The organism is Mesonia mobilis DSM 19841, assembly GCF_000423405.1.
In the GTDB taxonomy this organism is placed as follows: domain Bacteria; phylum Bacteroidota; class Bacteroidia; order Flavobacteriales; family Flavobacteriaceae; genus Mesonia; species Mesonia mobilis.
Window position 1 is genome coordinate 179,376 of the sequence record NZ_KE384013.1, and the last position, 115,343, is coordinate 294,718.

Genomic DNA, 115,343 nt, shown 5'->3' on the forward strand with positions numbered 1-115,343 from the left:
GCAGAAATTTCTTCTGGAGTTGGTGGTCGTTGGTTTGCTTGCTCTAAAGTTGCAAAAGCTTTATTGATCTTGCTAATGCTTCCAATTTTATTAAGCGGTAAACGTACAATTCTAGATTGTTCTGCTAATGCTTGTAAGATCGATTGTCTAATCCACCAAACGGCGTAAGAGATAAATTTAAATCCGCGGGTTTCGTCAAAACGTTTGGCAGCTTTTACCAAACCTACGTTACCTTCATTAATTAAATCGGGTAATTTTAAGCCTTGGTTTTGATATTGTTTCGCTACAGAAACGACAAAACGTAAATTGGCTTTGGTTAATTTTTCTAGCGCTAACTGATCTCCTTGTCTAATGCGCTGTGCTAATTCTACTTCTTCTTCTGCAGTAATTAACTCCTCCTTACTAATATCTTGTAAATACTTGTCTAAGGAGACAGATTCACGGTTGGTAACCTGTTTAGTTATTTTTAACTGTCTCATTCACTAAAAATTAAATTATTTTTTATCGTCTTTTTTCTTCCCAAATAACCCGTTTAATACTTTACCGGCGGCTTCTTTTACTTTGTCTTCATCACTTTTCTCTTCAGTACTGGTAGAGTCTTGAGTGGTTTGGGTATTTTCTTTATTACCTTCTAAAAGGTCTTTTAGTTTATTGCCAACTTCTTCTTTGGCTTTATCTTTTAATTCGTCTTTTTGCTTCGCTACAATTTGTTGCGTCAAATCGGTCACTGCTTGCTTCATATTTAATTGAATTTGCGGACTGTTAAAACTGCCCGATAACCCAATTGGTAATTGCACTTTCGTATTTTCTAGATCGGTTTTGGTTAAACTCGCTAAACCATTACCTATTTCGCTACCTAAATATTTTGCAGGAATATCTAATTTTAAATTATAATTCATTTGGTTGTCGAAACTGTGAGAACCTCCTGCGGTAATATTTATGTCTTTAATATTGAAGTTAAACGGGTCTACTTCAATTTGACCATTGTTAAACTTTAAATTTGTAGCTAAATCTTTCAGCGCTAAATTATCTAAATTTATAAAATTTAACTGGCCGTCTAATTTAGACAATAATGGGGTTTTTTCGGTATCAACTTGTGCATTTATTATTTGGGCGAAAGCTGTACCTCCTAAACTGGTTAAAATCGGCGTTAATTCGTTGGTTAAATTTCCGCTTAAATTAATGTTTGTATTTAACGAGCCTTGTAGCGCTTTCGCAAGCGGAGCAAGGTTTTGAATCAATTCTAAATTCTGAAAAGACTCTACAATATCAATCCTGTTTAAATTGAGTTGCATGTCGAATACAGGAGTCGCATTTTTTGTAGAAACATTACCATTAATACCAATATTACCTCCAAAAATATCGGCAGATACATTTTCTAACGAAGTAGTTTCGTCGACAATCACTACTGCACCTTTCGTATTTTTTAAAGTTAAATTATCGTAGATCACGTTTTTTGCGTTAAAATCTAAACGAGCATCTAAGAACGATGGTATTTTAATCGCTTCTTCGCCGGTTGGAGTAGGAGGAGTATTTTCTTTTTCTTCGGAAGTGTTTTCTATTTCTTCCGTTTGAGCAACCATAAAATCATTAACAGAAAATGTGTTTGACTGCAAATTAAAACGCCCTTTTAACTGCTGGTCAGAAAATAAATAGCCCATTAAATTATCGAGCGTTCCGGTAATTTTAGCATCGGTTTGCCCAGATTTAATGTCCATTTCTTCTAGCGTAACTTTTTGCGTGTTGAAGTTTAAACTCGCTTTCGCAATATTTACATCATTCGGAATTTCAGGAGAAGTATATTTAAAGTTACTAATGCTGGCGCGACCACTACTTTTTACATTTTGATATTGTTCTTTTTCAATAGAATTCATATCAAAATTAGTGGTAAGGTTGGCATTTAAAATTCCGTTGAGATCCATATCTAAATCTAACGGATAAGCTTTTTCTAAATTCGCTAAATTTAAAGTACCGTTGGCTGTTAAGTCGATTAACGGATTATCCATTAAATTTTTAAAATTTCCTTTTGCTGAAAAACGATCTTGATCGATTCTAAAATCTAACTGATCTAAATTTACATACGTATCGGCTAAGAGTCCGGTTTCATTTTTCAACACCGCATCAATACTAATATCTTCAACTTTCTTCGGAAGGTCTGGGTATTTAAAAGAAGCATTATCACTTTTTATAGCAATATCCATCATTGGGATATGTTCTTCATCGACAATTCCTTTAATCATTCCGTTTACGGTAAAATCTCCTGTGGTTTCAACACCGTCTAGATTTTTAGCATACGTTTCCGGGATTACGGCTAAAAAGTTTTTAAAGTCAGATGAAGGAGTTTTGAAGGTTAAATCGAGTTCTTGATTTTCTTCGTTAATCTTTATAAAACCATCAAAAGTTAACGGAAGTTGATTAATTAAAGCCTCATTTTCTAAGAAGGTATATTTTTGGTTAGCCAAATCCATTTCAAAATCGGCATCGAGTTTTAAACTGTTTTTGTTTAAATAATTAATGCTGTCAAATTCAAAAGAAACAATAGCTTCTGTATTGGTTTCAAGATTGGTTTTATCTGCCGTGAAATCACCATTTCCATAATGATTAAAATCGGTAATTCTTAAAAAAGTCTTCGTGCTTTCATCTAAATAATTAATGCGAGAATTATTGATCTCGTAATGTTGAATATCTAACGAAAGTGCGCTACCGCCATTTGAAGATTGCGCCGTGGTATCTGCAGTCGTTTCTTTGGCAATATCGTAATTTGCGTTGCCTAAAGAATCTACTTTTATGTTTACGTATGCGCGGTTTAGAGCCAATTCGTTAATGCTGTACGGTCCGCCTTTAAATAATTGCGGAATTCCTAAACTTAAAGCTAGCTCTTCACTCGTTGCCAGCGTGTCACCTTCAAAAGGAGCTTTGTTAATTACGCTAAGATTTTTCAACTTTAATTCGGCATCAGGAAAACTGCTGAATAAACTTAAATCTAGATCTTCCCATTCTACCGTCGCATTTACGCTATTGTTAATCGAATTTTTAACGGCTTTTTCAATCTGACCTTTAAATAAAATCGGCGTAAGGATCACCAAAAGAATAAGTACTAAAAGTACGATCCCTACAATTTTTAATATCTTTTTCATTGCTCTTCTAAAATTAATTCTTCGTTAGGTTGGAGTTTAAACCACTTCCTCATTATAAAAACTCCTAAATATAATAAAGGCGTATCGCAGGCAGCTACTAGAACTTTAAACAAAAAACCGCCTAAAAGTAAACCCCCAAAAAGCTCCCATTTTATCTGCCCAAAACTGCAAAGCAAAAAGAGAACGCTAAAGGTGTCTACAAATTGAGATAAAAATGTAGAAAAATTATTACGTAACCATAGGTGTTTACCTTTTGTTAACTTTTTCCAGAAATGATAAATCTGAATATCAATATACTGCGCCAATAAATAAGCCATCATCGAGGCAAAAACAGCAATGGCCGTGTTGCCAAAAACTTTTGAAAATAAACTGTCACCAATCGGCGACCACTCGGTAGCCGGTACTGCGGCAGAAGTATAAACAATTAATAATGAAAAAACCGAAGCAAAAATACCGGTTGTTACGATTTGATTAGCTTTTTTCTTCCCATAAATTTCACTCACCAGATCGGTAATTAAAAATGTTACCGGATAAGGCAAAATACCTACAGAGATTTCAAAACGATATAATCCGAAAAAATCCCAATAGAAAAACTTCTGAAAAATTAAGTTAGAAACCACTAACGAAGTAATAAATAAAGCAGCTAAAATTAAATAAACGCGGTAAGCGGTAATTTTCCTCTCTAAATTCAAACGGATAGATTTGTTAATACTCTTTTCGTCAAAAATAAGTTTATATACTTTTCTTTTAGTTAATTTGCCGTGAAATTCTAATTTTTATTTTCTTTTTTTTGAAAAACCCTACCACCGCATACCTGGCTTTAGGAAGTAATCAAGGCGATAAATTACAGTTTCTGCAAAAAGCAGTTCACGCTATTTTTAAGCGAATAGGTGAGGTGAGCGCTGTTTCTGCGATTTACGAAACTCCTGCTTTTGGTTTTGAGGGTAACGATTTTCATAATGCCTGCATCCAAATTAAAACACGATTTTCTGCGGAAGAAACCTTAGATAAACTCCTGCAAATTGAAGATCTTTTAGGGCGGCAACGAACAAAAAGTGGCGTTTATGAAAATCGGGTGATCGATCTAGATCTCATTTTCTTCGGAAATGAAATTTTTTCTTCTGAAAAATTATCGATTCCGCATCCGAGATTACAAGATCGAAAGTTTGTCTTATTTCCTTTAAAAGATGTTGCGGAAGATTATTTGCATCCGGTGTTGAAGAAAACCGTAAAACAATTAACAGAAGAAACCAAAGACACTTCTGTAATTAAAAAAACTTCTAAAAAATTAGAAAAGCCGAAATTTAAACTACATCCGTTTAATTACCTGGCGATCGAAGGGAATATTGGTGCCGGTAAAACCAGTTTAGCTACGATGATCTCGCAAGATTTTAAAGCAAAGATCATTACCGAACGTTTTAAAGACAATCCTTTTTTACCAAAATTCTATAAAGATCAAGCGCGTTATGCGTTTCCTTTAGAAATGTCTTTTCTAGCCGATCGTTACCAGCAATTACTCGACGATATTTCGCAATACGATCTGTTTAGTGATTTTATGGTGGCCGATTACGATGTGTATAAATCGCTTATTTTTGCGAAAGTAACTTTGCAGGAAGAAGAATATTCGTTGTATAAAAAGTTATTCAACATTATGTATAAAGACTTGGCTAAGCCAGATTTATACGTTTATCTCTACCAAAACACCGATCGTTTGTTGCAGAATATTAAAAAACGTGGCAGAAATTACGAGCAAGATATTCCGGCAGATTATTTAGAGAACATCAATAAAGGTTATCTTGATTTTATTAAAAATCAGCATCATTTAAACGTGAAAATCATCGATATCTCTGAACTCGATTTTGTGAATTTCAGAGAAGATTACCTAAAAGTTCTAGAAGAAATTAATCGTTGATTTGCTTGAAATTGAAGTTGAAACTGAAACTGAATTCTCTTTCATTAAATCAATTTGTCATCTTGAACGGAGTCGAAAGGTTTTAATGAAAGTCAAGATGCTAGAACCTAGATTATAGACATTATTTACAATTAAAATTCCTTTCCTTAAGGGAAGGTGGCTTCTGTAGCCTTAGCGAAAGAAGTCGGAAGGGTGTTTTCTTGAAATTGAATTTGTAATCGAATCTCCTATTCCCTTAAACCCAAAACCTAACACCTACAACCTCACTTACTGTTGTTTTATTTTAGCAAACAAATCCCAAACCACAACGCCGGTACTTACCGAAATATTTAAAGAATGCTTACTTCCAAATTGCGGAATTTCAATAACTCGATCGCTTTTAGAGACCACTTCTTGTTGCACACCTTTAACTTCGTTGCCAAAAACTACAGCATACGTTTTTCCTGTTTCCGGAGAAAAATCATCAAGCATCGTGGCATTTTCAGCTTGTTCAATCGCGAGAATTTCAACGTTTTCTTGCTGAAGTTTTTTCATTACATCCAAGGTGTTTTCAGCATATTCCCAAGTCACGGTTTCGGTGGCGCCCAAAGCGGTTTTATGAATATCTTTATGTGGCGGAGTTGCGGTAATTCCGCAGAGGTAAATTTTTTCAATTAAAAAAGCATCGGCCGTTCTAAATACCGAACCAATATTATTTAAACTTCTAATGTTGTCTAAAATAATAATGAGCGGAGTTTTAGCTGAATTTTTAAATTCTTCAACACTCTTACGCTCGAGTTCGCTGTTTTTTAATTTTCGATGTTCCATAGCTGCAAAAATATAAAAAAGAAAATGCAGCCCAACGAAAGCTGCATTTTTAGATTTTTGATCAGTAAGAAATTAGATTTTAGAATCTAGACTTTAGACCTCTTTTTTTCAATAAACCGTTCCTTCCCTTAAGAGGGAAGGTGACTTTTGAAGCGATAGCGAAAAAAGTTGGAAGGGTGTTTTCTTGAAATTGAAATTGAAGTTGAAACTGAAATTGAAGTTGAAACTGAAACTGAAATCAAAAAGTCTTGAGTCTTGTTTCAAAAAAAACTACAATTCCCGATCAACTTTAGTCACATCAAGCATCCAACCCGGGTATTCGCGTTCGAGCTTGCTTACTTTTTCTAATTTTTCAAAATCGTCTTTAGAGAATTCAATTTTTGAAGCGTTTAGGTTCTCTTCGAGTTGTTCTGTTTTTTTAGCTCCGACAATCACGGTAGAAACGGCTTTTTGTTTTAAAAGCCAGGCAATAGAAAGTTGCGCCATCGAAACCCCGTTTTCTTTTGCCATTGGGCGTAACACGTCGATAATATTAAAAGCGCGTTCTTCATTTACCGGCGGAAAATCGAAATTATCTCGTCGGCCTCCCGATTTTTTCTTGCTGTTTCGATCGTATTTTCCGCTTAATAAACCTCCGGCTAACGGACTCCAAACCATTAAACCTACTTGTTGGTCTTCTAATAAAGGTATAATTTCTCGCTCTAAATCTCTGCCGGCAAGCGTGTAGTAAGCTTGTAGAGAATTAAAACGTTCTAAATTATTGTAGTAACTGTAATCTAAAGCTTTCATTAATTGCCAAGCGGCAACATTACTTGCGCCAATATATCTTACTTTACCGCTTCTTACTAAATCGTCTAACGCACGTAGGGTTTCATCGATCGGAGTGATCGGGTCGTTAGAATGTATTTGGTATAGATCGATATAATCGGTGTCTAAGCGTTTTAAGCTTGCTTCAACCTGATCGATAATATGCTTGCGGCTTAAGCCTTTTTGGTTAGGTTTTTCGCCCATCGTCCCGCGAACTTTAGTCGCTAAAATTAACTCGTCACGAGAAATTCCTAAGTGTTTAATGGCTTTACCGGTCATTTCTTCAGAAATCCCTTCAGAATAAACATTAGCAGTATCGATAAAGTTAACTCCTGCATCGATGGCTTGGGTTACTAAAGCATCGGCACCTTTTTGGTCAACGCCGCCAACGGCTGCAAATTTTCCTTTGGCACCAAAAGTCATCGTTCCTAAGCAAATTTCAGAAACCCAAAGTCCGGTTTTTCCTAGTAAATTATATTTCATATTAGATCGTTTTTACAAAAATACTGAATTCTGAAATTTTAAGATCGGAGTGTTTAAAAGTTTGCATAAGTATTTCCTGCGGAAGTTTACAAAAAATAGTAGAATTATTATTTTTAACCAGTCTTAAAAACTTACCGATTTGTCTGCAAAAAAAGCCGCAAAAGTTACTCCGTTAATGAAACAGTACAACGCTATTAAAGCGAAGTACCCCGATGCGATGTTATTGTTTCGGGTGGGAGATTTTTACGAAACCTTTGGTGAAGATGCTGTAAAGGCAGCCAAGATCTTAAATATCGTACTCACCAATCGTAATAATGGCGGTGAGCGGTCTGAGCTGGCAGGTTTTCCGCATCACTCCTTAAATACATATTTACCAAAATTGGTAAAAGCCGGGCAACGTGTGGCGATTTGCGATCAGTTAGAAGATCCTAAACAAACCAAAACCATCGTAAAACGTGGCGTGACAGAATTGGTAACTCCCGGTGTTGCGCTAAACGATGAAGTTTTACAAAGCAAGACCAATAACTTTTTATGTGCTATTCACGTAGGTAAAAAAAATTACGGAGTCGGGTTTTTAGATGTATCGACCGGAGAGTTTTTAACCGCTCAGGGCAATGCAGAATATGTCGATAAGTTGTTGCAAAATTTTAGTCCGAGTGAAGTTTTAATTCCGAAGAAATTTAAAAAACAGTTTACCGAGCAATTTGGTTCAGATTTTCATACGTATTACTTAGAAGATTGGATTTTTCAGCCCGATTATGCGCACGAAACTTTAAATACGCATTTTCAGACCAACTCTTTAAAAGGTTTTGGGATCGAGCAATTAGAAGAAGGCATTATTGCTTCGGGGGCGATCTTATATTATTTAAGTGAAACACAACATCACAAATTGCAACACATTACTTCTATTGCCAGAATTGCGGAAGAAGAATATGTGTGGATGGATCGTTTTACCATTCGAAATTTAGAATTGTATCACGCCAAAGACCAGCACGCGGTTACGCTTTTAAATGTTATCGATAAAACCATTTCGCCAATGGGCGGAAGAATGTTGAAACGTTGGTTGGCGCTTCCGCTTAAAAATACTGAAAAGATTGCGCAGCGTCATCAAGTCGTTAATTATTTTATGAAGCATCTTACGCTTCAGCAAAACATTCAGCAACACATCAAGCAAATTGGTGATCTGGAGCGCTTGATCTCTAAAGTAGCGACGCAAAAAATTAATCCGCGAGAAGTTGTTCAGCTTAAAAATTCGCTGAATGCGATCGTGCCTATCAAGCAAATTATTTCAGAAACCGATAGCGAAGCCTTAAAAGTTTTAGGTGAAAATTTACACGCTTGCGATTTACTTCGAAATAAAATTGAAGAATGTCTGCACGACGAAGCTCCGGTAAATATTGTGAAAGGAAATGCGGTAGCACCCGGTTTTTCTGAAGAATTAGACGAGCTGCGACAAATTGCTTTTTCGGGTAAAGATTACCTCGATAAAATGGTCGAGCGAGAAGTAGAAGCAACAGGGATTACCAGTTTGAAAATAGCCAGCAATAATGTGTTTGGCTACTATATAGAAGTTAGAAATACGCATAAAGATAAAGTTCCTGAAACTTGGGTAAGAAAGCAAACGCTCGTAAGTTCTGAGCGTTACATTACTGAAGAATTAAAAGAATACGAAGCCAAAATTCTAGGAGCCGAAGAGAAAATTCATGTATTAGAGCAAGAAATTTTTCAGAAGTTAATTAGTTGGATCAACGATTATATTAAATCGGTGCAGCAAAATGCGATCCTTGTTGGGCGTATCGATTGTTTATGTTCGTTTGCGCAATTGGCCTTAGAAGAAAACTATTGCATGCCGCAAATTACCGATGGTTATGAGCTGAACATTCACGAAGGTCGCCATCCTGTGATCGAAAAGCAATTGCCGGTAGGAGAAGCGTATATTACAAACGATATTCAGTTAGATCGAGAAGAACAGCAGATCGTGATGATCACCGGACCCAATATGAGTGGTAAATCGGCTATTTTGCGTCAAACTGCGTTGATCGTTCTCCTAGCTCAGATGGGAAGTTTTGTGCCCGCTAAAACTGCAGAAATTGGTTTGGTCGATAAAATATTTACCAGAGTAGGAGCGAGCGATAACATTAGTATGGGTGAATCGACGTTTATGGTCGAGATGAATGAGACTGCCAACATCTTAAATAACATTTCTAATCGTAGTTTGGTGTTGTTAGATGAAATTGGTCGCGGTACGAGTACTTACGACGGGATTTCGATCGCGTGGGCAATTAGCGAGTATCTGCATGAGCATCCGGCAAAACCGAAAACACTTTTTGCAACGCATTACCACGAGTTAAATGAAATGACGCAAACCTTTACGCGCATTAAAAATTATAATGTTTCGGTAAAAGAATTAAAAGATAACGTATTATTTCTGCGGAAGCTCATCCCGGGCGGTAGCGAACATAGTTTTGGGATTCACGTAGCGAAAATGGCAGGAATGCCACAGCAAGTTTTGCATCGCGCCAATAAGATCTTAAAAAAGCTGGAAAAGTCTCACGGAAGTGAAGAATTGAGCGGAAAATTAAAAGAAGCGGCAGAACAAGAACCACAGCTAAGTTTTTTTCAGTTAGACGATCCTTTGCTGCAAGAAATTAAAGAAGAAATTTTACATACTGATATTGATACACTTACGCCGGTGGAAGCCTTGATGAAGTTGAATGAAATTAAGCGAATGTTACAGCCGGCGAAACCTGAAGCAAAAAAAGTTTGATTTTTTTTGCAAAAAAGTTTGGGTGTATGAAGAAAAGGATTAAATTTGCATCCGCATTTGAGCAACAACGTTCTTAAACATAGCTTAACGCGAAAATAGCTCAGTTGGTAGAGCGCCACCTTGCCAAGGTGGAGGTCGCGGGTTCGAATCCCGTTTTTCGCTCTGAGTAGACAAGTCTAAATATTATTTAAAAATATATAGGCTCGGGTGGTGGAATTGGTAGACACGTTGGACTTAAAATCCAATGAACATTAGTTCGTACGGGTTCAAGTCCCGTCCCGAGTACTTTAACCCTCTTTAATCTTACGATTTTAGAGGGTTTTTTGTTTTTAGTTATCAAGTATGTACGCTAATCTGTACGCAACATTAAAATTAAGAGCAATTTTAAATGATTCTACTTAAAATTTTTATTTCAAAAGTGAAGTTTTACTAAGTTTAGATTCTCAATCTTAGAATTAATTTTATAAGTTAAACTTGCAGTTATTTAGGTGCTTAAATTTATTCCGTTTCCTAAATTAATTATATTGATAGGTTTTTCTAATTTCTGTAAAGTTTCAATATTCGGTATTGGTGCTGAAACTTCGTTATCTTCACTAAAATCTATAAAATTAACGTGTATTAAATTGGGTAATAAATTTTCTAAGTCTTCAGTTTTATAAAATCGTTTTCCTTTAACTGTATCATAATCAATTTTTCCCTTTACAACCTCATCGCCAATACCACGATAAAAATAACCCTTTGCGCTTTCATTATGAGTAAAAAAAATATAGGCTTTACTAATGTCTTCAATTTCTTGTAACAATTTTAATTCTTGCTTAATTTCCATTTTCTTGTATTTTTTTACTTAGTTCTTTAATACGCTCATGGCGTTCTTGTGGTGTCATATTTAAAATATCTTCCAGTTTGTTCGTTGCCTTTAATTCCGTTCGGTTTAATTTAGGTAGTGAGTATTCCAATAACTTAGTAAACGTGTCTATACGTTCCTTTGGTGTTAGTTCCCGTAAGTCTTGTAATATTTGCTCCCATTGCTCACTAAGTAGGTTTTCTATCTTTTCCCTTAGTTGCTTAGTGTCTTTGTTTGGTGTTCCTTTTTTTCGTCCCCCGTATTTTTTGCCTGTTGTATTTGCCATAACTATTATTAACTATTTTAGTTTAAACCATTTTTAAAATAAAGTAGGTTGTTTAAGATTATGTTTTTCAATGTTATTAAAATACCTATTCCGTACTTGTTTAGATAATTTAGAATAAATACTTTTTTCATATCTGTTTGCTTTCCCTGTAAGTAAGGTTTCAATTAGAAAATTATAATAGGTTGGATTTTCTTTTTCTAATACTTTAAACCCTGTATTTGAAAGTAAAAAACTATCTTCTTTTTGTACTGAAATATCTACTCCAGTAATTGGGCAAATTCGATCTTTTTTTTGACTGCTTTTTTTTGAGGTGTTAGGCGTAATGTTTAACCCTATACTTGAAGTGTTAATTGTTACGCCATTGGGTTTTTTGAAAAGTCGGTTAATAGTTACGCCTTTTAGGTTAATTTCTCGCCTAATTTTTTGGTGTAAATTCTTAGAATAATTCATTATAAAACCTTTCAATTTCTTTTTATGCTTATCTCTATTTTTCGGCTTCAAATTATAAAGCCAGTATCTAGGATTAGAATAGTTGTTTAAGGTTTCTTTTTGGCGTTTTGTGAAGTTCTTTTTGTTAATTGTATAATCGTAGTAAACCACCTCATCAAAACGTTTTAAAAGTGATTTTAACGCATTTTCTAAGGTTCTTTGGTTAATGTCTTCAAAGGTTTTAATATTTAAATTTTTAAGGTACTCGGCTTTAGTTACTTTTAGTTCAACTCTTACGGTATGTTTACTAATTCCGAATTGTCCAGACTTATTATAAATTTTAATGAAGTATTGTTGGTGTTCAACTTGTGCGAAATTATTTTCAAAACGATATTCAAAGTTTTTACCATTATGGTATAATAACCCTTTTAGAAATAGTTTAGGTTCAAAATTTGGCTGTGTATTTACGCCAAACTCTATGTTTTGAAATTGCATTTGTTGAGGTTCGCAATCAAATAATACTTCTAAATGCGTTCTTACTTCTAAGATTTGACTAATTGTAAACTGGTTGCCGTTAAACCCTTTGTAAGTTTCCTTTTGCTTCTCGTTATAATTAGGGGCTTTTTGGTTTTTTATTGAATTGTAAAGTTTATGTATGCTGCCCGAAAATAAAATTAAACCACTATCATAAATTACGATCTTACAAAAGTGATAGTATGCTGTGTGCTTAGTAGATAAAACGCCTGTTTTTTCTGAAACTTCAGTTTTAAATTCCAGTTGTGGCAAATTATACAACCGTTTAAGGTCGATACCTAGTAATAATATTTTAGTGAAATCAATCAAAAGAAAATCTTATATTTGTGAATAGGTAATGCGTTGCCAGTATTGCCAACATTTGAACAAAATAAAAGAGGGGTTGAACGCCCTCTTTTTTTGTTTATAAACCTTTTTTAATAAGTTGTTGTAGTTCTTCTTTGTTCTGTGTGTAAAAGTCGTTGTAAACGTCTATGATTAACTTTTTAGCATTTTCATAGAAATAGAATAGAAGTAGATTAGTAGGCTTTATTTTTCCCTTTTGTTTTACAGGTATATCGCCATAATAAACCATTGGCGTTGAGGTTGGTTTAAGTCCTGTAATTGCTTTACTCCATTTCTTTTGGTTGGTATCTTTTCCTTTTAGCCAGTAGTCAACATCTTTGGCTTTAGAAAATTTACGGTCTTTAGAAATGTTAATCATCTCATTTAATTGGCGGTTGCCGTTTGCAACCTCAACAATTAAATAATGTTTTACTTCTTTGTAACGTTCGGGGTTTTGCACCTCGTAAACGTGGCGTATTGGTGTGTGCGTTGCCATTGGTTTTAGTTTTGAAGTTCTACAAATGCGCTTTCTACTTCTTTACGTTTATAGTAAACACGTGCGCCAATACCAATGGGTTTTAAGATACCCTTTTTGCTCCAGTTGTGAACGGTGCTAATATCTACACTAAGCATTTTTGCGACCTCGTTACGGGTTAAATACTTAGTAGGTTCTTTGGGTTTAAACTCCTTTTTGAGTTCTTGAAGTTGTTGTTTGATGCTTGCAAGGTCTTGCAATACATTTTCGGGTAAGGTAATTTGTAAAGTTTGCATAACGATTTGTTTTAATGTTATGCAACAAATATCTATTTGGTTCTTTCTGTTTAACGGTAAGTTACGTTTACCTAACGTCTATTTTTTTCTTTCTCTAATGAAATGAAATTGTATAAAGATGTTTTTAGGTCATTTAGAAAAAGTGTTTCACTACCAACATTTCTATTTTTAATATCCTGTATTGTTTTGTCAGGGTTTTTAATTTTGATGTTTAAAAATTGAGAAAGTGAGGCGATAACATCTTTTTGAAGTCCTTTGATACTTCCGTTCTCTATTAGTGCTTTTGTTAGTTCTATGAATTGGGTTTGTGTGCCTTGCCATTTCAATTTACTTACAGGTATTTGACTGGTATTATTATCACTTGAAATTCTAGATTTCTTAATTTTAAGTTGGTCTAAAATATTTTCAAAAGTTATTTCTAAATTTTTGCGTTTAAGTTCATTTGTACCATCTTCATTTTTGTACAAATCTTGTATTTCGGGTATTATATAAACCCCGTAATGATTTGCTTCATTGTCAACCTCATATAAACCAAGTTCAGGTATATTTATTATTCTGACATTTTTTAAGCAATGTTTGTAATGATTTTCTAATTCATTTATAAATTGCTTTTTACTGCAATCGATATATTTTTTTTTGTAATTGATAAAATCATTTTCAAAATGATTATTAAAATCTTTTAAAGTAGTACGGGTTTTAATTAAACTCATTTGAACAATTTTTTTTTGCGTTGCCTTTTTTTAAGTATTATTAGTTTGTATGTGTTAGGTTTTTGAAGTCGAAAATTTTACATTCATATTCCGTTAAAATTTCTTGTGCAATTTCTTTAGAGGTTTTACGCTGTCTTGCAGGTTTAGAATAATCGGTTTTAAGGTGTTTCTCGTATATGTTGTGTATTTCGTCTTTTAAAAAATCGTTGTCTTCATTTATCATTAATTTGCTAAGTATTCCGTAACCATTGTAATTAGTTATCGGTGCGTTTCCTGAATAAGTATTCTGCGGATCTGCTGAACCTTGCATAAATTCAAATCCTTTACTCATACGGTCAAATATGATGCTGTCATTTAAAATCATTAATGCAATTGCATGGGTTGTTTTGAAGTGTTCTTTAATTTGTTTTTGATATGTCATAATAATTAAATGTTAGGATTGTTTTTTTCTTTTCTCATTTACGTTTTTCATTGCTATTAGTAGTAATCTTTCACTTCTAGTTAATGGTCTTTTTAATATTCTTCTTTTCTTTTTAAAAGGTCTTTTTTTTTCTTCTTCACTAAGTTTTTTCATATTAATGGCTTGATACGTTTTTGATAACGTTTAATTGAGGTTCTTTGTCTTTTTTAATTTTTTGTAATTCGTAGAAATCGGCTATTTGTTGCGCATAGTCTAAAGAGTTTTTACCAATGTATTTTAAAAACATTTTTTCGGTACTGTGGGCGGTTATTTGCATAATAAGGGCGGTTGGTAATGTACCGTAAAGATTAGTTGCAAAAGAACGTCTGCAAACGTGTGTACTAATTAATTCGTGTTTAGGGTAAATTCCTGTGATGGTTCTTTTAACTCCTTTTTCAATATAGTTGCCTTTCTCGTCTTTAGGTATTTCTTTTCCGTTCTTGTCAACCATTAATATTTTACTTCCTTTGGTGGGGTGGTCTATTCCTGCAACTTTGCAAACTTCTTTAAAATAGTTGTTAAGGTTTTGAATAGATATTTTTCTAGGTAAACCATTACTAAGAATTTCTTTTGTTTTATCCAGTATAGGAATAGTTATATTCTTGCCTGTTTTCTTTTGTTTTAGTTCTATGACTTCTAAACCTTGACGTATAACAAAATTGCTTTCTGTTATCTTTAATAAGTCGCTGCCCCTTTGCCCTATGTGGCAACCAAATAAAAGCCATTTACGGGCGTTTTGTAATGTGGGGTTTATAATATGTGTTTTTTCTATTTTTTCTAATTCCTGCGGACTTAAGTATATGATATGTTCTTTTTGAGGTTTTCCGCCTTTCACTTTATTTAATTGTGTGCTTGTTTCTATTCCGTCAATTTCAGCATCTCGACAAACTGTTTTTAAGTCATCTACTTTTTTACGTGCGTAACTTTCTGAATAGTATTGTTTATTAATTAGCCAGTTTAAAAAGTTTTTGCCAAAACGTATATCTACATCTTTAACCTTGAAAGGGTTTTTTCCTTTTTGGTATTTCTCAATAATTTTTAAAAGATTTTTGTAGGAATTAATACGGCTTGTAGATAAGCCCAAGCCTTTTTTGTTATTTTCTCTAACATTAGCGGTATCAATAACATAAGTAATGCAGTCGGCTATTAAATCACTTCTTTTTTCTTCTTTTACAGGATTGAAATAATCGTGAACGGTGTTTTTCAGCCAGTCTTTATTTTCGGGGTTTGGCTTTTCTTTTTTGTAAACTTTCAAAATACTGTCTTCTAATTCTGAAAGTTCATTGTTTACATCTGAAATAGTTTTTTTATCGGATGCGGTTACGTTCCTTTTTTTGTGTCTTGTCTTTTCCTAAAATTCCTTAGTTACTTCCAATTCTGTTTTTGCTTGAAATTGGAATTTTTCCCCTGTGGTGTTTTTATCCTGTAAGCGGATAGTTAAGGGTGCTTTTTTTCGTGTAGATCGGTATAAAAAATATACGGTTGCCATAAGTTGAACATTTGAACACTCAAATATAATTATTTTGGCGTACGATTTTTAATTTTTGTACGCAATCTGTACGCAAAAGTTCAATTTAATGCAATTTTATTCAATTTGCTTCAATAAGATTAATTTTTAAAATAGTTTGTAATGTGTTGATTATGTTGATGTTTTAGTTTGTTTTGTAGGGGTTTTGAAAATTTGATGAATTGTAATATTCAAGTCCCGTCCCGAGTACTTTAACCCTCTTTAATCTTACGATTTTAGAGGGTTTTTTGTTTTTAGGAGGTTTTTAAAATGAATTTCTTTTCTTCGTCATGCTGTGCTTGACACAGCATCTCATCTTGCTTTTTATAATTTAGATGATCCGCTAAATCGACACTTCGACTCCGCTCAGTGTGACAACAGGTGACTTTTAAGCGTTTTCTACAATGGCGATTTATCTCGCGTCATTCTATTTTTTTAAGAGCTCGTGAATCGCCATAAGTTAATTTGAATTATTTACGAATTTTCTACAATAGCGATTTCTTCCTCGGTTAGGCCGTAAAGCTCGTACACCATTTGGTCGATTTGGTGGTCCAGCTGGTTGATTTGTGTTTGTAGTTCTACGGCTTTTTTCTTGTTGTCTTCAAAAAGCTCCATCCACTCAAACTCATCTTTTTTGGTGAGTTTTGGGATTTCTGGTTGCTCTTTTTTACGACGCTCACGGTTTGCTGCATTAATAGCTTTATTAAGTTCTTTGATAAACTCACCAAAATCTAACTCGTGCCAGTTTTGGAGTTTTTTAGAGAGTTTTTCTACCGGAAATTGTGATAATAGATAGTTTTGGAATTTTTCTGTTTTTTCTGAAAACTGTTTGTTCAAGTTAATTAACTGATCTACTTTGTCTGAAAATTCATACTGTATTCTTGGGTTAACAAACTTAATAGGTATTGTTTTAAGTTGATATGCATAAATATCTTTATTAAGAAAAAACTTTAAGAAGATATAATTTATAGTTGAAGAGTTCAAAACTGCTAAAATGAATTTCAGATTAAAGTTTTCATTTTTTTGAATCCCAATTCTAAGTGTATTTGTACATAACATAGATTTGTCATCATACGCAGCAATAATTCTTCTTCTTAAAGAGAGATTTCTTATTCTCTGTATTAAAATTTTTGGCTGAATATATATTTCTTTATTCTTGAAGGTAGAGATGTTATTTTCAAATTTGATAAAACGATTGGAAAAAGTGTAGCTATATCTTGATAAATCTCTTCCAACAAGAAGCTTTTCATGATCTGTTTTTAAAACTTCTGAAATTTTATCAGAATTCCCACCGATTTCAATACCTCTTGGGAGATCTAGTATGGAATCAAGAATTTCAGCATTTTTAAATAGTTTTTCTAATAATAGGAAATCTCTCTCTTTACAATTAATTTTAAACTCATAATTATTCAATTCATTCCAAAAAAACTTTTGACCAATAAAAGTTATATTGTTTTCATCGAAATCTTTCCTGTTTTTAATAATTAAGATACTTCCTTTGTTGTCGATGACTTTCCTAAACCCTATTATTGCCACATCTAAATTTGCATCTTCAAAAACCGTTTCTCCTAGGTTTACTAGTGTATTTATTTTAGTTTTTGATAATAGCATTTTTCTTAATACAATAAAATCTTTGTTACTTAAAAAAGTATTCGATGTAATAAAAGAGAATACACCTTTATCTCTCAATATTTTGTATGACTTTTCAATAAAAAGACCATATAAATCAAACTGACCAATTGCTGTTTGGAATTCAGCTTTAAAAAAAGTTTTGCTTTTATTATCAATTTCTTTTGTACTCAAATACGGCGGATTCCCAATCACCACATCAAAACCACCTTTATCAAAAACTGCCGGGAATTCTTCTTCCCATTTAAAGGCTTTATCGCCGGCAACGCTTTTAGCGTCGATCAAAGAATTACCACATTTAATATTGCTGCTTAGATCGTTTAATTTTCTACGCGGTTGCGCGGTACGTAACCAAAGCGAAAGTTTGGCAATTTCTACACTTTCTTCGTTAATATCTACACCGTAAATATTGTTTTCTAAAATGGTATTTTCGATATCGCTAAACACGATCGCGCCACCCAAAACTTTGGCTTTAAGCTCGTCGATATAGGCGTGTTCTGCAATAAGAAATTCCAACGCCTGGTTTAAAAATGCACCCGAGCCACAGGCAGGATCGCAAATAGTAAGCTGCAATAACCAATCTCGATAAGTGTCGAGCGTGGCAAGCAACTTCTTTTTGGTTGCGGTGTGTGTGCCTTTTTTTACTTCAAAATATTCTTCTTCCCGAAACTCGAGTTCGGTTTTCTTTTCTTCACAAAGCTTACCTACGGTATTTTCAACAATATATTTGGTAATATATTTAGGGGTGTAGAAAACACCGTCTTTTTTACGTTTACTCTTCTGCTTATCAAAATTATCACCTTCAATTTCAGCATTTACACTTTCAATTTCATTTAGCGAATTTTCAAAAATATGTCCCAGAATATTTACATCAACCTGACTTTCAAAATCGTAAGCCGAAAGTTTTGCCGTGTGTTTATAAAGCAATTCATCATTGATCTCTAAAAGATCTAAAATCGCATCGGGTTTAAAAAGTCCGCCATTATAAGCAAAGATCTCTGCTTTTTTATCGGTGCCTTTTCGGCCGGTGTCCAGATAACTAAAATAAAGTTTAAAGCGCTCGTAAAGCGGTTGGTTTACATCCAGGTCTTTAAGCTTGTTCCAATCTTCGATGATCTGTAAAATGGCGTTGGGCGGTAACAGTCCGCGATCTTCAGCAAAAAAGATAAACAGAAAACGATCGATTAATTTCTGTGACTTTTTAAATAAAGTGAGCTTTACGTTTTTTTCGAGGCGCTGTTGTTCCTGTAATTCCTCAGGAGATCTCTCGAATTCGCTCGAGATGACATTCGATGCGCCAGCTTTTAATTTTTTAGCATTATTTCTCACTAAATCGCGATACAATTCACGCTTAAAAACCGAGTAATCTTTATAAAAACCTTTGGTAATCTGGCTTTCTTCTACCAACGAAGCTTCTTTAATTTCTAAAGGTAAACCGCTTAAAAAATTATCCTGCTGCAAGCATAAATATAAGAGGGCAAAGCGATCTTCGGTTAAACTAAACAGATCGAATTCTAAGAACTCGGTCGCATCGTTAATATAAAATCGAAGTTTTTCGAAATTGGAAGTAATTACATATACACAACCTTTTTGGTTGGCTTTATAATCGAACGCCTGCTGGCGAATCCCTTCTAAATGTTTGGTGTTGGTACCTTTAAGTTCGATAACGCCTAAGGCTATATTTTCTTTTAAAATGGCACCATCGGCTTTGCGCGAGTTGGTTTGATTTTTATACTCGGCTACCAGATTATAGTTTGCGTTAGGCTTCATTGTGTAGTCTAAAACCTTTACAAACAACTCGGTAAGAAAAATACCCTGATATTCTTCTTCTTTCGAGCTTTTTATATTTTCCTGAATTTTAGGATCTAAAAAGTACTTGCTAAACTTTCTATACGCCTTAGAAATCTGGTTTTGGTCTTGGGCTTTAAGGTATTTTTTTAAAACCGAAGTTTGAAATAATGCCATTGAATCGGGTTGGAAATGTTCTTGGCTATAAATTTAAAAATTTAATGTTAAAACGATAATCTTATTAAAAACTTTATCGCGTTATTTTATTTTGAAAAATGTCAACTAAAAAAAGACTTCTCGATACATTTTATTCTTCCGCTGCGCTTCAAAATAAAACACTCGAAGTGACAAGGTTGGAGTCTGAATTATTAGAAATAAATAATTGTATTGATATTTAGAACCTCTCTTAAAGTTTATGATAACTATTTACTGAAACTGTCAACTGAGAACTGTTTACTGACACTGTAAACTGTCAACTGAAAACTGCATACTGTTAACTAAAAAAACTTCTGGATATGGTCGTTGGATCTATTGTTGTAGAAGAATAAAGCTTATGAAGTATAAAAATTTGCGCACAAAAATATAAGCCCGATTATTGAGCTTATATTTCTATGAGCAAATTTTCATTAATAATTGTAAGAGGTAAGTAAGGAGTTGATTTAAGAATCAACAGTCTTGCATTCTAGTGCTTTCATTAATAAAGTTTCAACCATATTGTTAAACGTTCTATTCTCTTCGATAGCAAGTTGTTCAATATTTTCACAAATTTCAGTTTTTAGTCTAATTGATCTCTGACGAGATTTCATCTCTTTCTTCATTGATTTGTTTTAGTGGGGTTATTAATAAGGATAATATAGTAGTTAATATTTGTTACTTAAACGATTTTTTAGATAATTATTAACATTAAGTGTTTATATGCTAAGTAGTTGTGATTTTAATTGAAGTGTAAGTATTTTAGATAAATTGCAATATTAAAGTATAGTTATTCATAAATGTAGTTAATATTGATAAATTTTAGTTATTATTTATTTTAAATCATAAAAATAATCGATCGCTGTTGATAACTAATGTTTGTTAATTTCAAAGATAATATGTTTAAAATCAATTTACAAAGGTCTAAGTATTACCTAAGATCGATTAATAGTTCTGATCTATCGATGATATTTAAAGGCTTGTCTCATCCCGATGTTATTAAACATTATGGGGTTAGTTTTGCATCGTTAGAAGAAACCAAAGCCCAATTGCAATGGTATAAAAATTTAGAACTGTCGGGTAGTGGTAAATGGTTTGCGATCTGCGAACTAAATACAGACCAATTTTTAGGAGCTGTTGGGTTAAACGATCTGATCGAATTACACCAAAAAGCAGAAATAGGTATTTGGCTTTTACCTGAACATTGGGGTAAAGGTATTTTGCAGGAAGTAATGCCGAAAATTGTCGCGTATGGTTTTAACGAACTTCAGCTTCATCGTATCGAAGGTTTTGTAGAAAGCGAAAATACCAAATGCCGGCGAGCGATAGCAAAAACAGGTTTTACTTACGAAGGAACGATGAAAGATTGTGAACAAAAAGACGGTAAGTGGATCAGCCTTAGTGTTTACGCCATTTTAAACCCGTAACTATTTTAATTTATAGGCTTGGCGAGCAATTAGCTTCCAGCGATTATTTTGCCATTGCCAAACCAAAAGATTACCAATTTTCACATTGCCGGGCTTACCGGAGTCATTGGTTTTAGCTTCTAGAATATGATGAACAATGGCTGTTTGATCGTGAAGTTTTATTTTTTGATCGCTAAAACTTAACGTTACAAAATCAGATTTTCCTGAAAGTAAGGTAGCGATAAACGTTTCTTGATCTTCATAATTGCCAGAAGAATGCCAGTAATCTAAGTCTTTAGCGGTAAGTTCTAGCAATTCCTCTTCAGTAGGTTCAATTAACACCTTTCTAAATTCTTCTACGGTCTGTTCTAACTGCTGTTGGGTTTGTGCTTGCGTAAGCGTAAAAGCTGCAATGAAGAAGCATCCTAAAAGTGAAATAATCGTTCTCATAAGTTAATTGTTTAGTTAAAGATAGTGATCTCGAATGTTGATCGCAAGTTCAGGATAATCACTAATAATTCCGTCAACACCAAACTCCATCATTTGCTGAAGATCTTTTGTGGTATTTACCGTCCACGGAATTACTTTTATCTTTTGCTGCTGTAATTTTTTTACTTTTTGTGAAGAAACTAAAGTGAAATGCGGACTATAAATGGAAGGTGTAAAACTCAGCTTTTTCAGGTTAGCTGTTGCTTCGCCATCTTCTACTAAATAAGCAAGCGTGAAAGAAGGATGTTGTTGATGAATTTCTTCTAAAATTTGAATGTCGAACGATTGTAAGATCACTCGATTTTCAATTTGATGATCTTTTAAAACCTGAGCCACTAAATGAACAAATTCTTCAGGTTCAGGCTGAAAAATACCATAATCTTCTACTTCAGATTTTAGTTCGATATTGTATTTTACCGAAGAGAGTTGGTGCTTTTCGATGAAATTTTCAACTGCGCTAATCACTTCTGAAAGCAAAGGTTTGTAGGTTTTTATTTTTTGTTGCTGAAGAAATTTAGGATTTATTTTCGAGCCGCCATCAAACTGCTTAATAACTTCATAATCCATTTGATAAAGGTTGAAGTTTTTTTCTTCATTTTTCAAGATACTTTTTCCGTTGGGTTGAAGCATATAAAGTGAAGCCATAAAAGGCTCGTGCGAAACCACAACTTGCTTGTCTTTAGAAATAACCACATCCATTTCTAATACGTCGACACCTTTTTGCAAGGCACTTAAAAACGCGGGAATACTATTTTCAGGAAAATGCCCACGATCGCCACGATGACCGTGAATTTCAACTTTTTTCAAGATTTATAAAATGAAATTTTAGTTTCTTAACGTAGAAACCATTACTGCGCTCATCACTCCGGCGCCAACACCGGTAGAAATTGCCTCTAAGGTTTCTGTTTTATTTTTTAACCATTTGCCTTTTTGAAAAAGTAACCACACTTCAAATAATTCTTTGGCTTCTTCAGATAATTCAAGTTGGTTTACTTCAGTAATTTCTATCGCGTTCGGAAATAACTTTTTTGTTTTGCGAATGGTAAATAAAACCTCGCCGCTATTTTTATCGATTACTTTAGCTTTTTTGAGTGACATAAATTTTCCTCTAAAAGCAAATTCATTTCCTTCTAGCTCTAATTTTCTTCCTCGAAAGCTAATTAATTCTTCGCCGTCTTCAGAAATTTTGTTGTCTTCAATTTCGTAATCTTCGTAGATAAACGAATCGTCTTTATAGTAATATTCAGCTTTTACTTCTTTTAATTCATCAAAAAACACAACGCCGTTTTTCACCACGGTGTAGTCTTCTTCACTTTGAGCAATGCTAAAAAATCCTGTAAAAAGTATTGCAAGTAGAGTAATTTGTTGTTTCATAAACTTTGGATTTTTTAATTACTGTTAAATATATAAAAAATATAGATTTACTCAACTTTAGAAGCTGAAGAAATATGAATTTAACATACTCAATAAATGTTCAATTTGAATATGAACTTGAAATACTTCAGCAATAATTCATCTATAAAATATTGATTTAATGCTGAATGAAGACTACCGAAAAACCTTGTGATATTAAAAAACCATTCAAGTAAAGTTTGCTTGAATGGCTTTTATTATTTTTTATGAATTGAAAATTATTTGGAAGTATCTTTTTTAACGATTTCTGTTTTAATGATCTCTTGGGTAATTTTCTTTTGATCCTGTTTAAGGTTGCTTATTAAAAGCTCGACGGCTTTTTCTCCTACTTTTTCAGGATATTGATTAATGTAAGAAACCCTTGGGAATTGTAATTCGTTTTGTTTTTTGTTTACGTAACCAATTAACGAGATCTCATCGATAAACTTTAATTTATTTCGAGAAATACTTGCGCTAGCAATCGAGGTCGACTCAATATCGGCTCCTAAAATGGCATCGATATTCGGTTGAGAATCGTCGGTGATTCTCGCTTCAATTTTTTTACGAAGTTCGTCTAGATCGTGTTCTTCGATAGTTTCACCGGTAACAGAAGTATTGTTTTCTATAAATCCGGTAAAAGTTCTTCTTCGGGTTTTACCCACCGAAAGCCAACCGATCGATGAAACAAATAAAATGTTTTTAGCATCGGTGCTTTGAAAATGATCGCAAGCCTTTAAAATACTTTGGTCGTCATCTACAGAAACAGAGTTAAAATTCAACTCTTTGTGTAATCTGTCGAAAGTGACGATAGGTGTAGTTTCGGCAATATTTTTAAAATGCTCGAATTGTCGTTCGACAAAAGTTTCTTCAGAAGGGCAAACAATAATACCTTCTACCATTCCATTTGATAGAATATTGAGGCTTTCTCGTTCTTCTTTTAATTTTTCACCGGTAAAGAAAGTTATAATTCGGTAACCATTTTTCTTAGCGTGAACTTCAATATTTTTTAATACTTCAGCTAAAAAGGAGTTTTGTATATCGGGTATAATTACTCCTATATTAAAAGTAGACTGGTTTTTTAAACTTACGGCAATGTGGTTAGGTACGTAACCGTAAAACTTAGCCAGTTCTTTTACTTTCTTTTTGGTTTTTTCACTTATCTCGGGGCTATCATTCATTGCTTTAGATACGGTTGATACAGAGACCATTAAGATTTTAGCAATTTCTTTGATTGTGATTTTCTTTTTCATAGCAAATAAATGTTTCAATAAGAGATAATGAACGTCAAAAATACTAAAAATACACGTTCTTTAAACTTTTTAAAGCAGATCTGCAGAAAAACTAAAGTTTTTATAAACTTTTGAGCAGCTTTAAGGCATTGGTTAACTTCAGGTTTCTTAAAATTATTTCAATGAAAAATATCACCATTGTTGGCGGTGGCGCTTGTGGTTCTGCTGTGTTTATCGAACTGGTAATTCAAATTTTAGCAGAAGAACTTCAGGAAAAAGTAAGATTAACTTTAATAGAAAAAGATAAAAAAATAGGCTATGGCTTGGCCTTTGGTACGCAGCAAAAAAGTCATTTACTCAATACGCAAGCCGATCTCATGGGCATTTTTGGAGAAGAGCCCGAACATTTTGTGACTTGGTTAAAAGAGAAGCGAAAGAATTTTGAGACTTATAGAACATCATCAGAAGCAGAAGAAACCTATACCAGTCGTTTACTTTATGGCGATTATGTAGCTGAACAATTTTCAGTTTTTAAAGAAAAAGCAGTACAAGGCGGTATTCAAGTGAATTTTTTAGAGGGTGAAGTCGTTAATGTTGAAAAAAATAAAACTGAAGCTTTTACACTTAGTTTCGCCAACCAAGAACAGATTACTTCAGATTATGTAGTGTTAGCCTTAGGAACACCAAAACCCAATACGTTTAAAGATTGTGAACAATATAAAGAGTTTATCAACTTCCCCTGGCCGGTAGAAAATTTAAAGCAAAAAATAAGTCCTGAAGATACGGTCGGCGTTTTAGGAACCAGTTTAAGCGCGATCGACACGGTTCTTACACTTATCGACCAAAACCATAAAGGGAAAATAAAATTAATCTCTCCTGAAGGTTTATTGCCGCGCGTCCAACCTTTGCAAAACAATGAGATCGACAGGAAATTTATTACGCTTTCAAACATTCATCAACTTAAAAGAGATGAAACTAGAAAGCCTAAAGTAAAAGAGCTTTTTAAACTTTTTATGCAAGAAGTAGAAGCTCTAGAAGGTTTCAGCTTAGATTGGAATGCGTTAAAACGTGACGATCGTAGTGCAGAAGAGTTTTTAGAGATCGATATTTATGCTGCTGAAAATAACGGAGATTCACTATTAAATTTAGCCTATGCTTTGCGTCACGATGCTTCAACCATTTGGAGTTGGCTTTCAACAGAACAAAAAAAGCATTTTGGAGATTGGATCGGGAAGTATTGGCAAATTAACCGTCACGCAATGCCTCTACATAATGCGTATAAACTGAAAAAGTTGATGGAAAACAATCAACTAGAAGTAATAGGCGGTTACCAAGAAGCCAATTATATTGAAAATAACGGTTTTGAAATTAAGCTTGAAAAGGCTGAAAGTTTTAAAGTTGATAAATTAGTAAATGCTACAGGAACGCCTTCAAGTGTAGAAAGTATGGAGAATGCGTTAATTCAGAATTTATTAAAAAGCCAAACGATTATTCCGCACGAGATTGGAGGTATTTATATTGATGAGCGAACAATGCGTGTCGTGACTCCTAAACAAGATCTGCCGCTTTACGCTTTAGGCCATATTAATAACGGAATGTTGCTCGATGTAAATTCAGTTTGGTTCAACGTAAAAACTTCGATGATCGCCGCAAAAGATATTCTATTTAAAATACAGATGAATGAACGTCTTTCTTGATTTATATAAAACCTTAATTCCTTATTTATTATGTATTCCTATTGGATATGTGTTAGCTAGAAAAAATATCATTCCGAAGAATATTGTATCTAAACCATTGCTGTATTTTTTTATGCCGGTTTTGGTGATCAATCACGTGTTAGAAGCTTCGGTTGAAAATTTAACCATTTTACCGATTATCTCTTTTGCCCTTTCGGTAGCGATGATTTTGCCCGCTACCATCGTACATAAAACTTTTGGTAAAGGCGAAAGTAGAAGTTTATTAAAAAGCGGATTTTCTTTTTTTAATGTAGCCTTTTTTGGGATTCCTGTGGTTAATGCACTTTTTGGGAAAGAAGCGATCACCACGCTTATTTGTATTTATATTGGTTCTGCGTTGTACGGAAATATAATAGGTTATTTTCAAGTAGCGCGAACTCGCTTCAGTAGAAAACATTCGATAAAAGAGATTTTTAAAGTTCCTTTTATTTATGTTTTTATACTCGCAGTAATTTTAAAAATATTTGGTTTTGAAACGCCAAGCGCAGTAGAACCGGTCGTCGATGTTTTTAGCGTGATTGTTTCGGTAGCAGGAATGTTAATTATCGGGATAAATATTGAGCAGGTAGATTTTAAAGCGCTTAAGTGGAGTTACTATTTAAAACTTTTAGGAGTTCGAGTGATCGCTTCAGTAGTAATTATGGCGGCTTTAATTGGGCTTGAATATGCGTTTGTAAACGGTTTAAATACAGAAGAAACTCACGTATTAATTCTTTTAGCTTTATTCCCGATTGCAGCAAATCTTACGGTTTTCGCTTCCTTTTTAAAATCGAATGAAAAGCAATCGGCACTACTTGTTTTACTGTCGATGTTGATCTCGTTAATTCTGGTTCCGTTGGCTGCAATGTTTTTTCAATAAAAAAAGCCGAATTAAAAAAAATCGGCTTCATAGATTGGTTGAAGTAAGGCTTAGTGAACGTCGTCGTCTTCGTGCACTTCTTCGTGAATTTCTTCTTCAGCTTCTTCCTCTGCATTTTCAGCAGCGTCTTCTACATTATCGGCTCCTCTTTCGATGGCATCGCCGGTTTTTTCAGCTCCTTCTTCGATAGCGTCACCGGTTTCTTCAACACCTTCTTCAATAGCGTTTCCTGTTTCTTCTGCAGCGTTTTCTACATCTTCACCAATAGCTTCAGCAGCTTCTTCGGTTTTTTCTTGAGTAGTTTCTCTACAAGAAGTAGTGGCTAAAAGAATTGATAATGCAGAAAATGCAATGAATAATTTTTTCATAATAATTAGCTTTAAAAAATTGTTATGTGTAAAATTAATACATTTAAGGTCAAGTATAAAAGCCTATGAGATTTCTTTATATATATTTTTTCTTTCTTTTAACATATTCTTCATATTCTCAGGAGTTACCACCGATCTTAAATTTTTCAACAAAAGATTATTTGGCAGGAAATCAAAACTGGATGATCGCTCAAGATGAAGAAGAAGATATTTATGCTGCAAATAATGCCGGTTTGTTAAGATTTGATGGAGAGCGTTGGCAGCTCCACCAGTTACCAGAAGGTTCTTTTATACGTTCTATTGCTGTAGCCGACGATAAGATTTTCTCTGGAGCTTATATGGATTTTGGGTATTGGCAAAAAGATGAAACCGGAAAGCTAAATTATACTAGTCTTAAAGAATTGGTCGACACGCCGTTTATCGATGGCGAACAGTTTTGGCATATCGAAGCAGTGAATAATTATGTGGTATTTCAGAGTTTAAGTCGGTTATATAGTTACAATATAAAAACCAATAAAGTGGTGTTGTTGCCCACAACCAATACGATCACAAATCTTTTTAAGCTGAATAATAAAATTTATTACCAAGTTGCCGATGAAGGTTTGTATGTTATAGAAAACGGGCAGGATCACGTTTACATTTCTAATGCCGAACTCAACAACCAAATCGTCGTTGGTTTTTTTGAATATAAAAATAGTCGCTACCTCATTACGCGTACTAATCAAATCTATAGAATTGAAGGTGAAAAGTTAAAAGAGTATCATTTTGAAAACTTAGATTTAGCTTCTGATGAATCTATTTTTGTTGCTGAATTAACGACCAATTCAACCTTAGCTTTAGGAACAATTGGTAATGGTTTAAAATTATATGATCTTGATGATAAAACCTTAACGCATTTTAGACAACCCAGCATATTAAATAATACGGTTTTGTCTTTATTTACAGATAGCCACGGAAATCTTTGGAGCGGTTTAGATAACGGGATTAGTTTGGTTAATTTAAATAGTTCGGTTAAAATTTTTAGCGATACGTTTGGCGAAATAGGAACCGTTTATTGCAGTTTTCGCGATAACAATATTCTTTATTTAGGGACTAATCAGGGTTTGTATGCTAAAACAATTGCGAGTCAAGAAGATTTTAAACTGATCCCGAAAACTAGCGGACAAGTTTGGAGCATACAGAAAATTAATAATCATCTTTTGGTAGGGCACGATAAAGGAACTTTTTTAATTGAAAAATTTCAAGCTCAACCTATTTTCGAACAAACCGGAACTTGGGAAGTGAAAGCCTACAAAAACGGACTCCTACAAGGTCATTACAACGGGATGTCTTATGCTGAAATTGATAACGGAGAAATTCAGCAATTTCAGCGTTTTACTAATTACGATCTCTCTTCACGTAATTTAGTTATCGATAGTTTAGAGAATCAGGTTTGGGTGGGGCACGATCACAAAGGGATTTATAAGTTGAATGTTGATGAATCTGCCAAAACGATCGAGGTGGTAGATAATTACAGTTTGCCCACGCAAGAAGGTACCGGTTTGAGCGTATTTAAATTTTATAATGAATTATATGTGTCGACTGCAAAATTAATCTACCAATATAATTCTTCTATTAATTCGTTCGAAAAAGCAGAACGGTTCAATTCACTTTTCAAAGGGCATCAACGTATTACCGGTGTTTCAAAAGTGATAGATGGTAATACCTGGTGGAGTTTTGGGCAAGAAAATATCTTTCAGATCGCCAAGGATGCTTTACAAGACGACTATGTGCTCAACACGATCACGATCCCTAATAGTTTAAGAGGGATTGCAACCAGTTTCGAAAATATTTCAGCAATAGATAATAACAAGTTTCTAATAGGTTCAAACTTGGGTTATATCACCTTTCAGCTTCCGTTTAGATCTCCGGAAGTTTCCGAGTTAAAAATCAATAATATCGCCATCGCTAATAAAGGAGAAAATTATAGTAGCCTAGCGATCAATGCTAATGATATAGAAATACCCTTCAAAGATAATTTTATTCGTTTTTCTTATACCATTCCGCATTACAACTTATTGAGTGATGTAGAATATAGTACGATGTTAGTAGGTTATGACGATCATTGGTCTAACTGGAATACGACAGGGAAAACCAGTTTTAAAAATTTGCCTTATGGATCTTATATTTTTAAAGTGAAAGGTAATCTTAATGGCAAAGAAACCGCTGTTGAAGAATACCGATTCACCATAGCAAAACCTTGGTATGTATCGACACTCGCCATAATTATTTACGCAATCATCTTTCTGTTAATTATTTACCTTACCAATCGATTTTATAATAATTACTACAAAAAAGAGCAAAATAAGATCATTGCTGAAAATAAGAAGCAATTAGAATTACAAGAGATCACGGCGCAACGAGAAATTGTGACCTTAAAAAATCAACAATTAGAAACTGAAGTTGCTTCTAAAAACCGAGAATTGGCTGCTTCAACGATGAATATTATTCGTAAAAATGAATTTCTTTCAGAATTAAAGCAAAAACTGAATAAAGCAAATACAAATGAAGATGTTGAAGAAGTGATTTCGATCATCAATAAAAATATTGCTGAAAAAGATAACTGGAAATTATTCAAAGAAGCATTCGATAATGCCGATAAAGACTTTTTACAGTCGGTAAAAGAAAAACACCCCAACTTAACATCTAACGATTTAAAACTATGTGCTTATTTAAGGTTGAATTTAAGTTCAAAAGAAATTGCACCAATGCTCAATATCTCAGTTAGAAGCGTTGAGATAAAACGATATCGTTTGCGTAAAAAAATGGATTTAGCGCATGAAGAAGGCTTAGTAGAATATATTTTAACTTTCTAAGTACTCAACAAATTCAAAAAACACCTCAACATTACCACAACATTTATATAAAATGTTTAAAATCAATCCGTTTCTTTTAGACTAAATCGCTTTGCGAAATCCTTACTTTAAAGGCTTCAAAATTGTTTTATCTTAAAAAATAGGGATGAATTTTTAAGATGTATATTTTTTGTTGAGGTAGATTTTATTTGGAGTTAACACTTTATTAATACATTGCTTTCAAATCAAATCATCAACAAATGAATAAAAATCTATTATTAATTTTAATGTTTTTGGCTCCATTTGTGTCGATTGCTCAAACGTTTTCGGTTTCGGGAACTGTTGTTGAAGCAGAGACAGAAATGCCGATGCCGGGAGTAAATGTTTTGGTCAAAAATTCGACTAAAGGTGTAGTTACCGATTTTGATGGTAATTACACGTTAGACAACCTAGAAGAAGGCGATATAATTGTTTTCTCTTATATAGGTTTCGAAACCCAAGAAGTACCATTTACAAATCAGTCAACTATTAATGTTTCGTTACAGCCAGATTCGCAAGCTTTAGATGAAATTGTTTTGGTAGGTTACGGTCAACAAGTAAAGAAGCAAGTGACTGGTTCTGTTTCTACTGTAGGTGATGAGACCATCGATAATTTAGAGCCTACCAATGCTGCGCAAGCTTTGCAAGGAACAACCTCTGGTGTAAATGTGGCTATGAATGGCGGTGCACCGGGATCGAATGCTAATATTCGTATTCGTGGAGTTTCGACCAACGGTCAAAGTAAACCATTAATTATTTTAGATGGTTTTCAATATGAAGGAGGTCTAAATTCGATCAACCCGGCAGATATTGAGAGTTTTACCGTTTTAAAAGATGCTCAAGCTGCAATTTACGGAACCATTGGTGCGAACGGAGTAATTTTGATCACAACCAAAAAAGGTAGAAAAAATCAAAAAGTTCGTGTGGAATATGAAGGTTATACCGGGATACAACAAACTACTCGAAAATTACCTTTACTTAATGCTAAAGAGTATGCACTTTATTTAAATGAAGCTTATGCGAATGCAGGTCAAGATGTTCCTTTTACTAATGTAAACGATTTAGGTACAGAAACAGATTGGCAAGATGAAGTTTTTGATCAGGCGATGATGAGAAGTCATAACCTTTCTTTTCGTGGAGGAGAAGAAAATGTAAGTTATAGTTTAAGTGCTAGTAATTTATATCAAGAAGGTATTGTATCGCCAAGTAAATCTAATTTTGAACGTAGTACTGCAAAACTTTCACTAGATGTAGATTTGTCTGAAAAAATAAATGTTTCTACTAAACTTTTCTATAGTAGTGTAGATGTAAAAGATATTAATTCTTTTGCGCTAGGTTCAGTTCTTTTCAATGCTAATAATATTGCGCCAATCATCGATCCAAGTCAAGATAATTTAGACGGAACGATCGATTTAGGTAACGAGGTGGTGAATCCGCTAACGCAAACTAGAAATACTTACAATAGTAGTTTAATAGATCGATTAAGTGGTACGGTACAGGCAAGTATCGATTATGCAAAAAATCTTAATTTACAAGGACGTATAGGTTTTAACAGTACAAACACAAGACATCGTGATTTTACACCAGAATTTAATTATGGTGCCGGTAAAATTTATACGACGCCAACAAGTTCTGTTACCTTAGGTAAAATTAACGATTACGATTATACGTTCGATTTATTCAATACATATGAAAATACTTTTGGTGAAAATCATGATGTAACCTTTTTATTAGGAGCCACTGTTTATCAAACTAAAGGTGAAGGACTTTATGGGAGTAGAAATGATGTTAATGCTAATAGTTGGGATTTTGCAGACCTAAGTTCTGCTACCGGTGTAGGAGAAGATCAAACCAATAGTTCTTATTCATATGTTGTAAGAAGATTGTCATACTTCGGTAGGTTACAGTATAGCTTTAAAGATAAGTTTCTATTCTCGGCGATGTTAAGAAGGGATGCATCTACTCAATTCGGTCCTAGCAATAGAGTAGGGTATTTCCCATCTGTAACTGCTGGTTATGTACTTTCTGAAGAGGATTTTTTCGATTCAGATTTCTTCAATCTATTTAAGGTAAGAGGTAGTTATGGGGTTTTGGGTAATGATCAGTTTGGCTCTTTTCAATACCTAGCCTTGTTGAATGGTGAAGCTACTTATGTTTTAGGTCCAGATCAGTCGTTAGTTAATGGTAATGCTTTGGGAGTGCTAGCAAATCAAGATCTACAATGGGAAGAAGCTAAAAAACTAGATGTAGGGGTTGATATTGAATTTTTAGAAAATAAATTCTCGATCGTTGCCGATTATTTTCATAACAGAAGAGATAACCTGTTAATTCCAGATATTGGAGTTTCTGGTATTTATGGTACGGGAGCTCCGGGAGCAGGAAGTCCTACGATAAATGCAGGAGAAGTAGTAAATAAAGGATGGGAATTTGCGTTGAATTTTAATGAAAAAGTTTCTGAAGATTTTTCTCTCTCTGCCAACTACAATATAAGCTTTTTAGATAATGAAGTGACTGAAGTACAGAATGGTTTAGGCTACTTAGAAGGTGGTGGTTTTGGCGTAGGTCAACCGGCTCCTTCAAGAATGGAAGTTGGCTTCCCAATGGGGTATTTTTACGGTTATCAAACCAACGGAATTTTTCAAACTCAAGAAGAAGTAAATGCGCATCCATCTCAAGGAGCTCTTGGTGCAGAAGCACAACCGGGAGATATTCGCTTTGTTGATATTAACGGAGATGGAGTGATCGATGAAAACGATAGAACCAACTTAGGAGATCCTATTCCTGAGGTTACTATGGGATTCAACTTACAAGTTAATTATAAGAATTTTGATTTGTCAGCTTATTCATTTGCAAGTTTAGGGCAAGAGATCGTGAGAAATTACGAGAGAAATCAACCTAATGTAAACAGAATGCGTTACCGATTAGATCGTTGGACGGGTCCGGGAACCAGTAACAGCGTACCAAGAGCAACTGTAGCTTCAACTTCTAACAACGCGTTTTCAGACTTTTTTGTCGAAGATGGTTCTTTCTTAAGAATTCAGGCAGTGACTTTAGGTTATACTATTCCGAAGGAAGTAACAGAAAAAATTTACTTAGATAAATTTAGAGTTTACGGTAAAGTAGATAACATATACACATTTACAAAATATATGGGTTACGATCCTACTGCTTCAACAGGAGATCCAATTGGTCAAGGGATCGATTACGGTTTTTATCCGTTGCCAAGAACATTTTCTATTGGTATAAACCTTCAATTCTAAAAAAAAATAATGATGAGAAAATTAAATAATAAAATTGTAGCATTCGTTGTGGCAACACTAGCTTTAGTGAGTTGTTCAGACGATTTTACAGAAGTAAATCCTCCTTACGGGATTAATTCAGAATCATATTTTGCTGCAGAAGATGATTATTACAATGCATTAATTGGTGCTTACGATGTTTTACAATCGACTTACGTTAATGTGATTTTAGGTGAAATAGCCTCAGATAACGCAAATGCAGGTGGTGAAAGCGCAAATGATGTTGTGGGTTGGCAACAAGTAGACCGTATGCAGCATACGCCAATAAATGATAATTTAGACGATATCTGGGATTGGAACTTTGCGGGTGTACAAAGAGCAGCATTTATCATTCAAAATGAAGATAAAATCGATTTTGATGGGAAAGCGCAAATTATTGCCGAAGCTCGATTCTTAAGAGCCTATTTTAATTTTGAATTATTAAAATGGTTTGGTCCAATACCAATTAAACCAGAGGGACAATTTGTGTTGGGCGATGTTACCTCTTTTCCTAGATCTCCAGAAGAAGAAGTATATGCTTTTATTGAAGAAGATCTCACTATTGCGATCGAAAACTTAGCAGCAGTAGCTCCGGAAGTAGGAAGAGCCACAAAAGGTTCTGCACAAGCTTTATTAGGTAAAGTCTATTTATATGAAGAAAATTTTGCCGGTGCCGCAGCGCAATTACAAGAAGTAATTAACTCTGGTCAATATCATTTATATGGTACAGAAGCAGACGAGAACTATGAAAATCTGTTTGAATATATGGCAGAAAACGGACCAGAATCTGTTTTTGAAATTCAATATACCGGAGCAGAAGGAGCAGGTTTCGAATGTTTACAATGTAGTGAAGGTAATGTGATGGTTGGTTTTAGTGGAATAAGAGGTTATAGTGGTCCGGTTTTCGAATCAGGTTACGGTTTCAATTTACCAACAGAAGAAGCTTTGAATTCTTTTGAAAGTGGAGATGCAAGACAAGAAGTGACAGTTCTCGATATCGAAGCTTGGGCAAGTGCTAATAGCGAGGTAACCTATAATATCGGGAATCAAGACCCAAATACTGGCCATACAGGTTATTATAACAGAAAATATTTACCAAGGCAGAGTGAAAATCTAGGAGATGCAAACCTTACGCAGCCTAATAACTATCGAGCTATTCGTTATGCAGATGTATTATTAATGGCTGCAGAAGCAATGGTGAGAGGTAATTTAGATGAAGGTCAAGCACGTAATTACCTAAATATGGTAAGAAATCGCGCCGGTTTAGATAACGTAGATTCTAGTGGAAACGCTTTATTAGAAGATATCTATGCAGATAGAAGATCAGAAATGATGGGTGAAGGTCACCGTTTCTTCGATTTAGTTCGTACAGGTCGTGCCGCAGAAAACATTGATGGGTTTACAGCAGGTAAACACGAAGTTTTCCCTATTCCTTTAGAAGAGATGCAATTTGCCAATGGAAATTGGGAGCAAAATTCAGGATACTAAAAATATGAATATGAAAAATAAAATTCAATACCTATTATTCAGTTTGTTGTTTATTGCAATAGCAGGCTGTTCAGACGATGATGGTTTAGATACAGTAACCAGTAGTGAGCCTACCAATATTTCGGTCGATTTTAATATTGAGCAAGATAATTCAGGAGAAGTTACGCTGTATCCGAGTGCAGAAAACGCCAATTCATTTGTGATCAATTATGGTGATGGCAGTGAAATTTCAGAAGAAATAGCGACGGGAGATAATGTGATGCATACCTATGAAGAAGGTACCTATCAAGTAGAAGTTACAGCAATGAATTTAGCGGGAGAAACGGCTAGCATTACACAAACTTTAGAGGTTTCTTTTAGAGCTCCTGAAAATTTAGACGTTACCATTACCAAAGATGCAAGTAATCCTTTTATCGTAAACGTAACTGCTAGTGCAGATTATGCTGCAGCTTTCGAAGTTTATTTTGGTGATGTTACCGATGAAGACCCAACAATGATGATGATAGGTGAAACCTTAACACACGAATATGCAAATATTGGAAGTTATACAATTACAGTAATAGCATTGAGTGGTGGTGAAGAAACTACAACCTACACAGAAGTCGTAGAAATTGTAGACCCTTTATTATTACCGGTAACATTTGAATCTCAAACCGTAGCTTACACATTTTACAATTTTGGAGGTGGTGAAGGCGCAGGAGTTCCAACGGTTGCAAACCCAGCTTCAGATGCGGTAAATGATAGTCAAAATGTAGGAGCTTATACAAAAGTAGCAGGTGCTGAAACTTGGGCTGGTACGGTAACGACCTTAAATGAGCCGATCGATTTTACATCGACAACCACAATGGCGATCGATGTATATTCTCCGGCAGCGGGTGTTCCGGTTCTTTTCAAAATTGAAGATACTGACGATGCAGAAAATAATTTCGTAGAAGTTCAAGCTACAACAACTGTAGCAAATCAATGGGAAACTTTAGTGTTCGATTTTTCTGTGATCGATGCAAGTTTAACTTACGAAAACTTAGTTTTATTCTTCAATTATGAAATTGCTGGAACAGGTGAGACCTATTATTTCGATAATATTAGAATGTACAATCCTGTGTTCTTAGAATTACCGATTACTTTCGATGATCCTGCGGTTAATTATACATTTACCACATTTAATGGAGCAAGTTATAATGTAATTCAAAATCCAGATTTAAGCGGAAGCAATACCGATCAAAATTTAGTGGGAGAAATTGTGAATGCTGGAGTAAACTGGGAAGGTGGTTCTTTTAATTTAGGAGTTCCGGTAGATTTTAGTTCAAGTGATAAAACCATAACTATGGACTTTTGGGCAAATATTCCGGTTTCCATCTTATTGAAATTTGAAGGAGGCGTTAACGGTGAACGTGAAAATGAAGTAACAGTGAACCATACCGGTTCTGGTTGGGAAGAAATTAGCTTCGATTTTGCCAACGATGCCGTTAAAAGTTATATTAATGGTAATCAAGGTGTAGGAGATCCTTTTGTGCCAACAGGTCAATATTCTACGATGACAATTTTTGTAGATGGCGCAGGTACAACCGCTGGTTCTTTTTATGTGGATAATATTTCAAAAGAAGGAGCAGGAGCATCAAATCAGCCAACATCTGGAGCTCCAGATCCTCAATTACCGGCATCAGATGTGATCTCTATGTTCTCAGATGTTTATAACGATGTTCCGGTTGCTACTTGGGCAGCAAGTTGGTCAGATGCTACTTATGCAGAAGTATCAATTGCAGGTAATCCAACAAAAAAATATTCAGCATTAGATTATGTAGGTATAGAAACACCTTCGCCTTATTTAGATGCGAGTTCAATGACGCATTTTCATACAGATGTCTGGACGGCAGATGCTACTCAAATTAGAATTAAATTAGTAGATTTTGGTGCCGATGGTGCATATGGTGGTGGTGATGATGTTGAACACGAAGTGGCCATAGATAATTTTAATCAAGGTGAATGGATTCAATTAGATATTCCGTTATCAGATTTTACAAATCTTACGACTACTGGGCACATCGGTCAGTTAATTTATTCTGGTAATCCAACTGGTGCTCATACGATATATGTAGATAACATATATTTTCATAATTAATTAAAACTCAATAGAGATGAAAAATATATATAAACTAAGTTTTTTAATGTTGTTTTCGCTGGCTGCGTTATATAGCTGTCAAGAAGACGATCAAGAATTTGGTGAGGTGGTTGCCCCAACAAATTTAACCTTAGATGCAACTGTTTTAAATACATCTGCGGAGTTTCCTAATGGTGATGGTGGTGGTTTGGTAAGCTTTACGGCAAGTGCAGACGATGTGATCACTTTTGAATATCGTTTTGATGATGGTACTTCTTCAACAATAACGAGCGGAGAGATTACGCATCCATTTACAAGAACAGGAACGAACACCTATAATGTAACGGTAATTGCAAAAGGAACTGGCGGAGCTAGTTCTAGTACAACAAAAGAAGTGACTGTGTTTACTTCTTTCGACGATCCTGTTTCTAAAATGGGATTAACAGGAGCAAATCAAGCTTACCTAGATGGTACAGAAGGACCTTATGCGGGAGTAGAAGGAGATTCAATTCCAACAAAAGTTTGGAGAATTGCAGATGCGATGCCGGGACACTTATCTTTAGGTCCGGCAGAAAGTACCGAGCCTATTTGGTATTCTGCAGCTCCTTTTGAAAAAGAAGGTGGTTGTTTTTATGATGACAGAATTAGTTTTGCACTTAATCTAGATGGTGATATTATTTTTGAACACGATAATAACGGTCAAACATTTTTTAATACCAATTATTTAAATGTTGGAGGAGGTACAAATGGAACTGGCGATGAGTGTTTTGATTTTGATACCTCTGGAGAAAAGTCGGTAAGTCTTGCAGCTGCAAATTCAATTTTCCCGGAAGATGCTACAACAGGAACTCAAATGATTATTTCAGATGGCGGTTTTATGAGCTACTACTTAGGAACAAATAACGGCTATGAAATTTTAGAAATTACTGATGATTATTTGTACATAAGAACCATTTCTGGAGCAAATCCTGCTGAAGCTTGGTATTTAAAACTTACTGCGGAAGGTGATAGCCCTTTTGAAACAGAATTTCCGGGAGATTCAGAAGAAGAAGCGGCTTGGTCTCAAGAATTTGAAGGTTCTTCTTTAGATACCAGTATTTGGAATTACGAAATTGGGAATGGTGATAATGGTTGGGGTAATGGTGAAGCTCAATATTACACCGATCAAAATACAGAAGTAAGTAACGGGACTTTAAAAATTAATGCGATTGCAGAACCGACTAATGGTTACAATTATTCTTCTGCAAGAATAACAACGCAAGATAATTTTGAATTTCAATATGGTAGAATTGAAGTGAGAGCTAAACTTCCATCAGCTGGTGGGACTTGGCCGGCAATCTGGATGTTAGGTTCGACTTTTGATACTGAAGGATGGCCAAACTGTGGTGAAATCGATATTATGGAACACGTAGGTAATGAGTTAGGAGAAGTTTTAGGAACTTTACATTTCCCGGGTAATTCTGGAGGTGATGCGGTTTCTCAAGGAACCAACGTAGAAAATGTGGCGACAGAATTTCATAAATATACGATGGAGTGGACCGAAGATCACATTGTTTTCCTAGTTGATGGAGAGGTTTACCATGAGTTTACCAATATGGCAGGAACACCATTTGTAGATCACGAATTTTTCTTGATCCTGAATGTAGCGATGGGCGGAACTTTAGGAGGAACTATCGATCCGGCGTTTACACAAGATACAATGGAAATTGATTACGTTCGAGTATATCAATAATAATAGGTTTGTTTTCATATTTTAAATAGCAGAAAAAGGCAGGAGTTGAGTTAAGCCTGCCTTTTTCATTTTTATTCAACAAAGAGATGAAAAAAAATATCATTCTTTTCGTCGTGGGGGTTGCTTTGTCTTTAAATGCCTGTAAAGTCTCAAGTCAATCCAAAAAAACACCACAACAAGAAAAAAATATCGAACAAAAAGTAGATTCTGTATTGGCGCTAATGACACTTGAAGAAAAAGTTGGGCAAATGGTACAGTACAACGGGAGTTGGGATGTTACCGGTCCCGCTACAGGAACTACGAACGAGAAAAAACTTCAGCGTTTAAAAAATGGTTTGGTAGGATCGATGCTTAACGTAGTTTCAGTGGAATCTACAAGAGAAGCACAGCGCTTAACGATGGAGAATTCAAGACTAAAAATTCCTTTAATTTTCGGTTACGATGTAATTCACGGTTATAAAACCATGTTTCCGGTTCCGTTGGGAGAAACTGCCAGTTGGGATATGATTTTAGCTGAAAAAACTGCCGCCGCAGCAGCACGCGAAACTGCTGCTTCAGGTGTGCATTGGACGTTTGCACCGATGATGGATATTTCTCGTGATGCTCGTTGGGGTAGAATTATGGAAGGCGCGGGTGAAGACCCATTTTTAAATGCTGAAATTGCAGTTGCCAGAGTAAAAGGTTTTCAAGGTTCAGACCTAGCAAGTGAAAAAACTATTGCAGCTTGTGCTAAGCATTTTGCTGGTTATGGTTTTGCGGAAGCCGGGAGAGATTACAACACGGTAAATATTGGTGTGCACGAATTGCATAACACGATTTTACCACCTTTTAAAGCCGCAGCGAAAGCCGGAGTAGCCACGTTTATGAACTCTTTTAACGAGATTGATGGCGTTCCTGCAACTTCAAGTAGTTATCTGCAAAGAGAATTATTAAAAGACGGTTGGGCTTGGGATGGTTTTATCGTTTCCGACTGGGGTTCAATTTCAGAAATGATTCCGCACGGGATTGCTCGCAATAAAAAAGAAGCGGCACTTTTAGCCGTAAAAGGCGGCAGCGATATGGATATGGAAGGCGGTGCTTACGAGTCTTCTTTAGAAAGTTTAGTTGAAGAAGATAAAATCTCAGAAACTTTACTCGATGATTCTGTAAGAAGAATTTTGCGCGTAAAATTTCAATTAGGACTTTTTGATGACCCTTATAAATATTGTGATGAAAGTTTTGAGGAGACCGAACTTTATTCTGAAGAAAATCAAGATTTAGCTTTAGAAGCAGCCAAAAAATCGATTGTTTTACTGAAGAATGAAAATGAAATTCTACCGATTAAAAATTCAGTAAAATCGATAGCCGTTATTGGTCCATTAGCAGATGATAAAGATTCACCTTTAGGGAATTGGCGCGCACAAGCAGAAGCAAATTCTGCAGTTTCAGTTTTAGAAGGTGTAAAAAATTATGCGCCTAAAAACGTACAAATTAATTATGCGGAAGGCGTAAAGTTAAGTACAGGCGAGCGTAGTTTTTTAAAGCCATTAAGTTTAAATCAAACCGATAAAAGCGGATTTGAGCAAGCGATCAATTTGGCAAAAACTTCAGATTTAGTTGTTTTAGTGGTTGGTGAAGATGCTTACCAAACCGGTGAAGGTAGAAGCCAAACCGATGTTGGGTTTTTAGGTTTGCAAGATGAATTAATGGCTGAAATTCAAAAAGTGAATCCTAACGTCGTGATGATTTTAATGAATGGAAGACCGATGGATTTAACGTGGAGCGATGAAAACTTTCCGGCTATTTTAGAAACTTGGTTGTTGGGTTCTCAACACGGTAATGCGGTTGCAGAAGTTTTATTTGGGAAGCACAATCCTTCAGGGAAACTTCCGGTTTCATTCCCTAGAAATGTTGGTCAGGAGCCATTGTATTACAATCAAAAAAGTACAGGACGACCAAATGCTAATGCAGAAGTTACCTATTCACATTACACAGATTCAGATCGTGATGCGTTGTTTCCGTTTGGTTTCGGCTTAAGTTATACCGATTTTGAATATGGCAAAATTCAACTTTCAAAAAATAAATTTTCAGCTTCCGAAGAAATTACAGCTTCAATAGAAGTGAAAAATACAGGAGATATGGCAGGAGAAGAAGTGGTTCAGCTTTACATTCGTGATTTGTTTGCAAGCATCACAAGACCAATTAAAGAGCTAAAAGGTTTCGAGAAAATTAGTTTGCAACCGGGCGAATCGAAAACGGTAAGTTTTACGATCGATGCAGAATTGTTGAGTTACTTCGGAGGAGATAAAAAATGGGTAACCGATCCCGGAAAATTTCAGTTGTTTATTGGCGGAAATTCTGTAGATCTTCAACAAATAGAATTTGAATATGAATAAGATGAAGAGAATAGCACTAATTGCAGTAATGGCTTGCGGAATTACCTTTTCTGCTTCAGCACAAGAAAAGCAATTAATTTGGGAAGAAAGTTTTGCCGGTGATACTCTCAATATGGAAAACTGGAGCTACGAGTTTGGAGACGGTTGTCCAAATATTTGCGGCTGGGGAAATAACGAACGCCAGATCTATCATAAAGATTATCTGGAAGTAAAAGACGGGATGTTAGTGATCACCGCCAATAAAGTTGGTGATACCTATTACAGCGGAAAAATTAATACCAAAGATAAGTTTGAGTTTAAATATGGCACGACAGAAATTAGAGCTAAAGTTCCCGGTGGTCACGGTTTATGGCCGGCAATTTGGATGTTAGGCGATAATATTAGTGAAGTAGGTTGGCCGGCTTCCGGTGAGATCGATATTATGGAGTTTGTGGGCAGAAAACCCGACACCATTTACACCTCGTTACATACTCAGGCAAGTCACGGAGAAACTATTAATTCGAAACAAACTCGTGTAGAAAATGTGACCGAAGACTTTCATACTTATAAGATCGATTGGAATGAAAATTCGATCGTGTTTTATATCGATAATAAAATGGTGTATACTTTTTCACCAAAAACTAAGAATGATGAGACTTACCCATATCGCCACAAATTCTATTTTTTATTGAATATGGCTATTGGCGGTAATTTTGGTGGTCCCGAGGTCGACGACGCTATATTTCCGCAACGGTTTTATATAGATTACATTCGAGTTTATCAATAAATTAAAAATTTAAGGCATAAAAAAACCTCTTCAATTTGAAGAGGTTTTTCGTTCTTATCGAAAAGAAGATTACATATCGTCGTTTCCTTCAACTTCGTCTTCTACTTCTTGAGCTCCTTTACTTACTGCATCTCCTGTTGCGTTAGCTGCTTTTTTTACAGCGTCACCAGTTTCGTTAGCAGCATTTTCGATAGCGTCTCCGGTATCTTCAGCAGCTTCTTCAATATCGTCCATGGCAGAATCTGCATCATCATCAAGATCGTCCATCTCGTCTTCCATATCTTCACCAGCTTCTTCCATGTCGTTTTCCATTTCGTTAGCTTCTTGTTCTACTTCTTCTTCAGCATTTTTTGTATCTCTACAAGATGTGAAAGTAGTACTAAAAGCAAACAACATTGCTAGAAATAAAATTGATTTTTTCATGATTTTTGGTTTTAAATTAATTTGTAATTTGGTTTAGTTATCGTCTCCTATTTTATCTATTTCTTCGTTAACCTCTTTAGAGACTTCTTGGTCAACCTTTTCTCCGGCACGTTCTAAAATGCCTTTTTCTTCTTTTTCTACTTCAACCTCTCTTACTTCTACTTCTCTAACAACTTCTTTAGTTTCTGCTTCTTCTCTACAGGAAGTAATTGCAAGTAATGAAATTGAGCAACTAAGTATTAAAAATAGCTTTTTCATAATTATATAAGTATGGTTAATAGATGCTAAAGTATAGATTTTAACATTTGAGTTGTAATATTGAATGATAAACTTTTATTAAAATTATATTCAACAAAATAAGGATTTAGCTGAATTAGTTGCGATTACAATAATTTTTCTTCGCTTAAATAATTGATTACTTTTTGAGTAGCTCCGGTGTTTTCTAAGATAAAATTTCTACAAATATCTCCTTTTTGAGTTCTATAGGTTTCGTTCTCAATTAGTTTATCAAGTTCTTTTTTAAATTCAACAGAATCACTTATCGCAGTTAGACCGCCTAGTTCTTGTAAAGTTTTCGCTTCGGGAAATTTTTCAAAATGATTCCCGATCATAATAGGCATCCCGAAAACTGCTGGTTCAAGAATATTGTGTAAGCCGGTATTTCCTAAGGCTCCGCCAACGTATGCAATAGACGCGTAGCTATATATTTTTGAAAGTAATCCAACATTGTCGATAATTAAAACATCGTAGGTAGAAAGGTTTTGCTCTTCAATTTCTGAATATCGAATGCATTTTTTCTGAATTTTCTGTTGAAGTGCATCAATTTTTTCAGCCTTAATTTGATGCGGAGCGATAATATATTTCGCCTCATTTTCTGCTGAATTAATATAGGCTGAAATAAAATTTTCTCCTTCTGGCCACGTACTGCCAAAAACTACCGTTAGTTTTTTTTGAGTGAATTGTTCAATGATCGGTAAACGGTTGTCTTTTTGAAGCTGAAGTTGAACCCGATCGAACCTCGTATCGCCACTTACAGAAGCATTTTCAATTTGATGTTGTTGTAAAACTTTTAGAGAAGCTTCATTCTGAACAAATAAATGCAGAAAACTTTGTAAAGCTTTGAATAAAAACCTTCCGTAGCCTTTAAAATAAATTTGCTGTTCGCGAAAAAGTCCGGAAATTAATAATGCCGGTATCTTCTTTTGCTGAAGAACTTTTAGATAATTTGGCCAAATTTCATATTTAATAAAAAACGCTATTTTGGGGTGAATTGCTTCAATAAATTTCTGTGCATTTTTAGGAGTATCGAGCGGTAAATAAAACACAAAATCAGCGATCGAGTTGTTTTTTTTAACCTCGTAACCCGAAGGCGAAAAGAAAGTCACCAGTAATTTGTAATTGGGATAACGTTCTTTAACAGCTTCCATAATTGGTAAGCCTTGTTCATATTCACCTAAGGAAGCGGCGTGAAACCAAATGACTTGGTGTTTCGATAGTTCTGTTGAAGCAATTTGCTGAAATAAACCTTTTCTTCCGCTAGTAAATTTTTTCAGTTTACCGCTAAAAAGTCCGGCAATGGGTAAACCGACTTTTTCTGTTAGCCAAATAAAAAAGTTATAAAGAAGCTTCAACGTATAATAAATTTGTGCTAAAATAAAGCTTTACTTAAAATTTGGATGCTTGTGGTAGCTTAATTTCTTATTTTTGTGAACAGAAAAAGAATACCATGAAAAAAATTCAGATGGTCGACCTTAAAGGTCAGTACCAAGAAATAAAAGAACAAGTAGATAGTTCGATTCAAAATATTATTGAAAACACCTCATTTATTAATGGTCCTGAGGTTCATCAATTTCAAAAAGACCTTGAAGAATATTTAGGAGTAAAACACGTGATTCCATGTGCCAATGGTACCGATGCTTTGCAGATCGCGATGATGGGCTTAGGCTTAAAACCGGGTGATGAGGTGATTACGGCAGATTTTACGTTTGCGGCAACTGTTGAGGTAATTGCCTTATTAAATTTAACTCCGGTATTGGTCGATGTAGATAAAGATTCGTTCAATATTAATGTTGAAGCGATCGAAGCTGCGATCACGCCAAAAACTAAAGCGATCGTTCCGGTACATTTATACGGGCAACCGGCAAATATGGAAGCGATTTTAAAAATTGCCAAAAAGCACGATCTTCTCGTGATTGAAGATAATGCGCAAGCGATCGGTGCTAATTACCATTTAAAAGATGGTTCTACAAAAAAAGCAGGAACTTTAGGTCACGTTGGAGCAACTTCATTTTTCCCTTCTAAAAACTTAGGAGCTTATGGTGATGGTGGAGCGATTTTTACGAACGATGACGATTTAGCGCATATCATTAGAGGAATTGTAAATCACGGAATGTACGAAAGATACCATCACGATGTGGTAGGTGTAAATTCTAGATTAGATAGTTTTCAGGCTGCAGTTTTAAGAGCGAAATTACCTTTGTTAGATCGTTATAATTCAGCCAGAAGAAATTCAGCAAAATTATATACACAACATTTAAGTGAGAATGAAAATGTAGTGACGCCTGCGATTCTAGGAGAAGACGATAGTCACGTTTTTCACCAATACACGATAAGAATTACTAACGGTAAACGTGATGAGTTGGCAAAGGTTTTTCAGGAAAACAATATTCCGTTTGGTATTTATTATCCAATCCCATTGCATTTACAAAAAGCTTATCAGGATGAGCGTTACGAAGAGCAAAATTTTGTGAATACCAATGAGTTGGTTAAAGAAGTAATATCGTTACCGATGCATACCGAGTTAGATGAAGAACAAATTGAATATATCACATCAATAATTAATAAAGTGGTGTAAGTTCAAAATATAAGATGATAACAAAAAAGCCTCTAGAATTATTCTAGAGGCTTTTTTGTTATTATAATTTATTGTTCTTATAGGTTTACCGAGAAGGTTGCTGCTATATTAGAAAGTGTTCTTTCATTATAAGCATTGTTAAAACTTGTTTGATATAAGCTTTGTCTAGCGTCTTGGTTTGATCGAAAATAAGAAATGTCAATTTTCATACCCCCTAAATTGTAACCTAAACCTAATGAATAAGTATTTAGGTTTCCTACTATAGATTCATCGATATAAGGAGTTTCTGTATATTGGTAACCTGTACGAACGCTCCATCTTTTAATTCTATATTCACCACCCACTTTTAAAGAAGAAGTGGAAGTAAATGAATTTTCGATGGTTGAATTTAAATTGTTGAAGTTATAATCGTCTGAAGAGTATTCAATAGCTGAATAATCTTTGTAAGTATATTCAAAGCTAATTATTCCTGTTTTACCAAAGACTAAGGCTAAACTTCCGCTAAGTTTTCCGGGAGTTCTGTAATTATATTCAGGATAAACATTAATAATTTGCGGATCAAAAACAATACTTTCAGCACCAAGTGTACTTACATCTCCGGTATTTCTTAAGAAATGAGAAGTCTCGTCATGAATAGTGTACCAAGTAGGTGAGCTATAATTAGCTCCAATTCTTACGGTGTTTGAAAGTCTATAGATGGCTCCGACATCAAGTGAAAAACCTCTACCTAACGTGAGATTACTGTGTGCATAATACGAAGATGCAATGGTGTTTGAAGTGTTTACATTTTCGTAAAAAGCGGTATTTCTTTCGTAATTAATAATATGTCCGTTAAGGTTTAAACCTAAATGGAGTTTATTTTTAATTGCTAAAGAAGCATTCCCGGTAAATTTACCATTAAAACCGGTTGACATATAATCGTATTCTTGGTCGTAACTACTTCCGTTAACATTCGATACGTAATTTGTATTTTCTACATCGTTATTTACCGGATTAATTAAGAAGTTTTGGTAACCCATATAAGCCGTTTGCGCTTGTGCATTCGTGAAATTTTCATTCGAAAAATCTGCATAAAATAAGCGGTCATAGTTTTGGTATAGCATTCCACCGGCAGATTCTAATTCACCTAATGGAATTCCTTGTGCTTGATCAACAAAAAAGTTCGCTAAAGAGTTGTTTGTGTTTCCGCTCCACGTGTAAAAGTTCTCCAGACTTTTTGTTTTATCGTAGGTAAAACCTAATGCAAATTTATTGATAAAGGCTTTTTTGTTATAGTTGTTGAATACAAATACAGCTCCAATTTGGCTAACGTCTAGATCATTATCTCTAGAGGATGAAAAATTATTTTCGATTGACAAATCATTCGTGTAAGTTTCAACACTTAAGGTTCCCGATAAATAATTATTCAAGAATATAGCAGAACCTGCAGGGTTATCTTTTAATGCAGAAATATCTCCACCAAGTGCACCAAACGCGCCACCCATTGCTGTATATCTCGCAGTTCCGTTTAACGATGAAGAAGAAAAATTATAAGCTTCCTGTAAGTTTTGTGCTTGGCTATAAAAACTTATCAAAGTAAATATAGCCAAGTATAAAAATTTAGATTTTATCATAATTATCGTCTTGAAGATCTACCGCTTGAACTTCTTCCTCGAGAACTGCTACCGGAACTTCTTGTTCCTGAAGATCTTGAAGAAGAGCTAGGGCTATAAGTCCTATTATTTCTAGAAGAAGAATTAGTTCTGTTATAAGTACGAGTGTTTGAACTTCTGGTTCTTACCGTATTATTTGAACTTCTTGTAGAACTATTATAATAGCCGCTTCTGGTTCGAGTAGTATTATTTCTGACCGCAGAATTATTAATTCTAGTTCTTGGATTGGCATTAATATTACTAGAATTTCTTACTCGTTCTCTTGTGCTTGCTGTTCTACTGTTGCTAGCATTAGATCTCGATACATTAGATCGGTTAGATCTAGCAGAATAATTACTTCTGTTGGTCCTAGAAGAACTCCTGTCGAAATTACTTCTTCCAGAATTATAAGCTACGCGAGATCTTCTGTTGTAATAATAATTATTGTTATGGTAATGGTTGTAATAGTAAGGATTGTAGTAGTTGTAGTAACCACCCCAACCCCAAGGTCGGTAGTAGTTGCCCCAACCCCAAGAAAAACCAATTCCCCAATTGTTGTAAGGGTAATAACCACCCCAACCCCAACCGGTTCCCCAGCCGTAGTTCCAAGAATTGTAAGGTCCCCAACCATAACCACCATACCAATTGTTAAATCCAGTATTAATATAATTTACTTCGAAAGATGTTGGGTTAGATCCCCAGGCAGCACCTTCCGTATAATATCTCGGTTCTTCATTATAAACTACATTTTCTTGGTAGTTAATAGTGTCTTGAACGTTTTCAGATGAATAAGATTCTACATCTGTAAAAACTTGACTTCCTTGATTGTATTGTTGTGCTTCAGAAATTTGTTCACCTTGAGAAGCAAAATAATTTTGATAATATGCGCCGTCTTTTTCGGTATTAGGATTTACGTCGCGGTTAGAAACTTGAGCAGTTTCTTCGGCTGAGTAATTAGAATCATTTGGGTTAGGAGCATAGATGCCATCATTATTATAACTTGAATTATTATAAGAACCACAAGAGATAAGTAATAAAGAGCATGCTAAACCACCAATTAATTTTATGTTGCTATTTATGAAATTGGAAAGAGGTCGCATATCTCGGGATTTTTTATTGTTCTACATATCAAATTTAGTTAGTTTTGTCGTAACTAAAAAAGCTATTAACATTAGCACAACATTTGTGCCAAATACCAGATAATGAGCAAAAAGCTAACGCCTAGAGAAAAAGATTATTCTAAATGGTATAACGAGTTGGTGATCGAAGCCAACTTAGCAGAAAATTCTGCCGTAAGAGGTTGTATGGTTATCAAACCTTATGGTTATTCGATTTGGGAAAAAATGCAAGCAGAATTAGATTCAAAATTTAAAGAAACAGGTCACGAAAATGCCTATTTCCCATTATTTGTGCCTAAAAGTCTTTTTGAAGCTGAAGAAAAAAATGCTGAAGGTTTTGCAAAAGAATGTGCGGTAGTCACGCATTATCGCTTAAAAACAGATCCGGAAGATGCGAGTAAGCTTATTGTAGATCCAGACGCGAAGTTAGAAGAGGAGTTGGTTGTAAGACCAACTTCAGAAGCAATTATCTGGAATACTTATAAAGGCTGGATCCAATCTTATAGAGATTTGCCAATTCTTATCAATCAATGGGCAAATGTAGTTCGTTGGGAAATGAGAACACGTTTGTTTTTAAGAACTGCTGAATTTTTATGGCAAGAAGGGCATACCGCTCATGCTACGAAAGAAGAAGCTCTAGCAGAAACTGAACAGATGAATAATATCTATGCAGAATTTGCTGAAAACTTTATGGCAATCCCGGTAATTAAAGGAAGAAAAACCGATAGCGAACGTTTTGCCGGAGCAGAAGAAACTTATTGTATTGAAGCGCTAATGCAAGACGGGAAAGCTTTACAGGCAGGAACATCACATTTCTTAGGTCAAAATTTTGCGAAAGCTTTTGATGTGAAGTTTGCTTCCAAGGAAGGAGATTTAAAACACGTTTGGGCAACCAGTTGGGGAGTTTCTACCCGATTAATGGGTGCGCTTATCATGACGCATAGTGATGATAAAGGTTTAGTGTTACCGCCAAAACTTGCGCCGGTTCAGGTAGTGATTGTGCCAATCTATAAAGGAGAAGAGCAGTTAAATCAAATTTCTGAAGTCGCTAATCAATTAGTGAAAGATTTAAGAGCAGTTGGCGTTTCTGTGAAATTCGATAATCGTGATACACACAAACCAGGATGGAAATTTGCACAGTACGAATTACAAGGTGTTCCGGTAAGATTGGCAATTGGTCCTAAAGATCTAGAAAAGGGAACGGTTGAGTTAGCTCGAAGAGATACCCTAACCAAAGAATTTGTAGAGCGAGATAGCGTTGTTGAAAAAATACAAGACTTAATGGTTGAAATTCAAGATCATTTATTTGGGAAGGCAAAAGCATATCGTGATAATCATATTACAGAAGTAGAAACCTTCGATGAGTTTAAAGAGGTTTTAAAGGTAAAAGGCGGATTTATTTCAGCACATTGGGATGGAACTCCAGAAACTGAAAATAAGATCAAAGAATTAACCAAAGCAACGATTAGATGTATTCCTTTTGAAGGAAAAAAAGAAGAAGGGAAATGTGTGTTAACTGGCGAAAAATCTAGTCAGCGAGTGTTGTTTGCAAAAGCCTATTAAAAAAATCTAAAAAAAAATTAATTAATTGTTTGTGGCATTCAAAATAAGTTTTATTTTTGCATCCGCATTTTAGCAATTAATGGTCCGTTCGTCTAGGGGTTAGGACGCCAGGTTTTCATCCTGGTAACAGGGGTTCGATTCCCCTACGGACTACGAAAGATTTCAGAGTGAAGTCTAATTTGAAATAATGAATTATGGTCCGTTCGTCTAGGGGTTAGGACGCCAGGTTTTCATCCTGGTAACAGGGGTTCGATTCCCCTACGGACTACTATTTTTAGAAATTAAGAAATAAACAAAGGGTTATGGCAAATCATAAGTCGGCATTAAAAAGAATTAGAAACAGTGAGGTAAAGCGTTTAAGAAACCGTTACCAGCACAAGACTACACGTAATGCCATTAAAAAATTGAAAGGTGCAGAGAAGAAGGAAGCTGAAACTATGTTGCCTGGTGTAGTTTCTATGATCGACAAATTAGCAAAGAATAATATTATTCACGCTAATAAAGCATCGAACTTAAAATCAAAATTGACTAAGCACGTAGCTGCTCTTTAAGAGTAACTCGTAGTATTAGTGTTCAAAATAATGAGCTCCTTTTATAAGGGGCTTTTTTTGTTGACTTTTATTAAGGTTTAGGTGAATTATTGAATCGAATCATTCATTAATTTAGATTCTGTTTTATAAAAAAAATATAAAAAAAAGCGATACAGATCTGTATCGCTTTTTTGTTATTGTTATTTGGTTTTAACCATTCATAGAGATTAAAAACTCTTCGTTATTCTTAGTTTGCTTAATTCTCTCGCTCATAAACTCCATCGCTTCAACAGGATTCATATCGGCAAGATATTTACGCATTACCCACATTCTTTGTACAGTGTTTTCATCGAGTAATAGATCATCTCTTCTTGTACTAGATGAAGTAAGGTCGATCGCAGGGAAGATTCTTCTGTTAGCGATCTTACGATCTAACTGAAGCTCCATGTTCCCGGTTCCTTTAAATTCTTCAAAAATCACTTCATCCATTTTAGAACCGGTATCGGTTAATGCTGTTGCGATGATTGAAAGTGAACCGCCGCCTTCAATATTTCTTGCGGCACCAAAGAAACGTTTTGGTTTGTGTAAAGCGTTAGCGTCTACACCACCACTTAAAACTTTTCCACTGGCAGGTTGTACGGTGTTGTATGCTCTGGCTAAACGAGTGATCGAATCTAAAAGGATCACTACATCGTGACCACATTCTACCAAGCGTTTTGCTTTTTCTAATACAATATTCGCAACTCTTACGTGTTCATGTGCTTCTTTATCGAATGTAGAAGCAACCACTTCACCTTTTACATTACGTTGCATATCGGTAACCTCTTCAGGGCGTTCATCGATTAAAAGAACGATCTGGTAAACTTCCGGATGGTTTGCAGCAATTGCGTTAGCAACGTCTTTAAGTAGCATCGTCTTACCGGTCTTTGGTTGCGATACGATCATACCACGTTGTCCTTTTCCGATAGGAGAAAATAAATCAATAATTCTTGTCGAAATCGTACTCTGTCTTTCTGCTAAGTTAAATTTCTCTTGCGGAAATAACGGTGTAAGATGTTCAAAAGAAACACGGTCTCTTACCACTTGTGGGTCTAAGCCGTTTATCTTGTTAATTTTGATTAATGGAAAATATTTTTCACCTTCTTTTGGAGGTCTAACTTGACCTAAAACAGTATCTCCGGTCTTTAAACCAAATAATCTAATCTGAGATTGTGATAAATAAATATCATCTGGAGATGAAAGGTAATTGTAGTCTGAAGATCTTAAGAAACCATAGCCATCTTGCATGATATCTAAAACACCTTCACTTTCAATAATTGCATCAAACTCATAATCGGGCTCTTTGTAGCGATTTCTGTTGTCGCGATTCCCGTTATTTTTAGAATTATTATTGTTGTTGTTGTTCTGGTGATTGTTACTTCTTGACTTTGAGTTAGACTTATTATTGTCTTTTTTATTTTCTACTGAAGAAGATTTTTTCTCTTTAGGAGCATTTTTTGCAGGTTTGCTTACTTTTTGTGAGTCAGCAGTCTTATTTTCTGTAGGTTCTGCTTTCTTCCTTTTCGGTTCAGCTTTTTTAGGAGCTTCAGATTTCTCGCTCTTTTCAGGCGGTTTGCTTACCGCTCCAGGAATAGTTCTGGTTCTTTTAGTGCGAGGTCGTTTGTTGTCTGTTTTTTCTGGAGTTTCTTTGCTCGAGTTCGAGTCTTCAGTAAGTGCTTCTTGCGCTTTTTTAGGATTTGCAGCTTGGTAATCTAAAATTTGGTAAACTAGATCTAATTTCTTTAAAGTCCTGTATTTTGGTACGTTTAAAGTTTTAGCAATCTCCTGAAGCTCTGGGAGTTTCTTTGCCTTTAATTCTGAAATTTCTAACATTTATTCAAAAATATATAAAAGTTGTTTTTTATAGGGTTTGTTTTTTTCTTTCTAACGAAGAATAAAAAAATGAAGTTGTAAGTAACCTTTATTGAAGTGGTTACGAATTGTATATGCAATTATACAACTTTATTTTAATTTTTAAAGTGCTATTTTAAAAAGAATCTTTTATTTTTGTTTTCAGTTTTTGAAAAAATTATGATTCAAAGAATACAAAGTATATATTTATTATTGGTAGTTTTGTTGAGCGCAGTAGGTGTTTTTTTATTACCTCTATGGTATAAAGAAGATGGTTCGGCTGTGTTGGCTTTAGATCAATTAACGACTTTGGCATTTTTTGGGGTGAGTGCGGTTTTAGCCTTGATCACCATTTTTTTATTTAAAAATAGAAAGCTTCAATTTGTATTGGGGCGTTTAAATATAATATTAAACTTTATTTTACTAGGATTTTTTGTTTACTGGTCGCAAGCGCTACCTGGAGAAATGCAAATTTCAGAGAAAGGTATTGGGATGCTAACTCCGGTGCTTTCTATCGTTTTTTTAGTGTTGGCCAATAAGGCCGTTAAAAAGGATGAAGCTCTCGTAAAATCTGCAGACCGTTTACGATAAACCTAACATCTTAGTAGTATTAGTGCGTAAAAACCCAAAAGCTTTGTCTTTTGGGTTTTTTAGTTTTAGCGTTTTCCTAATTCAATCACTTCTAGGTTGTCTATTTTTTTACCATCGATGGTAAATCGTAACATCGTACGAACCTGATGAAAACCGTGTTTACCGCAAGCTCCGGGGTTCATATGTAATAGTCCTAACTTTTTATCGTGCATTACTTTTAAGATATGCGAGTGACCGCTAATAAATAACTGCGGAGGTTTTTGCTGAATTTCTTCTCTAATAGCCTGCGAGTATTTTCCTGGGTAACCGCCAATATGAGTAATAAGCACTTCAACTTCTTCACAATAAAAACGATTCACTAATGGGAATTCTTTTCTTGCTTTGTGATTGTCAATATTACCAAAGACTGCTTTTAATGGAGCTTTTTCTGCTAAGGCATCGCTAACTTTTAAGTCGCCAATATCGCCGGCGTGCCAAATTTCATCGGCAGCTTCAGCATAAGATAAAATTCGATCATCAATATAACTATGGTTGTCGCTAAGGAGAAGTATTTTTTTCAAAATGAATTAAAAGGGTTTCGTTACTTAGAAATTTTTGTTTAAGTATCTTTGCCGAGCAAAAATAAGAAACCTTGAGGTATTTTATAGATTTAGCTTACGATGGTTCTGCATTTCACGGTTGGCAAATACAACCCAATGCTATTTCTGTACAAGAAATTCTCGAGAAAGCATTGTCGATAGCTTTTCAGCAAAATATTGCGGTGGTTGGCGCCGGACGTACCGATGCCGGTGTTCACGCCAAACAGCTTATTGCACATGTTGATGTTGAAGATAAAATTAATGAAGCGCAACTTCAGTTTAAACTGAATACCTTGTTACCCGATGAAGTGGCGATCAATTCCATCTATCAGGTTCAAGAAGAAGCGCACGCTCGTTTTGATGCGGTGGCGAGACAATATAAATATTACGTAAGTACGAGCAAAGACCCTTTTAGTAGAGATTATTCGTATTACATCAAGAAAAGTTTAGATATCGATAAGATGAATGAAGCTGCGAAGATCTTATACGATTACAAAGATTTTAAATGCTTTTCAAAGTCTAAAACCGATGTTTTTACGTACAATTGCGACATTAGTTTTGCAGCGTGGGAGCAAAAAGAAAATTTGTTGGTTTTTACCATTAAAGCCGACAGATTTCTGAGAAATATGGTGCGTGCCATTGTAGGAACACTTCTCGAAATTGGTTTGCATAAGCTCGATGTTGAAGATTTACACCATATCATAAAAAGTAGAAACCGTAGCGAAGCAGGAAAATCTGTCGATGCAAAAGGTTTATTTTTAACCCAAGTAGAATACCCTAATTCGATTTTAATAAAGTAATATGGCTGGCAAGAGCGGTAATGCATTCGATTTTGATTTATTTAAAAGGTTACTAAGGTATACCCAACCTTATAAACTAACTTTTTATTTTGTAGCCATTGCTGCGATCTTACTTTCTGGTTTTGCGGTGGCAAGACCTTACCTTACCAAATTAACGATTGATGAAAGTATTGTGCCCAAAGATGGTGGCAATCTGCTATTATATGTGGGCTTAATGATCGGTGCTTTAGTTTTAGAAGTAATTTGTCAATTCAGTTTTATCTTTTTTGCTAACTGGTTAGGGCAACAGGTAGTAAGAGATATTCGGGTGAATTTATTCGAACATATGCTTAATTTTAAAAAGCAATATTACGATAAATCGGCAGTAGGAAGATTAGTGACGCGCGCCGTAAGTGATATAGAAACAATTGCCAGTATATTTAGTCAGGGCTTGTTTATGATCATTAGTGATTTGCTAAAAATGTTGGTGGTGTTAGGCGTGATGTTTTTTATGAGTTGGAAGCTTACGCTACTTGTTTTAGCAGTTTTACCTTTTATTTTGTACGCCACACGCGTATTTCAGAAAAAAATGAAAGTCGCTTTTGAAGAAGTTCGAACACAAGTTTCTAATCTAAATTCTTTTGTGCAAGAGCGAATCACGGGTATGAAAATCGTTCAAATTTTTGGTCGTGAAGAAACCGAATACGAACGTTTTAAAGATATAAACGATAAACACAGAAATGCTTGGGTAAGAACCGTTTGGTATAACTCTATCTTTTTTCCGATTGCAGAAATTTCTTCTTCGATCACCATCGGACTTATTGTGTGGTTTGGTGGTTTACGCGTGGTAGAAAGCAATACGCTTTCGCTAGGTGTAATTATAATGTTTATTGAATTAGCACAAATGCTTTTTAGACCGCTTCGTCAAATTGCCGATAAATTTAATACCCTACAAATGGGAATGGTCGCTGCAAATCGTGTCTTCGGAATTTTAGATACCGAATCGACTATTGAAAACAATGGAACCAAAGAAGCGAAAAATTTAGTAGGAGAAATTCAGTTTAAGGATGTTCGCTTCAGCTATATTGAAAATGAAGAAGTTTTAAAAGGAATTTCTTTTGAAGTGAAAGCCGGAGAAACCATTGCGATCGTGGGAGCAACAGGTGCCGGAAAAAGTACGATTATTAACCTATTAAGCAGATTTTACGAAATTGACAGCGGAAGCATTTCCGTAGATAATATCAATATCAAAGATTTTACGTTAAAATCTCTTCGTAATGAAATTGCCGTCGTATTGCAAGATGTGTTCTTATTTGCCGATACAATTATGAGCAATATCACCCTGAATAATGAAAATATTACCGAAGCAGAAGTAATCGAAGCCGCGAAACAAATTGGTGTAAATAAGTTTATTGAAACTTTACCTAACGGTTATTATTACAATGTGAAAGAGCGTGGAGTGATGTTATCTTCCGGTCAGCGACAGCTTATTGCGTTTTTAAGAGCTTATGTGAGCAACCCGAGTATTTTGGTGTTAGATGAAGCTACTTCTTCTGTCGATAGTTATAGCGAGCAACTTATACAAGAAGCAACCGATAAAATCACTAAAGGAAGAACTTCGATCGTGATCGCACACCGCTTGGCAACTGTAAAAAAAGCCGATAAAATTATAGTGATGGATGCCGGTAAAATCGTAGAGATTGGTAATCATCAGCAATTACTTCAGCAAGAAAACGGTTATTACCGTAATCTTTATGAAGTACAGTTTATGCAAGAAGAAGAGGCTTAATTCTTCAATTAATTTAAATTTTCAAAAGCACCAGACTGGTATAAATAAAATGCCCATAGAACGCTGCCTGCTATAAAAGTTATAGTTAGTATGAGAAAGAAAAGTAGTGTTCCTATCATCGTTTCCTTCATATTTATGGCAAATAGTTTTTTGTAGGTAATCATTGTATAAACAATAAGAAGAATATTTAAGAGGTTACCAATCAAATAAAAATTGAGACCCAATGCGCTCGATAAAATGATAAGTAGGGTAGAAGTAATGGTAAATTGTCCTACCACGTAAGCCATAATTACCAAGTGCTCGACATAGTTGAATTTTTTCTGTCGGAAAAAAGAAATCTTAGCAATAAAAGCGCTAATTGGTATATTTAAGAAAAAGAAGAGCGTTTGATAATCAAAGAACCAATCCGTATTCATCGGATTGTATTCACTACCTTGAATTTGCGAAATATCTAAAGTTTCCGGATAAAAGTTTTTTAGTATAAAAACCTGCCAATGTTAAAGCGATGGTGATGTAGCTTACTACATTTAAATATTTTTTTCGAACTCCATTTATATAATCGCCTATAACAAAATGAGGTTGCGTAAATAAGTGAGCGTAGGTTTTTAAAAAGGTATTGTCGTAATTGAGAAAAATTGTACTAAACTCACCTCAAGCGTGCTTAAAAGTTAATCGTCTATTAATTATTTTAGCACCACATTCATGGCAATAATGGTCAGTTACCTTTAGTGAAATCTGGCAATTCTTGCAATTCATTTTTATTTTAGATCGGCATTTAATTTTTTACCTAATTCTTCATAGGTATCAAATATTTCAAAAGAACCGTTTTTAATGTACGAGGTTTGTCCGGTTTCTTCACTTACCACCAACGCAAGGGCATCGGTTTTTTCAGTGATTCCAACGGCGGCACGGTGTCTAAGTCCAAAACGAAGCGGGATACTTCTATCGTTAGAAACCGGTAAAATTACCCGAGTTGCCGTAATTTTATTGTCTTCAATCACCATCGCGCCATCGTGTAAAGTACTGTTTTTATAAAAAATAGATTCGATAATGGGTTGGTTTAGTTCAATATCCATCACGTCTCCAGATGTTTTTACAAAATCGAGTTGGGTGTTTCTTCGAATAACAATTAATGCTCCGGTATTGGTTTTTCCCATACTTTCGCAAGCCTTTACGATCGCATTGATATTGGTTGAAATCTCTTGCTCATCGTCACGCATAAATTTTAACTGACGTAAAAAATTGCGTTTATTCCCGAAATGGGTAGAACCTACCATTAAAAGAAACTTTCTAATTTCTTGCTGAAAGACTACAATTAATGCAAACATTCCTGCACCAATAAATTGCCCGAGTATGCTACTTAACATTTCCATTTTTAGAAGCTGGGTGAGTTTCCAGGCGAGGTAAACGATCACGATTCCAATAAAAATATTAATAGCAGCGCTACCCTTTACGAGCTTGTAAATGTAGTAAAGCAATACGGCTACAAGCACAATATCGATGACATCTAAAATTCGTAAGTCTAAAAAATCAAGAGATTCCAAAAGCGTCTTTTTTGTAAATGTACTAAAATTAGTTTTTAAGTTGTTCGTATAATTTTACACATTCTACGGCTTCTTTTACATCGTGAACTCTCAAGATTTTAGTGCCGGCAAGTAGCGAAACGGTGTTTAGAAAGGTAGTTCCGTTGAGTGCTTCTTGGGGTTGAAGATCTAAGGTTTTATAAATCATCGATTTTCGAGAAATACCGACAAGCATTGGTAATTCTAGCGCATTTAATTCACTTAAATGATTCATCAATTCAAAATTTTGTGCAGTGTCTTTAGCAAAACCAAATCCGGGATCTATAATAATATCATTCAGCTTTAATTCACGTAGTTGAGCAACTTTTTCAGAAAAATAAAAAATGATCTCTTGTAGCATATGCTGGTAGCTATTTTCATTTTTCATGGTTTGCGGTGTTCCTTTCATATGCATTAAAATATAAGGAACTTGAAGATTTGCCACGGTTTCGAACATTTGTTCATCTAAACTTCCGCCGGAAATATCGTTGATAATCGCTGCTCCGGTATTTACGGTTTCTTGTGCAACTTTACTTCTAAAGGTATCGATGGAAAGTAAAATTTCAGGAAATTCTTTCACTAATAATTCAATGATCGGTACAATTCGATTTAACTCTTCTTCTTCAGTAATATGTTGAGCATCGGGACGAGAACTGTATGCGCCAACATCGATAAAAGTAGCGCCTTCTTTCAGCATTCTTTCAGTTTGTTCTAAAACAGTTTTCGGAGTTGAATATCTTCCGCCGTCATAAAAAGAATCGGGGGTTAAGTTTAAAATTCCCATTACTTTGGGAGTGGTAAGATCTAAAAGTTGCCCTTTGCAGTTGATATTCATCGAGAATTTTGAATTAAATTTGGTGTAACTTAAAATTTCTCCGAAATTTACGCAAAATACAGCGTTTCTATGCAAAATACCTCTACGCAATACGATGCGATCATTGAAAAGTGTCGTGATTTGTTTTTAAAAAAGATGAAAGATTATGGTTGTGCTTGGCGAATTTTACGTTTGCCATCGTTAACCGATCAAATTTTTATTAAAGCACAACGTATTCGTGGACTTCAGGAAAACGCTGAACGTAAAGTAGATGAAGGAGAAGTGCCGGAGTTTATCGGGATTATTAATTATTCGATCATGGCGTTAATTCAGCTAGAAAAAGGAGTGGTCGAGCAACCCGATTTGGGAGAAGAAGAAGCCACACAGCTTTACGATAAAATGGTAGCAGCAACCAAGAAACTCATGGAAAATAAAAACCATGATTATGGGGAAGCTTGGCGCGATATGCGAGTAAGTTCACTTACAGATTTAATTTTGCAAAAGTTACTTCGCGTAAAACAGATTGAAGACAATAAAGGAAAAACTTTAGTAAGTGAAGGTATCGATGCTAATTATCAAGATATGATCAATTACTCGATTTTTGCACTTATTTTATTAGAGAATTAATAACAAAAACCAAAAGACAAAATCCAAATTCCATTTCATTTTGAGTAAAAGTTACGATTTAGAAGATAGAACTTTTCAGTTTGCTAAAAACTGTAGAGCTTTAATAAAATCTTTAAAATCGACACTTTCAAATATAGAAGACGTAAAACAATTAATTAGGTCTTCGGGTTCTGTGGGGCCAAATTATATAGAGGCAAATGAAAAGTTGGGGCAAAAAGATTTAATCTTTAGATTGAAGATTGCAAGAAAAGAAGCTAAAGAATCTTTATTTTGGTTAAAGCTATTAAAAGAATTTAATCAAGAATTTGCTGAAATAGATGAATTAATTAAAGAGTCTGTAGAGTTACGTAAAATACTTTCTTCAATAATTAATAAAGTTCAGGCGTAAATAATAGTTTGGAATTTGTATTTTAAAATTTGGAATTTAACATAGAATATGAAAGCAATAGTAGGCATCGCAAGAATATTTGTAGGTATATTTTTTATCATTAGTGGTTTTATTAAAATGAATGATCCGGTAGGGTTTTCATATAAACTGCAAGAATATTTTGGAGAAGACGTTTTAAACTTACCTTTTTTACAACCATTTGCTTTAGGGATCGCTGTTTTTGTAGTGATCTATGAGTTGCTTTTGGGAGTGATGCTCATTTTGGGTTATCGCAAAAAGTTTACGATGTGGAGTTTATTGTTAATGATTATTTTCTTCACTTTCCTTACGTTCTATTCGGCTTACTTTAATAAAGTGACCGATTGTGGTTGTTTTGGTGATGCCTTGCCTTTAACACCGTGGCAATCGTTTTGGAAAGATGTGGTGTTACTCGTTTTAATTTTACTCATCTTTATAAAAGGAAAATATTTTAAACCTTTGTTTGAGCCTTCTTCTGCTAATAAATGGATTGTCTTTTTAGTCTTTATCGGTTGTTTAGGTTTTACCTATCACGTACTCATGCATCTGCCGGCGATCGATTTTAGAGCTTATAAAGAAGGTACGGTAATTCGAGAAGGAATGCAGCCTAAAGAAGGAGAGATCATTCCGCCGATCCATGATTTTGGTTTTTATAATCGTGAAGGAGACGACACCGACGAAATTTTAGAGGAAGAAAAAGTATTATTAGTCGTGGCTTACAACCTTTCAAAATCTGAAAATCAAGGCTGGTCAAAAATAAAGTCTGCTGTGCAAAAAGCAGAAAAAAAAGGTTATCGAGTAGTGGCTTTATCAGCTTCCGGACCTACCGAGACTAATCAAGTTAAAGAAACTTACGGCTTTAATTTTCCTTTCTATTTTACCGATGAAACGGCTATAAAAACCATTGTGCGTTCTAATCCGGGATTAGTGACCATTGAAGATGGAGTAATTATTCAGAAAGTGCATTATAACGATGCAGACGATTTAGAGTTGAAATAATTAAAGTGAAAATATCAAGATGAAAAAAGCACTTCCATACCTACTTCAAATTCTCTGTTTTATTGCGTTAGCATTGCCGGTAATGCTGTTTGCGGAATTTGTTTTACACATAGATTTAGCTTCTTGGCATATTGCCATCATTGCGGCACTCATTACGTTGATTGCCCCACAATTTAAAAATGTCGAAACACCATCCGGTACAAAACTACAGGTAAAATGGAGGTTCAATTCGGCTAGAAAATAACGTATTTGCTCAGTTATATCTTAAATAAAATCGGTTATGCCATACTCACTTTATTTGGAGTAACCACGGTTATATTTTTTCTTTTTAATGTCTTACCGGGCGATCCTGCCCAAATGATGTTGGGACAAAACGAAAGTGAGGAGCAACTGCAAGCCGTTCGAGCAAAGTATGGTTTCGATCAGCCATTATCAACACAATATTTTTATTACTTAAATGATCTTTCACCCATATCATTTCATTCTACTCAAAAAGAAGATTACACATATTTAGCAGAAGAAAAATATCATGCCGCAGTTCTTTTTAGTTTAAATGAAACGGATGTCGCTTTAAAAACACCATATTTGCGAGAATCTTTTCAGAAAAACGGACAAAAAGTATCGAGTGTTATTGCCGAAACTTTGCCCAATACATTTGTCTTGGCAGTTTCAGCCATCGTAATTGCTTTGCTAATTGGTATCTTCTTCGGAATCATTTCAGCCTTAAAAAAAGATTCAGCTTTAGATAAAACTATTCAGGTATTGAGCACTTTAGGGATGAGCGTTCCTTCATTTTTTAGCGCCATTCTTTTTGCTTGGTTGTTTGGTTATGTGTTGCACGAATACACGCATTTAAATATGACCGGAAGTTTATATGAGCTCGACGATTTTGGAGAACAAAATCAACTTCAGTTTAAAAATTTAATTTTACCGGCTTTAGTTTTAGGGATTAGACCTTTAGCCGTCGTTATTCAATTAATGCGAAATTCTTTGCTGGAAGTCTTGCAGCAAGATTACATTAGAACCGCCAGAGCAAAAGGACTTTCTTCCGCACAAATTATTAGAAAACACGCTTTAAAAAATGCATTGAATCCGGTGGTCACCGCAATTTCCGGTTGGTTTGCTTCGATGTTAGCAGGAGCCGTTTTTGTAGAATATATTTTCGGTTGGAATGGCTTAGGGAAAGAAATTGTAGATGCTTTAAATACCTTAGATTTACCGATAATTATGGGTGCGGTGTTAATCATTGCGCTTATGTTCATATTAATCAATATTTTTGTAGATATTATTTATGGGTGGTTAGACCCAAAAATCACTAACACTTAAAATTCAAACCAAAACAAACACGATAATGAGAGAAAAAATTGTAGCCGGAAACTGGAAAATGAACTGCGACCTAGCAGAAATGGAAGAACTTTTAGGCGGACTTAAAAATAAAGCAGAAAGCATCCCAAGCGATGTGAAATTAATGGTAGCGCCGTCGTTTACCAATTTATACCCTGCATTTCAATCGACTAAAGAAACGCCGATCACGGTTGTTGCTCAAAATATGCACCAGAACGAAAACGGAGCTTTTACAGGAGAAGTTTCTCCGAGTATGTTAAAAAGCGTTGGCGTAGAAACTGTCATTCTTGGGCATAGCGAGCGTCGTTCTATCTTTCACGAAAGCGATGAGCTGTTAGCAGAAAAAGTAAATACTGCTCTAAAACACGATATGAAAGTGATTTTTTGCTTCGGTGAGGAGTTAAAAGATCGTAAAGCAGACAAGCATTTTGAAGTGGTAAAAGAGCAATTACAAAACGGACTTTTTCACATTGAAGCCAGCGCTTGGAAAAATATCGTATTAGCTTACGAACCGGTTTGGGCGATTGGTACAGGAGAAACCGCTTCACCAGAGCAAGCGCAAGAAATGCATGCAGAAATTAGAAAAATGATTGCAGAAGCCTTCAACCAAGAAATCGCCGATCAAGTGGCTATACTTTACGGAGGTAGTGTAAAGCCTGCAAATGCGAAAGAAATTTTTGCTAAGCCAGACGTAGACGGAGGTTTAATTGGTGGAGCTTCTTTAAAAGCAGACGACTTTTTAGCGATCGCTAATTCTTACTAAACTATTCTGGGCGCAACCCTAGCGGGTCGGGCTGTACGTTATATCTTTTTCAACTTCCTGCGCATGCAGGAATCTAAAAAAGGATGTCACTTCCATCCCTTGCGCAAAAAATAGCAAAAGCTTTACTTTATTTAAGTGAGGCTTTTTTCGTATTTAAAATTTAGTATTCCGTACTTTTGCAGCAAATTATTTAAAGAGTATGAATCCATCGTATAAAGGCTTTTATTTTACAGTAGAGCCCATACAACCCGCCACCGAAATTCTTATTGCCGAATTAGGAGAGTTAGGCTTCGAAAGTTTTGTAGAAACAGAAACCGGTTTGCAAGCTTTTATTATTGCTGAAGATTTTCAAGAAAATATGTTAGACGAAGTTCAGATCTTGACTTCCGAAGAATTCGAGATCACTTACACTTCAGAAGATATAGAACAAGTGAATTGGAATGAAGAATGGGAGAAAAACTTTTCACCGATCATCGTCGATGAGCTTTGCCAAGTTCGCGCGCCTTTTCATCCAAAATTAGAAACTGAATTTGATATAGTGATCGAACCTAAAATGTCTTTTGGTACCGGGCATCACGCGACCACGCATATGATGATTCAGCATATTTTGAAAGAAAACTGGCACGATCAAAAAGTATTAGATATGGGTTGTGGTACCGGAGTTTTAGCCATTTTAGCCGAAATGAAAGGAGCAAAACCCCTCGATGCGATCGATATTGATAATTGGTGTTACCTAAATACTATTGAAAATATTGAAAGAAATAATTGTGAAAACATCACCGCTTATGAAGGTGATGCGACTTTGCTAGAGGGTAAAAATTACGATGCGATTATAGCAAACATCAATCGCAACATTTTGTTAAACGATATGGCAACCTATGTCAATTGCCTAAATGCTAACGGAAAATTATTTTTAAGTGGTTTTTATCAAGAAGATTTAAAAATTATTCAAGAATCTTGTGAAAATCTAGGATTAACTTACGAAAGTCACTTAGAACGAGAAGGTTGGATTGCAGCGAAATTTGTTAAATAATTTATTTTTTGAAGATTGTTTATTAATTTTAAGAGGTTAAAATCTTAGATATGAGTGTACAAGAAGAAGTTTTAGAAGAGTTACTCACGCAAACAGAGGAAACAAGACAGAATGAAATCGTGGTTTTTAACGACGATGTAAATACATTTGATTACGTTATCGAAATGCTCATGAATACGTGTGATCACGATCCTTTACAAGCAGAACAATGTACGATGCTTATTCATTATAAAGGCAAATGTGCCGTTAAAACAGGAGATTACGACGATCTAGAACCGCGTTGCAGTGCACTATTAGAAGCAGGTTTGAGTGCAGAAATTCAATAATTAGATATTGTCCTAAGCTAATCTTAGTATAAATTTAGAATACAAAAATCCTTTTTAGTCAAGCTGAAAAGGATTTTTTCTTTCCTAGTCGTAGTAAAACAGGAAAAGTAACTTTTCGTTTTTTAGCTTCCCAAGTTTCTTTTAAATGATGTTGAATTAGAAGTAGCGGACTTTCATTCTTTTCCTTTTCATAATGTTTTACAGCAGACCAAGTGTTGAGGTAATTCAGAAGATCTTCTGCCGTCCACTCATAGGTAATTTCAAATTTTGGAGTGGTAATTTCTTCAAATGAAAACGGAATCGTTTCATAGTTTTCTTCAATGTATTTTCGCTCTTCATCCCAATAGTCACCAATAACATCATTGTAAAAATGATGAATAATGTGATCTATTTCCAGAGAAATACTTAGTAAACCATAACCAATAACGGCTAAAATTCCGTTGGGTTTTAAAGTTCGGTTGACTTCAGCATAAAACTTTTCAAAATCAAACCAATGGATTGCTTGAGCAACGGTAATTAAATCGAATTGATCTTTTTCAAATTTTGTTTGCTCTGCCGGTTGAATTGAATAATGAATATGAGCCAATTTGGGAGCTTGTTCGAGCTGTGAAACACTAATGTCGGTGGCTTCAACTATTTGAAATTCCTTAGCCAATTGTGTGGCGACTTGCCCATTACCGGTAGCGCAATCCCAAGCTTGATCTTTAGTTTCAAGTAAACTAAAAATATAAGTGAACAAAGCAGAAGGATAAGTGGGTCGATACTTTGCGTAGAGATGAGAATCTTTAGAGAAATTATCTTTCATATTTAAAAATAAAAAAAGCTTAGCAATTTGCTAAGCTTTTACGCCGTTGATTGATGAATGAGAACAATTTTTAACTAATTAAATATCGGCGTTTGCTGTTCCAAAACTTTTTACGGCTATTCACGCTTGAATAGTGGCTATCGTTTTCTAAAGTTTTTGTACTTGCTTGGTCTAGTGATAAATTTACAGTATTCATAATATTATGTTTTTGATTGTTGATGAATGATTTATACTAGTATGACGCTGAAGAATAAAATTTGTTACAGTACTTGGTAATGCAAAGTAATGATTTAAGATTTATTTAACATTTTAATCTTATAAATATTTTTCACTTAAATACTTCCAATAGCGTTTGGGGACGTGTTGTTGGTGGAGTTTGGTGTTTTTTCTAGATTTAATATTAGTGCTGTCAAAATAATTTTTCCATAAGTGTTGAAACTGAATTTCTTCCGTCGTAAAAAAATCGGTAGAAGTTTCTAAAATAGAAGCGGGGAGATCAAGCTGAATAATTTCTACTTTCTCCAGATCGTAAAAAATTCCGTAGTTTCTCTTTAAATCGTAAATGCACCATTTTTGGTCGGCGTAGCGATTTTTAAAATGTTTGGCATTGAGCGGTAAGACATTAAAATCGGGTTCTACTGTGGCAAAATAAATAGCATCTTTTGTTTTTCTGAAGCGTACAAAAGCATCCATTCGGTGTTTTTCACGGCCAACTTGTTTTACGGTTTGTGCTACTTTTAAAATCGCAGGATGTGCATAGTCTTTAGTGATATCTTTAGTGGAAGCTAAAGCATGTTGAATATATTGAAATAAAGTATTTTCAATTTCATCCAATTCACTTAAAAATGCCCAATAAATTTGTTGACTTCCACGAGAACCACATTTAGTATTTAGCTTTTTCCAAACGCGAGTTGCTCTTTCTTCAGAAGTGATGACCTCTTCAACTTCTTCAAAAAAATCACCCATAAATTTTTCTTTCTTTACAATTTTGGGCTGCTTGCATTTATATTCATAAGCCATAAAAACTGCCGAAAGAAAACCTTCAAAAGAAGCGTCATAAATAAAGATCATTTTTTATTTCAATTTTAATGTCGTCATGCTGAACTTGTTTCAGTATCTCATCCTAATTTTAAAATTAGTTGAAGTTTTTCTTACTTCTATGCTAATACTGAATCAACGCATCTTGTTTATCAAATAAATTCAGCTGATTATTATACGTATTTCTGAATTTACTGCTCGAATTTTGCAAGATTAAACTTTTAATATTCATTGCTGAAAGGTCTTTTTTCTCCCAATCTTTCGAATTGCAAACCATAAAATATTTAGCGCGATTGAGCGCAACGCCGATTTTTTTTAAATGTTCCCAATTTAGATTCCGATATTTTCTAGCGCCTAAAATTTTGTAAACAGATTTCATTCCGAGTCCGGGTATTCTCGCCAGCATTTGCTTATCGGCTTTATTCACATCTACCGGGAATAAATGTAAATTTCGCAACGCCCAACCCAGTTTCGGGTCTACATCACTGTCGAGATTTGGATGTTCTTTGTTGAGTAATTCTTCAATAGAAAATCCGTAGAAACGCATTAACCAATCAGCTTGATACAATCGATTTTCTCGTAATAAAGGCACATCGGTACCAATCGAAGGTAATCTGGGATCGTAACTCACCGGAATATAACCCGAATAATAAACCCGTTTCATCTGGTACTTTTTATAAAAATAAGCAGCGGTATACATCACTTGAGCATCGGTTTCGTTAGTCGCGCCGACAATCATTTGTGTGCTTTGCCCCGCGGGAGCAAATTTGGGAGTACTTTTAATGATTTTCTTTTCAGATTTGTGCCGAATAATTTCATCTTTTACCTTTTTCATAGGTTGAAGAAAATCTTTTCGGTCTTTATCGGGCGCTAGCAATTTAAGACCTTCTCGTGTGGGAATTTCAATATTCACAGAAAGCCGATCGGCATATAAACCTGCTTCGTGCATCAGCTCATCACTCGCTCCGGGAATTGATTTCAAATGAATGTAACCATTAAAATTTTCTTCTAACCGAAGCTTTTTGGCTACTTGCACCAAACGTTCCATCGTGGTGTCGGGACTTTTAAAAATACCTGAACTCAAAAAAAGTCCTTCAATATAATTTCGACGATAAAAATTAATCGTTAGATCGACTACTTCTTGCACTTTAAACGCTGCTCGTTGAATGTCATTACTTTTTCGAGTTATACAATAAGCGCAATCGAAAATACAATGGTTGGTGAGCAAAATTTTTAATAAGGAAACACAACGCCCATCTTCGGTATAACTATGGCAAATACCCATTCCGCTAGAATCCCCAAGTCCTTTACCTTTATTTTGCCGTTTGCTTCCGCTGCTGGAACACGAAACATCGTACTTCGCAGCATCGGCAAGAATATTAAGTTTTTCTTTTATTCTATCAAAATTCATATTGATATGGATATATTACAAACTTATGGAATAATTCGTTAATTAGGGAAATAGTCCGATGAATAATTAGGATTTATTCCTTTAATTGTTAACTTTACGATATGGAATTAGGAATCGAGATTAAACGTTTTAAAGAAATAAGAGACGAAAATCAGTTTACACAAGCTGAATTTGCCGAGCGTCTTGGAGTAAAAAATACTACTGCCGATATAGAACGCGGTCGTACTAAACTCTCCGGAACGGTGGTGATGGAATTGTTGAAACAATTCAACATTAATCCACTTTGGTTATACGGGCAGAGTCATCAAAAGCATTTGCCATTGCATCAGGTCGACACCATGCCAAAAGTAATTACGGTCGATGTAGAAGATAACGAAAATATTACGATGGTTAACCAAAAAGCTGCTGCCGGCTATCCGCATAATATTCAAGATGTAGATTGGTACCGACAGTTGCCGGCCTTCGATTTTCCGCTTCCACAGTATAGAAACGCTACTTATCGTGGTTTTCAAGTAGAAGGAGATAGTATGATGCCGAATTTAAGGCCTGAAGATTGGGTGTTGGCAAAAGCCATCCCAAGTTTATCGGATGCGAGTGATCATAAAATTTATGTAGTCGTGATGTACGATACGGTGGTAGTAAAAAAATTACACAAATTAGCAGACCCTTCTAAAATACGATTGGTTTCTTTAAATGAAGAATATGCTCCTTTTGAAGTGAAAGTTTCTGATATTCAAGAGTTGTGGCAAGTAACGAGTAAACTCACCTTTAGTTTAGATGCGAACTCAGAAAATAGTATGCTTCGACAATTACAAGCTTCAATGGAAGAATTAAAATCACAGCTTAATTCTTTTAAACGATAACAAAAAAGGCTTTCAAAATCTGAAAGCCTTTTTTATGGAGATTATTTAAAATTTACTTCCCATAAGTATCCGCTAAAAAAGTTTTTAAAGAAGTGGGTTCATTACCGGTGAAATCTCTGTAGGTTGTTGCTGTTTCATCAAATTCACCTTGAGCAATTCCTTTAGCAAACATCACAGTCATATCGATGGCCGGTTGAGGTACGCCATAACCTTGTAAAGTCTCTGCAAATTCTTCAGGATTTGGAGAAACATAATTAATTTCTGTTCCGCTTACTTCAGAAATAAGCGCTGCAATTTCAGCAAAGGTGAATGCTTTTTCGGCACTCACTTCGTAAGTTTTGTTTTCATGACCTTCACTGGTTAAAATTTCAGCAGCAAGAACAGCCATATCTTTTCTGGCCATAAATCCGGTTTTTCCATCTTTAGCAGGTAAGAAAAGCGTTTTACTTTCTAATAAATTCTCTCCGGCAAAAAGCGGGATGACTTCCATATATAAATTATGCTTTAAAATGGTGTAATCTAAAGAAGCATTCTTTAGAGCATCTTCGGCCGCTAAATGCCCTTTTGCTACGGGGTAAATCGGTGAATTTTCAGATTCATCTTTTCTACCGAAACTTGTATACACCACATGTTTTACACCTGCTTTTTCTGCAGCAGCAACAATGTTTTTGTGCTGAGCAACTCGCTTGTCTAAATCATTTCCCGAGATAAAATAGATTTTTTCAACGCCACTAAAGGCTTTTTCTAACGAGCCTTCATCATCATAATTCCCTTCACGAATATCGATCCCTTTAGCTTGTAAAACTTCAGCTTTGTTGGTATCTCTTACTAAACCTGCGATTTGATTTGCTTCAATTTTGCTTAATAAGGCATCGATCACTAAACCTCCTAAATTTCCGGTAGCTCCGGTAATTAAAATTTTTCCTTTCATAACTATAATTTATTTAAGTTTGTTACTTACTTTTGGTAAGTCAAAGATATTTAGTAATTAAGTATTAAACAAGAAGGCACTAAAAAGTAAAGTAGTTACTTAGAGGTTAGTTTTATTGAAAATCAATGAATTATGAGATCAGAAAATTTGAAAATTTTTGCGGAAGCAGAAACTTGTCCTGCCAGAAATGTATTAGATCGTTTTGGAGATAAATGGTCGACGCTGGTGATTTTAGTTTTAAATGAAGAAGAAAAGCTGCGTTTTAACGAGCTACATAAAGTGATTGGAGATATTTCTCAAAAAATGCTTACGGTAACCCTAAGAAATTTGGAAGCTGACGGATTGGCGAGCAGAAAAGTATATCCTGAAATTCCGCCACGCGTAGAATATAAATTGACACCCTTAGGTAAAAGTTTGGTCCCCCACATTTCTAGTCTTTTAAAATGGGCAGACCAAAACTTTTCGAGCATTATGGCATCACGTTCAAAATATAACCAAAAGGTAAGTTAGATAATCGTTGCTTGACCCAAGCTAAGATTATCACCGTTAATTTTTAGATCTTCATTATCTAAAATTAAACCTTCAATAAAAGTTCCTACTTTCTCCGTAGAGTAGGAGCTTTCTTTATTAATATCGCTGGTACAAATATTCATTTCTAAACTTTTATCGACAGCCGCTTGAATGATCGCTGCTTCTTCTAGTAAATTAAAATGTTCTAATAACATCGCCGCCGAAAGGATAGAAGCAATTGGGTTCGCAATTCCTTTTCCGGCAGCTTGCGGGTAAGAACCGTGAATCGGTTCAAAAAGTGCGTGTTCTTTCCCTACCGAAGCCGAAGCTAATAAGCCAATACTACCACCAATTACACTTGCTTCATCAGAAATAATATCACCAAACATATTTTCAGTAAGAATCACATCAAATTGTTTCGGGTTAATAATCATTTGCATCGCTGCATTATCAACATATAAAAAGTCTAATTCTACGTCTGGGTAGTCTTTGGCAATTTCTTTTACCGTGCGTCGCCAAAGTCGCGAAGTCTCTAGTACATTCGCTTTATCGACCAAGGTTACTTTGTTTCTTCGTTTCTGCGCCGCCTCAAATGCCAAATGCGTCATTCGTTCAATTTCTTCCGCAGTATATACGCAAAGATCCGAAGCTTCTCGCTCATCTTCACTCAAGGTTTTTTCGCCAAAATAAATGCCACCGGTCAATTCTCGATAGATCACCATGTCGGCACCTTCAATGCGATCGGGTCGTAAGGGCGAATGTTCCAATAAGCGTTCAAATGCACGAACCGGTCGAATATTAGCAAATAAACCTAACTCTTTGCGTAACTTTAGTAAACCTTGTTCCGGTCGTACTTTTGCTGCGGGATTGTTGTCGTATTTCGGGTCACCAATGGCGCCAAATAAAACCGCATCAGATTTTTTACACAAATCGAGTGTCGCATCGGGTAACGGATTTTCGGTGAGGTCGATAGCCGATGCACCTACCACGGCTTCTTCAAACAAAAACTCGTGATCAAAACGTTCGGCAATGGCTTTTAAAACCTTTATTGATTGCTGTGTGATTTCCGGCCCTATGCCGTCTCCTGCTAATACTGCGATGTTCAACTTCATATCTTCATTTTTTAGGTTGGGCGCAACCCTAGCGGGTCGGGCTTTCGCGAGTCGCTTTTTTATTTTGTCTTTTCTTTCGACAAGCTCAAGAAGACAAAATAAAAAGAGCTCCAACAATCGCTCAATCCCTTGCGCAAGTTAGTTTATACGGTTTGTTGCTTTTCAAAAGCTTTAATTTTATCAAGTTTGCTTACTAAAAAGTCAATATCATCCAAACCTTTGAGCAAGCACATTTTCTTATAGGCATCGATGTCAAATTTCTCTTCTAAATTTTTATCGATGAGTTTTATCGATTGATTTTCTAGATCTACTTTTAATTGTGTTTGTGGGTTTTCTTCGATCGCTTTAAAAAGCTCCGATAAAAACTGCGGACTCACCTGCACAGGAAGCAAACCATTGTTTAAGGAGTTTCCTTTAAAGATGTCGGCAAAATAACTGGAGACGACAACTTTAAAACCGTAAGCTTTAATTGCCCAAGCAGCGTGTTCTCGACTAGAACCACAACCAAAATTATCGCCGGCCACTAATACTTGTCCGTGATATCTTTCTTGATTCAGCGGAAAGTCTTCCTTTTCATTTCCTTCGTTATCAAAACGCCAATCTCGAAATAGATTTTCTCCAAATCCGGCTTTATCGGTCGCTTTTAAAAATCTTGCCGGTATGATCTGATCGGTATCAATATTTTCAATCTCTAAAGGAACTGCGGTATCGGTAAGTGTGATAAATTTTTCCATTAGTTTAAGTTTTGGGTGTAATCAACAATTTTTCCGGCAATCGCAGTGGCAGCAGCCGTTAACGGACTTGCTAAAATCGTGCGCGAACCTTGCCCTTGTCTTCCTTCAAAGTTTCGATTACTGGTAGAAACGCAATATTCTCCGGCAGGTATTTTATCATCATTCATCGCTAAACATGCCGAACAACCCGGTTGCCGAAGTTGAAACCCGGCTTCTTCAAAAATAGTATGTAAACCTTCGGCTTCAATTTGCGCAGCTACTTGCCGCGAACCCGGAACGATTAATGCGTTTACATTTTTAGCCTTTTGCTTTCCTTTAATATAATTGGCAGCGATTCTAAAATCTTCAATTCTAGAATTGGTACAACTCCCAATAAAAATGTAATTTATCGGTTTGTCGATGAGCGATTCTCCCGCCGTAAAACCCATATATGCTAAAGCTTTCCCAGAACTTTTACTTTCGTTTTCGGGAATGGCCTGTGAAATTTTAATGCCCATTCCGGGATTGGTGCCATAAGTGACCATCGGTTCGATGGCTTCTGCTTCAAAGCTATATTCCTGGTCAAATGTAGCGCCTTCGTCAGTTTTTAAACTTTCCCAGTAGATTTTTAGCTTTTCAAAAGCTTCTCCTTTCGGAGCAAACTCTCGACCTTCCACATAATTGTAAGTGGTTTTGTCTGGAGCTATGAGTCCACCGCGAGCGCCCATTTCGATGCTCATGTTGCAGACGGTCATTCGACCTTCCATCGACATCTCTTCAAAGACATTTCCGGCATATTCACAAAAATATCCGGTACCGGAATTGGTGCCGAGTTCACTAATAATATATAAAATGACGTCCTTAGGAGTAACGCCATTTTTTAATTTTCCGTTTACGTTTACCCGTAATTTTTTAGGCTTTTGCACCAACACCGATTGGCTGGCAAAAACTTGAGCAACTTGGCTTGTGCCGATTCCAAAAGCGATGGTGCCAAAAGCGCCATGCGTTGAGGTATGACTATCACCACAAACCATCGTCATTCCCGGTTGAGTAATGCCTAATTCTGGTGCCATCACATGAACAATACCATTGTAAGGATGACCTAAACCGTAAAGTGTAATGTTATTTTCTTCGCAGTTTTGGGTGAGTTCTTTTAATTGTTTCCGGGATAAAAGATCTTTTACCGGCAAATGCTGATTTTCCGTCGGTGTGTTATGATCTGCGGTGGCCACAATTTTATCGGGCCGAAATACCGGAATGTTACGGTCTTTTAGCTCTTGAAAAGCTTGCGGACTCGTAACTTCATGGATTAAATGTTTATCGATGTATAAAATATCGGGACCGTTGGGAATCGATTCGACCACGTGTGCATCCCAGATTTTATCAAAAAGTGTTTTTTTCATTTTTGTTGATCTTCTAATTGCGCAAGGGATTGAGTGATTTGTTGAAGCTCTTTTTATTTTGTCACCTTGAGCGGAGTCGAAAGGTTTTACAGACAAAATAAAAAAGCGACTCACGAAAGCCCGACCCGTTAGGGTTGCGCCCAAATTATGCGCTTACTCGATGTTTACTTTGATAGATTTGCATGATCTCGTGAATATCACTGTCGAGCACTTCTTTGCGTGCATCGGCAAAATGAAGAAATTCTTGATACACAACATCGAGTTCTAATTTGGTAAGGTTGTAACCGATTTTTTTGGCTTTATGCGCCAAGGCTGCGCGACCACTTCTGGCGGTTAGAATTATCGCAGATTCGGTAACGCCTACATCGGCAGGATTTATAATTTCGTAAGTTTCTCGGTTTTTAATTACGCCGTCTTGATGAATACCGGAACTATGCGCAAAAGCATTGGCACCAACGATGGCTTTGTTGGGTTGCACGAACATTCCCATCTCGCGAGAGACCATTTTGCTGGTGTCGTACAATAGTTGCGTATTGATGTTGGTGTCTAGGTTTAATGCAGGATGTTGGCGTAAAATCATGACAATTTCTTCTAGCGCTGTATTTCCGGCACGTTCACCAATACCGTTAATGGTACATTCGATTTGGCGAGCTCCGTTGGTCATTCCGGCAACAGAATTGGCAGTCGCCATTCCTAGATCGTTATGGCAATGACAAGAAATAATTACATTTTCGATGCCCGGAACATGTTCTTTTAAGTATTTTATTTTTTTACCATATTCTTCCGGTAGGCAATAACCGGTGGTGTCTGGAATATTTAAAACGGTTGCACCGGCTTTGACGGCTTCAGTACAGACGACAGCTAAAAATTCGTTATCGGTTCTGCCGGCATCTTCGGCGTAAAATTCGACATCATCTACAAAAGTTTTGGCGTAAGCAACGGCCTCGCCAGCACGCTCAATAATCTCCTGAGGCGTGGCTTTAAATTTATACTTAATGTGTGATGCAGAAGTGCCGATACCGGTATGAATTCTTGGTTTTTTAGCGTATTTTAAAGCTTGCGCGGCCACTTCAATATCGTTTTTAACGGCGCGTGTTAAACCGCAAACCGTGGCATTTTTTACGAGTTTAGAAATTTCTGAAACTGACTGAAAGTCTTGTGGACTTGATACCGGGAAACCGGCTTCGATCACATCTACTCCCAATTCATCTAAACGTTTGGCGATTTTTAATTTTTGCTCGGTGTTTAATTTACAACCGGGCACTTGCTCTCCATCTCTCAACGTGGTATCAAAAATTTCTACCTTTTCTGTACTCATAAACGCTAGTTTTTAGTTTATCTTTAGCTTAAAAGTAAGTAGCTTGTAGAGGTCTAGAAACCGACTTTTAAAAATGCTTACGATCGCTAAAGTTTGTTTTTGGTGTTTAATTAATTGTTTTTCAATGTTTTGTGTTTTAGGTAATTACGATGTTAAAAGAATTTTCTGATCCTTTATTTTCTTTGGTGCAATCGCTTTCTGCTTCAGAAAAGCGTCAGTTTTCGTTATATGCAGGAAGATTAGGAGGGAAGTCTGAACGTAAATTTGAACATCTTTTTAAATTGTTATCGAAACAGAAATATTATGATGAAGCTGAAATTCTTTCGAAAACAAGTATTACCAAACAGCAACTTTCGAATGTAAAAGCACATTTGTACAAGCAAATTTTAACGAGTTTGCGCTTGCATACTTCGCAGCAAAGTATTCCGCTACAGTTGCGGGAGCAATACGATTTTGCTTATATTTTATATCGCAAAGGTTTGTACAAGCAGGCGTTGAAGTTGTTGGATAAAACTAAAACCACCGCTATTGAATACGAAGAGAAAACCATCGCTTTTGAAGTGTTGGATCTCGAGAAAATTATCGAATCGCAATACATTACTCGAAGTTCTGAAAATCGCGCCGATCAGCTGGTAAGTCAAACGGAGGAGCTTTCTTTTTTGAATGTAATCGCGGGAAAACTTTCTAACTTATCGCTTCAGCTATATAATATTTTCTTGAAAATGGGTTATGCGCGAACGGAGGAAGAGGCAAAGCAAATCACTAATTTTTTTGAAGAGAACTTACCCGATTATGATTATGCTCAGCTTAGTTTTCGGGAAAAGTTGTGGTTGTATCAGGCGTATTTATGGTATAGCTTTATCACCCAAGATTTTTTGTCTTGTTATCGTTATGCTTCGAAATGGGTAGATTTATTTCAGCAGAATTCCGCATTAATCCACGTGCATCCGGTCTTTTATTTAAAAGGAAACCATTATTTGTTAGAATCACTTTTTTACTTAAATAGTGTCGATCTATTTGAGCAAGTACTTATCAAATTTGAAGAGAATATTGAGGATAAGCGTATACCTAAAGATGAGAATATTTCTGCCTTGTCTTTTATGTATTTGTATTTTAATAAACTGAATTTAAGGTTTATGAAAGGCGAGTTTGCCGATGGTGATGCGCTTGTCGATGAGATTATTAACGGAATAAAAGTCTATCAGCATACCTTAGATGAGCATCATTTAATGGTCTTGTATTATAAAATTGCTTCGCTTTATTTTGGAGATGGTAATTATAAGAAGTGTATAGATTATCTACAGAAAATCATTCAGAATAAATCTTTAGAAATGCGGGAAGATCTGATGTGTTTTAGCCGTATTTTAAATTTGGTCGCGCATTATGAAGCGGGGCTCGATTATCATTTAGACCGATTGATTCGATCGACTTATCGTTTTCTAATTAAGATGAATGACCTGCACGAAGTACAAAAAGAAATGATCAAGTTTTTGCGCGATCTTCCTAAAGTTTACCCTTCAGACATAAAAGCAGAATTTAAAAAATTACGCGATCGATTAAAAGTTTATGAAGAACATCCTTTTGAGCGTCGAGCTTTCTTGTATTTAGATATTATTTCTTGGCTGGAGAGCAATTATGAAAATCGCCCGGTAGCCGAGATCGTAAAAGAAAAGTTTAGAGAACAAAAACGCTTTGTTTAATTAAGCTGGAGTTGGAGAAAAACCAGATCGAACCAACGGTCAAATTTATAGCCGACTTCTTTTAGATACCCTACTTCTTGAAAGCCTAGTTTTTGATGAAATTGGATACTAAATTTATTTTCAGCATCGATCCCGGCCACCATATTGTGGTAATTCTCTTTTTTGGCGATATCGATGAGCGCTAAAATAAGCTGCTTGCCAAAGCCTTTGCCTTGATGATCTGGCGAAACGTAAACCGAATGTTCTACACAAAATTGATAAGCTTCGTGCGGTCTAAATTGGCCAAATGTTCCGTAGCCGGTAAGCTTCCCGTTTTCTTCGGTGACTAAAACGGGAAAATTCAGCTGTTGTTGTTGGCTTAACCAAGCTTCCATTTGAGCTAAGGTTCTCTTGTGGTAATGGTAGATCACCGTCGTATGTTCAATATGGTAATTGAAGATTTCTAAAATTTTTGGTATATCTTCAAGAGTAGCTTGGCGTATCATTTTTTGCTTTTTTCTTTACGGTAAGCGTGATCTAAAAATAAATATCGGTCGTCGGTGGTTGCTTGTTGCGCTTCGGTTTTTACGCCGATGTTGATGAAAATTGGACTTTTGGCAGTTGCTTTTACTGCCGGCCAAGTGGGTAATTCATCAGTATTAGGATTCGCATTTTTGATGAAATTAGCAAAATAAGAGAACATCACTTGTGCAACTTGCTTATCTTCTTTACTCCACTCAAACTCTGTAGCAGTAGCTAAATTATTAAAAGCATATTCAATTTCTGCAGCGTGAGCGGCACCAATAGGTTTAGGTGGTGTGGTTGCTGTTTCTTCTTTCTTTTCTGAAGTGCCACCGGCTAAACCGGCTACTTTAGATTTGTCTTTTAAAGGCGGGCGAATTTTATCGAATACATAACGATACACCGGTTGATCACTATTTTTACGATGAAGGTCAAACCACTTCCACGTGCTATACACGATAAACCTGTCGGATGCGAGATCGGTAGCCGATTTTCTGATTTGAGCTGGATCACCCACCGGATATAAGGCTAGCACCCTTTCGTAATCTTCCGGGTAAAGTTCTTTGATGATTTGCGTATAGTTTTCTTTCGTGAATGCTTTTTCTTTCATTAAGCTTGCACCGGGAATTTCAGCAGAATTCCAACCGACCAATAAAGGAATTTGTGCTTGTTTTTCTGCTTCAAAAATTTCAGGTAAGCTGTTCGGTAAAAAATAATTGTCGATCACTGATGGAAAACCAAACCTTCCGCTTTTTCCATAAAGTTGAAGTAATTCTTCTGCAGAAATACCTCTCATCTCTTCTAAAGATTTTAGTCCTAATTGATCTGTAAATTCTTTCCCGATGTTTTCCGCTTCGGTTAAACTTACCGGTGCCAAGGTAGGATATATGGCTGCTCCGCTTTCTCCAATAGCCGCAAATAAAAGATCTTTAGATAACGGGGAAGCCATTTGCGCACTTACCGAGATCGATCCGGCAGATTCACCACCAATAGTAATATGATCGGGATCGCCACCAAATTGTTCAATATTATTTTTTACCCAAACCAAGGCCGCATGTTGGTCAAGCAATCCGTAATTACCAGAAGCACTGTATTTAGCTTCTTTACTTAAGGCAGGATGAGCTAACGAGCCAAACACATTTAGGCGATAGTTTACGGTCACCACCACAATACCTTCTTTGGCAAAGTTAGTCCCGTCGTAGCGAGGCTCAGAAGCGTCGCCGGCAACAAAACCCCCACCATAAAAGTAAACCAATACAGGTAAGTTTTTCTTTTTTTGTGGTAATGGTGCCCAAATATTCAGGTAAAGACAATCTTCACTCATTCCGTTTCCGCGAGATTTCATATCACCAAAAATAGGTATTTGCATAGGAGCCGGGCCAAATGCTTTCGTTTCTTTTACGCCTTGCCAAGCTTTGGCAGGTTGTGGCGCTTTCCAACGTAAATCGCCTACCGGGGGTTGCGCAAAAGGCACTCCAAAAAACTGTGCTACTTGGTTTTCTTGATCGGTAAAACCTTCAATCATACCTTTATCGGTGGTTACTTGAAGTTGTCCTGCAGAAAGTTGCGCGTGCAACAAATTGGATTGAAAGCAAAGGCAAAGCAGGAGTAAGATATATTTTTTCATTGCTATTGAAAATTAATGATGTTTAATTTATTTCTGATACAGTTTAAATAGGCTTCTTGAAAACGGAATGAGCATGATACCGCAGCCTAAAAATAATAAGAAGGCTAGTTTTAAACTGAAAAGTTCTGCTAAATACCCAATAATTGGCGGTCCTAATAAGCGTCCTAAAATTCCGTAGGTTGAAATAATAGAAATCGCCATTCCTGCAGAATATTTCGTAGAATCTCCTGCGGAAATAAAGATCATCGGGATCACGGCAGCAGTTCCTAAACCAATGAGACTAAAGCCAACTAAAGCCGGCCAAAAGTAAGGCAGCAAAATAACGGTCGCAATTCCTAACACGATAAGGATGGCACTGAGGTAATACGATTTTTGCATCCCAATTTTCTCAATCACCCTATCGGAAGAAAATCTAGAAATAGCCATAAAAACCATAAAGGTAAAATAGCCTAAGGTGAAAATTTCTTCCCCTACCACATCTTTAAAATAAACGCTACTCCAGTCAAACATCCCGCCTTCACAAACCGAAGCGAAGAAAATTAAAATTCCTAAGTAAAAGATGAAAGGGTCGGGTTTACCAAATTTGATTTTATTACCCGATGTGCTGCGGTCATTTTTCAGTAAATAAAAATAAGCAACACTTGCCCCTGTAAACGTAAATAGTGTTACAATAAGCATGTGCGTAGCGATCGAAATATTAAACTTTAAAAGTAAGGTACATAAGGCAACACCGGTAAGTCCACCGGCGCTCCAAATCCCATGGAAAGACCCGATTATTTTTCGTTTAAATTTTTTCTGAAGCGTGATGGTTTGCGTATTCATAAATATATTGATGATCCGCATACAAAATGAAAATACCGCCACGGCAATGACCAAGGCCACAATGTTGGTGGTGTACCCCACAACAAACAACGAAGCCGCGAAAAATAGCATCGATAATACTAACGGATTTCTGCTACTAAATTTACTTACCATCCAGCCAGAAATAGGTAACCCAATTAGGGAAGCAATAGGCATCACTAAGAGTAAATTCCCTAAATCTGCTTCACTAAAATTAAAAATAGCTTTGATGGTAGGGATGCGAGAAGCCCAAGAAGAAAAGCAAAATCCTGAGAGAAAAAAGCAAGTACTTAGCGCGATCCGCTGTTTAACTTTTAGCTGCATAAACGATAATCAAGGTGAAAAGTGCAAAGATGCTTCAGTTTGAAGAAATAAGAAAAGCTTTTTCGTTTTTATAACAAAAAAAGCCACTCTTTTTCTAGAGTGGCTTTGAAACAGATTAAAAATGAATTTAATTGTTAAGTGAATTATCAATAATCTCCTGAACGATTTCCGGGTTAAGTAATGTACTGGTATCACCCAAACTACCGGTGTCGTTACTGGCAATTTTACGTAAGATTCGACGCATAATTTTACCAGAACGGGTTTTAGGCAAACCAGACACAAACTGAATTTTATCAAGCTTCGCAATGGGCCCGATATGTTCAGTAATTAATTGGTTAATTTCTTTACGTACATTTTCGTGTTTACGTGATTCTCCAGCTTCTTTTAAAATCACGTAACCATAAAGCGCATTTCCTTTTACATCGTGTGGAAAACCTACGATCGCAGATTCTGCCACCGCTTGGTGTTCGTTGATGGCATCTTCAATTGGAGCAGTTCCTAGGTTATGACCAGAAACAATCACCACATCATCGGCACGACCGGTAATTCGGTAATACCCCACATTATCACGCAAAGCACCATCTCCGGAGAAATATTTGTTTTCGTAGGCAGAGAAATAGGTGTCTTTGTAGCGTTGATGATCGCCCCAAACGGTTCTTGCCATTCCCGGCCATGGGAATTTAATACATAATTTTCCTTGTACTTGATAGCCTTTCATTTCATTTCCTTCTTCATCCATCAACGCAGGTTGAATTCCCGGTAGTGGTAAAGTTGCATAGGTAGGAATGGTTGGCGTGGAGTGGGGAAGTGGAGAAATCATAATTCCGCCGGTTTCGGTTTGCCACCACGTATCGACGATCGGACAGTTTTTCTGCCCGACATTATCGTTATACCAGTGCCAAGCCTCTTCGTTAATCGGTTCACCTACAGTTCCTAAAACTTTTAAAGAAGAAAGATCGCGAGATTCTACGTAATCTAAGTTTTCTTTAGCTAACGCACGAATAGCGGTTGGTGCGGTGTAAAATTGATTCACTTTATGCTTTTCAACAATATCCCAAAAGCGACCAAAATCAGGATAACTTGGGACCCCTTCAAACATCACGGTCGTTGCACAATTGGCTAACGGACCGTAAACAATATAACTGTGACCGGTAATCCAACCAATATCGGCCGTACACCAATACACATCGCCGGTTCTATAATTAAATACGTTTTTAAACGTATAAGCGGTATACACCATATAACCACCGCAGGTATGCATCATCCCTTTAGGTTTTCCCGTTGAGCCGGAAGTGTAAAGAATAAACAACGGATCTTCTGCATCCATCATTTCGGGTTTGCAATCTTCTTCTGCTTCATCTAATAAAGGTTGTAACCATTCGTCGCGCCCTTCTTTTAATTCGATATCACTGTCAATACGCTTGGCTATCAAAACAGTCTCTACATCAGGACATTTTTCTAAAGCCGCATCGACAATCCCTTTTAAATCGATGGTTTTAGAACCCCGATACGATCCGTCTGAAGTGATCACCATTTTACAATCGCTATCTAAAATTCTAGTAGCTAAGGCTGATGAAGAAAACCCTGCAAATACGATCGAATGTATCGCACCAATTCGGGCGCAAGCGAGCATCGCCACCGAGAGTTCAGGAATCATCGGTAAATAAATACAGACTCGATCTCCTTTTTTAATGCCTTTGCTTTTGAGAACATTGGCAAATTTACACACACGTCGGTGCAATTCGTTATACGAGATGTGTTGTGCTTCTTCATCGGGATCATTAGGTTCAAAAATAATCGCCGTATCGTCGCCGTGAGAAAATAGATGTTTATCGATACAGTTTTCGGTAATGTTTAATTTGGCACCTTCAAACCATTTTACTTCAGGTTTAGAAAAATCCCATTCCAGCACTTTATCCCAACGTTTACGCCAGAGAAAATGCTCTTCTGCGATTTCTTCCCAAAACTTTTCAGGATAGCGAACCGATTTTCTATAGACTTGAAAATATTCTTCTAAATGTTTAATGTGATAATTACTCATAAATAATATGTGGTTAATTTTACTTATCGAACTCTAGAAAATGATGAAGAATTCAGATAATAAATTATTATTCCTTAAAAATAAAGTAATAACATAATAAATCAGCTAAATTTTAATGAATTATTCTATCATATTCATTAGGTATTGATAGAATAGTTCATTTACACCAAAATATTCATCAAACTTTCCTTAGGATTAATGTAATCCCCAAAGAATTGTAAATCTTTCATTCGGCTTAATAGCGGTTCAAAATCTTTTTTAGCCTTTAATTCGATGCCCACGACCGCATAACCTTTTTCGCGAGAATTTTTTTTGATGTATTCAAAATGGGTAATATCATCCGTTGCGCCTAACACTTCTACCACAAATTGTTTTAAAGCCCCGGCACGTTGCGGAAATCGAACCAAAAAATAATGTTTAAGTCCGTTATACAACAAGGCTCGTTCTTTAATTTCTTCCATGCGGGTAATATCGTTGTTGCCGCCGCTAACCACGCAAACCACATGTTTCCCTTTTATTTCTTCAGAAAACTGTTCGAGTGCGGCTAAGGTTAAGGCTCCGGCAGGTTCTACCACGATCGCATCTTTGTTGTAGAGGTTCAGGATGGTTTCACAAATTTTACCTTCGTCTACGGTAAGCACTTTTTCTAAATTTTGCTTACAGATCTGAAAAGTAAGGTCGCCCACTTTTTTTACGGCCGCTCCATCTACAAATTTATCGATGAGGTGTAGCTCTGTATTTTCATTTTTATCGATCGAGATCGACATCGAGGCAGCACCTTTCGGTTCTACCCCAATAATTTTGGTGTGTGGTGAAAGGGCTTTAAACACACTGCTTACGCCAGAAGCGACGCCCCCACCGCCAATCGGTACAAAAACATAATCGATCGAGTCTTTAGCAGCGGCTAAAATCTCTAAGGCAATTGTGCCTTGCCCTTCCATAATTTTAGGATCATCAAACGGATGGATCACCGTACTTTGGTGTAGCTCGCTATACCGCATGGCTTCTACCTTGGCATCATCAAAGGTATCGCCTACTAAAATCACTTCTACGCGATCTTCCCCAAACATGCGAACCTGCTGTACTTTTTGAAGTGGAGTAGGCGTAGGCATAAAAATTTTAGCATCGATATTTAACTTTTTACAAGAATACGCCACGCCTTGCGCGTGATTGCCCGCGCTGGCACAAACCACACCTTTTGCTCTTTCTTCCGCCGTTAACGAAACAATTTTATGATATGCGCCTCTAATTTTATACGAGCGCACCCGTTGCTGGTCTTCTCTTTTTAAAAAGATTTGCGCCTCGAAATCCTTAGAATAACTTCGGTTCTTCTCTAGCGGCGTGTTTTTAGCGACGCCTTCTAAATTCTTTTGCGCTTTTTTGATTTCTGCTAAAGAAAGTTGCGGTAAAGTTTGCGTTTTCATGATGATTTTAAATTAGTACAGCGACAGATTGGATTTATTTGGGCGTTTCCCTGCGTGTCGGGCTTTGCGTTACAATTCCTCACAAATTTTCGCTAAGGCTTCAATTTGTTGCGGGATTTTCACTACTATCCCTAACGCAATCAAAACCACCCCGCCCTTTGGGCACCCCTCCTTTATAAGGAGGGGAACTTTTTCTAATATCTAGGACCTAACACCTCATCCCTATTTCCTAACACCTATCAACCTGTTTTTAGTTGTTTTCCGGTCTTAATTTTCTTACTTGCGCACCGGTTTGCCATAATTCAGATTCGCGTAATTCTTTTAACTCTTCTTCCAGTTTTACACGGTAATCTTCTTTTTCATTGGCTTTAATCGTTACGCGAGCTTCTTCTCCGGTTTTTACACTATCGTAAAGATCGTCAAACACCGGGAGGGTCGCTTCTCTAAATTTATGGCGCCAGTCTAAAGCTCCGCGTTGCGCGGTGGTCGAGCAATTGGCATACATCCAATCCATTCCGTTTTCGGCGACTAAAGGCATTAAACTTTGGGTAAGTTCTTCCACCGTTTCATTAAAGGCTTCTGAAGGTGAATGTCCGTTTTTACGTAAAACTTCATATTGCGCTTCAAAAACTCCGGCTAAAGCTCCCATTAAGATTCCGCGTTCTCCGGTAAGATCGGAGTAGACTTCTTTCTGAAAATCGGTTTCAAATAAATACCCCGAACCTACGCCAATGCCTAACGCAACGACACGGTCATAGGCTTTTCCCGTAGCATCTTGAAAAATAGCATAACTCGAATTCAATCCTTTTCCTTCTACAAAAAGTCGGCGTAAAGACGTTCCCGAACCTTTTGGGGCGACTAAAATCACATCGACATCTTTGGGCGGCACAATGCCGGTTTGGTCTTTATAGGTAATTCCGAAGCCGTGCGAAAAATAAAGCGCATCGCCGGGATTTAATTGATTTTTTACGGTTTCCCACTGAGCGATTTGTCCGGCATCAGAAAGTAAGTATTGCACAATCGTTCCGCGTTTGGCAGCTTCTTCTACTTCAAAAAGCGTTTCACCGGGAACCCAGCCATCGGCAACAGCCTTGTCCCAAGTTTTAGAGTTTTTACGTTGGCCTACGATCACGTTAAAGCCGTTGTCTTTTAGGTTAAGCGCTTGCCCTGGACCTTGAACTCCGTACCCGATAACCGCGATGGTTTCTTCTTTTAAAGTTGCTACTGCTTTAGCTAAAGGGAACTCCTCTCGAGTGACTACATTTTCTTCTACGCCGCCAAAATTTAATTTTGCCATGATTTTTGTATTTAAGTTTTATGAATTGTATTAAGGTTAATTTTTGATGTCATCTTGAAGCACTTCGACAAGCTCCGTGTGACAACACTGAATTAATTTATTGATAGTATTTATTGAACTTTTCGTCATTCCGGACTTGATCCGGAATCTCATTATATTTTTTAAAATTTATTCTGAGGATGCGACCCTGAATCAACATTTCGACTCCGCTCTATGTGACAAGCAGGGTGACGTTAATATGAACTTTAGTATCTAAAGGTGGAAGCCTTTTCGACTTCTGCCATGTATTCTTTAAATTCTTTCATCTGTTTGGGGATCGCTACGCGCCCAGATCGTACAAAGCCTAACAAGCCGTAGGGTTCTAACTTGTTATAAAGCGCCTGTGTATCGGTTTTATGACCTGTCTTTTCGATGATCGTAAATTCAGCTTCGACCGTTAAAATGCGAGCATTACTACTTCTAATGATCTCTTCCACATCTTCTCCGGAAGCTAACGCTGAAGTAGGCACTTTATAAAGTGCGATTTCCTGATGGACCATCTCGTCGTTGCGGTGGTAAAAAGCTTTCACCACATCGACCTGTTTTTCGATTTGCTGAATTACTTTAACGACCAAGCTTTCTTCTTCTTCCACTACAATGAAGTAGCGGTGAACGCCTTCAACCTCACTAGCCGAAGCGGTGATGCTTTCAATATTAATATGTCTTCGGGTGAAGATGATGCTTACCCGATTTAGTAAGCCAATTTTATCTTCGGTAAATACCGATATGGTGAATTCTTCTTTCATCTTTTTTTTATTTTAATCGCACTTCAGAAACACAGCATCCGGTAGGAATCATGGGGAATACATTGTTTTCTCTCCCTACCATCACTTCTAATAAATAGCTGCCTTTGTGATTTAAAAATCCGTTGAGCGCTTCTTCTAAGTGTTCTCGTTGTTCTACACGTTCGGTTTCGATATGATAACCTTTGGCGATGGTTTGAAAATCTGGGTTCACCATTTCGGTGAACGAATAGCGACGCTCAAAAAACAGTTCTTGCCATTGGCGAACCATGCCTAGAAATTCATTATTCAATACCAAGATTTTCACATCGATCTGCGATTGGAAAATGGTGCCTAACTCTTGGATCGTCATTTGAAAACCGCCGTCGCCCACTACACAGATCACTTCACGATCGGGAGCTCCTAATTTGGCACCGATCGCTGCCGGAAGGCCAAAGCCCATCGTGCCTAAACCACCGGAAGTCACATGACTTCGCCATTGGTCGTGCTCGTAGTACCGTTGTGCTGCCATTTGATGCTGCCCCACATCGGTCACGATCACTGCTTTTCCTAGGGTTTTATCCGAGATTTTTTTGATCACTTCACCCATCGTCATTTCTTTTTCTAACGAAGGAGAAAGTTCTTCTTCTACGACTTCTAAAAACTCTTTTTGCTTGCAGTTGTAGAATTCTTGCTTCCAGTCGTCGTGCTTTTTTTCTTCTAAAAGCTCGGTAAGCATTTGCAGCGATTGTTTACAATTGCCAAGAACCGGCACCTCGGCATATACGTTTTTATTGATTTCTGCCGGATCAATTTCGAGATGAATGACTTTGGCTTGTTTGGCATAGCGACTTAAATCTCCGGTCACCCGATCGTCAAAACGCATGCCGACAGCTATTAACACATCACATTCGTTGGTGAGTAAATTAGGGCCGTAATTACCGTGCATCCCTAACATGCCCATATTGAGTGGGTGATGTGAAGAAAGTGCAGAAATTCCTAAAATGGTCCACGCCGAAGGAAGGTCTCCTTTTTCAATAAATTTTCTAAATTCTTCCTGCGCTTCTGCCAACACCACTCCTTGGCCAAAAAGCACATAAGGTTTTTTCGCTTGATTGATTAAGGCGGCCGCTTTTTTAATTTGTGCTTCGTTTACCGGATTATCGGGAACATAGCTGCGAACACTTTGGCAAGCTTCATATTCAAATTCAAAACTTTCAAACTGTGCATCTTTGGTAATATCGATCAATACCGGTCCCGGTCTTCCGGTTTTTGCCACATAAAAAGCTTTGGCTAAGGCCTGCGGAATATCTTTCGCTTGGGTCACTTGGATGTTCCATTTGGTCACCGGCGTCGAAATGCCGACCACATCGGTTTCCTGAAAAGCATCGGTACCCAAAAGATTGCTGCCTACTTGCCCGGTGATGCAAACTAAGGGCGTTGAATCGATCTGCGCATCGGCCAAACCGGTAATAAGATTGGTTGCTCCCGGCCCCGATGTAGCGATGCAAACACCAACTTTCCCCGAGACGCGTGCGTAACCTTGTGCGGCGTGAATAGCACCTTGTTCGTGTCGTGTTAAAATGTGTGCTAACCGATCGCGATAATCGTACATCGAATCGTACACCGGCATAATGGCTCCGCCGGGATAGCCAAACAAATATTCCGTTTCTTCTAGCAAAAGACATTTCACCACGGCTTCCGCTCCTGTGATGACTGTTGTTTTAGTTGATACTTCCATGAGCTTTATCGGTTACGCATCCTAAGGATGCAGAGGTTACAGATTGTGCATATTTAAAGAGCGCTCCCCGGGATACTTTTAGTGGTGGCGCTTTCCATTCTTTTTGGCGTTCTTGTAATTCTTCTTCAGACAGGTGAACGTCGATCGTATTTTTTTCAGCATCGATGGTAATTTGATCACCATCTTTCAGTAAACCAATTGTGCCGCCAACTTGTGCTTCGGGAGTAATGTGCCCCACCACAAAACCGTGCGTACCACCGGAAAATCTTCCATCGGTAATTAAAGCCACTTTCTTCCCTAAACCTCTTCCCATAATGGCCGAAGTAGGTTTGAGCATTTCCGGCATTCCGGGTCCGCCTTTAGGACCTTCATAACGGATCACCACCACATCGCCTTCTTTTACTTCTCCGTTAGCAATCCCATCGTTGGCTTCATATTCGCCATTGTAGATTTTAGCGGTTCCCGAAAAGAGTAAACCTTCTTTTCCGGTGATTTTTGCTACGGCACCTTCCGGAGCTAAGTTTCCTTTTAGAATTCGTAAATGACCGGTAGGTTTTAAAGGTTGTTCTACGGAATGAAGAATCTCTTGTTCCGAAGAAAGTGAAGGAACCTCTGCTAAATTTTCGGCTAAGGTTTTCCCAGTTACGGTAAGGCAATCGCCATGTAAATAGCCTTTTTCTAATAAATATTTCATCACGGCGGGTGTTCCGCCAATTTGATGCAGGTCTTCCATCAAGTATTTACCGCTCGGTTTAAGATCGGCTAAATAGGGAACTTGATCGCTAATACGCTGAAAATCGTCTATCTTAAAATCGACGCCTGCGGCATCGGCGATCGCTAAAAAGTGGAGCACCGCATTGGTCGAACCGCCTAAGGCAATGACGACGGTAATCGCGTTTTCAAATGATTTTTTTGAAACGATATCGGAAGGTTTTAAATCTTTTTTCAGTAACTCCATCACGGCTTCTCCGGCTTTGGTACATTCGGCTACTTTTGCATTTCCCACCGCAGGATTAGAAGCATTGTAGGGCAATGAAAAGCCCAAGGCTTCAATCGCGGAAGCCATGGTGTTGGCTGTGTACATCCCACCGCAAGCGCCGGGACCGGGACAAGCATGATGAATTACTTTTTTAAATTCGCACTCCTTCATTTTTCCGGCAGATTTTTCTCCCCAAGCTTCAAAGGCAGAAACAATATCTAGCTTTTTATCGCCTAATTTTCCGGAAGCAATCGTGCCACCGTATACCATCACGGAAGGTCTGTTTAACCGAAACATGGCCATTAACGCACCTGGCATGTTCTTATCGCAACCTACGACGGTGACGAGCGCATCGTAGCTCATGCCTTGGATCACGGTTTCCATAGAATCGGCGATAATATCGCGGGAAGGAAGTGAAAAGCGCATTCCCGGAGTTCCCATCGATATCCCGTCACTTACGCCAATGGTATTGAATACGAGACCCACACCATCATTACTGTTGATCCCGGTTTTTACATGTTGCGCGAGGTCGTTGAGGTGCATATTGCACGGGTTGCCTTCAAAGCCTGTACTGCCAATGCCGATGAAGGGTTTGTCTAAATCTTCATCGGTTAATCCTAAAGCGTGTAGCATGGCTTGCGAAGCAGGCTGGGAGGGATCTTGGGTGACGCGCTGACTAAATTTGTTGAGTTTCATGGTTTTGTTCTTTAACTAAAAAGCCCTTCTCGGTAGGAGAAGGGCTTTTATTTATACTTTCAATGATAGCAATACCTTCTCAGCTCATTATTGGAATAATAATGACTAAAAGAATAATGCTAATTACGATGTTATTGTTTGTTTTCATCTCGGTAAATAAAAAAACCATCCGAAAAAGGATGGCTTCAATTTTGGGTACCATCCATCTGTTAATTTCTAATAATAGAAATGACTAAGCAGTTGATGGATCTATTTTTATTTAATTTCTTCATAATTGTTTGATGAAAGTATATAACTCTCATTGATTGACCAAAATAAAATTCAATTAAAATGTTAAAATCATTTATTTTTGTAGATATTTTATTTTTAGGTATCTCAAATTGAGAATCTTTTAATTTAAAATTTATGAACTTCTAATATTTACTTCTACCATTTCAAGACGAATGAATTTTTAAATAAATGATAAGGTTCATTTTACGATTCTAAGTGTTACTTCTTAAGTAGTTATTTGTATGATTATATAACACGTCGTTATATAATTACCGTTTGTTGATAAAAATTTACCGTTGGTCGTTTTTGAGGCTGCTCAAAGGCTTATCTAAATACTTTTATCGCTCTAAACCACTTAACAACAACGGTATGAAAAAACAAATACTCATCGTAGACGATAAGCAAAGTTTAAGTGCTTTGGTCGCTCAATTTCTACATCAAAATTTTGAAGTGATCACGAAAAAGAACGGGATGGAAGCTATGTTGTGGTTGCAAGATTCTCATCTTCCCGATTTAATTATTACCGACCTAGAAATGCCGAAAATGGACGGGCTAGAGTTGATCAAACGTATAAAAGAAAGCGGTTTTTTCGCCGAGATCCCCGTCATGGTACTCAGCTGTAAATACACCAGCAAAGACCGTATCGAATGTTTAAAAGCCGGCGCTACCGATTATATGGTGAAACCTTTTAATCCGGAAGAATTACTTATTCGCTTAGAGAATATTTTACAGAAGTCTATTGCCTAAATTACCCAAAGATCATGAAAGCTAAGCACCACCCACCATTATCGATCGTATATGTAGGAAATGACGAAAGCGTGATCGCTGCTTTTCAGCAGTTAGAGGCGATTCGTTTTCATACTTTCAAAAACACTTACGAGACTTTTAAAGGTCTTGAAGAAATTGAACCTATAGATGCGTTCGTATGTGAGAACGATTTGCCGGGGCAAAGCGGACTTTCTTTTTATGATCAGTTTTTTCAGCACTTTTAGCGGAAAGCAAAAATTTAATTTATCTTAATTAGTGACTATTTCTCAGACGATTTTATTAAGAAATCTGCTGCGAGAGATAGCGACGATTGTTATATAAAATCCATAATTGCGCAACGTTTGATAAATCGTGTATTGTTTTTAAAGTATTATCCAGCTTGATTTGAAGTTATTACCAAAATAGAAGCCTAGCTGCTATTTTAAACTTTTAGCTTTTTATGATTGAAGTATTTTTAGAAATATCTTCAACTTTGAGTAGAAACTATAGAAAAATTTTCAACTAAAAAACCACGCTTTTAGAGCGTGGTTTTTAAAATTTTTGTGACCTCGGCAGGATTCAAACCTGCAACCTTCTGAGCCGTAATCAGATGCGCTATTCAGTTGCGCCACGAGGCCTTTTTGCGGGTGCAAATATATTTCTTTTCTACAATAATACAAAGCCTTTTGCGAGAAAATTCTTATTTTAATTTTCAGGTCTTATGTTTATCTTCGAATCTACAACATAAGCTATGAATTTAGAAGACTATATTAGAATTGTACCCGACTTTCCTAAGGAAGGGATTTCTTATAAAGATATTACCCCGCTATTGCAAAATCCTAAGGCTTTAGACTACTGTGTGCAAAAGTTCACAGAAAGCATCTCTGCTGAAATCGATTTGGTGGTGGGCATAGAATCTCGAGGTTATTTTTTAGCGACCTTATTGGCAAAACATTTTGATGCAGGTTTTGTACCGATTCGGAAAAAAGGAAAATTACCCTATACTACTTTACAAGAAAGTTACGATCTAGAATACGGTCAAGATGTTTTAGAAATCCATGAAGATGCGATACAAGCGAGCCAAAAAGTTTTAATTCACGACGATGTACTGGCCACCGGCGGGACGGCAAAAGCGGCTTGTAATTTGGTTGAACGCTTGGGCGGAGAAATTGTTCAGTGTAACTTTTTGATTGAGTTGGCTTTTCTAGAAGGAAGAAAAAAGTTAAGTACTGTTGAAGTCAACTCACTTTTACAATATTAGTTGCTTAATAGTTTCTGGTTCGGGTTCGTAGCAGCATGTTTAGTTACCCAAGTTTTCCAAGCAATGATCGCCAATTGAAGTTTACTGGCTTTCTGCAGGTCTAACCCTTTTTTGGTGTAATTAGGCAAGACCAATTTATTGAGTTTTGAAAGTCCTCTAAAAATGGAAGTTTTAAGATTCATGATTTTTCTTTTAAAAATACAAAAACCTCAACGAAAAGAAGTTGAGGTTATGAAGTTTAGCAAATTTTTAAGCTATTTTGTATTGATGACTATCACACCTGCTTTAGCTTTTTCTCCGAATTTTTTTATTGCAATGTCTCCGTCTGCAGAAAATACTGTTTTAATTTTAGTTTGATCTAATTGTTGGAGCTGTCTCCGTGAGGTTTCTTTTCCGTCTACCAGAATTAAGAGATTTTTGTTTTTAATGAGGTCTTGGTATTTTTTCTGTTTTAAAATGTCTTCCGGTAAAAGTCTATCTTTTTCATTTTTACCATACAGCTCAAATTCCATTACCTTTTTACCTTTTGCATCAATATTCAGAATCTTTTTAGCATCTTCAGATGTGTAAACACGTATGTTTTTAATTTTGTCTGCTTTAATTTTATCTAATTCTTCTTTTTCAATAAGACTGTTGCCAACCACAAAGAGGTAATCCCCATCTTCATAATTTTTACCTTTTGAAATAAACCATACATCATCAGCTTGATTTTTAGATTCTAATAAAGATATCACGACCACGCCATTTTTTCCTTCTTCACCATATTTTTCGATGGCATTTTCATCTTTCAGTACATTTATACTTTTGATGGTTGAAGGATCTAACTCATTTAACTCTTCTTTTTCAACTTTTTTACCGTCGATTAAATAAAGAGGTGCTGGAAGGTCACTTTTGTAAGTGAGACTATTCTTTGTTTTTGAAATTTCAACAGTATTGCTTTTTTTTGAATTCGTATGGGTAGTTGAATTTTTTATTTCCTCTTCTGTTTTAAGGGTAATTTCGATCACACCATTTTTTCCTTTTTCACCATATTTCTCTGTAGCATTTTCACCTTTAAGTATATTCATACTTTTAATGAGTGAAGGCTCTAGATTTTTCATTTCTTCTTGCGTAGCTTCTTTTCCATCGATAAGAATTAGAGGATCTTTTTGTTGAGAAGTCATTATGCTGTTAGCTATTTGTTCATTTTCTTGTGGTGAACCGGTAGCATGAATGTTTTCAGCTTTTTTAATAAATACTTGATCTGAAAATTTATCATGCTTTTGTGAGCTTACTTTTATTCCTGAAAATTGAATGATGCTGGCTTTGGCTTCTTCGTTAATTTTAATAAAGGTCATTGGTTTCGAACCTTTCATTTCCTCAGTATAGTTAGGAATTATTTTACCTTCAATGTAAAGGATTCCATTTTTTTCTGAAGAATTTGATACTTTTATAGTGTTGTTTTTTAGTTCATCTAAGTTTTTTATATTTCCGTTTAAAACAATTTTTTCACCATTAGTTATTAACTTGCTTAAAGTTAAAGTATTTGATTCACTGCGATTCTGCTTAGGTATATTATTACTATGGGTTGTTTTACCGGTATAAAAATTTATTTGCCCATCTGTTTCTACACTATTTATAAATAATCGATCGATAGGCTTATTACCATTATTAGAAGAAGCGGTACTAGTTGATTTTTCTTGTTTTATCTCAATTGTTAAACTAGTCAATTCATTCTTTTTATTGTAGTTAACATCGCTAAAATTCATAATGACATTAAACTCATCTTTCAAGAATTTTTGATCAGCATTTAATTGTTCTTTAGTAGTGTTGCCATCATAATTAATTTTAATTTCTTTGATGAAGCTTTTACTTTCAATAGAATCAGTTAATATTTCCTCTTGAAATTTTTCTGAAGTTTCTTCAAGTTGAACATACTCAACCTCTTCATTTACATTAAAACTCCATAAGAAGAAACCTAATAGAGGTAAAATAATAAGACTTTTAAAAAAGACTGTTTTTTGTGATGGTTTTTTGTTTAACATAACGATTCGTTTTTTGATTAATGATTGATAAAATTGATTCGCCAAGCTTGGAGCTTTATAATTGGTAGAAACTTTTAATAAAGTTAATTCGTAGTTTTTTTGCTGCAGATTACTTTCATTAGCAACCTCATGATCGGCGATAAACTCTAAATTTTCTAAAATTCTTTTTTGGTATCCCCAGGCTAGTGGATTAAACCAAAATGCAATAAGTAGAAACTGGTTAAGCAATACATCGATCGAATGGTATTGGCGACCGTGAATTTTTTCATGCTGAATAATAAAATTTAATTCCTCCCGGTTATACGATTTTAGGTAGTAAGCAATGTATTTAAAAAATGAAAATGGCGAGATTTTCTCGTGTAGTTCTATATGGTAAAAACCATCAGTGTCTTTATATTTTGGCTTGTTTAAGATCTTGATTAAGCCAATTAATTGCGCACTAAACCGAATAAACATGACCACAACTCCGGCTATATAAATATAAAAAAGGAGTTGCCACCAATTAAAAGGTTCAGGTCCTTCCGAATTATAATTAGTGATCGGTATATCACCGAAATTAAATGCAGTAGGTGCACGCTCGATATAAGTAACTTGCGTAAACTCGATCAACGGAAAAACTAACGCACAAATCACGCCTGCTAATAAAAAATAGCGGTTTTGATTAAAAAGCGTCTCTTTTTTGAGCAAGAAAAAATCGACTAAGAAAAATAAACTCAGTATCGCCGTGCTTTTCCATAAGTAAACATAAAATTCCATTACTTTTTATTTTCGATAATTTCTAAAATTTCCCGTAACTCTTCCGCGCTAATTTTCTCTTCCTTCGCAAAAAACGAAACCATTTTTTTATACGAATTATCAAAAAATTTCTGAGAAGCATTTTTCATAAAATACGAGCTGTAAGCCTCTATACTAATGGTAGGGTAATAGCGATGAGTATTCCCAAAAGCCTCGTGCGCTACAAAATTTTTATCTTCTAGTTTGCGTACTAGGGTCGACACCGTATTGTAATGCAATTTGCTATTAGGCATTTCAGCTAAGATCTCTTTCACAAAAGCCTTTTTAAGCTTCCATAGGGCCTGCATCACTTCTTCTTCTTTGTTGGTAAGTTTTTCCATTTTGTAAAATATATTTGGGCGTTTCCCTTCGGGTCAGGCTATTCGCTATATCTTTTTTGTTGTCATGCTGAGCTTGTCGAAGCACAACAAAAAAGGATGCCGCTTCTATCCTTAACGCTTTTCAAACTTATAACTAAAAAATAAGTTATGCAACTATTTTTGTAGTTAACCAACTAAAGGTGTAGTTTTTGTTTGTTTTTCAATATTTTACTAATCCATAATAAAACGATTATCTTCGCAAGAAAAATAGCTTACTATGTCTATAGTTTTAATAGTTGCCGGTTTTATTTTGTTAGTGGTAGGAGGAGAGTATTTAGTGCGATCTTCCGTAGCCTTATCTTTTAAATTCAACATCTCTAAAATGGTGATCGGGCTAACCGTGGTTTCTTTTGCAACTTCGTTACCAGAGTTGCTCGTGAGTTTGCAAGCTGCTTTAGATGGATTTTCAGATATAAGTTTAGGTAATGTGATTGGCTCTAATATTGCGAACATAGGTCTGGTGTTAGGGATCACTTCCATCATTAGTTCGATCGATGTCGATAAAGATTTTTATAAATTCAATTGGCCGGTAATGGTCTTGTTTTCTTTAGCGCTTTATGTCTTTTTGCAAAGCGGTTATCAGATATCTCGACTTGAAGGCGGAATTTTCTTAGCGGCTATTGTACTTTATTTATTCATTTTAATACGAAGAGCCAGAAAACACGATGAGGTCGCTACGGAGGAAGTCGATGATAGTTTGCAGGGTGTTTCTGGATTTAAAATTGTGATTTGGCTATTAATTGGTGGAGCGGCACTTTATTTTGGATCTGAATGGCTGGTAGAAGGTTCGGTAGATCTAGCGAAAAAATTAGGCGTAAGCGAGCGCGTAATTTCAGTAACCATGATCGCTATTGGTACGAGCGTTCCCGAGTTAGCAGCTTCCGTGATTGCGGCGCTTAAAAAAGAAAAAGCACTTTCGTTAGGTAATTTAATTGGTTCTAATATTTTTAATATTGCTTCAGTTTTAGGAGTAACTGCGCTTATTAATCCCATTAACTTAGAATCTAAAGCAGTCTTAACTAACGATATATTTTGGATGTTGGGGTTTGCCATAATTTTATTACCTTTAGTGTTCCTTCCGAAGCGTTACATCTTCAGCAGATATAAAGGTTTAATTATCTTTATAGGGTATGCTGTGTTTGTAGGGCTTACTTTTTCTTAGCAGCTCTTCAAATTTAGGGGTAAGATAATTTTAAGAATACTTTTTTAAGAACTTAATGAAAAAAATTAGGGGGTATTTATAAAAATACTATTTTTGTGCCTAGCAACACAAAAAGTTAATTATAAATGTCAACGCTAAGATTTCAAGCTTTAAAGAAAACATTAAACAGAAAGCCGATAGAGGTAGAAGAACCTGCCAGGCGATCTGAAATTTTTGGTAAAAACGTATTCAATGAACCGGCTATGCGCCAATACCTTACCAAAGATTCTTACAATAGTGTGATGGATGCTATCGAAAAAGGTTCTAAAATCGATAGAAATTTAGCCGATCATATTTCAACCGGATTAAAAGAGTGGGCGATCTCTAAAGGAGCAACGCATTACACACACTGGTTTCAACCTTTAACAGGTTCTACTGCAGAGAAACACGATGCCTTTTTTGAGCCAACCGGTAACGGTTCTGCGATCGAAAAATTTGGCGGTAGTGCTTTAGTACAGCAAGAACCAGATGCATCTAGTTTCCCTAACGGCGGAATTAGAAATACTTTTGAAGCAAGAGGTTATACTGCTTGGGATCCTACTTCTCCTGCATTTATTTTAGGAACTACACTTTGTATTCCTACCGTATTTGTATCATATACAGGAGAAGCGTTAGATTATAAAGTGCCATTATTACGTTCGTTGCAAGCTTTAGATAGTGCAGCGACAGAAGTAGCGAAATATTTTGATAAAAAAGTAACTAAAGTAAATGCTACTTTAGGATGGGAGCAAGAATATTTCTTGGTAGATTCGGCATTAGCAGCTTCTCGCCCAGACTTAGTTTTAGCGGAAAGAACTTTATTAGGTCACGCACCGGCTAAAGGTCAGCAGTTAGACGACCATTATTTTGGTTCTATCCCAACACGTGTAATTAACTATATGCGTGATTTGGAAACCGAATGTATGTTATTAGGTATTCCTGTAAAAACGCGTCATAACGAGGTGGCACCTAACCAATTTGAGTTAGCGCCAATTTTTGAAGAAGTAAACTTAGCGGTAGATCACAACTTATTATTAATGGATGTGATGGATAAGGTTGCTGAGCGCCACCATTTCAAAGTGCTTTTCCACGAGAAACCATTTGCAGGAGTAAACGGTAGTGGTAAGCATAACAACTGGTCGTTAGCAACAAACACAGGAGTTAATTTGTTAAGTCCTGGTAGCACGCCAATGAAGAACCTTCAGTTTTTAACTTTCTTTATTAATACGATCAAAGCGGTTTACGATAACGAAGAGTTAATCCGTTCTTCTATTGCAACAGCATCTAACGATCACCGTTTAGGAGCGAACGAAGCGCCACCGGCAATTATTTCGGTTTTCATCGGTTCTCAGTTAACTAAAGTTCTTGATGAATTAGAAAAAGTAACCGATGGTAAACTTTCTCCGCAAGAAAAAACAGATCTTAAATTAAACGTAGTAGGTAAAATTCCAGAAATTTTACTAGATAACACCGATCGTAACAGAACTTCACCTTTCGCCTTTACCGGGAATAAATTTGAGTTTAGAGCCGTAGGTTCAACTGCAAACTGCTCTAACCCAATGACCGTTTTAAACGCGGCGGTAGCGAAGCAACTTCAAGATTTTAAAGTTGAAGTAGATAAGCTTGTGAAAGATAAGAAGATGAAGAAAGACGATGCGATCTTCAATGTGCTTAGAGAATACATCAAAAAATCTAAGAAAATTAGATTTGAAGGTGATGGTTACGGGGAAGCTTGGGAAAAAGAAGCTGAAAAGCGTGGCTTAAGCAATAACAAGAAAACTCCGGAAGCTTTAAAAGTTAAAATCGCAGACAAAACCATTAAGTTGTTTGAAGATTTAGGAGTAATGAACCGTGTAGAGATGGAAGCACGTCACGAAATTGAAGTAGAAGAATATGCAATGCATATCCAGATCGAAGGTCGTGTGTTAGGTGACATCGCGAGAAATCACGTGATTCCAACTGCAATTAGATACCAAAACATTCTAATTAAAAACGTACAAGGGCTTAAAGAAATTTACGGAAGTGAATTTAAAACGCACGCAGCAGAGCAATTAACGATCATTGAAGATATTTCGGGTCATATTGCTAAGATCAATAAAGGGATCACCGAAATGATCGATGCACGTCGTGAAGCAAACAAGTTAGAAGATGCTGAAGAAAAAGCATTTGCTTATTGCGATAAAGTAAGACCTTATTTTGACGATATTAGATATCACTGCGATAAATTAGAGATCTTGGTTGACGATGAATTATGGCCAATCACTAAATACAGAGAATTGTTATTCACGTATTAATCTGAATAACTTTTAAGAATACAACCCCGTTTTTGTAAACGGGGTTTTTTTAATTCCTTATTTTTGCAATTCCAATATCAAATAAAATGAGTCAAGAAGTAAGTAAACGTTACGCGCAAAGAGGCGTTTCCGCAGGAAAAGAAGATGTACATAACGCCATTAAGAACGTAGATAAAGGTTTGTTTCCTAAAGCCTTTTGTAAAATTGTTCCCGATCATTTAACCCAAGATGAAGACTATTGTCTTATTATGCACGCCGATGGCGCCGGTACAAAATCTTCACTAGCATATATGTATTGGAAAGAAACCGGAGATATTTCTGTGTGGAAAGGGATAGCACAGGATGCACTTATTATGAATATCGACGATCTTTTGTGCGTGGGAGCAACCGATAATATTTTACTTTCTTCTACCATTGGTAGAAATAAAAACTTAGTTCCGGGTGAGGTGATTTCAGCTATCATTAATGGAACGGAAGAACTAATTGCAGAATTAAAAAGCTTGGGTGTAGAAATTCATTCTACCGGTGGTGAAACGGCAGATGTAGGAGATTTGGTAAGAACCATTATTGTCGATTCTACCGTAACTGCAAGAATGAAGCGTAGCAAGGTAATTGATAATGCCAATATTAAAGCCGGCGATGTAATTGTTGGTTTGTCTTCTTCTGGTCAAGCTTCTTACGAAAAAGAATATAATGGCGGGATGGGAAGTAACGGACTTACTTCTGCACGTCACGACGTGTTCAATAAAGAATTAGCAGAAAAATATCCTGAGAGTTTCGATAACTCGATTCCTTCAGAATTAATTTATTCAGGAACAAAAAAACTAACTTCAACGGTTGAAGATTCGGTATTGGATGCCGGAAAATTAGTGCTTTCTCCAACGAGAACTTACGCACCGATTATCAAGAAAATTCTTTCAAAATATACTTCAGAAGAAATTCACGGGATGGTACATTGTAGCGGTGGAGCGCAAACCAAAATACTTCACTTTATCGGTGACGATCTACACGTGATCAAAGACAATATGTTTGCGGTGCCGCCATTGTTTAAATTAATTCAGCAAGAAAGTAAAACCGATTGGAAAGAGATGTATCAGGTATTTAATATGGGACACAGAATGGAAATTTACGTGCCTCAGGAATATGCTGAAGAAATTATAGAAATATCTAAATCTTTTGATGTTGATGCTCAGATTGTAGGAAGGGTTGAAGCTTCAGCAGAAAAAAAGTTAACAATAAATAGCGAATTTGGAAGTTTTACTTACTAGACTTTTAAAGTGAGTGATAATGTTGAAGAAGTTTATTTTAGTACTTATCGTTTTTGTCGCAAGTTTTGCCACTGCTCAAACTAGAGATAGCGTCCAGCCGGTGAATGAATTAACGGCTTATGCAGTGAAACCTTTTTACCCGGTAACGGCTACCGATAAATTAAAACGCTTAAGTAAATATCACCCAACCATTAAATTCTGGAAAGAACTTAATCGAGTAGGCTTAGATTTAAGTGAAGTTGCTTTTGTAAACTGGAATGCCGGTGGTGCTAACTCTGTTTCAGGATTGTTGAGCGTAGATATAAAGAGAATTTACGAGCGCAAAAACATTAGGTGGAATAACGAGTTTATTGGTCGCTACGGGATCAACGACCAAAAAGGACAGGAAGTAAGAAAAACCGACGATCAATTAGAGATCAACTCTACCTTTGGTTATCGAAAAGATACGCTTTCTAATTGGTATAGCTCTGCTAAAATGAATTTTAGCACGCAGTTCTCTAACGGATATAATTATCCCGATAGGTCTAATAAAATTTCAACCATTATGGCGCCGGCTTATTTATTTATTGGTGCAGGATCAGAATATAACAACGAAGATCTTCATTTAAACGTTTATGCTTCGCCTTTAACGATGCGTTCTACTTTTGTGCTCGATCAAGAGTTGGCAAATTCCGGAGCATTTGGGGTTGAGCCCGCGGTTTACGATGAAGATGGGAATTTGATTAGAGAAGGTGATAATGTTCGTACAGAACTGGGGATTCTGTTGACCAACGAGTATCGAACCCAACTTTTTGAAAATATTGGGTTGAGCAATAAACTCAGCTTGTATACCGATTACATCAATAATTTTGGAAATATAGATGTAAACTGGGAGCTTAATTTCAATTTTAAAGTCAACCAATACGTATTGGCAAAATTGGGTTCTCACCTAAAATATGATGACGATATTAAGGTGCAAGAAGAAAATGCCGAAGGCGAGTTGGTAGATGCCGGGCCTAGAATACAATGGAAACAGCAATTAGGTATTGGTGTTATTGTTGAATTGTAGCCTTTTGCGCTGAAGTTAAGTAGCCGAAATTCACCAAATCGTTTTCATCTTTAATTAAATGCGATCGTTTGTGATGGATGGTGTAGAGAACATCGGCTACTTCGAGTACATCTTCATAAAAGTGATCGGTAAGCACGATGATTTTCTCTTCTTTTTGTTGCTGAATGATTTGTTTGATCTTTTCTATTTGAAGCGGAGCGATATTTGAAAACGGTTCATCTAGCAATAATACTTTTGCCTTCGATTGCAAGACCAAATAAGTTTCTATAATTCGACGTTCGCCTCCAGAGAGTTCATTGATTTTTGCATTTTTATGGACTAAAAAACTATCAAAGTCTTTTAAAAACGCTTCCCAAGAACAGCTGTAAAGCTGAAAAGCTTTTTTTACCGATACCTCTTTAGGAATGTAATGATGCTGAGGTAAATAATTAACCAATCCCGTTTGAAAGAATTTTTTAGTAATGGGGTTTTTATTCAGTCGAACCAAGCTGTATTTTGGTTTTAGACTCCCGAAAATTATTTTGAGTAAACTGCTTTTTCCGCAGCCGTTTCTCCCTAAAACACAAGTTACTTTTTGTGTTTCAGCTTTAAGGTAAATTCCTTGTAAAATACTGGTTTGGTCAAAATTCAATTCAACATTGTCAACTTCTAAGATCATAAAATAACTTCGGTAAGTTTATAAATAAAGACCAAGCCAAGAAGTTCAAGAACAAAACTCCCAAGCAATAACTGAATGCTGGAAACTCCTAAATTTTGATAAAACACCAAGGGTGAAAAGTTCTTCTTCAATTTACCCTGCATCGTAATGATGATAACCAATAGAAATTTAAATAGAATAGCTGCGGCAAGTGGAAGATTAAAAAATGCCAATGCAACATTAATCAGTAAACCGGCAAGGAAAAATTTTCGATAGAAAATCCAGAAGAGTTCAAGTTTTATGCGCATTCTTCTAAACTACAAAAATTTTATAACTTGTCGTTCAATCTTAAATAATCATTAAAAATATCGTAAATTTGTCGCACTTACGAGGAAGAATTATGATAGATAAATTAAATATAGTTAAGCAGCGCTACGATGAGGTGAATGATTTAATTATTCAGCCCGATATTATTTCAGATCAAAAAAGATACGTAGAGCTTACTAAAGAATACAAAGATCTTAAAGACCTGATGGTCGAAAGAGATAAATATATAGAGCTTACCAATAATATTGCAGAAGCTGAAGAAATTATTGCCGATGGCAGCGATGCTGAAATGGTCGATATGGCAAAAATGCAGTTAGAGGAAGCCAAAGAAGAATTACCGGCTTTAGAAGAAAAAATTAGAATGATGTTGGTGCCTAAAGATCCGGAAGATGCAAAGAATGCTGTGGTCGAAGTACGTGCAGGAACCGGTGGAGATGAAGCTAGTATTTTTGCAGGAGATATTTATAAGATGCTTACCAAGTATTGTGAAAGCAAAGGTTGGAGCGTAAGTACCGTAGATTTTTCTGAAGGAACCAACGGTGGTTTTAAAGAAATTCAATTTGAAGTTTCTGGAGAAGATGTCTACGGAACTTTAAAATATGAAGCCGGAGTACATCGTGTTCAACGTGTACCGCAAACAGAAACTCAAGGTCGAGTGCATACCAGTGCGGCGACTGTAATGGTTTTTCCGGAAGCCGAAGAGTTTGATGTACAGATCGATCCTAAAGACGTACGTATTGATTATTTCTGTTCTTCAGGACCTGGAGGTCAGTCGGTAAACACTACTTATTCTGCGGTTCGATTAACGCACGAACCTACCGGAATTGTAGCGCAGTGTCAAGATCAGAAATCACAGCATAAAAATAAAGAAAAAGCCTTTAAAGTATTACGTTCGCGTTTATACGATATGGAGTTGGCTAAAAAGCAGGAAGAAGATGCTGCTAAACGAGGTTCGATGGTAACCAGTGGAGACCGTAGTGCGAAGATTAGAACGTATAACTATCCGCAAGGTCGTGTAACCGATCACCGTATTAACTTAACGCTTTACGATCTACAAAATATTATTAATGGTGATATTCAGAAGATCATTGATGAGTTAAAGTTAGTCGCTAATACCGAAAAACTTAAAGAAGCTTCAGATTCGTTATAAATCAATTTTTGTATCTTTAGTTGAAAGGTAATTTATGTAAGATGAATATCGAAAACACAAAATTAGAGTTGATACAGCGACTTCAGAAAACGAAGGATAAAGATATATTGCTTAAAATTAGAAAAGTTTTTGAAGAAGAGTCTGCTGATTGGTATGATGAATTATCTGAAGAAGAAAAAAAAGAAATTGAATTAGGTATTAGACAAGCTAACGAAGGAAAATTAGTTTCTCATGAAAGTGTAATGGCGAAACTAAAAAAATGGCATTAACGGTAGTTTGGACAACTCAAGCTGAAAATGGACTTTTAGCAGTTATTGATTATCTAGAAAGGCAATGGAGTGTAAATGAAATTCTTCAATTAGAAAAAAACCTTATAGAAGTAATTTCTTTAATTTCTATCAACCCAGAATTATTTCCTCTTCATGAGAATTTGATGTTGCGCAAAGCTTTAATTGATAAAAATAATTATATCGTCTATAGAGTGAATTCAGAAAAACACAATGTAGAGATTATTAATTTTCGAGGAACAAAACAAAAACCACTATAGTTTAGTGGTTTTTATTTTAACTAAAATACTATGACAACAACAGAACTTGTAACTCAAATCAAAAAGAAAAAATCGTTTCTATGCATTGGTTTAGATGTAGATCTAGAGAAAATACCAACGCATTTATTAGCTGAAGAAGACCCGATTTTTGAGTTCAATAAAGCGATCATCGATGCAACCCATCATTTAACCGTGGCTTACAAACCAAATATTGCTTTTTATGAAGCTTATGGGATAAAAGGTTGGCAGGCTTTAGAAAAAACCATTAATTATTTAAATGAAAAGCATCCCGATATTTTCACGATCGCCGATGCTAAACGTGGTGATATCGGGAACACTTCTACGCGTTATGCAAAAGCCTTTTTTAGCGATTTAAATTTTGATTCGATTACCGTGGCTCCGTATATGGGAGAAGATTCTGTGGTGCCATTTTTAGAGTTTGAGAATAAACATACCATTTTATTAGCTTTAACCTCTAATCGTGGAGCATTCGATTTTCAAACCAAGAAAGTCGATGGGGAAGAAGTTTATAAAAAAGTGCTACAAACCTCACAAACTTGGAAAAATCATCACAATTTGATGTATGTGGTAGGGGCGACCAAAGCCAAATATTTTGCAGCTATTAGAAAAATAATTCCAGATAGTTTTATTTTAGTTCCCGGAGTGGGAGCACAGGGTGGAAGCGTTGCTGAAGTTTGTAAATACGGTTTAAACGATCAAGTAGGATTGCTTATAAATTCTGCCCGTGGAATTATTTATGCTTCTACTGAAGAAAATTTTGCAGAAGCCGCTGCTGAAAAGGCAAAAGAATTACAACAAGAGATGCAGGACGTTATAAAGAATATGTAATAACGTGAGTTCGATACAAATATAAGGTTAATGAATTTATTTTCAATTAATTAAATATTTTAAAACTCCTGCGAGGTCTTTTTTCGACCTCGTAGGTATGATTTTTTAATGGTAAAATACCTACAAGGTTTTAAAAACCTTGCAGGAGTGACCAGTTCAATAAAACTTTTGATCAGTGGAATTACATTATCGATCGTTGGGGGCTTTTTAATCCGCCGGGTGTGAATTATGACGATAAAGATCCTGATGACGACTTTCCTTTTAACCCACCAGATTTAGAAGATTTATAAGTCGATATTTAGATTTTCTTGCGAGATTTTATACTCTTGTAGGTATTCGAAGATGTTCTAATTTCAATAAATAATCCGTACTTTGTCTTTATGCAAGTTCAAGATCAATTAGGGCGAAATTTTCAGTTGAAGGAAACTCCGAAGCGAATTATCTCTTTAGTGCCAAGCCAAACCGAATTGTTGGTCGATTTAGGTCTGCGAGAACAATTGGTAGGCATTACCAAGTTTTGTGTGCATCCGGTAGAATTACGAAAAGAAGTTGAAATTGTTGGCGGAACCAAAGAGGTGAAACTTGAAAAGATCGCCCAACTTCAGCCGGATCTTATTCTTTGTAATAAAGAAGAAAATACGTTTGATATGGTGACTCAACTAGAACCAATAGCCCCGGTTCACGTATCTAATATTTCTACTATTGAAGAAAGTTTAGTCTTGATCAAACAATACGGTGAAATTTTTTCTGTGGAAGAAAAAGCAAAAACGCTCATTGCTAAGATTCAGGCGGGATTAAAAGATTTTCAGGAATTCGTAAGAGATAAAAAGCCACTAAAAGTAGCTTATTTTATTTGGCGAAAACCTTGGATGGTGGCCGGTGGTGATACGTTTATCGATCATTTGCTGCAGCAAAATCATTTTGAAAATATATTTGCTGAAATACCTCGTTACCCTGAAGTTGACTTGCATCGTTTAGCTGAAGCAGATTTGGTGCTACTTTCTTCAGAACCTTTTCCGTTTCAAGAGAAACATATTGAAGAGCTTTCTAAATTTATAGAGCCGGAAAAAATAAAACTGATCGATGGAGAGTTTTTTAGTTGGTACGGCTCGCGATTAGCAAAGGCTTTTAGTTATTTTAAAAAGTGGCATCGGGCTGAGTTGCCTTTGCGAAAGGGATAGCAGCGGCATCCTTTTTATATTTTTGATGAAAAATTTAAAAAGATATAGCGTATAGCCCGGTTTTGTAGCTTTTCGCTACAAAATTTGCCCTGCTAAGAATTACTTAAAAGATCACGCGGATCTTTTCTTAACTTCAACGGAATGTCTTCTTCGGTGCTGTACAATTTTAATTCGGTAATATCTGCCGGTAAATTAAAGCCGTTGAGGTCGAGTGCTTCTTTTACTTCTTTGATAATTAAACCTCTTAAAACGCTAGAAGTTACTCGGTAATCTAAAGTGTTTATCCAAAAGAAAACTTTTAGGTTTACGGTGCTAGCTGCAAGTTCGTCTTCGATCACAAAAGATTCGTGTGTTTCGTCTTGAACAATATTTTCATTTCTGCCGAGCACTGTTTTTATAATCGATTTGGCCTGCTCGATATTATTTTCATAACCAATGCCCACCACAAATTCGAGTCGAAAAAATCCGTCTGCGGTATAGTTTTCTACAGGTTTGGTGAGCACATCGCTGTTGGGAAGGTAAATGTCTCGACCATCGGTGGTTTTAATATGGGTATATCTAAAGTTGAGTGCTTTTACCTTCCCGAACATACTATCGATTTTGATGGTGTCGTTAATGCGAAAAGGTCTGTTAAAGGCTAAAATGATTCCGGCTAAAAAGTTTTTACCAATGTCTTGAAACGCAAACCCGAGGATGATTGCAGCTCCGCCCGCGGCGGTTAAAATTCCGGCACCAATACCGCTAAGTCCGGCAACTTGCAGCGCGATCATGATCGCAATAAGAATTAATATGATTTTAATGGCTTGTGCTAAAAACCGAGCCATTAGCGGGTCGTTTGCTTTTTTTAGAATTCTTCGTTTATAGAAATTGGTGATGAATTGAGCAATAAGTACTCCGGCGACTATAATAAAAATCCCTAAGGCAATTTTAGGCAAAAGCTCTAGAAATTCGTGATAGTATCTGTCGATTGCTTGCGTGATGGTTTGCGTTGGCGATTGAAATAAAAACATTAGTGAAATTTATGCAGGAAGATAAAGAAAGAATGAATGCCGGTGTGGTAAAGAGTTCATAAAAAAAATCAGCCGTCAAGCTGATTTTATGGATTTTAATGTAAATGATTGAGTTCTAATTTTCGTAATTCTTGTAAAATTTGTCTCGCTTCTCGATTTAGATAATCGCTTTTTTGTTTGTTTTTTGGGGCAATCTCATAAGCTTTACGCATTAAGCGTGAGTATTTTTCTCGCAGTTTTTGTATTCTGTCATTATTTTTTTTCCAACTAAACATAATCATTCTATCTTTTGTTCAATTACAAAGTTAGTAGATATTGTTGCTTAGGATTTATTAAAAATCGTTAACCGAGTAATAAAGATTTGTGTTTGTTACTATAGATTGGTTAAATTTTTAACAAAAAAAGCCGCGGAAGAATCCTCGGCTCTTTTGAACTTAACCCAAATAAATAGTGAGACACCCTAAATCTCGCTGCAAATATCAGCTAGAAATCCCGTTTAGATGTTACCTAAATATTACGGAGTATTAGCTTAGCGTTATTAATCTTGTAAGGCAAAAACACGTTTTAAAACATCGGTGGTTCTGCTGGCAATATTAGTTCTAATTTCTTGTTCTTCAATAGCGATCATCGTGTAAACACCGTCTAAAGCTTGTTGGGTAACATAATCGGTTAAATCTGGATTTACATTTTGTGTAAAAGGGATGTTGTTGTACTTCGTGATAATATTAGACCAGATTTGATCGGCACCTACTTTGCTAAATGAATTTTTTATAACCGGATTAAATTTGTTGTATAATTCTTGGTTGGTCTTTTGCTCTAAATAAGTTGTAGCTGCACGGTCATCGCCCAATAAAATATTCTTGGCATCATTAAAAGTCATTTCTTTAATGGCATTTACAAAAATAGGAGTCGCCTCTTTAGTCGCATCTTCTGCTGCACGATTTAAGGCTTTGATCCCTTCATCTGCTAAACTTCCTAAGCCAACATCGCGTAGCCCTTTTTCAACTTTTTGCAATTCTTCCGGTAGTAAAATTTTTACCAACTGGTTTTTATAAAAGCCATCGGTTTGTGTGAGTTTAGAAACTTGTTCATCAATGCCTTTGTCTAAAGCTTGTTTTAAGCCATTGGCGATTTGTTCTTGGGTTAGTCCAAAACCTTGCTGCGGATAATTTTCGGCAATAGTTTGCAATTCGGCACAAGAAATAAGAGAAAAACATACGAAGCAGCTCAGGAAAATACGTTTTATCATAATGATGATTTTTTGTTAAAATTCAGAATTAAATTGAAAAAATTATTGCTTATTATCCCTGATTTTGAGGATTTATAATCAAATCTTATTAAGTAATATAAATTATCGATTTTATGGTGGTACAAAAATAACGTATATTTAATCAAACTAAAAATTCAAATTATGAGCGAAGAAAAAAAACTAACCACGGCTTCCGGAAGACCTTTTTATGAAAAAGAAGATTCTTTAACAGTAGGACGTCGCGGACCTATATTATTAGAAGATTATGTGTTGCACGAAAGTATGGCACATTTTAATAGGGAACGTATTCCCGAGCGTGTAGTTCACGCAAAGGGTTCAGGTGCTTTCGGTACCTTTACAGTTACCAATGATATTACGAAGTATACAAGAGCAAAAATGTTTTCTGAAGTAGGTAAAAAAACCGATATGCTAGCTCGTTTCTCTACTGTTGGTGGTGAAAAAGGTTCAGCAGATTCAGATCGAGACCCTAGAGGTTTTGCTTTAAAATTTTATACCGAAGATGGTAACTGGGATCTAGTAGGTAATAATACTCCCGTTTTCTTTATTAAAGATCCTAAAAAGTTTGCCGATTTTATTCATACTCAAAAAAGACATCCATTTACCAATATGAAATCACAAACCATGCGTTGGGATTTTTGGTCGTTAAACCCGGAGTCACTTCATCAGGTTTTAATTTTAATGAGTGATCGTGGTACGCCATACGGATACCGTCATATGAATGGTTATGGATCACATACCTTTTCGATGATAAATGCCAATGATGAACGCTTTTATGTGAAGTTTCATTTTAAAACCGATCAAGGAATTAAAAATTTTACCGATGAAGAATCTGTGAAAATGGCAGGAGAGAATCCAGACTTTGCACAGCAAGATCTATTAGAACATATTGAAGAAGGAAAATTCCCATCTTGGACTCTTAAAATTCAGGTAATGCCAGAAGAAGAAGCGAAAAATTATGAGTGGAATCCTTTCGACCTATCTAAAGTTTGGCCACATTCAGATTATCCGTTAATCGAAGTAGGAAAAATGGAGCTGAATAAAAATGCAGATAATTACTTCGCTCAAATTGAACAATCTGCTTTTGCGCCGGCTCATATTGTAGATGGTATTGGTTATTCACCTGATAAAATGTTACAAGGTCGACTGCTATCTTATCCCGATGCTCACCGTTATCGTTTGGGAGCAAACTACGAGCAAATTCCTGTAAATCGTTGTCCGTATGCGGTAAATAACTATCAACGTGATGGATTTATGACAGTAACCGATAATGGTGGAAGATCTGAAAATTACTTCCCAAACAGTTTCGATAACATTACTAAAGCTGAAGAATACAAACAGAAACCACCAAGAGTAACAGATGCTGAAGCAGATTGGTACGATCGTAATGCATCAGTTAGTGGAGATGATGATCATTATACCCAACCGGGAAATCTTTTTCGATTAATGAATGATGAAGCGAAATCGAATTTAGTGAAAAATACGGTAGGTTCTATGAGCCAGATCGACGGACCTAAAAAAGAACAAATCACTCAACGACAATTGATGCATTGGTATAAAGCAGACCAAGAATTAGGTGAAAGAATAGCTGAAGGTTTAGGAGTTAAAATTAAGCACTAATTAAAAGATATCTTATAATCAAAAAGCGCTCGACCCACGAGCGCTTTTTTTTGGTTAACCCATAACCCATAAAGTAAGTTAAGTTAAATCGTTAATACCCACCCTTAAAGAATATTAACAGTGTAAAATTACGTTTATCTTTAATATAGACCTATACCCGTTATTCGGTATATTTATAAAAAAAGAAAAGGGCTCGTGAGAGCCCTTGTTGCAAATTGTCTTTTCTAAGAACATACCCCACGAATATTCGTTAAATAAGACTTTGTAAATATACAATCATGTTCTAGATATTAAAATACCCATTATCGGGTATTTTTAGAATTTTATCAATAAAATTGGGCATTTAGCCATTTTATTAGCTAAATAATATAGCTTCAGAATGAAGCGATAATTGTTTTTTCTTGAATTTTGGAATTTAATCGAAAAATTATCATCCTAAATTTAAAAAATAATTCCAAATAAGGAATAACTTCTACTTTGATAGGTTTTTCGTAAATTTACGCACCTTAAATTAAGAATTTTTCAATGGAACAAGTAAAGCCTTATAAACCCAAACATAAAGTAAGAATTGTCACTGCAGCCTCATTATTCGATGGGCACGATGCAGCGATCAATATAATGCGTCGTATCATTCAGTCTACCGGCGTAGAAGTTATTCACTTAGGTCACGATCGTAGTGTAGAAGAAGTGGTGAACACCGCAATCCAAGAAGACGCAAATGCGATTGCGATGACCTCTTACCAAGGTGGTCATACCGAATATTTTAAATATATGTACGATTTGCTGAAAGAAAAAGGAGCAGATCATATTAAAATTTTCGGCGGCGGTGGCGGAGTAATTCTTCCGGAAGAAATTAGTGAACTTCACGAATACGGAATTACTAGAATTTACTCTCCCGATGATGGTCGTGAATTAGGCTTGCAAGGAATGATCAACGAGTTGGTGCAACAAGCAGATTTCGCAATTGGAGATGCGTTGAATGGTGAGTTGAAAGAATTACCTTCAAAAAATGATAAAGCGATCGCTAGAATTATTTCTTCCGCAGAAAATTTTCCGGAAGTAGCAAAATCAACATTAGATCAAATTCATGATAAAAATAAAAGTATTAAAACTCCGGTTCTAGGAATTACAGGAACCGGTGGTGCCGGTAAATCTTCATTGGTCGATGAATTAGTGCGTCGATTTTTAGTCGATTTTGAAGAGAAAACAATCGGGATCATCTCGGTAGATCCATCTAAAAGAAAAACAGGAGGAGCTTTATTAGGTGACCGTATTCGTATGAATGCGATTAATTCACCTCGAGTTTATATGCGTTCATTGGCTACTCGACAATCAAATTTGGCACTTTCTAAATATGTGCAAGAAGCGATTGAAGTGTTGAAAGCAGCAGAATACGATTTAATTATTCTCGAGACTTCAGGAATCGGGCAAAGTGATACCGAAATTTTAGATCATTCAGATGTTTCGTTATATGTAATGACGCCTGAGTTTGGTGCGGCAACACAGTTAGAAAAAATCGACATGCTCGATTTTGCAGATATAGTCGCCATAAATAAATTTGATAAACGTGGTGCGTTAGATGCGTTACGTGATGTAAAAAAGCAGTACCAACGCAATCACCAATTATGGCACGAAGATGCTGAAAAACTTCCGGTTTACGGTACGATCGCATCGCAGTTTAACGATCCCGGGATGAATAATCTTTACAAAAAGATTATGGACACCTTAGTCGAGAAAACAGAGACTTCATTAAAAAGCGATTATCATATTTCAGATGAAATGTCTGAAAAAATTTATGTAATTCCTCCGAAACGAGTCCGTTACCTTTCAGAAATCGCAGAAAATAACCGCGGTTATGATGAGACGGTTGAAACACAGGTGGAAGTCGCTCAAAAACTTTATGGGATTTATAAAACCTTAGAGTCGGCGACCAATACAAAAATTGAGCTGACTAAAAATGGTTTAGATGAAGAAGCTCTAGAAGCAGCGACTTCTTCAGAAAATGAAGATTTAGTTGGTTTGTTGAAGAAAGAGTTTGACCGCGTAAAAATGGATTTTGATCCTTACAACTGGGAAGAGATTTTAAAGTGGGAAGCTACCGTTAAAAAATACGAAGATCCTATTTATACCTTCAAGGTTCGAGATAAAGAAATTAAAATTGAAACGCATACCGAGTCACTTTCACATTTACAAATTCCGAAGGTAGCTTTACCAAAATATAAAGCTTGGGGCGATTTACTCAAGTGGCTTTTACAAGAAAATGTTCCGGGAGAATTCCCATACACGGCAGGTTTGTATCCGTTTAAACGTCAAGGGGAAGATCCTACAAGAATGTTTGCCGGTGAAGGCGGACCGGAGCGTACCAACCGTCGTTTTCACTATGTAAGTTTAGGCTTACCGGCTAAGCGACTTTCCACCGCATTCGATTCGGTTACTTTATATGGTAACGATCCCGATGAACGTCCGGATATTTACGGGAAAATTGGTAATGCCGGAGTTTCGATTTGTTGTTTAGATGATGCGAAGAAATTATATTCCGGGTTCGATTTGGCGCATCACCTCACTTCGGTTAGTATGACGATTAACGGTCCTGCGCCAATGTTACTTGGTTTCTTTATGAATGCCGCTATCGATCAGCAATGTGAGAAATACATTAAAGAAAATGATCTTGAAGCTGAAGTGGAAGAAAAAATTAAAGCCATTTATAAAGAAAGTGGTTTAGAGCGCCCAACCTATCGCGGTGAACTTCCTGAAGGGAATGATGGTCTTGGGTTAATGCTGTTAGGTGTTACAGGAGATCGCGTTTTGCCAGAAGAAGTTTACGCAAAGATCAAAGAAGAAACCATGGCGGTAGTTCGTGGTACGGTTCAAGCCGATATCTTAAAAGAAGATCAGGCGCAAAACACGTGTATTTTTTCTACTGAATTCGCGCTGCGTTTAATGGGCGATGTGCAGGAATATTTCATTCAGAATAAAGTAAGAAATTTCTATTCGGTTTCTATTTCGGGTTATCATATTGCTGAAGCAGGAGCGAACCCAATTACGCAATTGGCGTTAACATTGGCAAATGGTTTCACTTATGTAGAATATTACCTGAGCCGCGGAATGGATATCAATAAATTTGGACCAAACCTTTCGTTCTTTTTCTCTAACGGAATCGATCCTGAATATGCCGTAATTGGTCGTGTGGCAAGAAGAATTTGGTCAAAAGCTTTAAAACATAAATACGGAGCTAACCCGCGTGCGCAAATGCTGAAGTATCATATTCAAACTTCAGGAAGATCGTTACACGCGCAAGAAATAGACTTCAACGATATTCGTACGACGCTTCAGGCACTTTATGCGATTTACGATAACTGTAATTCGTTACACACCAATGCTTACGATGAAGCCATTACAACACCAACTGAAGAATCGGTAAGACGTGCGATGGCGATTCAGTTGATCATCAACAAAGAATTAGGATTGGCGAAGAACGAAAACCCGATTCAAGGTTCTTTTATTATTGAAGAATTAACCGAGTTGGTTGAAGAAGCTGTTCTGCAAGAATTTGATAGAATTACAGAGCGTGGTGGCGTTTTAGGTGCGATGGAAACAATGTACCAACGTTCTAAAATTCAGGAAGAGAGTTTGTATTATGAAACGTTGAAACATAATGGAGATTTCCCAATCATTGGTGTAAATACATTCTTAAGTAGTAAAGGTTCGCCAACGGTAACTCCGGGAGAAGTGATTAGAGCTACCGAAGAAGAAAAACAGTTTCAGTTAACGACACTTCAGAAACTACACAAAACTTACGAAAATAGCGCAGACGCAGCTTTAGAAAAAGTACAAAAAGCGGCAGTTCAAAATGAAAATATTTTTGAAGAGTTGATGGAAGCGACTAAAGTTTGTTCATTAGGTCAGATTACCGAAGCTTTATTTGAAGTAGGAGGGCAGTACCGAAGAAATATGTAGGATTTTTTAAAATAACCCTATCAAAAAACCTCTCGAAAAATTAATTCGGGAGGTTTTTTTGTTTTAGCCCTATCAAGTTAACAAGTTTTAACGAATTGATTATGTTTTGGTTAAATAAACTTCAATTAGTAATTTGTTAATATAAATACGTCTGTCTCTAAGTTATCTTTACCAAAAACAAATAGATAGATCATGAAAGAGAAAAGTATTACATTTTTAGTATTAGCATTGGTAACAGGAGTTTTAGGATTTGCGTTAGGTAATTTTACCGGAAGCCAAATTCTAAGAGTTTTATTTATAGTTTTTGCAGATCTTTTTGTGGTTTCAATTTTGGCTAAAGGACTTTTTAGCAATTCTACGCAACTTAAAAAAGTAAAAGTTAGAAAATAATAACTTCAAAATTACTTAGTGAAATTATGTATTTCAAATTACCTTTGCTTTAAAGATTTAAAGGTTGAAAAGCATCTACTTTACCATATTTATATTGATATCCTTTTGTACAAAAGCGCAAAAGGATTCTTTAGTTTCTTCTTTAGACTACCAAAATCATTTAAATGAAGAATTTGCGAATCAAGAAACTTCACCTTTAACCGAAGACGATCTCGAATCTTTCCAGAGTCTATCCTTTTTTGATATTGATGAAGCGTATATTGTAAAAGCAAAATTCATCCAAACAGAATCGGCTTCCCCTTTTGTGATGCCTACCACAACGGAGCGTAAACCTATTTATGTGAAATATGGTGAATTGCATTTTACATTGAAAGGAAAAAAGCTGAGCTTAAATGTTTATCAAAGTCAGCGTTTGTTAACCGATCCTAAATACAAAGATTATTTATTTATACCGTTTACAGATTTGACTAATGGTGAAAGCACTTATGGCGGAGGAAGGTATTTAGATTTTAAAATCCCTACTTCGTCAGAAGTAATTTTAGATTTCAATAAAGCTTACAATCCGTATTGCGCGTATAATGGTATTTATTCTTGCCCGATTCCTCCTAAGGAAAATGATTTGCCTATAAAGATCGAATCCGGCGTGAAAAAATATGAAAAGCAGGTGGCAAAATCTACTTCCAAAGAATCTTCAGTTAAATAAACTTTACCAGCCACATTCCTAAAAATACTGCAGCAAAGCCAACAACGATACTAGCTAAAGCGTAGGCAGCAAAACTTAAGAAGTCTCCAGATTTTAAAAATAAATGACTCTCGTAAGCAAAGGTTGAAAAGGTGGTAAAGCCTCCACAAAAACCGGTCGCGAGAAGTAAGGTTGTTTCTTGGGAAAGATTTTCAGATTTGGCAAAATATCCTAAAATAAGTCCGATAAGTAAGCTTCCCAGAATATTCGCTAAAAAAGTACCATAAGGGATTCCCGTGGTTGAATTGTTTAAAAATTTGCCGAGCAGGTAACGAGCCATACTTCCGGTGCCGCCACCAATAAATACGAGCGCTAAATTTTTCATTTAAATACTTTCGTTTTCAGCCGTCAATAAAGCGTTTTCCTTTCGCTGGATCGGAATATAAATTTCGGTTTCCCAATTTGCCGGGTTTGGTTCTAAACCGGGATCGGTTACATAAATTTCAAACGGAGCGATTTCTGTATTCTTTTCAAAATCGGTTTTCTGTAAATAACTTTCAGCCTTTTCCCAAGCTTCGGGAAGATTGCTGTAATCACCTTTTAAAGTTACTTTTAGTGCAGTAGTTTTAGGATTGTAATCACATAAAACATCGCTAGTTGGCGGAGTTGCCATTTCTGTAGGTGTTGGGATGGCGCACGAGAAAATTACCGTATTATTTTCTTCGTTAATTTGGTTATAGATCGTCATTGGTTGGCCACTCATTTCAATATCCATTTCACTCATAAAGTTAGCTACCGTAGGGAAGAGTTGTTCCATTTTAGCGCTCAAAGCTTTCGGATTGTTTTTTGAAGCGGTTGTGAGATACATATAATAAGTGCCGCCATATTCAGTTACTCCATCAATATTGATCGAGTATTTTTTCATTTTTTCAGTTAAAACATCATTTAAGTTATTGAGTCCGCTTTCAAACATTGGATGTAGCATTTCGCTCATCGATTCTTCTTCAAAAGCCATAAAAAGTTTTTCAAAAAAACCTTGCTCACCTTTCATTCCCCAAGTCACTTTCGTTTTATTTTCAACAGGTTCAAACTTCCAATAGACATCGCTGGTAGAATTTCCGATAGGCGTTTCAAAAGTAATTTCTTGATCGATCGATTTATTTGGGATCACCTTTAGGGTTTTCATAGAACCATCCATAGGTTCTTTATCTCCTTTCCAAGAATACGATGCACCTTCGCCACTTGTATTTTCTGGGTAATTAATTATCATTTTTGGGTCTTCTTCTTTCCAAGGTCCCCAATCTTCCCAAGTTCTATATTCGTTTACTTCATTAAAAACCATTGTTACGGGAACATTCATCACCATTGTTTCTTCAGCTTGATATTCACCATCGATCGTTGCTACATAGATAGAACCCCCAATAATCACAATAAGAATTAAGAAAAATAAGTACTTGAAAATCTTCATTCGATAAATTGTTGAATTTTGTTAAGCTAATATACGTAATTTACAAAAGCTTAATCATTACATTTGTGAAAACAATTAATAATCTATACAATGAAATTTAAATTTATACCGATGCTTTTAGCGGCATCACTTTTTGTGGTTTCCTGTGAAGATCATAAAAAGGAAGAAAAAGCTCAAACTTCTACCGAGCAAACAGAAGAAAAAAATAGTGAAGATTTCGACTTTACCGCAGAAGAGTTTGCCGATCTAAAAATACTTCGCTACCAAATACCGGGTTGGGAAAACCTTTCACTTAAAGAGCAAAAGTTAGTTTATTATTTAACTCAAGCCGGACTTTCTGGTCGCGATATTATCTGGGATCAAAACTACAAGCATAACCTAACGATTAGAAAAGCATTCGAAAACATTTATACCAATTTCGAAGGCGATAAAACCACCGAAAATTGGAAGTTTTTTGAAGAATACTTAAAAAGAGTTTGGTTCTCTAACGGAATTCATCACCATTACTCGATGGATAAAATGATGCCAGAATTCTCTAAAGAATATTTAAACACGCTTTTAAAAGAAACCAATACGCAACTTACCGGTGAAGCTTTTGAAGTTTTATTTAACGATAAAGCGATGAAAAAAGTAAACCTAAATGAAGAGAAAGGTTTAATTAAAGGTTCTGCGGTTAATTTTTATGGTGAAAATATTACTGCGGAAGAAGTAGATGCTTTTTATGCTGAAAAAAAATCACCGAACCCTCAACAACCCCTTTCTTTTGGTTTAAACTCTAAACTCGTAAAAGAAAACGGAAAATTAGTTGAAAAAGTTTGGAAAAGCGGCGGAATGTATGGTGAAGCCATCGATGAAATTATCAAGTGGTTAGAAAAAACACAAGATGTTGCAGAAAACCAAAAGCAAGCCGATGCACTTGGTTTATTGATCAAGTATTACCAAACCGGCGATTTACAAACTTGGGACGATTACAACGTCGCTTGGGTTGAAGCTACTGAAGGAAACATCGATTACATCAACAGTTTTATTGAAGTATATAACGACCCGAAAGGTTATCGCGGTTCTTACGAAACGATTGTGCAGATCAAAGATTTTGATATGTCTGAAAAAATGAAAGTTTTAGAAGAGAATGTACAGTGGTTCGAAGATAACTCGCCTATTATGGATGAGCACAAAAAAGATTCTGTGGTTGGGGTAACTTACAAAACGGTGATCGTTGCTGGAGAAGCGGGTGATGCTTCACCAAGCACACCAATCGGAGTAAATTTACCAAACGCCAACTGGATTAGAACGCAACACGGAAGTAAATCGGTTTCTTTAGGAAATATCATTCACGCTTACGAAAATGCAGGAGGTTCAGATAAGCTGAAAGAATTTGCGCACGATGAAGAAGAAATTCAACTTTCTGAAAAATACGGAGCGCAAGCCGATAAATTACATACCGCTCTACACGAAGTAGTTGGTCACGCTTCCGGAAAAATTAATCCGGGAATTGGTGAAACGAAAGAAACCTTGAAAAATTATGCCTCGACTATGGAAGAAGGTCGTGCAGATTTAGTAGGGCTTTATTTTTTAATGGATCCGAAATTAGAAGAACTTGGCTTAACCGACGACTATGAAAAACTAGGAAAAGCAGCGTATAACGATTACATTAGAAACGGATTAATGACGCAATTAACCCGAATCGAACTAGGTAAGGATATTGAAGAGGCTCATATGCGTAACCGCCAATGGGTGAGTGCTTGGGTTTTTGAAAAAGGAAAAGAAGCCGGAGTAATTACAAAAAAAACGGTTGATGGGAAAACTTCTTTCAAGATCAACGATTACGAAAAATTACGTGAATTATTTGGTGAACTTTTAAAAGAAGCACAGCGAATTAAA

General features: G+C 36.0%; 104 protein-coding genes and 5 tRNA genes (2 of these 109 cut by a window edge). 50 read left to right on the plus strand and 59 right to left on the minus strand.

The features are described 5' to 3' along the window. The 3 genes in view from G551_RS0113240 to G551_RS0113250 are tightly spaced (at most 15 nt apart) and all read right to left on the minus strand, a layout consistent with a single transcriptional unit that may run on beyond the window. Nucleotides 1-479, minus strand: the 5' portion of a protein-coding gene (locus tag G551_RS0113240; RefSeq protein WP_027886011.1) for a sigma-70 family RNA polymerase sigma factor. 388 nt of this gene lie to the left of the window's left edge; 479 of the gene's 867 nt are visible here — the first part of the coding sequence; the start codon lies at nucleotides 477-479; its stop codon lies beyond the left edge, outside the window. A 15-nt stretch (nucleotides 480-494) separates the two neighbouring features. After that, nucleotides 495-3,137: an AsmA family protein gene (locus tag G551_RS0113245; protein ID WP_027886012.1), complete on the minus strand. Its 2,643-nt coding sequence runs from the start codon at nucleotides 3,135-3,137 to the stop codon at nucleotides 495-497. Then, nucleotides 3,134-3,829 carry a queuosine precursor transporter gene (locus G551_RS0113250; RefSeq protein WP_084626417.1) on the minus strand — a complete coding sequence of 232 codons (696 nt, stop codon included), beginning with the start codon at nucleotides 3,827-3,829 and terminating at the stop codon, nucleotides 3,134-3,136. The genes G551_RS0113245 and G551_RS0113250 overlap by 4 nt, the downstream gene beginning before the upstream one ends. A 98-nt stretch (nucleotides 3,830-3,927) precedes the next feature. On the opposite strand from G551_RS0113250, the gene folK reads away from it, so the two are divergent. After that, nucleotides 3,928-5,049 carry a 2-amino-4-hydroxy-6-hydroxymethyldihydropteridine diphosphokinase gene (folK, locus tag G551_RS0113255; RefSeq protein ID WP_027886014.1) on the plus strand — a complete coding sequence of 374 codons (1,122 nt, stop codon included), beginning with the start codon at nucleotides 3,928-3,930 and terminating at the stop codon, nucleotides 5,047-5,049. Between the two features lie 267 nt (nucleotides 5,050-5,316). Here the strand turns inward: folK and G551_RS0113260 are convergent, their stop codons facing one another. Continuing rightward, nucleotides 5,317-5,856 carry an RNA methyltransferase gene (locus G551_RS0113260; protein WP_027886015.1) on the minus strand — a complete coding sequence of 180 codons (540 nt, stop codon included), beginning with the start codon at nucleotides 5,854-5,856 and terminating at the stop codon, nucleotides 5,317-5,319. Nucleotides 5,857-6,126: 270 nt separating this feature from the next. After that, on the minus strand, nucleotides 6,127-7,146 hold the full coding sequence (locus tag G551_RS0113270) for an aldo/keto reductase (protein ID WP_027886016.1): 1,020 nt from the start codon (nucleotides 7,144-7,146) through the stop codon (nucleotides 6,127-6,129). 175 nt (nucleotides 7,147-7,321) lie between these two features. Here G551_RS0113270 and mutS point away from each other — a divergent pair, with 175 nt between their 5' ends. The 3 genes from mutS to G551_RS0113285 all read left to right on the plus strand — a co-directional run bounded on the left by mutS (nucleotide 7,322) and on the right by G551_RS0113285 (nucleotide 10,198). Then, nucleotides 7,322-9,913: a DNA mismatch repair protein MutS gene (gene mutS / locus G551_RS0113275; protein WP_051191422.1), complete on the plus strand. Its 2,592-nt coding sequence runs from the start codon at nucleotides 7,322-7,324 to the stop codon at nucleotides 9,911-9,913. Between the two features lie 89 nt (nucleotides 9,914-10,002). Further along, nucleotides 10,003-10,075: transfer RNA gene (locus tag G551_RS0113280), tRNA-Gly, on the plus strand. A gap of 39 nt (nucleotides 10,076-10,114) precedes the next feature. Beyond that, a tRNA-Leu gene (locus tag G551_RS0113285) sits at nucleotides 10,115-10,198 on the plus strand. Between the two features lie 199 nt (nucleotides 10,199-10,397). On the opposite strand, the gene G551_RS0113290 is transcribed toward G551_RS0113285, so the two are convergent. The 11 genes from G551_RS0113290 to G551_RS16695 form a co-directional block, all read right to left on the minus strand. Beyond that, nucleotides 10,398-10,739, minus strand: coding sequence for a hypothetical protein (locus G551_RS0113290; protein WP_027886018.1), 342 nt, complete (start codon nucleotides 10,737-10,739; stop codon nucleotides 10,398-10,400). After that, the gene (locus G551_RS16760) at nucleotides 10,729-11,043 is read right to left on the minus strand and encodes a hypothetical protein (RefSeq protein WP_189394863.1); all 315 of its coding nucleotides are present in this window, start codon (nucleotides 11,041-11,043) and stop codon (nucleotides 10,729-10,731) included. The genes G551_RS0113290 and G551_RS16760 overlap by 11 nt, the downstream gene beginning before the upstream one ends. A 33-nt stretch (nucleotides 11,044-11,076) precedes the next feature. Next, entirely contained in the window at nucleotides 11,077-12,258 is a 1,182-nt protein-coding gene (locus G551_RS0113300) for a hypothetical protein (protein ID WP_156876805.1), read from the minus strand. 151 nt (nucleotides 12,259-12,409) lie between these two features. Further along, the gene (locus tag G551_RS0113305) at nucleotides 12,410-12,826 is read right to left on the minus strand and encodes a hypothetical protein (protein ID WP_027886020.1); all 417 of its coding nucleotides are present in this window, start codon (nucleotides 12,824-12,826) and stop codon (nucleotides 12,410-12,412) included. 5 nt (nucleotides 12,827-12,831) lie between these two features. Beyond that, nucleotides 12,832-13,101: a helix-turn-helix domain-containing protein gene (locus G551_RS0113310; RefSeq protein WP_027886021.1), complete on the minus strand. Its 270-nt coding sequence runs from the start codon at nucleotides 13,099-13,101 to the stop codon at nucleotides 12,832-12,834. Between the two features lie 71 nt (nucleotides 13,102-13,172). Continuing rightward, nucleotides 13,173-13,811: an RteC domain-containing protein gene (locus G551_RS0113315; RefSeq protein ID WP_027886022.1), complete on the minus strand. Its 639-nt coding sequence runs from the start codon at nucleotides 13,809-13,811 to the stop codon at nucleotides 13,173-13,175. A 40-nt stretch (nucleotides 13,812-13,851) separates the two neighbouring features. Beyond that, on the minus strand, nucleotides 13,852-14,232 hold the full coding sequence (locus tag G551_RS0113320; RefSeq protein ID WP_027886023.1) for a hypothetical protein: 381 nt from the start codon (nucleotides 14,230-14,232) through the stop codon (nucleotides 13,852-13,854). Nucleotides 14,233-14,244: 12 nt separating this feature from the next. Continuing rightward, nucleotides 14,245-14,385 (minus strand): hypothetical protein, encoded by a 141-nt coding sequence (locus G551_RS16585; RefSeq protein WP_156876806.1) that lies wholly within the window; start codon nucleotides 14,383-14,385, stop codon nucleotides 14,245-14,247. Between the two features lies 1 nt (nucleotide 14,386). Next, nucleotides 14,387-15,526 (minus strand): tyrosine-type recombinase/integrase, encoded by a 1,140-nt coding sequence (locus G551_RS15950; RefSeq protein WP_051191404.1) that lies wholly within the window; start codon nucleotides 15,524-15,526, stop codon nucleotides 14,387-14,389. Nucleotides 15,527-16,252: 726 nt separating this feature from the next. Continuing rightward, on the minus strand, nucleotides 16,253-19,372 hold the full coding sequence (locus G551_RS0113335) for an Eco57I restriction-modification methylase domain-containing protein (protein WP_027886024.1): 3,120 nt from the start codon (nucleotides 19,370-19,372) through the stop codon (nucleotides 16,253-16,255). A gap of 482 nt (nucleotides 19,373-19,854) precedes the next feature. Beyond that, nucleotides 19,855-20,013 (minus strand): hypothetical protein, encoded by a 159-nt coding sequence (locus G551_RS16695; protein WP_169558821.1) that lies wholly within the window; start codon nucleotides 20,011-20,013, stop codon nucleotides 19,855-19,857. Nucleotides 20,014-20,286: 273 nt separating this feature from the next. Between G551_RS16695 and G551_RS0113345 the strand changes: the two genes are divergently transcribed. Next, nucleotides 20,287-20,814, plus strand: a complete 528-nt coding sequence (locus G551_RS0113345) for a GNAT family N-acetyltransferase (RefSeq protein WP_027886025.1) — start codon at nucleotides 20,287-20,289, stop codon at nucleotides 20,812-20,814. Here the strand turns inward: G551_RS0113345 and G551_RS0113350 are convergent, their stop codons facing one another. From G551_RS0113350 to G551_RS0113365, 4 genes are all read right to left on the minus strand, one after another. Continuing rightward, nucleotides 20,815-21,243 carry a nuclear transport factor 2 family protein gene (locus G551_RS0113350; RefSeq protein ID WP_027886026.1) on the minus strand — a complete coding sequence of 143 codons (429 nt, stop codon included), beginning with the start codon at nucleotides 21,241-21,243 and terminating at the stop codon, nucleotides 20,815-20,817. It lies immediately after the preceding gene. A 15-nt stretch (nucleotides 21,244-21,258) separates the two neighbouring features. Next, nucleotides 21,259-22,089, minus strand: a complete 831-nt coding sequence (locus tag G551_RS15955; protein WP_051191406.1) for a glycerophosphodiester phosphodiesterase family protein — start codon at nucleotides 22,087-22,089, stop codon at nucleotides 21,259-21,261. Between the two features lie 18 nt (nucleotides 22,090-22,107). Beyond that, nucleotides 22,108-22,656, minus strand: a complete 549-nt coding sequence (locus tag G551_RS0113360) for a hypothetical protein (protein WP_027886027.1) — start codon at nucleotides 22,654-22,656, stop codon at nucleotides 22,108-22,110. Nucleotides 22,657-22,913: 257 nt separating this feature from the next. Continuing rightward, on the minus strand, nucleotides 22,914-23,924 hold the full coding sequence (locus G551_RS0113365) for a LacI family DNA-binding transcriptional regulator (RefSeq protein WP_027886028.1): 1,011 nt from the start codon (nucleotides 23,922-23,924) through the stop codon (nucleotides 22,914-22,916). 161 nt (nucleotides 23,925-24,085) lie between these two features. On the opposite strand from G551_RS0113365, the gene G551_RS0113370 reads away from it, so the two are divergent. Beyond that, nucleotides 24,086-25,600: an FAD/NAD(P)-binding protein gene (locus G551_RS0113370; protein ID WP_027886029.1), complete on the plus strand. Its 1,515-nt coding sequence runs from the start codon at nucleotides 24,086-24,088 to the stop codon at nucleotides 25,598-25,600. Continuing rightward, on the plus strand, nucleotides 25,584-26,498 hold the full coding sequence (locus G551_RS0113375) for an AEC family transporter (protein WP_027886030.1): 915 nt from the start codon (nucleotides 25,584-25,586) through the stop codon (nucleotides 26,496-26,498). Before G551_RS0113370 ends, G551_RS0113375 begins: the two co-directional genes overlap by 17 nt. A 50-nt stretch (nucleotides 26,499-26,548) precedes the next feature. Here the strand turns inward: G551_RS0113375 and G551_RS15960 are convergent, their stop codons facing one another. Next, on the minus strand, nucleotides 26,549-26,866 hold the full coding sequence (locus G551_RS15960) for a hypothetical protein (protein WP_051191407.1): 318 nt from the start codon (nucleotides 26,864-26,866) through the stop codon (nucleotides 26,549-26,551). Nucleotides 26,867-26,931: 65 nt separating this feature from the next. Here G551_RS15960 and G551_RS0113385 point away from each other — a divergent pair, with 65 nt between their 5' ends. The 7 genes from G551_RS0113385 (at nucleotide 26,932) to G551_RS0113415 (ending at nucleotide 41,476) form a co-directional block, all read left to right on the plus strand. After that, the gene (locus G551_RS0113385) at nucleotides 26,932-29,721 is read left to right on the plus strand and encodes a helix-turn-helix and ligand-binding sensor domain-containing protein (RefSeq protein ID WP_027886031.1); all 2,790 of its coding nucleotides are present in this window, start codon (nucleotides 26,932-26,934) and stop codon (nucleotides 29,719-29,721) included. A 239-nt stretch (nucleotides 29,722-29,960) separates the two neighbouring features. Next, complete coding sequence (locus G551_RS0113390) at nucleotides 29,961-32,999, plus strand: SusC/RagA family TonB-linked outer membrane protein (protein WP_027886032.1); 3,039 nt, start codon at nucleotides 29,961-29,963, stop codon at nucleotides 32,997-32,999. Between the two features lie 9 nt (nucleotides 33,000-33,008). After that, the gene (locus G551_RS0113395) at nucleotides 33,009-34,505 is read left to right on the plus strand and encodes a RagB/SusD family nutrient uptake outer membrane protein (protein WP_027886033.1); all 1,497 of its coding nucleotides are present in this window, start codon (nucleotides 33,009-33,011) and stop codon (nucleotides 34,503-34,505) included. A gap of 10 nt (nucleotides 34,506-34,515) precedes the next feature. Further along, nucleotides 34,516-36,624 (plus strand): carbohydrate binding domain-containing protein, encoded by a 2,109-nt coding sequence (locus tag G551_RS0113400; RefSeq protein WP_156876807.1) that lies wholly within the window; start codon nucleotides 34,516-34,518, stop codon nucleotides 36,622-36,624. A gap of 16 nt (nucleotides 36,625-36,640) precedes the next feature. Then, the gene (locus tag G551_RS0113405) at nucleotides 36,641-38,335 is read left to right on the plus strand and encodes a family 16 glycosylhydrolase (protein WP_027886035.1); all 1,695 of its coding nucleotides are present in this window, start codon (nucleotides 36,641-36,643) and stop codon (nucleotides 38,333-38,335) included. Between the two features lie 86 nt (nucleotides 38,336-38,421). Continuing rightward, complete coding sequence (bglX, locus tag G551_RS0113410) at nucleotides 38,422-40,710, plus strand: beta-glucosidase BglX (RefSeq protein WP_027886036.1); 2,289 nt, start codon at nucleotides 38,422-38,424, stop codon at nucleotides 40,708-40,710. Between the two features lies 1 nt (nucleotide 40,711). Beyond that, the gene (locus G551_RS0113415) at nucleotides 40,712-41,476 is read left to right on the plus strand and encodes a glycoside hydrolase family 16 protein (protein WP_027886037.1); all 765 of its coding nucleotides are present in this window, start codon (nucleotides 40,712-40,714) and stop codon (nucleotides 41,474-41,476) included. Between the two features lie 69 nt (nucleotides 41,477-41,545). On the opposite strand, the gene G551_RS0113420 is transcribed toward G551_RS0113415, so the two are convergent. The 3 genes from G551_RS0113420 to G551_RS0113430 all read right to left on the minus strand — a co-directional run bounded on the left by G551_RS0113420 (nucleotide 41,546) and on the right by G551_RS0113430 (nucleotide 43,530). After that, nucleotides 41,546-41,899: a hypothetical protein gene (locus tag G551_RS0113420; protein ID WP_027886038.1), complete on the minus strand. Its 354-nt coding sequence runs from the start codon at nucleotides 41,897-41,899 to the stop codon at nucleotides 41,546-41,548. A gap of 33 nt (nucleotides 41,900-41,932) precedes the next feature. After that, complete coding sequence (locus G551_RS0113425; protein WP_027886039.1) at nucleotides 41,933-42,157, minus strand: hypothetical protein; 225 nt, start codon at nucleotides 42,155-42,157, stop codon at nucleotides 41,933-41,935. Nucleotides 42,158-42,282: 125 nt separating this feature from the next. Next, nucleotides 42,283-43,530, minus strand: coding sequence for a 3-deoxy-D-manno-octulosonic acid transferase (locus tag G551_RS0113430; protein ID WP_027886040.1), 1,248 nt, complete (start codon nucleotides 43,528-43,530; stop codon nucleotides 42,283-42,285). A gap of 95 nt (nucleotides 43,531-43,625) precedes the next feature. Between G551_RS0113430 and G551_RS0113435 the strand changes: the two genes are divergently transcribed. Then, nucleotides 43,626-44,753: a DegT/DnrJ/EryC1/StrS family aminotransferase gene (locus G551_RS0113435; protein ID WP_027886041.1), complete on the plus strand. Its 1,128-nt coding sequence runs from the start codon at nucleotides 43,626-43,628 to the stop codon at nucleotides 44,751-44,753. Nucleotides 44,754-44,830: 77 nt separating this feature from the next. Here G551_RS0113435 and G551_RS0113440 read toward each other — a convergent pair whose 3' ends face one another. Both G551_RS0113440 and G551_RS0113445 read right to left on the minus strand, forming a co-directional pair. Further along, nucleotides 44,831-46,366 (minus strand): porin family protein, encoded by a 1,536-nt coding sequence (locus tag G551_RS0113440; protein ID WP_027886042.1) that lies wholly within the window; start codon nucleotides 46,364-46,366, stop codon nucleotides 44,831-44,833. Nucleotides 46,367-46,368: 2 nt separating this feature from the next. Next, a complete protein-coding gene (locus tag G551_RS0113445) occupies nucleotides 46,369-47,484 on the minus strand; it encodes a hypothetical protein (protein WP_051191408.1) in 1,116 nt (371 codons plus the stop codon). 102 nt (nucleotides 47,485-47,586) lie between these two features. Between G551_RS0113445 and proS the strand changes: the two genes are divergently transcribed. From proS to rpsT, 4 genes are all read left to right on the plus strand, one after another. After that, entirely contained in the window at nucleotides 47,587-49,065 is a 1,479-nt protein-coding gene (gene proS, locus G551_RS0113450; protein ID WP_027886044.1) for a proline--tRNA ligase, read from the plus strand. 81 nt (nucleotides 49,066-49,146) lie between these two features. Beyond that, a tRNA-Glu gene (locus G551_RS0113455) sits at nucleotides 49,147-49,218 on the plus strand. A 43-nt stretch (nucleotides 49,219-49,261) separates the two neighbouring features. Next, a tRNA-Glu gene (locus G551_RS0113460) sits at nucleotides 49,262-49,333 on the plus strand. Between the two features lie 34 nt (nucleotides 49,334-49,367). Then, nucleotides 49,368-49,616: a 30S ribosomal protein S20 gene (gene rpsT, locus G551_RS0113465; RefSeq protein WP_027886045.1), complete on the plus strand. Its 249-nt coding sequence runs from the start codon at nucleotides 49,368-49,370 to the stop codon at nucleotides 49,614-49,616. 189 nt (nucleotides 49,617-49,805) lie between these two features. Here rpsT and rho read toward each other — a convergent pair whose 3' ends face one another. After that, nucleotides 49,806-51,467, minus strand: a complete 1,662-nt coding sequence (gene rho, locus G551_RS0113470; protein ID WP_027886046.1) for a transcription termination factor Rho — start codon at nucleotides 51,465-51,467, stop codon at nucleotides 49,806-49,808. A gap of 198 nt (nucleotides 51,468-51,665) precedes the next feature. On the opposite strand from rho, the gene G551_RS0113475 reads away from it, so the two are divergent. Continuing rightward, complete coding sequence (locus G551_RS0113475; protein ID WP_027886047.1) at nucleotides 51,666-52,076, plus strand: DUF4293 domain-containing protein; 411 nt, start codon at nucleotides 51,666-51,668, stop codon at nucleotides 52,074-52,076. Nucleotides 52,077-52,141: 65 nt separating this feature from the next. Here the strand turns inward: G551_RS0113475 and G551_RS0113480 are convergent, their stop codons facing one another. Next, nucleotides 52,142-52,636: a metallophosphoesterase family protein gene (locus G551_RS0113480; RefSeq protein ID WP_027886048.1), complete on the minus strand. Its 495-nt coding sequence runs from the start codon at nucleotides 52,634-52,636 to the stop codon at nucleotides 52,142-52,144. Between the two features lie 71 nt (nucleotides 52,637-52,707). Here G551_RS0113480 and truA point away from each other — a divergent pair, with 71 nt between their 5' ends. Together truA and G551_RS0113490 are read left to right on the plus strand one after the other, a co-directional pair. Beyond that, on the plus strand, nucleotides 52,708-53,454 hold the full coding sequence (gene truA, locus G551_RS0113485) for a tRNA pseudouridine(38-40) synthase TruA (RefSeq protein ID WP_027886049.1): 747 nt from the start codon (nucleotides 52,708-52,710) through the stop codon (nucleotides 53,452-53,454). A gap of 1 nt (nucleotide 53,455) precedes the next feature. After that, nucleotides 53,456-55,222 carry an ABC transporter ATP-binding protein gene (locus G551_RS0113490; RefSeq protein WP_027886050.1) on the plus strand — a complete coding sequence of 589 codons (1,767 nt, stop codon included), beginning with the start codon at nucleotides 53,456-53,458 and terminating at the stop codon, nucleotides 55,220-55,222. Nucleotides 55,223-55,651: 429 nt separating this feature from the next. Here the strand turns inward: G551_RS0113490 and G551_RS16985 are convergent, their stop codons facing one another. The 3 genes from G551_RS16985 to folP all read right to left on the minus strand — a co-directional run bounded on the left by G551_RS16985 (nucleotide 55,652) and on the right by folP (nucleotide 57,619). Next, nucleotides 55,652-55,858 (minus strand): DUF3667 domain-containing protein, encoded by a 207-nt coding sequence (locus G551_RS16985; protein WP_084626426.1) that lies wholly within the window; start codon nucleotides 55,856-55,858, stop codon nucleotides 55,652-55,654. Nucleotides 55,859-55,980: 122 nt separating this feature from the next. Continuing rightward, a complete protein-coding gene (gene cdaA, locus G551_RS0113500; RefSeq protein WP_027886052.1) occupies nucleotides 55,981-56,766 on the minus strand; it encodes a diadenylate cyclase CdaA in 786 nt (261 codons plus the stop codon). Nucleotides 56,767-56,794: 28 nt separating this feature from the next. Next, nucleotides 56,795-57,619 carry a dihydropteroate synthase gene (gene folP / locus G551_RS0113505; protein WP_027886053.1) on the minus strand — a complete coding sequence of 275 codons (825 nt, stop codon included), beginning with the start codon at nucleotides 57,617-57,619 and terminating at the stop codon, nucleotides 56,795-56,797. Between the two features lie 69 nt (nucleotides 57,620-57,688). Here folP and G551_RS0113510 point away from each other — a divergent pair, with 69 nt between their 5' ends. From G551_RS0113510 to G551_RS0113545, 8 genes are all read left to right on the plus strand, one after another. After that, complete coding sequence (locus G551_RS0113510) at nucleotides 57,689-58,225, plus strand: DUF1599 domain-containing protein (protein WP_027886054.1); 537 nt, start codon at nucleotides 57,689-57,691, stop codon at nucleotides 58,223-58,225. 40 nt (nucleotides 58,226-58,265) lie between these two features. Then, the gene (locus G551_RS0113515) at nucleotides 58,266-58,613 is read left to right on the plus strand and encodes a four helix bundle protein (protein WP_027886055.1); all 348 of its coding nucleotides are present in this window, start codon (nucleotides 58,266-58,268) and stop codon (nucleotides 58,611-58,613) included. A gap of 48 nt (nucleotides 58,614-58,661) precedes the next feature. After that, nucleotides 58,662-59,630 carry a BT_3928 family protein gene (locus G551_RS0113520; RefSeq protein WP_027886056.1) on the plus strand — a complete coding sequence of 323 codons (969 nt, stop codon included), beginning with the start codon at nucleotides 58,662-58,664 and terminating at the stop codon, nucleotides 59,628-59,630. 19 nt (nucleotides 59,631-59,649) lie between these two features. Next, a complete protein-coding gene (locus tag G551_RS0113525; protein WP_027886057.1) occupies nucleotides 59,650-59,874 on the plus strand; it encodes a hypothetical protein in 225 nt (74 codons plus the stop codon). 5 nt (nucleotides 59,875-59,879) lie between these two features. Further along, entirely contained in the window at nucleotides 59,880-60,956 is a 1,077-nt protein-coding gene (locus G551_RS0113530) for an ABC transporter permease (RefSeq protein ID WP_027886058.1), read from the plus strand. A gap of 25 nt (nucleotides 60,957-60,981) precedes the next feature. After that, the gene (gene tpiA, locus G551_RS0113535) at nucleotides 60,982-61,737 is read left to right on the plus strand and encodes a triose-phosphate isomerase (RefSeq protein WP_027886059.1); all 756 of its coding nucleotides are present in this window, start codon (nucleotides 60,982-60,984) and stop codon (nucleotides 61,735-61,737) included. 199 nt (nucleotides 61,738-61,936) lie between these two features. Next, complete coding sequence (gene prmA / locus G551_RS0113540) at nucleotides 61,937-62,770, plus strand: 50S ribosomal protein L11 methyltransferase (RefSeq protein WP_027886060.1); 834 nt, start codon at nucleotides 61,937-61,939, stop codon at nucleotides 62,768-62,770. A gap of 50 nt (nucleotides 62,771-62,820) precedes the next feature. Next, nucleotides 62,821-63,096 (plus strand): ATP-dependent Clp protease adaptor ClpS, encoded by a 276-nt coding sequence (locus G551_RS0113545; RefSeq protein WP_027886061.1) that lies wholly within the window; start codon nucleotides 62,821-62,823, stop codon nucleotides 63,094-63,096. 58 nt (nucleotides 63,097-63,154) lie between these two features. Here the strand turns inward: G551_RS0113545 and G551_RS0113550 are convergent, their stop codons facing one another. From G551_RS0113550 to G551_RS0113560, 3 genes are all read right to left on the minus strand, one after another. After that, nucleotides 63,155-63,901 carry a class I SAM-dependent methyltransferase gene (locus G551_RS0113550; RefSeq protein ID WP_027886062.1) on the minus strand — a complete coding sequence of 249 codons (747 nt, stop codon included), beginning with the start codon at nucleotides 63,899-63,901 and terminating at the stop codon, nucleotides 63,155-63,157. Between the two features lie 315 nt (nucleotides 63,902-64,216). Continuing rightward, nucleotides 64,217-64,972 (minus strand): TIGR03915 family putative DNA repair protein, encoded by a 756-nt coding sequence (locus G551_RS0113555; RefSeq protein ID WP_027886063.1) that lies wholly within the window; start codon nucleotides 64,970-64,972, stop codon nucleotides 64,217-64,219. Nucleotides 64,973-65,063: 91 nt separating this feature from the next. Further along, nucleotides 65,064-66,350 carry a putative DNA modification/repair radical SAM protein gene (locus G551_RS0113560; protein ID WP_027886064.1) on the minus strand — a complete coding sequence of 429 codons (1,287 nt, stop codon included), beginning with the start codon at nucleotides 66,348-66,350 and terminating at the stop codon, nucleotides 65,064-65,066. A 101-nt stretch (nucleotides 66,351-66,451) separates the two neighbouring features. Between G551_RS0113560 and G551_RS0113565 the strand changes: the two genes are divergently transcribed. Continuing rightward, nucleotides 66,452-67,213, plus strand: a complete 762-nt coding sequence (locus G551_RS0113565) for a LexA family transcriptional regulator (RefSeq protein ID WP_027886065.1) — start codon at nucleotides 66,452-66,454, stop codon at nucleotides 67,211-67,213. Between the two features lie 52 nt (nucleotides 67,214-67,265). Here the strand turns inward: G551_RS0113565 and G551_RS0113570 are convergent, their stop codons facing one another. Then, a complete protein-coding gene (locus G551_RS0113570; RefSeq protein ID WP_027886066.1) occupies nucleotides 67,266-68,144 on the minus strand; it encodes an SDR family oxidoreductase in 879 nt (292 codons plus the stop codon). Between the two features lie 132 nt (nucleotides 68,145-68,276). Here G551_RS0113570 and G551_RS0113575 point away from each other — a divergent pair, with 132 nt between their 5' ends. After that, nucleotides 68,277-68,654, plus strand: a complete 378-nt coding sequence (locus tag G551_RS0113575) for a winged helix-turn-helix transcriptional regulator (RefSeq protein WP_051191409.1) — start codon at nucleotides 68,277-68,279, stop codon at nucleotides 68,652-68,654. Here G551_RS0113575 and leuB read toward each other — a convergent pair. The 4 genes from leuB to G551_RS15965 all read right to left on the minus strand — a co-directional run bounded on the left by leuB (nucleotide 68,651) and on the right by G551_RS15965 (nucleotide 73,200). Next, nucleotides 68,651-69,766, minus strand: a complete 1,116-nt coding sequence (gene leuB / locus G551_RS0113580) for a 3-isopropylmalate dehydrogenase (RefSeq protein WP_027886068.1) — start codon at nucleotides 69,764-69,766, stop codon at nucleotides 68,651-68,653. The two genes, G551_RS0113575 and leuB, sit on opposite strands and share 4 nt — an antisense overlap. Nucleotides 69,767-69,909: 143 nt before the next feature. Then, nucleotides 69,910-70,500, minus strand: coding sequence for a 3-isopropylmalate dehydratase small subunit (leuD, locus tag G551_RS0113585; protein ID WP_027886069.1), 591 nt, complete (start codon nucleotides 70,498-70,500; stop codon nucleotides 69,910-69,912). Continuing rightward, nucleotides 70,500-71,882, minus strand: a complete 1,383-nt coding sequence (leuC, locus tag G551_RS0113590; RefSeq protein WP_027886223.1) for a 3-isopropylmalate dehydratase large subunit — start codon at nucleotides 71,880-71,882, stop codon at nucleotides 70,500-70,502. The genes leuD and leuC overlap by 1 nt, the downstream gene beginning before the upstream one ends. Nucleotides 71,883-72,027: 145 nt before the next feature. Beyond that, nucleotides 72,028-73,200 (minus strand): 2-isopropylmalate synthase, encoded by a 1,173-nt coding sequence (locus G551_RS15965; protein WP_051191410.1) that lies wholly within the window; start codon nucleotides 73,198-73,200, stop codon nucleotides 72,028-72,030. A 149-nt stretch (nucleotides 73,201-73,349) separates the two neighbouring features. On the opposite strand from G551_RS15965, the gene G551_RS0113600 reads away from it, so the two are divergent. Next, nucleotides 73,350-74,900: a hypothetical protein gene (locus tag G551_RS0113600; RefSeq protein ID WP_027886070.1), complete on the plus strand. Its 1,551-nt coding sequence runs from the start codon at nucleotides 73,350-73,352 to the stop codon at nucleotides 74,898-74,900. Here the strand turns inward: G551_RS0113600 and G551_RS0113605 are convergent. The 9 genes from G551_RS0113605 to ilvD form a co-directional block, all read right to left on the minus strand. Next, complete coding sequence (locus G551_RS0113605; RefSeq protein WP_027886071.1) at nucleotides 74,897-75,385, minus strand: GNAT family N-acetyltransferase; 489 nt, start codon at nucleotides 75,383-75,385, stop codon at nucleotides 74,897-74,899. The two genes, G551_RS0113600 and G551_RS0113605, sit on opposite strands and share 4 nt — an antisense overlap. Next, complete coding sequence (locus G551_RS0113610) at nucleotides 75,382-77,028, minus strand: carboxylesterase/lipase family protein (protein WP_027886072.1); 1,647 nt, start codon at nucleotides 77,026-77,028, stop codon at nucleotides 75,382-75,384. Before G551_RS0113610 ends, G551_RS0113605 begins: the two co-directional genes overlap by 4 nt. A gap of 27 nt (nucleotides 77,029-77,055) precedes the next feature. Further along, on the minus strand, nucleotides 77,056-78,192 hold the full coding sequence (locus tag G551_RS0113615) for an MFS transporter (RefSeq protein WP_027886073.1): 1,137 nt from the start codon (nucleotides 78,190-78,192) through the stop codon (nucleotides 77,056-77,058). 127 nt (nucleotides 78,193-78,319) lie between these two features. Continuing rightward, nucleotides 78,320-80,233 (minus strand): acetate--CoA ligase, encoded by a 1,914-nt coding sequence (gene acs / locus G551_RS0113620; protein WP_027886074.1) that lies wholly within the window; start codon nucleotides 80,231-80,233, stop codon nucleotides 78,320-78,322. A gap of 161 nt (nucleotides 80,234-80,394) precedes the next feature. Beyond that, a complete protein-coding gene (gene ilvA / locus G551_RS0113625; protein WP_027886075.1) occupies nucleotides 80,395-81,657 on the minus strand; it encodes a threonine ammonia-lyase IlvA in 1,263 nt (420 codons plus the stop codon). A gap of 250 nt (nucleotides 81,658-81,907) precedes the next feature. Further along, on the minus strand, nucleotides 81,908-82,954 hold the full coding sequence (gene ilvC, locus G551_RS0113630) for a ketol-acid reductoisomerase (RefSeq protein WP_027886076.1): 1,047 nt from the start codon (nucleotides 82,952-82,954) through the stop codon (nucleotides 81,908-81,910). 245 nt (nucleotides 82,955-83,199) lie between these two features. Then, nucleotides 83,200-83,739: an acetolactate synthase small subunit gene (gene ilvN, locus G551_RS0113635; RefSeq protein WP_027886077.1), complete on the minus strand. Its 540-nt coding sequence runs from the start codon at nucleotides 83,737-83,739 to the stop codon at nucleotides 83,200-83,202. 7 nt (nucleotides 83,740-83,746) lie between these two features. Continuing rightward, nucleotides 83,747-85,456 (minus strand): biosynthetic-type acetolactate synthase large subunit, encoded by a 1,710-nt coding sequence (ilvB, locus tag G551_RS0113640; RefSeq protein WP_027886078.1) that lies wholly within the window; start codon nucleotides 85,454-85,456, stop codon nucleotides 83,747-83,749. Next, the gene (ilvD, locus tag G551_RS0113645) at nucleotides 85,440-87,131 is read right to left on the minus strand and encodes a dihydroxy-acid dehydratase (protein ID WP_027886079.1); all 1,692 of its coding nucleotides are present in this window, start codon (nucleotides 87,129-87,131) and stop codon (nucleotides 85,440-85,442) included. The genes ilvB and ilvD overlap by 17 nt, the downstream gene beginning before the upstream one ends. A gap of 639 nt (nucleotides 87,132-87,770) precedes the next feature. Here ilvD and G551_RS0113650 point away from each other — a divergent pair. Both G551_RS0113650 and G551_RS0113655 read left to right on the plus strand, forming a co-directional pair. Beyond that, a complete protein-coding gene (locus tag G551_RS0113650; protein ID WP_027886080.1) occupies nucleotides 87,771-88,148 on the plus strand; it encodes a response regulator transcription factor in 378 nt (125 codons plus the stop codon). A gap of 14 nt (nucleotides 88,149-88,162) precedes the next feature. Beyond that, a complete protein-coding gene (locus G551_RS0113655) occupies nucleotides 88,163-88,393 on the plus strand; it encodes a hypothetical protein (RefSeq protein WP_027886081.1) in 231 nt (76 codons plus the stop codon). 319 nt (nucleotides 88,394-88,712) lie between these two features. Here G551_RS0113655 and G551_RS0113660 read toward each other — a convergent pair. After that, nucleotides 88,713-88,786, minus strand: a tRNA-Arg gene (locus G551_RS0113660). 113 nt (nucleotides 88,787-88,899) lie between these two features. On the opposite strand from G551_RS0113660, the gene G551_RS0113665 reads away from it, so the two are divergent. Further along, the gene (locus G551_RS0113665) at nucleotides 88,900-89,409 is read left to right on the plus strand and encodes an adenine phosphoribosyltransferase (protein ID WP_027886082.1); all 510 of its coding nucleotides are present in this window, start codon (nucleotides 88,900-88,902) and stop codon (nucleotides 89,407-89,409) included. Here G551_RS0113665 and G551_RS15970 read toward each other — a convergent pair. The 3 genes from G551_RS15970 to G551_RS0113680 form a co-directional block, all read right to left on the minus strand. After that, nucleotides 89,406-89,591, minus strand: coding sequence for a hypothetical protein (locus tag G551_RS15970; protein ID WP_051191411.1), 186 nt, complete (start codon nucleotides 89,589-89,591; stop codon nucleotides 89,406-89,408). The two genes, G551_RS0113665 and G551_RS15970, sit on opposite strands and share 4 nt — an antisense overlap. Before the next feature lie 72 nt (nucleotides 89,592-89,663). Continuing rightward, nucleotides 89,664-92,189, minus strand: coding sequence for a M56 family metallopeptidase (locus tag G551_RS0113675; protein WP_027886083.1), 2,526 nt, complete (start codon nucleotides 92,187-92,189; stop codon nucleotides 89,664-89,666). Further along, nucleotides 92,189-92,548 (minus strand): BlaI/MecI/CopY family transcriptional regulator, encoded by a 360-nt coding sequence (locus G551_RS0113680; RefSeq protein ID WP_027886084.1) that lies wholly within the window; start codon nucleotides 92,546-92,548, stop codon nucleotides 92,189-92,191. The genes G551_RS0113675 and G551_RS0113680 overlap by 1 nt, the downstream gene beginning before the upstream one ends. A gap of 256 nt (nucleotides 92,549-92,804) precedes the next feature. On the opposite strand from G551_RS0113680, the gene G551_RS0113685 reads away from it, so the two are divergent. From G551_RS0113685 to G551_RS0113700, 4 genes are all read left to right on the plus strand, one after another. Beyond that, the gene (locus G551_RS0113685; protein WP_027886085.1) at nucleotides 92,805-93,749 is read left to right on the plus strand and encodes a calcium/sodium antiporter; all 945 of its coding nucleotides are present in this window, start codon (nucleotides 92,805-92,807) and stop codon (nucleotides 93,747-93,749) included. Nucleotides 93,750-93,874: 125 nt separating this feature from the next. Continuing rightward, entirely contained in the window at nucleotides 93,875-96,061 is a 2,187-nt protein-coding gene (locus G551_RS0113690; protein ID WP_027886086.1) for a glutamine synthetase III family protein, read from the plus strand. An 86-nt stretch (nucleotides 96,062-96,147) separates the two neighbouring features. After that, complete coding sequence (locus G551_RS0113695) at nucleotides 96,148-97,329, plus strand: AIR synthase related protein (RefSeq protein WP_027886087.1); 1,182 nt, start codon at nucleotides 96,148-96,150, stop codon at nucleotides 97,327-97,329. A gap of 19 nt (nucleotides 97,330-97,348) precedes the next feature. Continuing rightward, a complete protein-coding gene (locus tag G551_RS0113700) occupies nucleotides 97,349-98,377 on the plus strand; it encodes a DUF3078 domain-containing protein (protein WP_027886088.1) in 1,029 nt (342 codons plus the stop codon). Here G551_RS0113700 and G551_RS0113705 read toward each other — a convergent pair. Together G551_RS0113705 and G551_RS0113710 are read right to left on the minus strand one after the other, a co-directional pair. Then, entirely contained in the window at nucleotides 98,361-99,035 is a 675-nt protein-coding gene (locus tag G551_RS0113705) for an ATP-binding cassette domain-containing protein (protein WP_027886089.1), read from the minus strand. The two genes, G551_RS0113700 and G551_RS0113705, sit on opposite strands and share 17 nt — an antisense overlap. Beyond that, entirely contained in the window at nucleotides 99,032-99,322 is a 291-nt protein-coding gene (locus tag G551_RS0113710) for a hypothetical protein (RefSeq protein ID WP_027886090.1), read from the minus strand. The genes G551_RS0113705 and G551_RS0113710 overlap by 4 nt, the downstream gene beginning before the upstream one ends. Nucleotides 99,323-99,414: 92 nt before the next feature. Between G551_RS0113710 and prfA the strand changes: the two genes are divergently transcribed. The 5 genes from prfA to G551_RS0113735 all read left to right on the plus strand — a co-directional run bounded on the left by prfA (nucleotide 99,415) and on the right by G551_RS0113735 (nucleotide 103,068). After that, nucleotides 99,415-100,491, plus strand: a complete 1,077-nt coding sequence (prfA, locus tag G551_RS0113715; protein WP_027886091.1) for a peptide chain release factor 1 — start codon at nucleotides 99,415-99,417, stop codon at nucleotides 100,489-100,491. 41 nt (nucleotides 100,492-100,532) lie between these two features. Further along, nucleotides 100,533-100,760 carry a hypothetical protein gene (locus tag G551_RS0113720; protein WP_027886092.1) on the plus strand — a complete coding sequence of 76 codons (228 nt, stop codon included), beginning with the start codon at nucleotides 100,533-100,535 and terminating at the stop codon, nucleotides 100,758-100,760. Continuing rightward, nucleotides 100,751-101,038 (plus strand): type II toxin-antitoxin system RelE/ParE family toxin, encoded by a 288-nt coding sequence (locus tag G551_RS0113725; protein ID WP_027886093.1) that lies wholly within the window; start codon nucleotides 100,751-100,753, stop codon nucleotides 101,036-101,038. Before G551_RS0113720 ends, G551_RS0113725 begins: the two co-directional genes overlap by 10 nt. A gap of 30 nt (nucleotides 101,039-101,068) precedes the next feature. After that, nucleotides 101,069-101,887: an orotidine-5'-phosphate decarboxylase gene (pyrF, locus tag G551_RS0113730; RefSeq protein WP_027886094.1), complete on the plus strand. Its 819-nt coding sequence runs from the start codon at nucleotides 101,069-101,071 to the stop codon at nucleotides 101,885-101,887. Between the two features lie 380 nt (nucleotides 101,888-102,267). After that, the gene (locus G551_RS0113735) at nucleotides 102,268-103,068 is read left to right on the plus strand and encodes an ABC transporter substrate-binding protein (protein ID WP_027886095.1); all 801 of its coding nucleotides are present in this window, start codon (nucleotides 102,268-102,270) and stop codon (nucleotides 103,066-103,068) included. Between the two features lie 92 nt (nucleotides 103,069-103,160). On the opposite strand, the gene G551_RS0113740 is transcribed toward G551_RS0113735, so the two are convergent. From G551_RS0113740 to G551_RS0113750, 3 genes are all read right to left on the minus strand, one after another. Then, on the minus strand, nucleotides 103,161-104,078 hold the full coding sequence (locus tag G551_RS0113740; RefSeq protein ID WP_027886096.1) for a mechanosensitive ion channel family protein: 918 nt from the start codon (nucleotides 104,076-104,078) through the stop codon (nucleotides 103,161-103,163). Between the two features lie 95 nt (nucleotides 104,079-104,173). Continuing rightward, nucleotides 104,174-104,353, minus strand: a complete 180-nt coding sequence (locus G551_RS0113745) for a Lacal_2735 family protein (protein ID WP_027886097.1) — start codon at nucleotides 104,351-104,353, stop codon at nucleotides 104,174-104,176. A 263-nt stretch (nucleotides 104,354-104,616) separates the two neighbouring features. Beyond that, entirely contained in the window at nucleotides 104,617-105,327 is a 711-nt protein-coding gene (locus G551_RS0113750) for a DUF4197 domain-containing protein (protein WP_156876808.1), read from the minus strand. Nucleotides 105,328-105,489: 162 nt separating this feature from the next. Here G551_RS0113750 and G551_RS0113755 point away from each other — a divergent pair, with 162 nt between their 5' ends. The 4 genes from G551_RS0113755 to G551_RS15975 all read left to right on the plus strand — a co-directional run bounded on the left by G551_RS0113755 (nucleotide 105,490) and on the right by G551_RS15975 (nucleotide 112,015). Further along, the gene (locus G551_RS0113755; RefSeq protein WP_027886099.1) at nucleotides 105,490-106,965 is read left to right on the plus strand and encodes a catalase; all 1,476 of its coding nucleotides are present in this window, start codon (nucleotides 105,490-105,492) and stop codon (nucleotides 106,963-106,965) included. A gap of 525 nt (nucleotides 106,966-107,490) precedes the next feature. After that, nucleotides 107,491-110,922 carry a methylmalonyl-CoA mutase family protein gene (locus tag G551_RS0113760; protein ID WP_027886100.1) on the plus strand — a complete coding sequence of 1,144 codons (3,432 nt, stop codon included), beginning with the start codon at nucleotides 107,491-107,493 and terminating at the stop codon, nucleotides 110,920-110,922. A 192-nt stretch (nucleotides 110,923-111,114) separates the two neighbouring features. Then, entirely contained in the window at nucleotides 111,115-111,312 is a 198-nt protein-coding gene (locus G551_RS0113765) for a DUF1328 domain-containing protein (protein ID WP_027886101.1), read from the plus strand. A gap of 64 nt (nucleotides 111,313-111,376) precedes the next feature. Continuing rightward, entirely contained in the window at nucleotides 111,377-112,015 is a 639-nt protein-coding gene (locus G551_RS15975) for a DUF1684 domain-containing protein (protein ID WP_051191413.1), read from the plus strand. On the opposite strand, the gene crcB is transcribed toward G551_RS15975, so the two are convergent. Then, complete coding sequence (gene crcB, locus G551_RS0113775) at nucleotides 112,008-112,379, minus strand: fluoride efflux transporter CrcB (protein ID WP_027886102.1); 372 nt, start codon at nucleotides 112,377-112,379, stop codon at nucleotides 112,008-112,010. The two genes, G551_RS15975 and crcB, sit on opposite strands and share 8 nt — an antisense overlap. Continuing rightward, nucleotides 112,380-113,462 carry an SRPBCC family protein gene (locus G551_RS0113780; protein WP_027886103.1) on the minus strand — a complete coding sequence of 361 codons (1,083 nt, stop codon included), beginning with the start codon at nucleotides 113,460-113,462 and terminating at the stop codon, nucleotides 112,380-112,382. It abuts the gene before it with no gap. Between the two features lie 90 nt (nucleotides 113,463-113,552). Between G551_RS0113780 and G551_RS0113785 the strand changes: the two genes are divergently transcribed. Continuing rightward, nucleotides 113,553-115,343, plus strand: partial view of a dipeptidyl-peptidase 3 family protein gene (locus G551_RS0113785; RefSeq protein WP_027886104.1) — the 5' portion only. 261 nt of this gene lie beyond the right edge of the window; the window shows 1,791 of its 2,052 coding nt (coding positions 1-1,791); its start codon is at nucleotides 113,553-113,555; its stop codon lies beyond the right edge, outside the window.

Coding starts and splice junctions, on each gene's coding strand:
- G551_RS0113245 (WP_027886012.1), bottom strand. CDS start 3,137: ATGAAAAAGATATTAAAAATTGTAGGGATCGTACTTTTAGTACTTATT.
- G551_RS0113260 (WP_027886015.1), bottom strand. CDS start 5,856: ATGGAACATCGAAAATTAAAAAACAGCGAACTCGAGCGTAAGAGTGTT.
- G551_RS0113270 (WP_027886016.1), bottom strand. CDS start 7,146: ATGAAATATAATTTACTAGGAAAAACCGGACTTTGGGTTTCTGAAATT.
- mutS (WP_051191422.1), top strand. CDS start 7,322: ATGAAACAGTACAACGCTATTAAAGCGAAGTACCCCGATGCGATGTTA.
- G551_RS0113290 (WP_027886018.1), bottom strand. CDS start 10,739: ATGGAAATTAAGCAAGAATTAAAATTGTTACAAGAAATTGAAGACATT.
- G551_RS16760 (WP_189394863.1), bottom strand. CDS start 11,043: ATGGCAAATACAACAGGCAAAAAATACGGGGGACGAAAAAAAGGAACA.
- G551_RS0113305 (WP_027886020.1), bottom strand. CDS start 12,826: ATGGCAACGCACACACCAATACGCCACGTTTACGAGGTGCAAAACCCC.
- G551_RS0113310 (WP_027886021.1), bottom strand. CDS start 13,101: ATGCAAACTTTACAAATTACCTTACCCGAAAATGTATTGCAAGACCTT.
- G551_RS0113315 (WP_027886022.1), bottom strand. CDS start 13,811: ATGAGTTTAATTAAAACCCGTACTACTTTAAAAGATTTTAATAATCAT.
- G551_RS0113320 (WP_027886023.1), bottom strand. CDS start 14,232: ATGACATATCAAAAACAAATTAAAGAACACTTCAAAACAACCCATGCA.
- G551_RS16585 (WP_156876806.1), bottom strand. CDS start 14,385: ATGAAAAAACTTAGTGAAGAAGAAAAAAAAAGACCTTTTAAAAAGAAA.
- G551_RS0113335 (WP_027886024.1), bottom strand. CDS start 19,372: ATGGCATTATTTCAAACTTCGGTTTTAAAAAAATACCTTAAAGCCCAA.
- G551_RS16695 (WP_169558821.1), bottom strand. CDS start 20,013: ATGAAGAAAGAGATGAAATCTCGTCAGAGATCAATTAGACTAAAAACT.
- G551_RS0113345 (WP_027886025.1), top strand. CDS start 20,287: ATGTTTAAAATCAATTTACAAAGGTCTAAGTATTACCTAAGATCGATT.
- G551_RS0113350 (WP_027886026.1), bottom strand. CDS start 21,243: ATGAGAACGATTATTTCACTTTTAGGATGCTTCTTCATTGCAGCTTTT.
- G551_RS0113360 (WP_027886027.1), bottom strand. CDS start 22,656: ATGAAACAACAAATTACTCTACTTGCAATACTTTTTACAGGATTTTTT.
- G551_RS0113365 (WP_027886028.1), bottom strand. CDS start 23,924: ATGAAAAAGAAAATCACAATCAAAGAAATTGCTAAAATCTTAATGGTC.
- G551_RS0113370 (WP_027886029.1), top strand. CDS start 24,086: ATGAAAAATATCACCATTGTTGGCGGTGGCGCTTGTGGTTCTGCTGTG.
- G551_RS0113375 (WP_027886030.1), top strand. CDS start 25,584: ATGAACGTCTTTCTTGATTTATATAAAACCTTAATTCCTTATTTATTA.
- G551_RS15960 (WP_051191407.1), bottom strand. CDS start 26,866: ATGAAAAAATTATTCATTGCATTTTCTGCATTATCAATTCTTTTAGCC.
- G551_RS0113385 (WP_027886031.1), top strand. CDS start 26,932: ATGAGATTTCTTTATATATATTTTTTCTTTCTTTTAACATATTCTTCA.
- G551_RS0113390 (WP_027886032.1), top strand. CDS start 29,961: ATGAATAAAAATCTATTATTAATTTTAATGTTTTTGGCTCCATTTGTG.
- G551_RS0113395 (WP_027886033.1), top strand. CDS start 33,009: ATGATGAGAAAATTAAATAATAAAATTGTAGCATTCGTTGTGGCAACA.
- G551_RS0113400 (WP_156876807.1), top strand. CDS start 34,516: ATGAAAAATAAAATTCAATACCTATTATTCAGTTTGTTGTTTATTGCA.
- G551_RS0113405 (WP_027886035.1), top strand. CDS start 36,641: ATGAAAAATATATATAAACTAAGTTTTTTAATGTTGTTTTCGCTGGCT.
- bglX (WP_027886036.1), top strand. CDS start 38,422: ATGAAAAAAAATATCATTCTTTTCGTCGTGGGGGTTGCTTTGTCTTTA.
- G551_RS0113415 (WP_027886037.1), top strand. CDS start 40,712: ATGAAGAGAATAGCACTAATTGCAGTAATGGCTTGCGGAATTACCTTT.
- G551_RS0113420 (WP_027886038.1), bottom strand. CDS start 41,899: ATGAAAAAATCAATTTTATTTCTAGCAATGTTGTTTGCTTTTAGTACT.
- G551_RS0113425 (WP_027886039.1), bottom strand. CDS start 42,157: ATGAAAAAGCTATTTTTAATACTTAGTTGCTCAATTTCATTACTTGCA.
- G551_RS0113435 (WP_027886041.1), top strand. CDS start 43,626: ATGAAAAAAATTCAGATGGTCGACCTTAAAGGTCAGTACCAAGAAATA.
- G551_RS0113440 (WP_027886042.1), bottom strand. CDS start 46,366: ATGATAAAATCTAAATTTTTATACTTGGCTATATTTACTTTGATAAGT.
- G551_RS0113445 (WP_051191408.1), bottom strand. CDS start 47,484: ATGCGACCTCTTTCCAATTTCATAAATAGCAACATAAAATTAATTGGT.
- proS (WP_027886044.1), top strand. CDS start 47,587: ATGAGCAAAAAGCTAACGCCTAGAGAAAAAGATTATTCTAAATGGTAT.
- rpsT (WP_027886045.1), top strand. CDS start 49,368: ATGGCAAATCATAAGTCGGCATTAAAAAGAATTAGAAACAGTGAGGTA.
- rho (WP_027886046.1), bottom strand. CDS start 51,467: ATGTTAGAAATTTCAGAATTAAAGGCAAAGAAACTCCCAGAGCTTCAG.
- G551_RS0113475 (WP_027886047.1), top strand. CDS start 51,666: ATGATTCAAAGAATACAAAGTATATATTTATTATTGGTAGTTTTGTTG.
- G551_RS0113490 (WP_027886050.1), top strand. CDS start 53,456: ATGGCTGGCAAGAGCGGTAATGCATTCGATTTTGATTTATTTAAAAGG.
- folP (WP_027886053.1), bottom strand. CDS start 57,619: ATGAATATCAACTGCAAAGGGCAACTTTTAGATCTTACCACTCCCAAA.
- G551_RS0113510 (WP_027886054.1), top strand. CDS start 57,689: ATGCAAAATACCTCTACGCAATACGATGCGATCATTGAAAAGTGTCGT.
- G551_RS0113520 (WP_027886056.1), top strand. CDS start 58,662: ATGAAAGCAATAGTAGGCATCGCAAGAATATTTGTAGGTATATTTTTT.
- G551_RS0113525 (WP_027886057.1), top strand. CDS start 59,650: ATGAAAAAAGCACTTCCATACCTACTTCAAATTCTCTGTTTTATTGCG.
- tpiA (WP_027886059.1), top strand. CDS start 60,982: ATGAGAGAAAAAATTGTAGCCGGAAACTGGAAAATGAACTGCGACCTA.
- prmA (WP_027886060.1), top strand. CDS start 61,937: ATGAATCCATCGTATAAAGGCTTTTATTTTACAGTAGAGCCCATACAA.
- G551_RS0113545 (WP_027886061.1), top strand. CDS start 62,821: ATGAGTGTACAAGAAGAAGTTTTAGAAGAGTTACTCACGCAAACAGAG.
- G551_RS0113550 (WP_027886062.1), bottom strand. CDS start 63,901: ATGAAAGATAATTTCTCTAAAGATTCTCATCTCTACGCAAAGTATCGA.
- G551_RS0113555 (WP_027886063.1), bottom strand. CDS start 64,972: ATGATCTTTATTTATGACGCTTCTTTTGAAGGTTTTCTTTCGGCAGTT.
- G551_RS0113560 (WP_027886064.1), bottom strand. CDS start 66,350: ATGAATTTTGATAGAATAAAAGAAAAACTTAATATTCTTGCCGATGCT.
- G551_RS0113565 (WP_027886065.1), top strand. CDS start 66,452: ATGGAATTAGGAATCGAGATTAAACGTTTTAAAGAAATAAGAGACGAA.
- G551_RS0113570 (WP_027886066.1), bottom strand. CDS start 68,144: ATGAAAGGAAAAATTTTAATTACCGGAGCTACCGGAAATTTAGGAGGT.
- G551_RS0113575 (WP_051191409.1), top strand. CDS start 68,277: ATGAGATCAGAAAATTTGAAAATTTTTGCGGAAGCAGAAACTTGTCCT.
- leuB (WP_027886068.1), bottom strand. CDS start 69,766: ATGAAGTTGAACATCGCAGTATTAGCAGGAGACGGCATAGGGCCGGAA.
- leuD (WP_027886069.1), bottom strand. CDS start 70,500: ATGGAAAAATTTATCACACTTACCGATACCGCAGTTCCTTTAGAGATT.
- leuC (WP_027886223.1), bottom strand. CDS start 71,882: ATGAAAAAAACACTTTTTGATAAAATCTGGGATGCACACGTGGTCGAA.
- G551_RS15965 (WP_051191410.1), bottom strand. CDS start 73,200: ATGAGTACAGAAAAGGTAGAAATTTTTGATACCACGTTGAGAGATGGA.
- G551_RS0113600 (WP_027886070.1), top strand. CDS start 73,350: ATGTTAAAAGAATTTTCTGATCCTTTATTTTCTTTGGTGCAATCGCTT.
- G551_RS0113605 (WP_027886071.1), bottom strand. CDS start 75,385: ATGATACGCCAAGCTACTCTTGAAGATATACCAAAAATTTTAGAAATC.
- G551_RS0113610 (WP_027886072.1), bottom strand. CDS start 77,028: ATGAAAAAATATATCTTACTCCTGCTTTGCCTTTGCTTTCAATCCAAT.
- G551_RS0113615 (WP_027886073.1), bottom strand. CDS start 78,192: ATGCAGCTAAAAGTTAAACAGCGGATCGCGCTAAGTACTTGCTTTTTT.
- acs (WP_027886074.1), bottom strand. CDS start 80,233: ATGAGTAATTATCACATTAAACATTTAGAAGAATATTTTCAAGTCTAT.
- ilvA (WP_027886075.1), bottom strand. CDS start 81,657: ATGAAAACGCAAACTTTACCGCAACTTTCTTTAGCAGAAATCAAAAAA.
- ilvC (WP_027886076.1), bottom strand. CDS start 82,954: ATGGCAAAATTAAATTTTGGCGGCGTAGAAGAAAATGTAGTCACTCGA.
- ilvN (WP_027886077.1), bottom strand. CDS start 83,739: ATGAAAGAAGAATTCACCATATCGGTATTTACCGAAGATAAAATTGGC.
- ilvB (WP_027886078.1), bottom strand. CDS start 85,456: ATGGAAGTATCAACTAAAACAACAGTCATCACAGGAGCGGAAGCCGTG.
- ilvD (WP_027886079.1), bottom strand. CDS start 87,131: ATGAAACTCAACAAATTTAGTCAGCGCGTCACCCAAGATCCCTCCCAG.
- G551_RS0113650 (WP_027886080.1), top strand. CDS start 87,771: ATGAAAAAACAAATACTCATCGTAGACGATAAGCAAAGTTTAAGTGCT.
- G551_RS0113655 (WP_027886081.1), top strand. CDS start 88,163: ATGAAAGCTAAGCACCACCCACCATTATCGATCGTATATGTAGGAAAT.
- G551_RS0113665 (WP_027886082.1), top strand. CDS start 88,900: ATGAATTTAGAAGACTATATTAGAATTGTACCCGACTTTCCTAAGGAA.
- G551_RS15970 (WP_051191411.1), bottom strand. CDS start 89,591: ATGAATCTTAAAACTTCCATTTTTAGAGGACTTTCAAAACTCAATAAA.
- G551_RS0113675 (WP_027886083.1), bottom strand. CDS start 92,189: ATGGAATTTTATGTTTACTTATGGAAAAGCACGGCGATACTGAGTTTA.
- G551_RS0113680 (WP_027886084.1), bottom strand. CDS start 92,548: ATGGAAAAACTTACCAACAAAGAAGAAGAAGTGATGCAGGCCCTATGG.
- G551_RS0113685 (WP_027886085.1), top strand. CDS start 92,805: ATGTCTATAGTTTTAATAGTTGCCGGTTTTATTTTGTTAGTGGTAGGA.
- G551_RS0113690 (WP_027886086.1), top strand. CDS start 93,875: ATGTCAACGCTAAGATTTCAAGCTTTAAAGAAAACATTAAACAGAAAG.
- G551_RS0113695 (WP_027886087.1), top strand. CDS start 96,148: ATGAGTCAAGAAGTAAGTAAACGTTACGCGCAAAGAGGCGTTTCCGCA.
- G551_RS0113700 (WP_027886088.1), top strand. CDS start 97,349: ATGTTGAAGAAGTTTATTTTAGTACTTATCGTTTTTGTCGCAAGTTTT.
- G551_RS0113705 (WP_027886089.1), bottom strand. CDS start 99,035: ATGATCTTAGAAGTTGACAATGTTGAATTGAATTTTGACCAAACCAGT.
- G551_RS0113710 (WP_027886090.1), bottom strand. CDS start 99,322: ATGCGCATAAAACTTGAACTCTTCTGGATTTTCTATCGAAAATTTTTC.
- prfA (WP_027886091.1), top strand. CDS start 99,415: ATGATAGATAAATTAAATATAGTTAAGCAGCGCTACGATGAGGTGAAT.
- G551_RS0113720 (WP_027886092.1), top strand. CDS start 100,533: ATGAATATCGAAAACACAAAATTAGAGTTGATACAGCGACTTCAGAAA.
- G551_RS0113725 (WP_027886093.1), top strand. CDS start 100,751: ATGGCATTAACGGTAGTTTGGACAACTCAAGCTGAAAATGGACTTTTA.
- pyrF (WP_027886094.1), top strand. CDS start 101,069: ATGACAACAACAGAACTTGTAACTCAAATCAAAAAGAAAAAATCGTTT.
- G551_RS0113735 (WP_027886095.1), top strand. CDS start 102,268: ATGCAAGTTCAAGATCAATTAGGGCGAAATTTTCAGTTGAAGGAAACT.
- G551_RS0113740 (WP_027886096.1), bottom strand. CDS start 104,078: ATGTTTTTATTTCAATCGCCAACGCAAACCATCACGCAAGCAATCGAC.
- G551_RS0113745 (WP_027886097.1), bottom strand. CDS start 104,353: ATGTTTAGTTGGAAAAAAAATAATGACAGAATACAAAAACTGCGAGAA.
- G551_RS0113750 (WP_156876808.1), bottom strand. CDS start 105,327: ATGATAAAACGTATTTTCCTGAGCTGCTTCGTATGTTTTTCTCTTATT.
- G551_RS0113755 (WP_027886099.1), top strand. CDS start 105,490: ATGAGCGAAGAAAAAAAACTAACCACGGCTTCCGGAAGACCTTTTTAT.
- G551_RS0113760 (WP_027886100.1), top strand. CDS start 107,491: ATGGAACAAGTAAAGCCTTATAAACCCAAACATAAAGTAAGAATTGTC.
- G551_RS0113765 (WP_027886101.1), top strand. CDS start 111,115: ATGAAAGAGAAAAGTATTACATTTTTAGTATTAGCATTGGTAACAGGA.
- crcB (WP_027886102.1), bottom strand. CDS start 112,379: ATGAAAAATTTAGCGCTCGTATTTATTGGTGGCGGCACCGGAAGTATG.
- G551_RS0113780 (WP_027886103.1), bottom strand. CDS start 113,462: ATGAAGATTTTCAAGTACTTATTTTTCTTAATTCTTATTGTGATTATT.